98 protein-coding genes, 1 pseudogene and 1 riboswitch (2 of these 100 only partly in view) are annotated in these 113,725 nt (G+C 65.6%); of the genes and pseudogenes, 47 read left to right on the top strand and 52 right to left on the bottom strand.

The window, feature by feature from the left end:
* Together GJV37_RS17430 and GJV37_RS17425 are read right to left on the bottom strand one after the other, a co-directional pair.
* Positions 1 to 573: the 5' portion of a monovalent cation/H+ antiporter subunit A gene (locus GJV37_RS17430; RefSeq protein WP_170860053.1), read on the bottom strand. The gene continues 2,223 nt to the left of window position 1, outside the view; the window shows 573 of its 2,796 coding nt (coding positions 1-573); the start codon lies at positions 571 to 573; its stop codon lies off the left edge, out of view.
* Between the two features lie 256 nt (positions 574 to 829).
* Positions 830 to 1,294 carry an outer membrane lipoprotein gene (locus GJV37_RS17425; protein ID WP_024765217.1) on the bottom strand — a complete coding sequence of 155 codons (465 nt, stop codon included), beginning with the start codon at positions 1,292 to 1,294 and terminating at the stop codon, positions 830 to 832.
* Positions 1,295 to 1,499: 205 nt separating this feature from the next.
* Between GJV37_RS17425 and GJV37_RS17420 the strand changes: the two genes are divergently transcribed.
* Positions 1,500 to 1,736: a hypothetical protein gene (locus GJV37_RS17420; protein ID WP_037011935.1), complete on the top strand. Its 237-nt coding sequence runs from the start codon at positions 1,500 to 1,502 to the stop codon at positions 1,734 to 1,736.
* On the opposite strand, the gene GJV37_RS17415 is transcribed toward GJV37_RS17420, so the two are convergent.
* The 6 genes from GJV37_RS17415 to dinG form a co-directional block, all read right to left on the bottom strand.
* Positions 1,721 to 2,860, bottom strand: a complete 1,140-nt coding sequence (locus GJV37_RS17415) for a glycerate kinase (RefSeq protein ID WP_170860054.1) — start codon at positions 2,858 to 2,860, stop codon at positions 1,721 to 1,723. The two genes, GJV37_RS17420 and GJV37_RS17415, sit on opposite strands and share 16 nt — an antisense overlap.
* Before the next feature lie 203 nt (positions 2,861 to 3,063).
* Positions 3,064 to 3,711 carry a pyridoxamine 5'-phosphate oxidase gene (gene pdxH, locus GJV37_RS17410; protein ID WP_024765220.1) on the bottom strand — a complete coding sequence of 216 codons (648 nt, stop codon included), beginning with the start codon at positions 3,709 to 3,711 and terminating at the stop codon, positions 3,064 to 3,066.
* 108 nt (positions 3,712 to 3,819) lie between these two features.
* Positions 3,820 to 4,620, bottom strand: coding sequence for an OmpA family protein (locus GJV37_RS17405; RefSeq protein WP_170860055.1), 801 nt, complete (start codon positions 4,618 to 4,620; stop codon positions 3,820 to 3,822).
* Positions 4,621 to 4,865: 245 nt separating this feature from the next.
* The gene (locus GJV37_RS17400; protein ID WP_170860056.1) at positions 4,866 to 6,011 is read right to left on the bottom strand and encodes a serine hydrolase domain-containing protein; all 1,146 of its coding nucleotides are present in this window, start codon (positions 6,009 to 6,011) and stop codon (positions 4,866 to 4,868) included.
* A gap of 102 nt (positions 6,012 to 6,113) precedes the next feature.
* Complete coding sequence (locus GJV37_RS17395; RefSeq protein WP_170860057.1) at positions 6,114 to 8,393, bottom strand: beta-galactosidase; 2,280 nt, start codon at positions 8,391 to 8,393, stop codon at positions 6,114 to 6,116.
* 79 nt (positions 8,394 to 8,472) lie between these two features.
* Entirely contained in the window at positions 8,473 to 10,617 is a 2,145-nt protein-coding gene (gene dinG, locus GJV37_RS17390; protein ID WP_024765223.1) for an ATP-dependent DNA helicase DinG, read from the bottom strand.
* A 122-nt stretch (positions 10,618 to 10,739) separates the two neighbouring features.
* On the opposite strand from dinG, the gene GJV37_RS17385 reads away from it, so the two are divergent.
* Positions 10,740 to 11,204: a CopD family protein gene (locus GJV37_RS17385; protein WP_024765224.1), complete on the top strand. Its 465-nt coding sequence runs from the start codon at positions 10,740 to 10,742 to the stop codon at positions 11,202 to 11,204.
* A gap of 55 nt (positions 11,205 to 11,259) precedes the next feature.
* Here GJV37_RS17385 and GJV37_RS17380 read toward each other — a convergent pair whose 3' ends face one another.
* The 3 genes from GJV37_RS17380 to GJV37_RS17370 form a co-directional block, all read right to left on the bottom strand.
* The gene (locus GJV37_RS17380; RefSeq protein WP_065085043.1) at positions 11,260 to 12,024 is read right to left on the bottom strand and encodes a hypothetical protein; all 765 of its coding nucleotides are present in this window, start codon (positions 12,022 to 12,024) and stop codon (positions 11,260 to 11,262) included.
* Complete coding sequence (locus GJV37_RS17375) at positions 12,017 to 12,319, bottom strand: DUF1145 domain-containing protein (protein WP_024765225.1); 303 nt, start codon at positions 12,317 to 12,319, stop codon at positions 12,017 to 12,019. Before GJV37_RS17375 ends, GJV37_RS17380 begins: the two co-directional genes overlap by 8 nt.
* Positions 12,320 to 12,440: 121 nt before the next feature.
* Positions 12,441 to 13,073: an OmpA family protein gene (locus tag GJV37_RS17370; protein ID WP_024765226.1), complete on the bottom strand. Its 633-nt coding sequence runs from the start codon at positions 13,071 to 13,073 to the stop codon at positions 12,441 to 12,443.
* Between the two features lie 141 nt (positions 13,074 to 13,214).
* Between GJV37_RS17370 and GJV37_RS17365 the strand changes: the two genes are divergently transcribed.
* From GJV37_RS17365 to GJV37_RS17355, 3 genes are all read left to right on the top strand, one after another.
* Positions 13,215 to 13,703, top strand: a complete 489-nt coding sequence (locus GJV37_RS17365) for a DUF6231 family protein (protein ID WP_170860058.1) — start codon at positions 13,215 to 13,217, stop codon at positions 13,701 to 13,703.
* A 2-nt stretch (positions 13,704 to 13,705) separates the two neighbouring features.
* Positions 13,706 to 14,179, top strand: coding sequence for a YchJ family protein (locus GJV37_RS17360; RefSeq protein ID WP_081517733.1), 474 nt, complete (start codon positions 13,706 to 13,708; stop codon positions 14,177 to 14,179).
* 123 nt (positions 14,180 to 14,302) lie between these two features.
* Positions 14,303 to 14,929 carry a trimeric intracellular cation channel family protein gene (locus GJV37_RS17355; protein ID WP_024765229.1) on the top strand — a complete coding sequence of 209 codons (627 nt, stop codon included), beginning with the start codon at positions 14,303 to 14,305 and terminating at the stop codon, positions 14,927 to 14,929.
* Here the strand turns inward: GJV37_RS17355 and GJV37_RS17350 are convergent, their stop codons facing one another.
* Positions 14,930 to 15,490: a hypothetical protein gene (locus GJV37_RS17350; RefSeq protein WP_054908834.1), complete on the bottom strand. Its 561-nt coding sequence runs from the start codon at positions 15,488 to 15,490 to the stop codon at positions 14,930 to 14,932.
* Between the two features lie 122 nt (positions 15,491 to 15,612).
* Between GJV37_RS17350 and GJV37_RS17345 the strand changes: the two genes are divergently transcribed.
* The 4 genes and pseudogenes from GJV37_RS17345 to GJV37_RS17330 all read left to right on the top strand — a co-directional run bounded on the left by GJV37_RS17345 (position 15,613) and on the right by GJV37_RS17330 (position 19,770).
* A complete protein-coding gene (locus tag GJV37_RS17345; RefSeq protein ID WP_024765231.1) occupies positions 15,613 to 16,098 on the top strand; it encodes an LEA/WHy family protein in 486 nt (161 codons plus the stop codon).
* A gap of 8 nt (positions 16,099 to 16,106) precedes the next feature.
* A complete protein-coding gene (locus GJV37_RS17340; RefSeq protein ID WP_024765232.1) occupies positions 16,107 to 16,307 on the top strand; it encodes an SEC-C metal-binding domain-containing protein in 201 nt (66 codons plus the stop codon).
* Positions 16,308 to 16,477: 170 nt separating this feature from the next.
* Positions 16,478 to 19,018, top strand: a complete 2,541-nt coding sequence (locus GJV37_RS17335) for a penicillin acylase family protein (protein WP_024765233.1) — start codon at positions 16,478 to 16,480, stop codon at positions 19,016 to 19,018.
* 194 nt (positions 19,019 to 19,212) lie between these two features.
* Positions 19,213 to 19,770, top strand: a pseudogene (locus tag GJV37_RS17330) (AAA family ATPase).
* 42 nt (positions 19,771 to 19,812) lie between these two features.
* On the opposite strand, the gene dcd reads toward GJV37_RS17330, so the two are convergent.
* Positions 19,813 to 20,379 carry a dCTP deaminase gene (gene dcd / locus GJV37_RS17325; RefSeq protein WP_017521037.1) on the bottom strand — a complete coding sequence of 189 codons (567 nt, stop codon included), beginning with the start codon at positions 20,377 to 20,379 and terminating at the stop codon, positions 19,813 to 19,815.
* Positions 20,380 to 20,475: 96 nt separating this feature from the next.
* Positions 20,476 to 21,570, bottom strand: a complete 1,095-nt coding sequence (apbC, locus tag GJV37_RS17320; protein WP_065084975.1) for an iron-sulfur cluster carrier protein ApbC — start codon at positions 21,568 to 21,570, stop codon at positions 20,476 to 20,478.
* Between the two features lie 184 nt (positions 21,571 to 21,754).
* Here apbC and metG point away from each other — a divergent pair, with 184 nt between their 5' ends.
* From metG to GJV37_RS17295, 5 genes are read left to right on the top strand one after another with little or no spacing between them, the layout of a single operon-like run.
* Complete coding sequence (gene metG / locus GJV37_RS17315; RefSeq protein ID WP_193452788.1) at positions 21,755 to 23,791, top strand: methionine--tRNA ligase; 2,037 nt, start codon at positions 21,755 to 21,757, stop codon at positions 23,789 to 23,791.
* Positions 23,792 to 23,816: 25 nt separating this feature from the next.
* Entirely contained in the window at positions 23,817 to 24,620 is an 804-nt protein-coding gene (locus GJV37_RS17310) for a DUF4349 domain-containing protein (protein ID WP_037016076.1), read from the top strand.
* The gene (locus GJV37_RS17305) at positions 24,617 to 24,952 is read left to right on the top strand and encodes a hypothetical protein (protein WP_169887245.1); all 336 of its coding nucleotides are present in this window, start codon (positions 24,617 to 24,619) and stop codon (positions 24,950 to 24,952) included. Before GJV37_RS17310 ends, GJV37_RS17305 begins: the two co-directional genes overlap by 4 nt.
* Positions 24,952 to 26,067, top strand: coding sequence for a glutathionylspermidine synthase family protein (locus GJV37_RS17300; RefSeq protein WP_169887244.1), 1,116 nt, complete (start codon positions 24,952 to 24,954; stop codon positions 26,065 to 26,067). Before GJV37_RS17305 ends, GJV37_RS17300 begins: the two co-directional genes overlap by 1 nt.
* 10 nt (positions 26,068 to 26,077) lie before the next feature.
* Positions 26,078 to 26,476, top strand: coding sequence for a DUF350 domain-containing protein (locus tag GJV37_RS17295; RefSeq protein WP_024765238.1), 399 nt, complete (start codon positions 26,078 to 26,080; stop codon positions 26,474 to 26,476).
* Here the strand turns inward: GJV37_RS17295 and GJV37_RS17290 are convergent.
* Complete coding sequence (locus tag GJV37_RS17290; protein ID WP_169887243.1) at positions 26,470 to 27,000, bottom strand: hypothetical protein; 531 nt, start codon at positions 26,998 to 27,000, stop codon at positions 26,470 to 26,472. The two genes, GJV37_RS17295 and GJV37_RS17290, sit on opposite strands and share 7 nt — an antisense overlap.
* A gap of 208 nt (positions 27,001 to 27,208) precedes the next feature.
* Here GJV37_RS17290 and rsxA point away from each other — a divergent pair, with 208 nt between their 5' ends.
* The 8 genes from rsxA to GJV37_RS17250 all read left to right on the top strand — a co-directional run bounded on the left by rsxA (position 27,209) and on the right by GJV37_RS17250 (position 33,962).
* On the top strand, positions 27,209 to 27,793 hold the full coding sequence (gene rsxA / locus GJV37_RS17285; protein ID WP_065084969.1) for an electron transport complex subunit RsxA: 585 nt from the start codon (positions 27,209 to 27,211) through the stop codon (positions 27,791 to 27,793).
* On the top strand, positions 27,790 to 28,344 hold the full coding sequence (rsxB, locus tag GJV37_RS17280; RefSeq protein ID WP_169887242.1) for an electron transport complex subunit RsxB: 555 nt from the start codon (positions 27,790 to 27,792) through the stop codon (positions 28,342 to 28,344). Before rsxA ends, rsxB begins: the two co-directional genes overlap by 4 nt.
* On the top strand, positions 28,341 to 30,665 hold the full coding sequence (gene rsxC / locus GJV37_RS17275; RefSeq protein WP_193452787.1) for an electron transport complex subunit RsxC: 2,325 nt from the start codon (positions 28,341 to 28,343) through the stop codon (positions 30,663 to 30,665). Before rsxB ends, rsxC begins: the two co-directional genes overlap by 4 nt.
* Positions 30,662 to 31,702: an RnfABCDGE type electron transport complex subunit D gene (locus tag GJV37_RS17270; RefSeq protein WP_193452786.1), complete on the top strand. Its 1,041-nt coding sequence runs from the start codon at positions 30,662 to 30,664 to the stop codon at positions 31,700 to 31,702. The genes rsxC and GJV37_RS17270 overlap by 4 nt, the downstream gene beginning before the upstream one ends.
* Positions 31,699 to 32,331 carry an electron transport complex subunit RsxG gene (rsxG, locus tag GJV37_RS17265; RefSeq protein ID WP_193452785.1) on the top strand — a complete coding sequence of 211 codons (633 nt, stop codon included), beginning with the start codon at positions 31,699 to 31,701 and terminating at the stop codon, positions 32,329 to 32,331. The genes GJV37_RS17270 and rsxG overlap by 4 nt, the downstream gene beginning before the upstream one ends.
* A complete protein-coding gene (locus tag GJV37_RS17260) occupies positions 32,324 to 33,037 on the top strand; it encodes an electron transport complex subunit E (RefSeq protein ID WP_193452784.1) in 714 nt (237 codons plus the stop codon). Before rsxG ends, GJV37_RS17260 begins: the two co-directional genes overlap by 8 nt.
* Positions 33,034 to 33,672 (top strand): endonuclease III, encoded by a 639-nt coding sequence (nth, locus tag GJV37_RS17255; RefSeq protein ID WP_037016056.1) that lies wholly within the window; start codon positions 33,034 to 33,036, stop codon positions 33,670 to 33,672. The genes GJV37_RS17260 and nth overlap by 4 nt, the downstream gene beginning before the upstream one ends.
* A gap of 107 nt (positions 33,673 to 33,779) precedes the next feature.
* A complete protein-coding gene (locus GJV37_RS17250; RefSeq protein WP_017521020.1) occupies positions 33,780 to 33,962 on the top strand; it encodes a PA3496 family putative envelope integrity protein in 183 nt (60 codons plus the stop codon).
* Positions 33,963 to 34,038: 76 nt separating this feature from the next.
* Here the strand turns inward: GJV37_RS17250 and ppnN are convergent, their stop codons facing one another.
* From ppnN to GJV37_RS17210, 8 genes are all read right to left on the bottom strand, one after another.
* A complete protein-coding gene (gene ppnN / locus GJV37_RS17245) occupies positions 34,039 to 35,430 on the bottom strand; it encodes a nucleotide 5'-monophosphate nucleosidase PpnN (protein WP_193452783.1) in 1,392 nt (463 codons plus the stop codon).
* A gap of 305 nt (positions 35,431 to 35,735) precedes the next feature.
* Positions 35,736 to 36,977 carry an HlyD family type I secretion periplasmic adaptor subunit gene (locus GJV37_RS17240; protein ID WP_024765247.1) on the bottom strand — a complete coding sequence of 414 codons (1,242 nt, stop codon included), beginning with the start codon at positions 36,975 to 36,977 and terminating at the stop codon, positions 35,736 to 35,738.
* Positions 36,974 to 39,082, bottom strand: coding sequence for a type I secretion system permease/ATPase (locus GJV37_RS17235; RefSeq protein ID WP_024765248.1), 2,109 nt, complete (start codon positions 39,080 to 39,082; stop codon positions 36,974 to 36,976). The genes GJV37_RS17240 and GJV37_RS17235 overlap by 4 nt, the downstream gene beginning before the upstream one ends.
* Positions 39,079 to 40,500: a TolC family outer membrane protein gene (locus GJV37_RS17230; RefSeq protein ID WP_193452782.1), complete on the bottom strand. Its 1,422-nt coding sequence runs from the start codon at positions 40,498 to 40,500 to the stop codon at positions 39,079 to 39,081. Before GJV37_RS17230 ends, GJV37_RS17235 begins: the two co-directional genes overlap by 4 nt.
* 389 nt (positions 40,501 to 40,889) lie before the next feature.
* Complete coding sequence (locus GJV37_RS17225) at positions 40,890 to 53,927, bottom strand: Ig-like domain-containing protein (RefSeq protein ID WP_193452781.1); 13,038 nt, start codon at positions 53,925 to 53,927, stop codon at positions 40,890 to 40,892.
* 513 nt (positions 53,928 to 54,440) lie between these two features.
* Positions 54,441 to 54,833, bottom strand: coding sequence for a lactoylglutathione lyase (gene gloA / locus GJV37_RS17220; protein ID WP_024765405.1), 393 nt, complete (start codon positions 54,831 to 54,833; stop codon positions 54,441 to 54,443).
* 95 nt (positions 54,834 to 54,928) lie between these two features.
* Positions 54,929 to 56,146 carry an argininosuccinate synthase gene (locus tag GJV37_RS17215; protein WP_024765404.1) on the bottom strand — a complete coding sequence of 406 codons (1,218 nt, stop codon included), beginning with the start codon at positions 56,144 to 56,146 and terminating at the stop codon, positions 54,929 to 54,931.
* Positions 56,147 to 56,279: 133 nt separating this feature from the next.
* Positions 56,280 to 57,287 (bottom strand): flagellar protein MotY, encoded by a 1,008-nt coding sequence (locus tag GJV37_RS17210; protein WP_024765403.1) that lies wholly within the window; start codon positions 57,285 to 57,287, stop codon positions 56,280 to 56,282.
* A 138-nt stretch (positions 57,288 to 57,425) separates the two neighbouring features.
* Between GJV37_RS17210 and pyrC the strand changes: the two genes are divergently transcribed.
* The 4 genes from pyrC (at position 57,426) to bfrB (ending at position 60,424) form a co-directional block, all read left to right on the top strand.
* Positions 57,426 to 58,472: a dihydroorotase gene (gene pyrC / locus GJV37_RS17205; protein ID WP_170859089.1), complete on the top strand. Its 1,047-nt coding sequence runs from the start codon at positions 57,426 to 57,428 to the stop codon at positions 58,470 to 58,472.
* Positions 58,469 to 59,149, top strand: coding sequence for a ribonuclease T (gene rnt, locus GJV37_RS17200; protein ID WP_037011317.1), 681 nt, complete (start codon positions 58,469 to 58,471; stop codon positions 59,147 to 59,149). Before pyrC ends, rnt begins: the two co-directional genes overlap by 4 nt.
* Positions 59,150 to 59,513: 364 nt before the next feature.
* Positions 59,514 to 59,729, top strand: coding sequence for a bacterioferritin-associated ferredoxin (locus GJV37_RS17195; RefSeq protein WP_024765401.1), 216 nt, complete (start codon positions 59,514 to 59,516; stop codon positions 59,727 to 59,729).
* A 218-nt stretch (positions 59,730 to 59,947) separates the two neighbouring features.
* On the top strand, positions 59,948 to 60,424 hold the full coding sequence (gene bfrB, locus GJV37_RS17190; RefSeq protein ID WP_170859090.1) for a bacterioferritin BfrB: 477 nt from the start codon (positions 59,948 to 59,950) through the stop codon (positions 60,422 to 60,424).
* A 48-nt stretch (positions 60,425 to 60,472) separates the two neighbouring features.
* Here bfrB and GJV37_RS17185 read toward each other — a convergent pair whose 3' ends face one another.
* From GJV37_RS17185 to GJV37_RS17175, 3 genes are all read right to left on the bottom strand, one after another.
* Positions 60,473 to 61,636: an MFS transporter gene (locus GJV37_RS17185; RefSeq protein ID WP_193452780.1), complete on the bottom strand. Its 1,164-nt coding sequence runs from the start codon at positions 61,634 to 61,636 to the stop codon at positions 60,473 to 60,475.
* A gap of 64 nt (positions 61,637 to 61,700) precedes the next feature.
* Positions 61,701 to 62,027, bottom strand: coding sequence for a Grx4 family monothiol glutaredoxin (grxD, locus tag GJV37_RS17180; RefSeq protein ID WP_024765398.1), 327 nt, complete (start codon positions 62,025 to 62,027; stop codon positions 61,701 to 61,703).
* Positions 62,028 to 62,162: 135 nt separating this feature from the next.
* On the bottom strand, positions 62,163 to 64,256 hold the full coding sequence (locus GJV37_RS17175) for a molybdopterin oxidoreductase family protein (RefSeq protein ID WP_193452779.1): 2,094 nt from the start codon (positions 64,254 to 64,256) through the stop codon (positions 62,163 to 62,165).
* Positions 64,257 to 64,569: 313 nt separating this feature from the next.
* Between GJV37_RS17175 and argF the strand changes: the two genes are divergently transcribed.
* Complete coding sequence (gene argF, locus GJV37_RS17170) at positions 64,570 to 65,487, top strand: ornithine carbamoyltransferase (RefSeq protein WP_193452778.1); 918 nt, start codon at positions 64,570 to 64,572, stop codon at positions 65,485 to 65,487.
* Positions 65,488 to 65,507: 20 nt separating this feature from the next.
* A complete protein-coding gene (locus GJV37_RS17165; RefSeq protein WP_193452777.1) occupies positions 65,508 to 66,569 on the top strand; it encodes an ABC transporter ATP-binding protein in 1,062 nt (353 codons plus the stop codon).
* Here GJV37_RS17165 and GJV37_RS17160 read toward each other — a convergent pair.
* The 3 genes from GJV37_RS17160 to ybaK all read right to left on the bottom strand — a co-directional run bounded on the left by GJV37_RS17160 (position 66,566) and on the right by ybaK (position 68,946).
* On the bottom strand, positions 66,566 to 67,510 hold the full coding sequence (locus GJV37_RS17160) for an electron transfer flavoprotein subunit alpha/FixB family protein (RefSeq protein ID WP_193452776.1): 945 nt from the start codon (positions 67,508 to 67,510) through the stop codon (positions 66,566 to 66,568). The genes GJV37_RS17165 and GJV37_RS17160 overlap by 4 nt on opposite strands.
* A gap of 95 nt (positions 67,511 to 67,605) precedes the next feature.
* On the bottom strand, positions 67,606 to 68,391 hold the full coding sequence (locus tag GJV37_RS17155) for a PhzF family phenazine biosynthesis protein (RefSeq protein ID WP_024765393.1): 786 nt from the start codon (positions 68,389 to 68,391) through the stop codon (positions 67,606 to 67,608).
* An 84-nt stretch (positions 68,392 to 68,475) separates the two neighbouring features.
* Complete coding sequence (gene ybaK / locus GJV37_RS17150; RefSeq protein WP_024765392.1) at positions 68,476 to 68,946, bottom strand: Cys-tRNA(Pro) deacylase; 471 nt, start codon at positions 68,944 to 68,946, stop codon at positions 68,476 to 68,478.
* A gap of 172 nt (positions 68,947 to 69,118) precedes the next feature.
* On the opposite strand from ybaK, the gene glpK reads away from it, so the two are divergent.
* The 5 genes from glpK (at position 69,119) to GJV37_RS17125 (ending at position 76,296) form a co-directional block, all read left to right on the top strand.
* The gene (gene glpK, locus GJV37_RS17145; protein ID WP_170859095.1) at positions 69,119 to 70,633 is read left to right on the top strand and encodes a glycerol kinase GlpK; all 1,515 of its coding nucleotides are present in this window, start codon (positions 69,119 to 69,121) and stop codon (positions 70,631 to 70,633) included.
* 181 nt (positions 70,634 to 70,814) lie between these two features.
* Positions 70,815 to 71,570 (top strand): DeoR/GlpR family transcriptional regulator, encoded by a 756-nt coding sequence (locus GJV37_RS17140; RefSeq protein ID WP_193452775.1) that lies wholly within the window; start codon positions 70,815 to 70,817, stop codon positions 71,568 to 71,570.
* 142 nt (positions 71,571 to 71,712) lie between these two features.
* Positions 71,713 to 73,254, top strand: coding sequence for a glycerol-3-phosphate dehydrogenase (gene glpD / locus GJV37_RS17135; RefSeq protein WP_193452774.1), 1,542 nt, complete (start codon positions 71,713 to 71,715; stop codon positions 73,252 to 73,254).
* A 120-nt stretch (positions 73,255 to 73,374) separates the two neighbouring features.
* Positions 73,375 to 75,858, top strand: coding sequence for an autotransporter family protein (locus tag GJV37_RS17130; RefSeq protein WP_170859097.1), 2,484 nt, complete (start codon positions 73,375 to 73,377; stop codon positions 75,856 to 75,858).
* 111 nt (positions 75,859 to 75,969) lie between these two features.
* Positions 75,970 to 76,296: a GlpM family protein gene (locus GJV37_RS17125; RefSeq protein WP_164488295.1), complete on the top strand. Its 327-nt coding sequence runs from the start codon at positions 75,970 to 75,972 to the stop codon at positions 76,294 to 76,296.
* Position 76,297: 1 nt separating this feature from the next.
* Here GJV37_RS17125 and GJV37_RS17120 read toward each other — a convergent pair whose 3' ends face one another.
* The 5 genes from GJV37_RS17120 to GJV37_RS17100 all read right to left on the bottom strand — a co-directional run bounded on the left by GJV37_RS17120 (position 76,298) and on the right by GJV37_RS17100 (position 82,905).
* Positions 76,298 to 77,383 (bottom strand): helix-turn-helix domain-containing protein, encoded by a 1,086-nt coding sequence (locus GJV37_RS17120; protein WP_170859098.1) that lies wholly within the window; start codon positions 77,381 to 77,383, stop codon positions 76,298 to 76,300.
* Positions 77,384 to 77,543: 160 nt separating this feature from the next.
* Positions 77,544 to 78,503, bottom strand: coding sequence for a PDR/VanB family oxidoreductase (locus tag GJV37_RS17115; RefSeq protein ID WP_024765385.1), 960 nt, complete (start codon positions 78,501 to 78,503; stop codon positions 77,544 to 77,546).
* Between the two features lie 179 nt (positions 78,504 to 78,682).
* Positions 78,683 to 79,804: an aromatic ring-hydroxylating oxygenase subunit alpha gene (locus tag GJV37_RS17110; protein ID WP_170859099.1), complete on the bottom strand. Its 1,122-nt coding sequence runs from the start codon at positions 79,802 to 79,804 to the stop codon at positions 78,683 to 78,685.
* A gap of 139 nt (positions 79,805 to 79,943) precedes the next feature.
* Positions 79,944 to 81,575 carry a BCCT family transporter gene (locus GJV37_RS17105; protein WP_269215969.1) on the bottom strand — a complete coding sequence of 544 codons (1,632 nt, stop codon included), beginning with the start codon at positions 81,573 to 81,575 and terminating at the stop codon, positions 79,944 to 79,946.
* 244 nt (positions 81,576 to 81,819) lie between these two features.
* On the bottom strand, positions 81,820 to 82,905 hold the full coding sequence (locus tag GJV37_RS17100) for a tartrate dehydrogenase (protein ID WP_024765382.1): 1,086 nt from the start codon (positions 82,903 to 82,905) through the stop codon (positions 81,820 to 81,822).
* 103 nt (positions 82,906 to 83,008) lie between these two features.
* Here GJV37_RS17100 and GJV37_RS17095 point away from each other — a divergent pair, with 103 nt between their 5' ends.
* Entirely contained in the window at positions 83,009 to 83,923 is a 915-nt protein-coding gene (locus tag GJV37_RS17095) for a LysR substrate-binding domain-containing protein (RefSeq protein ID WP_065083696.1), read from the top strand.
* A 103-nt stretch (positions 83,924 to 84,026) separates the two neighbouring features.
* On the opposite strand, the gene GJV37_RS17090 is transcribed toward GJV37_RS17095, so the two are convergent.
* Positions 84,027 to 85,022, bottom strand: coding sequence for an alpha/beta fold hydrolase (locus GJV37_RS17090; RefSeq protein WP_170859101.1), 996 nt, complete (start codon positions 85,020 to 85,022; stop codon positions 84,027 to 84,029).
* Positions 85,023 to 85,215: 193 nt separating this feature from the next.
* On the opposite strand from GJV37_RS17090, the gene GJV37_RS17085 reads away from it, so the two are divergent.
* Together GJV37_RS17085 and metR are read left to right on the top strand one after the other, a co-directional pair.
* A complete protein-coding gene (locus GJV37_RS17085; RefSeq protein WP_170859102.1) occupies positions 85,216 to 85,659 on the top strand; it encodes a CopD family copper resistance protein in 444 nt (147 codons plus the stop codon).
* A gap of 127 nt (positions 85,660 to 85,786) precedes the next feature.
* Positions 85,787 to 86,707, top strand: coding sequence for a transcriptional regulator MetR (gene metR / locus GJV37_RS17080; protein ID WP_024765378.1), 921 nt, complete (start codon positions 85,787 to 85,789; stop codon positions 86,705 to 86,707).
* A gap of 252 nt (positions 86,708 to 86,959) precedes the next feature.
* Here metR and GJV37_RS17075 read toward each other — a convergent pair whose 3' ends face one another.
* From GJV37_RS17075 to GJV37_RS17065, 3 genes are all read right to left on the bottom strand, one after another.
* Complete coding sequence (locus GJV37_RS17075; RefSeq protein ID WP_024765377.1) at positions 86,960 to 87,604, bottom strand: glutathione S-transferase family protein; 645 nt, start codon at positions 87,602 to 87,604, stop codon at positions 86,960 to 86,962.
* Positions 87,605 to 87,661: 57 nt separating this feature from the next.
* Positions 87,662 to 88,984 (bottom strand): APC family permease, encoded by a 1,323-nt coding sequence (locus GJV37_RS17070; protein ID WP_024765376.1) that lies wholly within the window; start codon positions 88,982 to 88,984, stop codon positions 87,662 to 87,664.
* A gap of 164 nt (positions 88,985 to 89,148) precedes the next feature.
* The gene (locus GJV37_RS17065; protein ID WP_084359632.1) at positions 89,149 to 89,970 is read right to left on the bottom strand and encodes a carbon-nitrogen hydrolase family protein; all 822 of its coding nucleotides are present in this window, start codon (positions 89,968 to 89,970) and stop codon (positions 89,149 to 89,151) included.
* Between the two features lie 147 nt (positions 89,971 to 90,117).
* Between GJV37_RS17065 and GJV37_RS17060 the strand changes: the two genes are divergently transcribed.
* From GJV37_RS17060 to GJV37_RS17040, 5 genes are all read left to right on the top strand, one after another.
* Positions 90,118 to 90,897: a helix-turn-helix transcriptional regulator gene (locus GJV37_RS17060; RefSeq protein WP_084359633.1), complete on the top strand. Its 780-nt coding sequence runs from the start codon at positions 90,118 to 90,120 to the stop codon at positions 90,895 to 90,897.
* Positions 90,898 to 91,000: 103 nt separating this feature from the next.
* Positions 91,001 to 92,380, top strand: a complete 1,380-nt coding sequence (locus GJV37_RS17055; protein ID WP_084359634.1) for an L-serine ammonia-lyase — start codon at positions 91,001 to 91,003, stop codon at positions 92,378 to 92,380.
* A gap of 329 nt (positions 92,381 to 92,709) precedes the next feature.
* Positions 92,710 to 94,320: an FMN-binding glutamate synthase family protein gene (locus tag GJV37_RS17050; protein WP_193452773.1), complete on the top strand. Its 1,611-nt coding sequence runs from the start codon at positions 92,710 to 92,712 to the stop codon at positions 94,318 to 94,320.
* A gap of 110 nt (positions 94,321 to 94,430) precedes the next feature.
* Complete coding sequence (locus tag GJV37_RS17045; protein WP_037011285.1) at positions 94,431 to 95,267, top strand: AraC family transcriptional regulator; 837 nt, start codon at positions 94,431 to 94,433, stop codon at positions 95,265 to 95,267.
* Positions 95,268 to 95,319: 52 nt separating this feature from the next.
* Positions 95,320 to 95,928, top strand: coding sequence for a LysE family translocator (locus GJV37_RS17040; RefSeq protein WP_193452772.1), 609 nt, complete (start codon positions 95,320 to 95,322; stop codon positions 95,926 to 95,928).
* 4 nt (positions 95,929 to 95,932) lie between these two features.
* Here GJV37_RS17040 and GJV37_RS17035 read toward each other — a convergent pair whose 3' ends face one another.
* Positions 95,933 to 96,841: a LysR substrate-binding domain-containing protein gene (locus tag GJV37_RS17035; RefSeq protein WP_193452793.1), complete on the bottom strand. Its 909-nt coding sequence runs from the start codon at positions 96,839 to 96,841 to the stop codon at positions 95,933 to 95,935.
* Between the two features lie 118 nt (positions 96,842 to 96,959).
* Between GJV37_RS17035 and GJV37_RS17030 the strand changes: the two genes are divergently transcribed.
* Positions 96,960 to 98,717 (top strand): amidohydrolase, encoded by a 1,758-nt coding sequence (locus GJV37_RS17030; protein WP_065083691.1) that lies wholly within the window; start codon positions 96,960 to 96,962, stop codon positions 98,715 to 98,717.
* A gap of 150 nt (positions 98,718 to 98,867) precedes the next feature.
* The gene (locus GJV37_RS17025; RefSeq protein ID WP_024765369.1) at positions 98,868 to 99,611 is read left to right on the top strand and encodes a TorF family putative porin; all 744 of its coding nucleotides are present in this window, start codon (positions 98,868 to 98,870) and stop codon (positions 99,609 to 99,611) included.
* Here the strand turns inward: GJV37_RS17025 and GJV37_RS17020 are convergent.
* From GJV37_RS17020 to GJV37_RS16965, 12 genes are all read right to left on the bottom strand, one after another.
* A complete protein-coding gene (locus GJV37_RS17020) occupies positions 99,608 to 100,000 on the bottom strand; it encodes a DoxX-like family protein (protein ID WP_024765368.1) in 393 nt (130 codons plus the stop codon). The genes GJV37_RS17025 and GJV37_RS17020 overlap by 4 nt on opposite strands.
* A complete protein-coding gene (locus tag GJV37_RS17015) occupies positions 99,993 to 100,421 on the bottom strand; it encodes a thiol-disulfide oxidoreductase DCC family protein (RefSeq protein WP_024765367.1) in 429 nt (142 codons plus the stop codon). The genes GJV37_RS17020 and GJV37_RS17015 overlap by 8 nt, the downstream gene beginning before the upstream one ends.
* Positions 100,422 to 100,490: 69 nt before the next feature.
* Positions 100,491 to 100,946 carry a DUF3237 domain-containing protein gene (locus GJV37_RS17010; RefSeq protein WP_024765366.1) on the bottom strand — a complete coding sequence of 152 codons (456 nt, stop codon included), beginning with the start codon at positions 100,944 to 100,946 and terminating at the stop codon, positions 100,491 to 100,493.
* Positions 100,947 to 101,016: 70 nt separating this feature from the next.
* Positions 101,017 to 101,838, bottom strand: coding sequence for a class I SAM-dependent methyltransferase (locus GJV37_RS17005; RefSeq protein WP_193452771.1), 822 nt, complete (start codon positions 101,836 to 101,838; stop codon positions 101,017 to 101,019).
* A gap of 1 nt (position 101,839) precedes the next feature.
* On the bottom strand, positions 101,840 to 102,211 hold the full coding sequence (locus GJV37_RS17000) for a nuclear transport factor 2 family protein (protein WP_054908965.1): 372 nt from the start codon (positions 102,209 to 102,211) through the stop codon (positions 101,840 to 101,842).
* Positions 102,212 to 102,313: 102 nt separating this feature from the next.
* Complete coding sequence (locus tag GJV37_RS16995) at positions 102,314 to 103,138, bottom strand: aldo/keto reductase (protein WP_024765364.1); 825 nt, start codon at positions 103,136 to 103,138, stop codon at positions 102,314 to 102,316.
* 102 nt (positions 103,139 to 103,240) lie between these two features.
* Entirely contained in the window at positions 103,241 to 104,335 is a 1,095-nt protein-coding gene (gene ddlA, locus GJV37_RS16990) for a D-alanine--D-alanine ligase (RefSeq protein ID WP_084359640.1), read from the bottom strand.
* 92 nt (positions 104,336 to 104,427) lie between these two features.
* Positions 104,428 to 105,297 (bottom strand): ABC transporter substrate-binding protein, encoded by an 870-nt coding sequence (locus GJV37_RS16985; protein WP_084359669.1) that lies wholly within the window; start codon positions 105,295 to 105,297, stop codon positions 104,428 to 104,430.
* Between the two features lie 131 nt (positions 105,298 to 105,428).
* Positions 105,429 to 106,133, bottom strand: coding sequence for a (2Fe-2S) ferredoxin domain-containing protein (locus tag GJV37_RS16980; RefSeq protein ID WP_193452770.1), 705 nt, complete (start codon positions 106,131 to 106,133; stop codon positions 105,429 to 105,431).
* Positions 106,133 to 108,088 (bottom strand): TonB-dependent receptor plug domain-containing protein, encoded by a 1,956-nt coding sequence (locus GJV37_RS16975; protein WP_193452769.1) that lies wholly within the window; start codon positions 108,086 to 108,088, stop codon positions 106,133 to 106,135. The genes GJV37_RS16980 and GJV37_RS16975 overlap by 1 nt, the downstream gene beginning before the upstream one ends.
* A gap of 94 nt (positions 108,089 to 108,182) precedes the next feature.
* Positions 108,183 to 108,389: riboswitch (cobalamin riboswitch) on the bottom strand.
* 59 nt (positions 108,390 to 108,448) lie between these two features.
* Positions 108,449 to 108,877: a VOC family protein gene (locus GJV37_RS16970; RefSeq protein WP_024765359.1), complete on the bottom strand. Its 429-nt coding sequence runs from the start codon at positions 108,875 to 108,877 to the stop codon at positions 108,449 to 108,451.
* A gap of 60 nt (positions 108,878 to 108,937) precedes the next feature.
* Entirely contained in the window at positions 108,938 to 109,666 is a 729-nt protein-coding gene (locus GJV37_RS16965) for a class I SAM-dependent methyltransferase (RefSeq protein WP_193452768.1), read from the bottom strand.
* 165 nt (positions 109,667 to 109,831) lie between these two features.
* On the opposite strand from GJV37_RS16965, the gene GJV37_RS16960 reads away from it, so the two are divergent.
* Positions 109,832 to 110,200 (top strand): cupin domain-containing protein, encoded by a 369-nt coding sequence (locus tag GJV37_RS16960; RefSeq protein ID WP_084359643.1) that lies wholly within the window; start codon positions 109,832 to 109,834, stop codon positions 110,198 to 110,200.
* On the opposite strand, the gene GJV37_RS16955 is transcribed toward GJV37_RS16960, so the two are convergent.
* A complete protein-coding gene (locus tag GJV37_RS16955) occupies positions 110,201 to 111,199 on the bottom strand; it encodes a GlxA family transcriptional regulator (protein WP_084359644.1) in 999 nt (332 codons plus the stop codon).
* A gap of 101 nt (positions 111,200 to 111,300) precedes the next feature.
* Here GJV37_RS16955 and GJV37_RS16950 point away from each other — a divergent pair, with 101 nt between their 5' ends.
* The 3 genes from GJV37_RS16950 to GJV37_RS16940 all read left to right on the top strand — a co-directional run.
* Positions 111,301 to 111,849, top strand: a complete 549-nt coding sequence (locus tag GJV37_RS16950) for a cysteine hydrolase family protein (protein WP_193452767.1) — start codon at positions 111,301 to 111,303, stop codon at positions 111,847 to 111,849.
* A gap of 165 nt (positions 111,850 to 112,014) precedes the next feature.
* Positions 112,015 to 112,611 (top strand): LemA family protein, encoded by a 597-nt coding sequence (locus GJV37_RS16945; protein WP_193452766.1) that lies wholly within the window; start codon positions 112,015 to 112,017, stop codon positions 112,609 to 112,611.
* A gap of 21 nt (positions 112,612 to 112,632) precedes the next feature.
* Positions 112,633 to 113,725: the 5' portion of a M48 family metallopeptidase gene (locus GJV37_RS16940; RefSeq protein ID WP_193452765.1), read on the top strand. 818 nt of this gene lie beyond the right edge of the window; 1,093 of the gene's 1,911 nt are visible here — the first part of the coding sequence; it begins with the start codon at positions 112,633 to 112,635; its stop codon lies off the right edge, out of view.

Here is a 113,725-nt window from a genome sequence, read left to right as displayed (position 1 = left end):
GCTGCTCAACTCGAAGCTGCCGACCACGTGGCCGATCAGCAGGATGCCGGCCAACAGCGCGAGGCCACCGCCACCGGTCACCGCCAGCGCCATCCGCGCGCCCTTGCGCGCATCCGAGCGATGCCCCCAGAAGCCGATCAGCAGGAACGACGACAGGCTGGTCAGTTCCCAGAACACCAGCATCAACAGCAGGTTTTCGCTGAGCACCACGCCAAGCATGGCGCCCATGAACAGCAGCAGGAAGGCGAAGAAACGCCCGGCAGGCTCCTTCTCCGACAGGTAATAGCGGGCGTAGAGGACCACCAGCAGGCCAATACCGAGGATCAACAGGGCGAACAGGAAGCCCAGGCCATCCAGACGCAGGCTGAGGTTCAAGCCCAGCTCCGGCAACCACTCCGAGCGATAGACCCGAGGATCAGCGCCCAACACCCCGCGCTGGCTCAACAGCAGGGCCAACCCGGCGAGCGGCACCAGGCCGGTCGCGGCAGCACAGGCCGTTCGACCGAAACGCTCGGCCATCAGCGGCAGCAATACCCCGAAGAAAGGCAGCGCGATGATCAGCGCCAGAATCATGTCCTGCTCCTTCTCGCCAGCGGACGGCGTCCATACAAACGACCCCGCACCGCAGGGGCCGGCGTACGAAGGCCACGATTATCCATATCTATCGATTACGCGTCATGGATTGAATTATTACGAAAATTCAGCCCTGGTCGCGCCGGCAGCGCCCCAGGTCGACATTCCAATCCCCAAAACGATAGCGCGCGACAGTCGGAGCGACTGCCGCGCGCTGAGTTTCGATGGCCGCTACAGGTGGGCGGCCGGTAACCGGTCAGTGAGAGACGCGGCTGGTACCGTTGACGGTCAGGATGCGCACACGCTCGCCCACGCGGAACACGGCGCCTTCGTCGACCTGCTGGACGTAGGCGCGGGTGCTGCCGTCGTCTTCGCGAACGGTGATTTCCACGCCCTGGGTACGGGTCAGGCCTTCCTCGGTAGCCGCACCGAGGAGGCCGCCGGCCACGGCGCCAATGATGGCAGTGACATAGCTGCCCTTACCGCCACCGATGGCGCTGCCACCGATGCCGCCGACTGCAGCGCCGGCAACCGAGCCGATCGGTGTCTTGGTGCCTTCGATCTTCACGGGGCGCAGGGCCTGGATGGTACCCATTCGAACATTCTGCACGGTACGTGCTTCTTCACGGGTGTAGGTGTCGCCGGTCAAGCTGGACTGGCAACCACCGAGGGTCATGGCCAGGGCAGCGAAAGTCACGGCGATCAGGGCAGTTTTACGCATTGGGGAACCTCCGAGTAGGGCTACGACTATTAGACTCCGACGACAGCCCGCCTGTCACGCCAGGTCGTGAAACAGCTGATCTCGATTCAGCTTTCGTACAGTTTGTGCCATATCCGCCGAAATCGCCTGCCGTGGCTCAGTTTTTCCTGCAGGAGTATCGGTTAGGCTGGTGCCCGCAGAAGAAGCACCCGACCTGGATTCGCGCATGGACTACTTCATCATCGTCGCCACCACCGCCGCCGGCCTGTATTTCCACTGGTGGATCTACTGGCGCATCCGTCGCTGGATGGACCGCGACCTGGCACTGTCGCTGGCGGGCGATGATCCGCACAAACGCCACTACCTGCTCGAATGCCTGGCGGATGCCAAGCGCCAGAAAGTGAAACGTCGCGACCTCCCTGACTGGCTGCAGCGCGCCGCCGACGACTACCGCGCAGCCTGAGCCAGCGACCAGAAGCGTGCCAGCGCCTCGGCGCGGTTTTCCAGCTCCTGCGCCGCCCGTGCGCAGGCATCGGCCAGGGTGATGGGCCCCGGCGCCAGGCTGAACGCTGCCTCGATACCCGCCTCGCGCAATTCAGCCAACCCTTCGCCAACGCTACCCGCCAGTGCAATCACCGGCACGCCCGTGCGACGGGCGACATGCGCCACGCCCACTGGCGTCTTTCCATGCAGGCTCTGGCCATCCAGCCGCCCTTCCCCGGTAATGACCAACGACGCGCCGGCAAGCGCCGTGTCCAGTTCCGACAGCTCGGCGATCAGCTCGATGCCCGGGCGGAACCGCGCCTTGAGGAACGCCCGGCAGGCGAAGCCCAGACCGCCCGCGGCACCGACGCCGGGGAACAGGCTGTGATCCTGCCCGAGAGCCTGCGCCGCCACTTCGGCGAAGCGTTTCAGCGCGGCGTCCAGCTGCTGCACCTGCGCCGGGTTCGCGCCCTTCTGCGGTCCGAAGATGGCTGAGGCGCCATGCGGGCCGCAAAGGGGATTGTTCACATCAGCAGCGACTTCGACCTCGACCGCGCCCAGCCGCGGGTCGAGGTTCGACAGGTCGATACGCTGAAGTTGCGAGAGCTGCGCGCCGCCGGCGCCCAACTCCTTGCCCTGGTCATCGAGAAAACTCGCACCCAGCGCCTGCAGCAGACCCAGGCCGCCGTCATTGGTGGCACTGCCGCCCAGGCCGATGATGATCTTCTTCGCGCCGGCATTCAGCGCCGCGCGAATCAATTCGCCCGTGCCGCGGCTGGTGGTGCGGGTGGCATCGCGCAGGCTTTCGGGCACCCAGTGCAGGCCGCTGGCGGCAGCCATCTCGATCACCGCCGTGGCGTCTGCCAGGCAGCCCCAGTGGGCTTTCACCGGCTGCTCCAGCGGGCCACAGACCTCCAGCTCGCGACGTTCGCCCGGCCGCGCGGCCAGCACCGCATCCACCGTGCCTTCGCCGCCGTCGGCCATGGGCCGCAGCACGGTTTCGTCGTCGGGCCGGGCGCGCAGCCAGCCACGGGAAATGGCTTCGGCGACCTCAGGGGCGGAAAGGCTTTCCTTGAAGGAGTCGGGAGCGATGACGACTTTCATGGGACAGGTCCGTTGGGCGAGAGGATGGAGGGCATCCTACACCGCAGCACGGTTTTCCCGACGTGCGCAGGAGCGGACTTCGTCCGCGATTGTTCCGATTCAGGCCTGAAAGTCGATATGACCTGTAGGAGCGACATTGCTCGCGAACAACCCCAACGGTGAGGCAATTCGCGAGCCAGCTCGCTCCTACGAAGGGCAGAAGCTCAGGGAGCGAGACGTTCGCGCACCCAGGCGCCGTTCTCGACGCGGAAGTTGAGGCGATCGTGCAGGCGGCTCGGACGGCCCTGCCAGAACTCGATGCGGCTCGGCAGCAGGCGGAAGCCACCCCAGAAGTCCGGGCAGCTCGGTGCGCTGTCGGCGAAGCGCTGCTCCGTCTCGGCCAGCAATTGCTCCAGTTCGCCGCGGCCATCGATCACCCGGCTCTGCGGCGAGGCCCAGGCGCCCAGGCGGCTGCCCAGCGGGCGCACGCGGTAATAGGCGGCGGACTCTTCGGCGGAGACTTTCTCCACCCGTCCTTCAATGCGCACCTGGCGTTCCAGCGCCGGCCAGAAGAAGGTCATGGCCGCGCGCGGATTCTCCAGGAGCTGCTGCCCCTTGGCGCTTTCATAGTTGCTGAAGAAGGTGAAACCACGCTCGTCCAGACCCTTGAGCAGGAGCACGCGGCAATGCGGCTGGCCGTCGGCGTCCGCAGTGGCGAGCATCATCGCGTTGGGTTCGACCGGCAGTTGCTCGGTCTTCACCGCGTCTTCGAACCACTGGTTGAACAGGCTGAACGGTTCGGCGGGCGCCTGGGCCTCGGTCAGTCCATCACGGGTGTATTCGCGGCGCATATCGGCCAGGGTCTGAGCCATCGGAAATCTCCTGCAGAAGAAGTCCTTAAGCTTATCCAGAGTTGCGCCTTCGCGCTTGATCCACGACAAGCGTCATTCCAGACGGAATGACGCTTTGCGTGCGGCGGTTCAGTTGGCCTGGGCGAGCGCCAGCAGGCTGGTGCGCTGGGTCACCAGTACTTCGACGCGGCGGTTCAGCGCGCGGCCTTCGGCGCTGGCGTTGTCGGCGCGCGGCAGGCTGGAGCCGACGCCCTTCAGGCGCAGGCGATCGGCGCCCAGGCCACTGAGGCGGAAGATCGAGGAGACTGCCTGGGCACGTTGCAGGCTGACCTTGTCGTTGGTCGCCTTGTCGCCCGAGCTGTCGCTGTGGCCGAGCACCAGTACGCCGCTCTCCGGATCGTTCTGCAGCATCTTCGCCACGTTGCCCAGCGGCGCCAGGGTGATCGGCAGCAGCAGTTCAGGGCGCTTGGGATTGAAGGAGCCTTCCACCGGCGCGATCAGTACCAGGGCGTTTTCGCGGCGCTCGACGGTGAACTTGCTGCCCGCTACCGCTTCACGCAGGGACTTCTCGTGCTGGTCCAGCCACTCCTTGCTGACCTTGGTGTCCTGCGGCTTGGCGGCCTTCTCGGCGCCAGGCTTGCTGTCGCTCACACCGAATGGCCACCACCAGTGGCCACCGGGCTGCTGGCTGCCGGCATCGGCGACCTTGGCTGCCTCGACCGGTTTCTTCTGCGGTGTGGGCGCGGCCGCGCTCGCTTCCTCGTCGCCACCGAAGGGCCACCACCAGTGAGCGGTGCCCGGTTTGGCAGCGGCCACGGCGCTATCCGGCGCCTTGGCCTGGTCCTGGGACTGGAACTGGCTGCAGGCGGAAAGGCCGACACACAGCGCAAGGGTGGAGACTTTCAGCGAATTCGAGAACAGCAGGTTCATGGGAGCGATTCCACAAGTCGGAACATGAAGGGAGGCCAGGCGCCACCGGTAGGCGGTGGCACCCTGACTTCAGCAATCGGCTTAAGAGTTGTACATAACTTACTCAGTTGGAACGAGATTTTAATCTCGAACTGACGAGCGGCGCATGTTTGCATGCAGGGAACGCCGTCACGCACGCAAGCGCGACGGCAAAAGCGGACGACCTTAAGAAGGTGCGGCGGGAGGAAGGTTCCTCCCGCTCGTCGCTACAGGCAGTCGCCGGCGAGGTGCGCCAGGCGCTGGGCGCGTGGGTCCATCAGCACGTAGGGGCCAAGGGTGTTGACGACGAACCCGAAGGCCAGCTCACGCTCCGGGTCGGCGAAGCCGATGGAGCCACCGGCCCCCGGATGGCCGAAGGCCTGCGGGCCAAGGCCGTAGGTGGCGTTGACGACATTCGGCTGGTCAAGCATGCAACCAAGACCGAAGCGCGTACAGGTCAACAAAGTTCGATCCTCGCCGACGGCATGTTCGCGGGTGAGCTCGGCCAGCAGCGCTTCGTCCAGCAACTTGCCCTGCAGGAGGCCATCGTAGAAGCCCGCCAGCGAGCGCGCATTGCCATGGCCATTGGCCGCCGGCTGCGACATGCGCCGCCATTCCGGCTTGTTGGTGCTGGTGAGCACCGACGGCGGATTGGTGAAGGCGCGGGTGGAAAGTGCGGCGGCGTCGGTCATCATGGTCCGCAGCAGCCGTTGCGCCGCGGCGTCGCCCAGGTTGCCCTTGCCGCGGGCGATGTGCGCTACACGGTGGAATTCGGCGTCACCCAGGCCGATGTGGAAATCCAGCCCCAATGGCTTGGCCGTGCGCTCGACGATGGCGGCGCCCGGCTCGCGACCGTCGACACGGCGGATCACTTCGCCGATCAGCCAGCCGTAGGTGATGGGGGCATAGCCATGCTCGGCGCCGGGTGTCCACCAGGGCGTTTCGCCGGCGAGCGCGGCCGTCATGCTGTCCCAGTCGTACAGCGCCTCGGGCGCCAGCGGCTCGCGAATCGCCGGCAGGCCCGCGCGATGGCACAGGAGCTGGCGCACGGTAATGCCCTGCTTGCCGGCCTGGGCGAACTCCGGCCAGTAACGCGCCACTGGGGCATCCAGCTCCAGCCGGCCCTCACCCACCAGTTGCAGCGCGGCGACCGCGGCGAAGGTCTTGGTGCAGGAGAACAGGTTGAGCAGCGTATCGGCCTGCCAGTCCTGGCCCGGTTCCTTGCCCGCGCTGCCGGCCCAGAGATCGACCACGGTTTCGCCGCCGACCTGGATGCACAGCGCCGCACCGCGCTCCTGCGGGTCCTCGAACAGCGCGCTGAAAGCATCGGCAACGGGAGTGAAGCGCGGATCGCAGTGGCCGTTCAGGGTCATCTCAAACTCCGGAAATGAGCAGGGGTGGAGGCGCCATTCTTTCAGCGCGCTCCGCCCCTGGGAACCCTGCCGAAGGCAGGGTGCGGCTTCACGAATGACGAATCATTGCTCCGACGCCTGCTCCTCGTCATCGCTGTCGGCAGCCGGCACCGGCTTCGGTGCGGGATCCGGCGCCACCTTGGCGGCGGCGCGGGCCTGCTCGTCGATACCCTTGAGTGTCTGCTGGTTGGCCTTGCGCACGGCGTCGACGAAGCCGGTGAACGGCAGGTCGGTGATGCCGACCAGACCGATGTGGCCGTTCTCGCCATCGAGTAGGCGCCCGGTCACCGGCTGGTCGAGGTACTGGAACCAGTGCGCACCGACGATGTTCGGTTCCTTCGCCGCCTCGGCGAGGAAGCGCTGGTACGCCTCGCCACGCTGCTGCTCGTTGTATACCTCGGCGACACCGCCCCAGAACGGCCCGCGGTCACGGGAGCCGAAGTGGAACTCGGTGATCAGCACCGGCTTGTCCAGGCTGCGCACGTAGTTGGCGTCGAAGCCCTGCCGCGGTAGCGGTACGTAGAGGTTGAAGCTGAGGATGTCGCAGTACTGCGCGCAGGAGGCCAGCGCCTCCGGCGTGCTGACGGCGAAGCGCGGGCCGAGCAGCAGATGGTTCGGCGCATGCCATTGCAGCGAGTCCTTCAGGGTCTTGAAGTACTGGTCGGCATACAGGCGCAGGAAGGCGCTGTAGTCCTGGGCAATGGCCGGGTGCGCCTCGCTCGGAACCGGCGCCTGGTAGCCCGGCGCATCGAGGTCTTCCCAGGAACCCAGCTGCACACCCCAGGCCTCGGCAAGCTGTTCGTGATCCTCGTACTTGTCCTTGAGTTGCTTGATGAAGGCACGCTTGGCCGGGCTGTCGGTGGATAGCTTGAGCGTGCCGAAGGCCAGGGCGAAGTGCGCCTGGTCGTCGTCGCCTCGGCCGGCCCAGGCCAGTTCATTATCGGCGTAGTAGCCCAGCAGCCACGCATCCTCGCGATGGTCGCGGGCGGCAATGGCGATGGCGCGCTCGGCGGCCATGGCAAAGCGCGGGTCGAAGGGGTCGGGCATGGCGCCCCACCAGTCGTAGCCGGTGCTCACCGTGGCGTAATCGCCGCTGATGGACAGCGGCACGCTGTAGGGCATGCGTGGATCGTCGGCGAAGGCCGGATCGCTCCAGTCGCCCAGGGTATTGAAGCCCCAGGAACCCAGGCGCTGTACGGTGCGCTCGCGCCAGGCGGCTGCCGCGGCGTCGCCGGTCAGCCCACCATCGGCGCGGAAGCGGTTGGCGGCATAGAAATCGAACCAGCGCCCGTTGCCGAACGCACGGCCCTGCTGGGCGCCAACGCCGCTGCGGTCGTCGCGCTGGCCGTAGAAGGCGGCCAGCGGCTCGTCCTCCTTGGGCAGGCTGGCGAACATGTATTCGCGGCCTTCGACGTAGGTCTGGCTGCTGTCGGCATTCACCGCGTTGACGCCCACGGACCAGAACGAGTGCCCTTCGGGCGTCACCAGCCACCAGCGGCCATTGCGCTTTTCGGTGCGGAAGAAGCCGGTACCTTCGAAGGCCGGCCCATCCAGCAGTCCGCCAAAGGCATCGCGACCAGGCGCGGGCTTCCATTTGCTCAGCTGTTCGCCTTCGCCTTTCCAGGCGTTGGCCAGTTGCTCGGCACTCTTGACCTTTTCCGGCCACTCGCTGCGGGTGGACTGGCCGAAGCCATCGACGATGCCGGTGTACGCCTTGTGGTATTCGTCGTTGCCGGCGCGGGTGCCGAAGCGGCCGACGAGAATGTCCTGGGCCACCTTGGGCGAAGTCAGAAACAGCTTCACCGCACCGACCTGGCTGCGGTTCAGTTCGCCGGTGACCTTGCTCGCCAGCAGCAGGCGCTGGCCGTCCTGAGTGACAGGCATGGGCACGCCGGCGCGCATGCCGAAATCTTCCGGGGCGATGGCGTGCAGCGGGATCACCAGGGTCTGCGCCGGGCCCGGCGGCAGGGCGATGCTCGCGCGCAGGCCGGGGGCGCCGGCAACGCCTTCGATTTCCACCTCCAGGGTGATGGCCCATTCCATGGCGTTCTGGATGCGCAGGCTCATGCTGTCCGACTGCGACCAGTCCCAGCTGCCGCTGGACGGTGCCAGGCGCAGGGTCGGCTGCGGCGCAGGGTTGAAGTTCACCCGGCGCAGGATCTCGCCCTCGGGCGTGGCCTCGGCAGTGGAACTGGGCAGGTCGGCGTTCTGTGTGGTGATCGAGACCACAGCCATCGGCTTGACGAAGTTGAACAGGGTTTCATTGCCGCCAGCCGACCAGGCCGGGGCACTGGCGATGGCCAGGCTGAGCAGCAACGGCAGATGCCAACGCATCGAAGTCATGGATTCGAATCCTTGCAACACGCCCGCCGGACGGCGGGCGATCGTTTGACAGCCAGCGCGGGAACTCGCTCCCGCACACTCAAGCAATTTCGCGGCGGAACGGCGGCAATGCATTAAGAATGGCCTTGCCGTAGCGTTGCGTCACGACGCGACGGTCCAGCAGCGTAATGGTGCCGCGGTCCTGCTCGGTCCGCAGCAGCCGGCCGCAGGCCTGCACCAGACGCAGCGAGGCGTCGGGCACGGCGATCTCCATGAAGGGATTGCCGCCGCGCGCCTCGATCCATTCCGACAGCGCCGCTTCCACCGGATCGTCCGGCACGGCGAAGGGAATCTTGGCGATCACCACGTGCTCGCAATAGGCGCCGGGCAGGTCCACGCCCTCGGAGAAGCTGGCCAGGCCGAACAGCACGCTCGGCTCGCCATCGTCCACGCGGGAGCGGTGCTTGTTCAGGGTTTCCTGCTTGGACAGGTTGCCCTGGATCAGCACGCGCTTGCGCCAGTCGCGGTCCAGGCCGTCGAAGACTTCCTGCATCTGCTTGCGCGAGGAGAACAGGATCAGCGAACCACGCGAACCTTCGACTATCTCCGGCAACTCGCGAATGATCGCGCCGGTATGCGCGGCAGCATCGCGCGGGTCGGCCTTCAGGTCCGGCACGCGCAACACGCCAGCATCGGCGTGGTGGAACGGACTCGGCACCACGGCAGTGACCGCCGCGCGAGGCAGGCCGGCGCGCATGCGGTAGCGGTCGAAGGTACCCAGCGCGGTGAGGGTCGCGGAGGTCACCAGCACGCCGTAGGCCACATTCCACAGGTTGCGGCGCAGGGTCTCGGCGGCGAGGATCGGGCTGGCGTTGGCCTCGATGTCGTAGAAGGTGCCGCTCTCGGCGAGGGTCAGCCAGCGCGCCATGGGCGGGCTGTCTTCCGGGTCCTCGCTGGTGAAGGCGGTCCACAATTCCCAGTTGCCCTGGGCGCGGGACAGCAGGCTGCCGAACAGCGGGTACCACTCTTCTGCCTGGTGGCTGGCGATGCCGACGCTGCCCTCCCCGTCCATGGCCTCCTTGAGCAGCTCGGTCAGGCGGGTGAAGAGGTCGGTGAGCTTGGAGAAGCCCTTCTTCAGTTCGATGCCCATCTCGCGGATGTGCTCGGGGATCACCCCGCCTTCGAAACGATGGCGCGGTCGCTCGCGGCCTTCCATGTCCTCGCCGGCACGGAAGTCACCGACCTCTTCGCAGGCGGTGAACATGAACTGCTGGTGCGTGCGCAGCTCTCGGGCCAGTTCCGGCACCTGCTCGATCAGGCGGCCAAGGTCGCCCGGCAGCGGGTTCTGCGCCAGCAGCTTGGTCAGGTTCTTCTCCACCTGGCCCAGCCAGTCGGCGGTGGCGCGCAGGCGAGTGAAGTGGGCGAAGTGGCCGATGGCCTTATCCGGCAGGTGGTGGCCTTCGTCGAACACGTAAAGGGTGTCGCGCGGGTCCGGCAGAATCGCGCCGCCGCCCAACGCCAGATCGGCCAGCACCAGGTCATGGTTGGTGACGATCACGTCGACCTTGGTCATGCCTTCGCGCGCCTTGTAGAAGGCGCACTGCTGGAAGTTCGGGCAATGGCGGTTGGTGCACTGGCTGTGGTCGGTGGTCACCTGCGCCCACTGCGCGTCCTCGATGGCTTCGGGCCAGGAGTCGCGGTCGCCGTCCCAGCGGTTGCCAGCCAGGCGCTCGATCATCTGGTTGAACAGCTTGGTGGAGGTCTCGTCCACGTCGATGCGGAAGCCTTCCTCCTCGAACAGTTGGGCGGTGGCGCTCTGCGCCTGGCCTTCCTGCAGCAGGTGGTCGAGCTTGGACAGGCACATGTAGCGCCCGCGCCCCTTGGCCAGGGCGAAGCTGAACGACAGGCCGGAGTTGCGCAACAGGTCGGGCAGGTCCTTGTGGACGATCTGCTCCTGCAGGGCGACGGTGGCGGTGGCGACCACCAGGCGCTTGCCCGCGGCCTTGGCGCAGGCGATGGCGGCGAGGCTGTAGGCGACGGTCTTGCCGGTGCCGGTGCCGGCTTCCACGGCGACCACGGCGGCATCGCCCAGGCGATGGCCTTCCTCGTCGCTGGCGATGGTCCCCAGGACCTTGGCGACTTCGGCGATCATCAAGCGCTGGCCGTAGCGCGGCTTGAGTTCCTTGGCCTCGAGGAAGCGCGAGTAGGCGCCCTGGATCGTGGCCTTGAGTTCGGTGCTGAGCATGGACTTCCCGGGCTCCGGCAGCGCCCTGGTGGACACATCCGGATGCTGGATAAATTTTCAGTGGTTCGAATCGGCGGCTATGATAGCGCGCTCGACCACAACCGCCAGCGGAGATCGTCCGAATGACACCCTTTGCCTTCGTCTATGCCCTACACCTCCTGGCCGCCCTGGTCTGGGTTGGCGGCATGTTCTTCGCCTGGATGGTGCTGCGTCCGGCCGCCGTCGCCGCGCTGGAGGCACCGGCCCGGCTGAAGCTGTGGCTGGAGGTCTTCCCGCGCTTCTTCCGCTGGGTGTGGGCGGCGGTGATCCTGCTGCCGGTGACCGGCGTGGGCATGCTGCACCTGAGCTTCAACGGCATGGCCGGCGCGCCGCGCTACGTGCAGGTAATGATGGGGTTGTATGTCGCGATGCTCGCGCTGTTCCTGCGCATCCAGGCGCTGCAGTTGCCGGAACTGCGCCGCGCGGTGGGCGCCGAGGACTGGCCAGCCGGTGGTGCCGCGCTGGGCAAGATCCGCAAAACCGTGGGCCTGAACCTGCTGATCGGCATGGCGCTGGTGGCCTTCGTCGCAGCACGCCCGCACTGGTAAACAAAAGGCCCGCCTGGCTAGCCGGGCGGGCCTTCAGTTGAAACGAGCCAGGGGTTCAGAAGCGTTTCACGTCCAGGCGGCCTTCGCTGCCCTTCGCCCCTTCCGCACCGCCCTGGCCTTCCGCGCCGGGCTTCTCGCCCGCCACCGAATAGAACCAGCAGCCCTTCTCGCCGCTGCGCGGCCCGGCCTTGCCGGGCTTGCCGCCCGCACCGCCCGCACCGCCTTCCAGACGTACCTTGACCTTCTCGACGTCGAACTGCTCCGGCACTTCCAGGCGTACCACGCCGCCAGGTGCGCCGGTCTGGCCATCGGCGCCATCCTGCCCGTCACCGGCGGATTTGCCGCTGCCCCACAGGCAGCCGGAAGTCTGTGCGCTGCCGCCGTCCAGTCCGTCATAGCCCGGTGCGCCGACACCGCCGCGGACGTCGATCAGCAGGTTCTCCACCGCCACATCCTGCAGCCGCAGCAGCAGATTGCGGCCGCCGCTGGCGGGCTTCTCGAAGCTGCCGGAGCTACCTTGCGCGGCGATCACGCTACCGTCGGCGAGGTTGCCGTGCAGCACTTCGATCTGCAGCGCATCATTGCCAGGGAAAACGCCGATCCGCGCATTCTTCGCCAGGTCCAGCTCGCCGATCTTCAGCTCCTTGACCCGCGACGGGATCAGCAGCGCGCCCTCCGGGCCGACGCTGATACGGTCCAGGCTCAGGCTGTCGCCCTTCACCGGCAGACGCAGCACGGTGTTGGCTTCCACCGAGACGGTGCCGGCAGCCGAACAGGCCAACGGGGCGAACAGCGCCAGGCCCAGCAGCGACTTACGCATGGGTATCTCCTTCTACGTTTGCGGGTGCCGGTTGTGCCACTGCCGGCTGCGGCAGGGTCGCGAAATGAAAGACGCCGAACAGCAGGATCTGCAGGCGATCCATGCCCGGATGCGGGCGCCCCTGCAGACGCTTGCGCAGCGCCAGGACTTCGAGGATGTGGATCAGCAGGATCAGCGCGCCGGCCGCATTGAGCAGCAGGGCGAAGGGATGTGCGAAGGGTTGGATCAGGTTGGCCAGCACCGCCAGCCAGAACAACAGGGCAATCAGCTTGCCCAGCCCCAACAACGCTTTCATGAAATGCCCCCGGTTTTTTCTTTGCCGGGGAACATACGCCTCTGCTCCCGGCTATGCCAGTGGCAACCGGGAATGACAAAGGGGGCCACCAGGCCCCCTTTGCGGACTACATCACAGCGACTTACTGACGCGTGATCTTGATCTCCACGCGACGGTTCTCGGCGCGGCCTTCTTTGGTCTTGTTGTCCGCGACCGGCTGGCTCTCGCCATAACCGACCACCGACTTGATGCTGCTGGCAGGCACGCCGGCATCGACCAGGTAGTTGGACACGGCGTTGGCGCGGCGCTCGGACAGTTTCTGGTTGTAGGCGTCGGTACCGATGCTGTCGGTATGGCCGCCGATGTTCAGCTCGGTGCTCGCGGCCTCGCCTTTCAGGCGGGTAGCGATGGTGTCGAGCTTGTCCTTGTCCTGCGCATCGATCTTCGACGAGTCGAAGGCGAAGTGCAGGTCACGCACCACGATGGTCTCTTCCTTGGGCAGCGGAGCCGGAGCAGGCTCAGGAGCCGGCGCAGGCGGCGGGACCTCGGCCACTTGTTCGGCGGCGCCATGTACCCAGCAGTAGGACGCACCCAGCACGCCACCGATCAGGGCTCCCCAACCGGCCCAGGCGCTGCTTTCGATGGAACCCAGACCTGCGCCACCGACACCGCCAACCACGGCGCAAGTCGGCCAATCGGACTTCTGCAGCCCTGCGCAACCGGTGAGCAACGTGCTTACCAGCAGCAGGGGTAAAGCGGTCCTTGTGATGCTCATAAAGTAATGTCTCCTCTAATGATCGGGTCTTGACCGACAATTACCGAGTAAAGACGTGACTGACAGAATGCGCCAGCACTAGGCCATATGGGTGTCACACGCTAGTCTTCGTTCATTATTTTTTGCCTTTTGACGAGCCCGATGATTTCGACACGCACGCCGCAACAAGCCCTCGCCGCCCTGCTCGACCGCTACGCGCCACAGCGCTTGCTGCTGGTGGGCGCCAGCCAGATACCGGCCGTGGATGCCTTCCTCGCGGCGCATCCGGATTGCGAGCTGTTCCACGCCGATGCCGGCGCATTGCCAGCGGAGCTGGCCGCTCAGCGCTACGACCTGGCGCTGCTGGCCGACTGCCTGGAGCACTTGCCGCGCCGCGAGGCACAGCAACTGGTGGGCGGTATCCGCAACCTCAACAGCAGCCGCGTGGCCGTACTGGTCGACCTCGACGCCGCCCAGGCGCAGGATGCGGACTTCTATGCCCTGGCCATGCAGGCCAGCGAGCGCTTCCAGCGCGACGCCCAGGTGATCACCCTGTTCACCTACGATCTGCGCGAATACAAACAGGTCCCGGACTGGCTAAACGCGAAGTTCTGGGCCAACCCGGAAAATTTCGGCAAGTACTGGTGGTGACCATGATCGAACCGACCTGCCCCTGCGGCAGCGGCCGCCCGTTACCCGACTGCTGCGGGCGCTTCCACGCCGGCGTCGCCGCGCCCACCGCCGAGGCACTGATGCGCTCGCGCTACAGCGCCTACGCGCTGGGCCTGGTGGACTACCTGCGCGACACCACGCTACCGGCCCAGCAACAGGGCCTGGACCTGGACGCCATCCGCACCTGGAGCCTGGGCAGCACCTGGCTGGGTTTGGAAGTGGTCAGCCATGAAGTGCTCGGCGGCCAGCCGGAACACGCACGGGTGACCTTCATCGCGCGCTGGCACGATGCCGGCGGCGAACACAGCCACCGCGAATGTTCGGGATTCGTCCAGCGCGATGGCCGCTGGTACTTCCTCGACCCCACCGTGCCGATGAAGCTGGGGCGCAACGATCCGTGCCCCTGCGGCGCGGGCGGCAAGCTGAAGAAGTGCTGCGGGCCTTGGATTGAGTAGGACAGGATCGAGTAAGGCGCGAACTCGCACCACTTGGGGGCAATCAGTGACTCGGCTAGAATCCGCGCTTTTTTCCGGGGCGGCGGTGATTCGCCGCGCCGGCTACTCCTGCCGGACCTCGCCATGCTGCTGACCGTTCTCTACATCATCGCCATCACCGCCGAAGCCATGACCGGCGCTCTGTCCGCCGGCCGGCGCAGCATGGACCTGTTCGGCGTGGTGCTGGTCGCCTGCGTCACCGCCCTGGGCGGCGGCTCGGTGCGCGACATGCTGCTGGGCCACTACCCGCTGACCTGGGTGCGCCACCCGGAGTACCTGGCGCTCACCGCTGGTGCCGCACTGGTCACCGTGTTCATCGCCCCGCTGATGCGCCACCTGCGCTCGATGTTCCTCGCGCTCGACGCCGTGGGCCTGGTGGCCTTCACCCTGATCGGTTGCCAGGTCAGCCTGGAGATGGGCCACAGCCTGCTGATCGCTGCCGTGAGCGGGGTGATCACCGGGGTGTTCGGCGGCATCCTGCGGGATATCTTCTGCAACGACGTGCCGCTGATCTTCCGCCGCGAACTGTACGCCAGCGTGTCCTTCGCCAGCGCCTGGTGCTACCTGATCTGCCTGCAGATCGACCTGCCCAAGGAGCAGGCCATGCTGATCACCCTGTTCGCCGGCTTCCTGTTCCGCATGCTGGCGATCCGTTTCCGCTGGGAAATGCCCAAATTCGTCTACAAGGACGACCCGCACCAGGGCGACTGATCAGTCCTGCAGCTTGAGGTGGCTGGTATCCGGCGCAGGCCCTGCCGGCGCGGGCTTGGCCTGGCCCATGTCGCTGCCCACGGGGGCAACGCTGAACTGGCTGAGGTCCACGCGCGGCGCGGCGGCCTCGGGTTTCTCGTCCTGCAGGTCGGCGCCTACCGGGGCGAGGCCGAAATCCGGCGCCTCCACATCGGCGAAAGCGGCCATGTACTCGTCGCGCGGCGCTACTTTCAGGCGTCCCTGCGCTCCGGAGGCAGGTGCTGCCGGCTGTACTGCGGTGCCGACCGGCTCGGCCGGCGGCGGTGGAGCCAGCTCGATCTCCTCGATCTGCGCGTCCATATCGACCACTTCGACGACAGCGCCGGCGCGTTCGATCACGCTGCGGTACTTTTCCGCCGCCTCGGCGTCGAGGTTGTTCTTGATCACCATGCGGCGGCCGGAGAACAGCAATTCGATGCGCTGGGCGTCGGCCTGGAACAGCCTGGCCAGGTTGGCTTTCACCGTATCGAGCTGTGCACCCGGGATAGTCTGTCCCGAGAACGCGATTTCATAACGGCTCATCTTCACTCTCCTGTGTTAACCCGCCGGTTACATTCGGCCAGTATGGTGCAGCTTCTTTTAACGTAACAACAACTTGCGGCCGAGCAGGTGCTTGGTACACTGGGGCGTCTTGAGGGGTAGACATGAATTATCAGGCGCAAATGATAAGAATTCTCAGCCTGTGCTGGCTGTTCAGCCTTGTTTCGGGCTGCGGCTGGATGACAGGTAATTTCGAGCAACCCGACGTGAAGCTGCAGAAAGTCGACGTCGTGAAAGCTCGCTTGCTGGAGCAGGAATTCGTCCTGCATTTCCGCATCGACAACCCGAACGATTTCAGCCTTCCGGTCCGTGGCCTGGCCTACAAGGTCAAGCTGAACGATATCGACCTGGCCGAAGGCGAGTCGAATAACTGGTTCACAGTGCCAGCCAACGGCCACGAAACCTTCGAAGTACCGGTGACCACCAACCTGTGGCGGCACATGAAGTACATCGTCAAGCTGCTGGAAGACCCGGACAAGCCCATCCGCTACCGCCTCGACGGCGAAGTGAAGACCGGCCTGCTGTTCGGACAGAGCGTGCACATCGCACGCAATGGCGAGATAATTCCCGGCGATTTCATCCCCGAGTGAGCGTCACCATGAGCCAGGAACCCCACGTACACGGTCCGAACTGCAACCACGACCACGATCATGACCACCACCATGACCATGGCCACGTGCACGGCCCGCACTGCAACCACAGCCACGAGCCTGCGCGTAACCCGCTCAAGGACGTGGGCCGCAACGATCCGTGCCCCTGCGGCAGCGGCAGCAAGTACAAGAAGTGCCACGGCGCCTGACCCAGGTTTCCAGCACTGCCCCGAAGGCCCGCCGAGCGCGGGCCTTCTGCTGTCTGGCCCAGCTATTCGTCGGCTGCTGAAAATCCCGCCCCGCGCGGCTTGCACAGCTATCCTCGGCTCACTAACGTAGCGCCTTTTCCGCGACCCTCTTTGTGCAGGAGCACATCCCCATGGCCCCGCGTGCCTTCCGCCGGCTTCCCAGCTTCGGCCTTGCCGCCACCGTCACTGCCGCTGTCAGCCTTACCGGCTGCCAGGGCTGGCTGAATGACCGCTATTCCGACAGCCTGCCGCCCAGCTACGGCGTGCAGCCGATCAAGGGCCTGGCCGACAACGTGTCGATCCGCCGCAACAGCCTGGGCATGCCGCTGATCGAGACCAGCACCTTCCACGACGCGCTGTTCACCCTCGGTTATGTGCACGCCAGCGACCGCATCAGCCAGATGGTCGGCCTGCGCCTGATGGCCCAGGGTCGCCTGTCGGAAATGGTCGGCCCCGGCGCCCTGGAAACCGACCGATTCATGCGCACGGTGAACCTGAAGAAGGCCGCGGACGCCCTCTACGCCGGCGCCTCACCGCGCCTCAAGCGTTTCTTCGAGACCTACGCGCGCGGCGTCAACGCCTACCTGTACCGCTACCGCGACAAGCTGCCGATGGACCTCGCCGAGTCCGGCTACCGCCCCGAGTACTGGAAGCCGGAAGATTCCGCACTGGTCTTCAGCCTGCTGAACTTCGGCCTGGCGGTGAACCTGCAGGAGGAAATCGCCTCCCTGGTACTGGCGCAGAAAGTCGGCGCCGACAAGCTGCCCTGGCTGACGCCGATCTACCCGGACGAAGCGCTACCGTTCGAGGAAGCGGACAAACTCAAGGGCCTGCGCCTGGACGGCAGGATCGCCGGCCTCGACGCCCTGGATCGTGCGGCAGGCCAGGTCGCCGCCCTGCAGATGATGGGCGTCGCCGCCTCCAACAACTGGGCCATCGCCCCGCAGCGCACGCGCAGCGGCAAGAGCATCCTGGCCAACGACACCCACCTGCCGCTGTCCATGCCCTCAGTGTGGAACTACGTGCAGATCCGCTCGCCGAAATACAACGCCGCGGGCGTCTCCATCGCCGGCGTACCGGGCGTGGTCGCCGGTTTCAACGGCAAGCTGGCCTGGGGCATGACCATGGTCATGGGCGACAATCAGGACCTTTTCCTTGAGCAGGTGAAGCGCCAGGGCGGCAAGCTCTACTACCTCGCCGATGGCCAGTGGAAACCGGCCATCGAGCGCAATGAAACCTTCTTCATCAAGGGCCAGAGCCCGGTCCGCGAAGTCATCTACGAGACTCGCCACGGCCCGCTGCTCAACAGCGCGCTGGGCGAGCGCAAGCACGACCTGCAACCGCTGCCGCTGTCCAGCGGCTACGGCATCGCCTACCAGAGCATCCAGGGCGAGACCGACCGCACCCTCGACGCCTTCTTCGACCTGTCCCGCGCGAAGAACGTCGAGCAGGCCTTCGACGCCACCCGCGACGTGCGCGCCATGGCGCTGAACATCGTGTTCGCCGACGAGAAGCACATCGGCTGGCAGGTCACCGGGCGCTTCCCCAACCGCAAGGAAGGCCGCGGCCTGCTGCCTTCGCCCGGCTGGGACGGCCGCTATGACTGGGACGGCTACGCCGATCCGATCCTCCACCCGTCCGACCAGGACCCGCAGCAGGGCTGGCTGGGCACCGCCAACCACCGCAGCGTGCAGCCAGGCTACGGCGCGCAGCTGTCCAGTTCCTGGTACTACCCGGAGCGCTATGAGCGCATCGCCCAACTCGCCGGCGGCAGCAAGAGCCACGACTACCGCAGCATGATCGCCATGCAGTACGACCAGACCACGCCCTTTGCCGGCAAGCTGCAGGCCATGTTCGATGCACCGGGCATGGCGCAGCCGCTGAAGAAAGCCATCGACGCCCTGCCCGCCGACCAGCGCGCCCGCGCCCGCGAAGCGCTGGACCGGATCATGGCGTTCGACGGCAAGCTCTCGGCTACCTCCGGCGACGCCGCCCTGTACGAAGCCTTCCTGCAGGAGAGCAGCAAGCAGATCTTCCTCGATGAACTGGGCCCGGAGGACAGCCCGTCCTGGAAAGCCTTCGTCGAGACCGCCAACCTCTCCTACTCGGCCCAGGCCGACCACCTGCTGGGCCGTGACGACAGCCCGTTCTGGGATGACACCCGCACCCCGCAGAAGGAAGACAAACCGACCATCCTCGCCCGCAGCCTGGCCGCCGCCACCGCCTTCTGCGAACAGAAGCTGGGCAGCGACCGCCGTACCTGGCAGTGGGGCAAGCTGCACACCTACGAGTGGGTCAGCGACAGCACCAAGATGGCGCCCAACCTCAGTGCCGGCGAGCGCGCCAGCCTCGGCGCGATCAAGGGCTACCTGGACCGCGGCCCCTACCCGGCCGGCGGCGACCACAGCACGCTGAACGTCTCGGCCTACCACTGGGGCCAGGACTTCAACACCTGGCTGATCCCGGCCATGCGCATCGTCGTCGATTTCGGCCAGAGCGAACCGATGATCGGGCTCAACAGCAGTGGCCAGTCCGGCAACCCGGCCAGCCCGCACTACGCAGACGGTATCGACGCCTGGCTGAAGGGCAACTACATGAGCTTCCCCTTCCAGTCGCAGAACCTTGAGAAGGTCTACGGCGTGAAGCGCCTGACGCTGGTGCCGGAGAAGTGATGATCTGAAAAATTTTTCCGGGGCCGGGAACTTCGCTTCCGCCCCGGAATCAGAATTGTCGACTTACTCCATGATCATATTCAGGCACCCCTTGGGTGCCTTTCTTTTTTCCCGCCTCCTCTCCGCTGCATTTCTTACCTGCAAGACCTTCTCCGGCTGGTACTCCCCTGCATCCTTTCCCAGGAGTCGTCGCCATGTCCGAATCCCTCATCGTCATCACCGGCGGCCCTGGCGCCGGCAAGAGCACACTGCTCGATCACCTGCACCGCCATTACGGCCTGAACATCGTCGAGGAAGGCGGCCGCGCCATCATCCGCGAGCAACTGGTCCGTGGTGGCGATGCATTGCCGTGGGCAAACCGGGGTGCCTTCTGCCGGGAAATGTTCGAGCACGCGCTGACGACTCGTGCGCAGGCGCTCGATGGCGGTGGTTTGTGGCTGTTCGATCGCGGCCTGCCGGATGTGCTGGGATATGCGAGGCTCTGCGGCATACCGGTTCCGGAAGAACTGCAAATCGCCGCACGGAAACTACGCTAGGGGCCGACCGTATTCCTGGCGCCCGCGTGGGAAGCCATCTACCGCAACGATGCCGAACGCCGGCAGGACTTTGCCGAAGCGCAGCGAACGGCGGCGGTGATGGCTGAAGCATACGAAGAGCTGGGCTATCGAGTGCTGGAACTGCCCCTGTGCAGCCTGCAGAAACGTGCGGAATTCGTCCTGGCCCACTGCCCTAAAGGTTCTTCGTTCCAATAAAAAACCGGGCCAAGGCCCGGTTCTTCGTGCAGCACAGGGCCATCAGGCCTTGGGCAGGGTAACGCCGGTCTGGCCCTGGTACTTGCCGCCGCGATCGCGGTAGGAGACTTCGCAGGCTTCGTCCGACTGCAGGAACAGCATCTGCGCCACGCCTTCGTGGGCGTAAATCTTCGCCGGCAGGTTGGTGGTGTTGGAGAATTCCAGGGTCACGTGGCCTTCCCACTCCGGTTCCAGCGGGGTCACGTTGACGATGATGCCGCAGCGCGCATAGGTGCTCTTGCCCAGGCAGATGGTCAGCACGTCGCGCGGGATGCGGAAGTACTCGACGGTGCGGGCCAGGGCGAAGGAGTTCGGCGGGATGATGCAGACGTCGCTGTTGATGTCCACGAAACTCTTCTCGTCGAAGTTCTTCGGGTCGACCACCGCCGAGTGGATGTTGGTGAACACCTTGAATTCTGCGGCGCAGCGCACGTCGTAGCCATAGCTGGAAACGCCGTAGGAAATCACCCGGCTATCATCGGCACCGCGAATCTGGCGCTCGACGAACGGCTCGATCATGCCGTGCTCCTGAGCCATGCGGCGAATCCACTTGTCCGATTTGATGCTCATGGCGGGTGTCCTGTGCGGCGGTTGAAAAAGAAGGCGAATCTTACCGGCAGGCGCGCCAGCCGGCAAAGGGGCGCGCCCGGTGGCATTGTCGCGCCTTCAATCGTCGCTGATGGAAATATTCGGCATGGCCGGCGCGGCCTTCTCGCTCAGAGCGATGCGGGCGCCGACGCAGCGCGCGGTTTCCTGGTAGATCATCGCCAGCTGGCTTTCCGGGTCGGCAACCACGGTGGGCTTGCCGCCGTCGGCCTGCATGCGGATGGCCATGGACAACGGCAGCGAGGCCAGCAGGTCGACGCCGAACTGCGCCGCCAGCTTCTCGCCGCCGCCTTCGCCGAACAGGTGCTCGGCATGGCCGCAGTTGGAGCAGATGTGCACAGCCATGTTCTCCACCACGCCCAGCACCGGGATATTGACCTTGCGGAACATCTCCACGCCCTTCTTGGCGTCCAGCAGGGCCAGGTCCTGCGGGGTGGTGACGATCACCGCACCGGCCACCGGGACCTTCTGCGCGAGGGTCAGCTGGATGTCGCCGGTGCCCGGCGGCATGTCGATGACCAGGTAATCCAGGTCGTTCCAGGCGGTCTGGGTGATCAGTTGGATCAGCGCACCGGAGACCATCGGGCCGCGCCAGACCACCGGGGTGTTGTCGTCGGTAAGGAAGGCCATGGACATGACTTCCACCCCGTGGGCCTCCAGCGGAATGAACCACTTCTGGTCGCGGATCTTCGGCCGGGTACCCTCGGGGATGCCGAACATGATGCCCTGGCTCGGCCCATAGATGTCGGCGTCGAGGATGCCGACCTTGGCGCCTTCGCGGGCCAGCGCCAGCGCGAGATTGGCGGCGGTGGTGGACTTGCCCACGCCGCCCTTGCCGGAGGCCACGGCGATGATGTTCTTCACGTTGCTCATGCCCGGCACCTGGGCCTGGGCCTTGTGCGCGGCGATGTGGGTTTCCACCTTGACCTGCGCCGAGTCGACGCCGTCCAGCGCCTCCAGGGCCATCTGCACGGTTTGCGCCAGGCCATTCTTGAACAGGCCGGCGGCGTAACCCAGCTCAAGGGTCAGAGAGACACGTCCGCCCTGGATGTCCAGCTCGTGCAGGTAGCCGGCGTCCAGCAGGTTCTGGCCGGTGTGGGGGTCGTTGATCTGGCGGAGGACGGCCTCCACCGTGGCACGGGTAACGGCGCTCATGGGTACTCCCGATGAAAGACTGAGCAGAATAGGCGGGCATCTTACGCCTCTCGTCCGCCCCTTGCTCGGGATCATCGGGGTAGTTCGGGCTCAGCCCTACGGCCAAGCGGCCCACGGATGAAAATTTCGCCCCAGACCTATATAGTTGCCGATTCCCTCGTTTTAACCGGAACGGCCGATCATCATGTCCGAAGCCCGCAAGATCCTCGTCACCAGCGCCCTGCCCTACGCCAATGGTTCGATCCACCTCGGTCACATGCTGGAGTACATCCAGACCGACATCTGGGTTCGCTTCCAGAAAATGCGTGGCAACCAGGCGGTGTACGTGTGCGCGGACGATGCCCACGGTTCGGCCATCATGCTGCGCGCCGAGCGCGAAGGCATTACCTCCGAGCAACTGATCGACGGCGTGCGCGCCGAGCACATGGGCGATTTCGCCGACTTCCTGGTGGAGTTCGACAACTACCACTCGACCCATTCGGAAGAGAACCGCGAGCTGTCCTCGGCCATCTACCTGAAGCTGCGTGACGCCGGCCACATCGCCACCCGCCCGGTGACCCAGTACTTCGACCCGGAAAAGCAGATGTTCCTGGCCGACCGCTTCATCAAGGGCACCTGCCCGAAGTGCGGCACCGCCGACCAGTACGGCGACAACTGCGAAGCCTGCGGCGCGACCTACTCGCCCACAGAGCTGAAGGACCCGAAATCGGCCATCTCCGGCGCCACCCCGGTGCTCAAGGAGTCGCTGCACTACTTCTTCAAGCTGCCTGACTTCCAGGCCATGCTGCAGCAGTGGACCCGCAGCGGCGCCCTGCAGGATTCGGTGGCCAACAAGCTCGCCGAGTGGCTGGATTCCGGCCTGCAGGAGTGGGATATCTCCCGCGACGCGCCGTACTTCGGCTTCGAGATCCCCGATGCGCCGGGCAAGTACTTCTACGTCTGGCTGGACGCACCGATCGGCTACATGGCCAGCTTCAAGAACCTCTGCGCGCGCCGTCCGGAGCTGGACTTCGACGCCTACTGGAAGCAGGGCTCGGACGCCGAGCTGTACCACTTCATCGGCAAGGACATCGTCAACTTCCACGCGCTGTTCTGGCCGGCCATGCTCGAAGGCGCGGGCTACCGCAAGCCGACCGCGCTGAACGTGCACGGCTATCTGACCGTCAACGGCCAGAAGATGTCCAAGTCGCGCGGCACCTTCGTCAAGGCACGCACCTACCTGGACCACCTGGACCCGGAATACCTGCGCTACTACTACGCCTCCAAGCTGGGCCGCGGCGTGGACGACCTCGACCTGAACCTCGAGGACTTCGTGCAGAAGGTCAACTCCGACCTGGTCGGCAAGGTGGTGAACATCGCCAGCCGTTGCGCCGGCTTTATCCACAAGGGCAACAACGGCCTGCTGGTGGACGCCAACCCCGCGCCGGAACTGGCCCAGGCCTTCAAGGACGCGGCGCCGAGCATCGCCGCCGCGTACGAAGCCCGTGACTTCGGCCGCGCCATGCGCGAAATCATGGCCCTGGCCGACCAGGCCAACGCCTGGATCGCCGACAAGGCGCCCTGGTCGCTGAACAAGCAGGAAGGCAAGCAGGACGAAGTCCAGGCCATCTGCGCCCTGGGCGTGAACCTGTTCCGCCAGCTGGTGATCTTCCTCAAGCCGGTACTGCCGAAGCTGGCCGTTGCCGCCGAAGCCTTCCTCAACGTCGCCCCGCTGAAATGGGCCGACCACGAGCAACTGCTGGCCAATCACCAACTGAACCCGTTCAACCCGCTGATGACCCGTATCGAGCCCGCGAAAATCGAAGCCATGATCGAAGCCTCCAAGGAAGACCTCCTCGCCAGCGCCCCGAAACCTGCGGGCAACGGTGAACTGACCAAGGACCCGCTCGCCGCGGAAATCAACTTCGACGCCTTCGCCGCCGTCGACCTGCGCATCGCGCTGATCGAGAAGTGCGAGTTCGTCGAGGGCGCCGACAAGCTGCTGCGCCTGTCCCTGGACATCGGCGACGAGAAGCGCAACGTGTTCTCCGGCATCAAGAGCGCCTACCCGGACCCGAGCAAAGTCGAAGGCCGCCTGACCCTGTACGTGGCCAACCTGGCCCCGCGCAAGATGAAGTTCGGCGTCTCCGAGGGCATGGTCCTGGCCGCCGGCCCCGGCGGTGAAGAGATCTACCTGCTCAGCCCGGATAGCGGCGCCAAGCCGGGCCAGCGCGTCAAGTAAGCATCGGACGGCAAGGAGGCCCTCGATGAAACTGCACCACTGCGCAGCGCTCTTCCTGAGCGCCGCCCTCGCCGGCTGCGGCGCTCCCTCGGAGCACGCCGCCGGTTCCGGCGCCGCTTTCCAGGGGGAAGCGGCGAAGGCCGGTTCCTTCCTCGCCTATGAACACCAGGTCGGCATCCGCCTGGCCAGCGAGCGTATCGACGCGCAGCTGGCCGCCTCCCGCGATGCCTGCACCCAGGACCGCTTCGGCCCCTGCGAGCTGATTGCCATCGAGCAGAGCGGCGACAGCCAGATGCGCAACGCGCATCTCGTGGTTCGCATCGTCCCCGAAGGCGTGGAAAAGCTCGTCGCCCTCGCGGCCGAAGGCGGCCAACTGCAAAGCCGCCGCACCCAGGCCGAAGACCTCGCCCAGGCGGTGAGCGACAACCAGCAGCTGCGCGAGCGCCTGGAGCGTGAGTACCAGACCCTGCAAGGCTTCCAGGGCCGCAAGGACATGAGCGTCAGCGACCTGCTGGCCCTGGCCAAGGCCACCGCCGAAGTCGAGCAGCAGTTGCAGGCCGCCCGCCAAGACTCCGCCCAACAACAGCGACGCATCGCCACCAACCTGCTGACCCTGGACTTCTCCAGCGAATACCAGCCGACCGGTCGCTGGTCACGTATCGGCAGGGCCTTCGGCAACTCGCTGGACGAACTCACCGACGGCACTGTCAATGCCATCCAGGTCGCCGCCTTCGGCCTGCCGCTGCTGGTCGTGCTGCTGGTCGCCGGCCTGATCCTGCGCTGGTTGTGGCGAAAACTCGGTTCCAGGCGCGCCGCGAACAAAGCATGAAGAAATCCAACATCGTCTTCACCACCCTGCTCACCGGCGGGGTGCTCTACAGCGTGCTGCACCACAACCCGGTGTACCGCGACCTCTACGCCAACCGCGAGGACTGCCTGAAGGACTGGGGCAACACGCCCAACGCCTGCGAGCCAGAGTCGGGCACCAGCAGCAGCGGCGGCGGTAGTTATGTCGGCAGCAGCTCTGGGCGTTATCGTGGGCCGAGCTACGAGGACGGCTCACGACCGAAGACCGCGCAGACCTACCAGGTACAGTCGCGTCAGTTGGTCACCCGCGGCGGCTTCGGCCACTCCGGCGCCCGCTTCTCCGGGGGCGGCTGATGCGTCGTCTGGCGATGACGCCGCGCCCCGACTGGCGCGAGCGCTGCGAGGCGGTCGGCTTCACCTTCCACAGCATCGACGGCCTGTACTGGGACGAATCGGTGGCCTATGAATTCAGCCTCGAGCAGATCGAGACGCTGGAAGCCGCCAGCGAAGACCTGCACCAGCGCTACCTGGAATGTGTGGAATGGGTGATTCGCACCGGCCACTTCGAGCCCTTCCAGCTGCCGCCGGGTGCCCGCGAGGAAATCATCCGCTCCTGGCAGCGCCAGGACCCGAGCCTCTATGGCCGCTTCGACTTCGCCTGGAACGGCGACGGCCAGCCGAAGATGCTCGAGTACAACGCCGACACGCCGACCGGCCTGCTGGAGGCCAGCGTGGTGCAGTGGCAATGGCTCAATGACGTGAACCCGGCTGCCGACCAGTTCAACTCGCTGCACGAGAAGCTGATCGCGCGTTGGAAGGCCATCGCCCCCGACGGCACGCTGCACTTCACCGCCATCGATGGCCACGAGGAAGACACCGGCAATGTCCTCTACCTGCTCGACACCGCGCACCAGGCCGGCTTGCCGACACGCTACCTGCCGCTGGAATTCATCGGCCACCACGCCGGGCGCGGCACCTTCATCGACCAGTACGAGCAGGACATCCGTCACTGCTTCAAGCTCTATCCCTGGGAGTGGCTGCTGCAGGACAGTTTCGCCGGGCACCTGGAGCGCAGCGACATCCGCTTCCTGGAGCCCGCCTGGAAGCTGCTGATGTCGAGCAAGGCCATGCTGCCAATCCTCTGGAAGCTCAACCCCGGCCATCCGAACCTGCTACCGGCCAGCTACCGCCAGGACCTCCCCGGCGCCTACGTGCGCAAGCCCCTGTATTCGCGCGAGGGCGAGAACATCCGCATCGTCGCCGGCGATCTGCAGCTGGAAAGCGACGGCCCCCATGCCGACGCGCCCTGCATCTATCAAAGCTACGCACCGTTGGCCAGGCACGGCGACAACTACGCCGTGCTCGGCTGCTGGGTGATCGACGGCCAGGCCGCCGGCCTGGGCATCCGTGAGGACGCCAGTGCCATCACCCGCGACAGCAGCCGCTTCGTCCCCCACTATTTCGTCTGAAGGATTTGCCATGAACCTGCTGCAGACCCTGCCCAACTTTCTCGCGTATTTTGCCGCGGCCATTGGCCTGTTCGGCCTGTTCACCAGCCTCTACATCCGCCTGACGCCCTACGCGGAAATCCAGCTGATCCGCCAGGGCAACCTCAGTGCCGCCGTGGCGCTGGTCGGCACCTTGCTCGGCTTCGCCCTGCCGCTGGCAAGCGCCATCGCCCACAGCGTCAGCATCATCGACATGCTGATCTGGGGCGCGATCGCCATGCTGGTGCAGGTGCTGGTATTCCTCGGGCTGTCGCGCGTGGTGCCGGAGCTCAAGGGCGGCATTGCCGACAATACCCTGGCCCACGGCGTGTTCCTCGGCGGCGCCTCGCTGTGCGTGGGGCTGCTCAACGCCGCCTGCATGACCTACTGAGCGTCCTCGCAGTCCACATCGCCGCCGCCCAGGTGCTCGAAACCTTCCAGATAGAGGCAGGAGGCGTCTTCGGCGCAGTCCTGCAGCGAGGCGTTGCTCAGGTTTTCCCGTGATGTCGGGTCTTCCAGGTTCACGTCCGGGAAGATGTCCGCGACTTCCTCCACGGTCATGATCTTGTCGAAGGTGACGTTCACCGACTGCAGGCGGCCGTACTCCCAGTCCAGGTCCACCGCCGTGACATGCGGGTTCAGTTGCCGCGCCAAGGCTTCGGGCAACTGCGGGCCGGCGTAGCTGAGGTCGGTGTCATGGCAGGCGTCACCCCAGTTGCTCAGCTTCCTGCTGGCGGCGCAACTGAACTGCGCGTCGGCGTGACCGGTGCGCTGTTCCAGCAGGCAGGCGAAATCGGCGACATTCATCCGCGGCCAACTGACCAGGTCAGACGTGGTAAAGGGGGCAGCCGAAGCCAGGCCACTGGAGAACAGCAGGCAGAGAGCAGTGAGGCGTCCGGACAGAGTTTTGCGCATCGCGACTTCCGTGAGGGGAACCGATCAGGTTCGGCAGCCGCTGATGTTCCTCCCGCCACCCCTGGCACCGCAACTGATTTCGGGGAGGTACAATTACCGACTTCGCACCTTGTATTCGACCTATGCACTCTCGTCGCCATCAACCCGCCGACCACCGGTCTCCGAGCATGATCCGCCTCCCCTCGCGCCTGGCTGCGAGTGCCCGGCCATGACCGAACTCGCCCTGATCCTGGTCAGCGCCATCCTGGTCAACAATTTCGTGCTGGTGCAATTCCTCGGCATCTGCCCGTTCATGGGCGTGTCGCGCAAGATCGAGGCGGCGTTTGCGCTGGCCCTGGCGACCACCTTCGTGCTCACCCTCGCCTCGGCCTTCAGCTACATCCTGCAGCGCTACGTGCTGCAACCGCTGGATCTGGAATTCCTGCGTACCATCGCCTTCATCCTGGTGATCGCCCTGGTGGTGCAGTTCACCGAGCTGCTGGTGAAGAGGACCAGCCCGCTGCTGGCCCGCGGGCTGGGCATCTTCCTGCCGCTGATCACCACCAACTGCATCGTGCTGGGCGTGGCCCTGCTGAATGCCCGCAAGCCCGAATTCGGCTTTCTGCAGTCCATCTTCCAGGGATTCGGCGCCGGGCTGGGCTTCACCCTGGTGCTGGTACTGTTCGCCGCCCTGCGCGAGCGCATCGCCATCGCCGACGTGCCCAAGCCGTTCAAGGGCGCGGCCATCGGCATGATCACCGCGGGCCTGATGTCCCTGGCGTTCATGGGCTTCAGCGGGCTGCTCAAGCCATGATCGCGGCGCTGCTGATCATCCTGCTCTGCCTTGCCGGCGCCGTGGCGTTGCGCCTGGCGTCGGCGCGGGTGAAGGTCGCTGACGAATCGATCGCCGTGCAGATCAATGACCTGCTGCCGCAAACCCAGTGCGGCCAGTGCGGTTATGCCGGCTGCAAGCCTTACGCCCAGGCCATCGCCGACGGCGATGCGATCAACAAGTGCCCGCCCGGCGGCGCCGCGACCATCGCCGCCCTGGCCGACCTGCTGGGCGTCGAACCGCTGCCGCTGGACGCCACCGAAGAAACGCCGCTGCGCGTGGCCTACATCCGCGAAGCCGAATGCATCGGTTGCACCAAGTGCATCCGCGCCTGCCCGGTGGACGCCATCGTCGGCGCCGCCAAGCTGATGCACACGGTGATCGTCGACGAGTGCACCGGCTGCGACCTGTGCCTGGAACCCTGCCCGGTGGACTGCATCGAGATGCGCGACCTGCCGGCAGGCGTCGCCGACTGGAGGTGGCCGCTGCCGCAGGGCCGACTGATCCACAGCGACCGGGAGCAGGCGGCATGAACATGCAGGTCTGGAATTTCCCGGGCGGCCTGAGATTGCCAGCCAACAAGCAGCAATCCACCGCCACGCCGATCCAGCATCCGCCACTGCCACGCCGGCTGGTGTTGCCCCTGCAACAGCATATCGGCGAGCCCGCGCGCCCCTGCGTCGAGGCCGGCCAGCGCGTACTCAAGGGCCAACTGATCGCAGAGGCCGGCAGCACTATCAGCGCCGCGCTGCATGCGCCGACTTCCGGTGTCGTGGTCGAGGTGAGCGAGCAGCCTTACCCACACCCCTCCGGCCTGACGGCGCCCGCCATCGTCATTGAAAGCGACGGCGCAGAGGAATGGGCCACGCGTGTGCCCCTGTCCGACTACAGCTCGCTCTCCGGCGTCGAAGTGCTGGAGCGCATCCGCCAGTCGGGCATCGCCGGCCTCGGCGGCGCCGGCTTCCCCACCGCCGCCAAGCTGGCCTCCCGCGCGCAGGACGACCTGCATACCCTGATCATCAACGGCGCTGAGTGCGAGCCGTACATCAGCGCCGACGACCTGCTGATGCGCGAACGCGCCGTCGAACTGGTGGAAGGCATCGAGGTGCTGATGCACGTCCTCCAGCCGCAACAGGTGCTGGTCGGCATCGAGGACGACAAGCCCCAGGCCATCGCCGCCGTGCAGGCCGCCATCGGTGAGCGGAACATCCGGCTGCAGGCGATCCCGACCCGCTACCCTTCGGGCGGCGAGCGCCAGCTGATCCAGGTTCTCACCGGCCGCGAAGTCCCTTCCGGCGGCCTGCCGGCGGACATCGGCATGCTCTGCGTGAACGTCGCCACCGCCGTTGCCGTGGCCGACGCCGTGCTGCGCGGGCAACCGCTGATCTCGCGCATCACCACCCTGGCCGGCGCCGCGCTGACGCGCCCGTGCAACGTCGAAGCGCTGATCGGCACGCCGGTGGGCGAGTTGCTGGATTTCGCCGGCCTCGATCTCGACAAGCTTGACCGGCTGATCCTCGGCGGCCCGCTGATGGGCGACAGCCTGCCATCGCTCGACGCGCCGCTGCTCAAGACCGCCAACTGCCTGCTGGCCGCCACCCGCGAAGAGCTGCCATTGCCGGCGCCGGCCTTGCCATGCATCCGCTGTGGCGATTGTGCGCAGGTCTGCCCGGCCAGCCTGTTGCCGCAACAGCTGTATTTTTTCGCGGAGGATCACGAGCGACTCGTGGCGCACAATCTGTTCGACTGCATCGAGTGCGGCGCCTGTGCCTACGTGTGCCCGTCGAGCATTCCTCTGGTGCAGTACTATCGCGCATCCAAGGCCGAGATCCGCGAACTGGAACAGCGGCAGTTGAAGGCCGAGCAATCGCGCCTGCGCTTCGAACAACGCCAGGAGCGCCTGCGCAACGAAGAAGATCGGCGCGCCGCCGACCGCCTGGCCCGCCAGGAACGCGCCGCGCGAGTGCAGGAAGAACAGCCCGAAATCGCATCGCCGAGCGCGCCCGCCGCGCAATCGGTCATCGAACGGGTGAAGGCCGAGAAGTCCGTGGGCAATGCGCCCGACCAACTCAAGCGCCTGAAGATCGAAGCAAGCATGGCCCAGGTGGCGCTGAAGAAAGCCGAGAAGCAATTGGCCACCCACGACACCGACCAACTGCGCGCCCAGGTGGCCGAATTGCGCATCGCCGCCGAGGAGGCCAAGGCCGCACTGGCGGCAGCCGAATCGGAGGGCACCAACGCCGCGCCGGCGCCATTCGCTGCGCCTGCCTCCGATGAAGCCGCGCTGAAGAAAGCGAAGATCGACGCCGCCATGGCCCGCGCCCAGTTGAAGAAGTCCGAGAAGGCCTTCGGCGAATCCCCCACGGACGAGCAGCGCGCCACCCTCGCCTCCTTGCGTGCGGACGTCGAGCGCATCGAACGCCAACTCAACCAATTGCAGGGGGCCGCTGTGCCGACCGATCCGCAAGCCGCCCAGCCCGTCGACGGCGTACTCGCCCTGCGCCAGGCCAAGCTGGCCTACATCAGCCGGCGCGATGCCTTGCGCGCCGCTGAACGCGAAGGTGCCACCGCCGAGGAACTGGACGCGATCCGCCTGACCCTCGCTGCCGCGGAAGCCGCCCTGCACGCCGCCGAAGACGCCAGCGGCAAGGCGCCGCCGGACCTCGTGCGTACCGACAAGCGCCCGGTGACAGCCGCCCTGCGCGCCGCCAAGACCGAACTGGCCTACGCCCGTGCCGACCTGAAGAAGCTCGAGCGCGAAGGCGCCGGCGACCACGCCCTGGCCTCGGCCCGCGAACGCCTGCAAGCGGCCGAACGCGCCGTCGCCGATGCCAATGGCGAGGCGCCTGCATGAAGCTTCCTCGCATCAGTTCTCCCCACGCCACCGGCAGCAACCGTACACAGAGGGTCATGCTGACGCTGCTGGCCGCCTGTGCGCCTGGCGCGCTGGTGCTGATCGGCCTGTACGGCGTGGGTACCCTCTTCAACCTGCTCTGGTGCGGCCTGCTCGCCCTCTCCACCGAGGCCGTGATGCTCAAGCTGCGCGATCGGCCGCTGGCATTCTTCCTCAAGGACGGCAGCGCGCTGGTCACCGCCGTGCTGCTCGCTCTGGCCTTGCCGCCCTACGCGCCCTGGTGGTTGAGCGGCGTCGCGGTGGTATTCGCGCTGATCTTCGGCAAGCACCTGTACGGCGGCCTCGGGCAGAACCCGTTCAACCCCGCCATGGTCGGCTATGCCGCGGTGCTGGTGTCCTTCCCGCAACTGATGAGCCAATGGCCGGCGCCGGACAGCGCGCTTGGCTTCGGCGAAGGGTTGCGGCAGATCTTCGGCTTCACCAGCCAGGTGCCGGACGCCTGGGTTGGCGCCACCGCGCTGGACGTGGTGCGCAACAACCACAGCCTGACCATGGAGGAACTGCTGGCGCAGTCTCCGGCCTTCGGCAGTGTCGGCGGGCGCGGCGTGGAGCTGGTGAACCTGGCCTTCCTCGCCGGCGGCCTGTTCCTGCTCTGGCGCAAGCTGTTCACCTGGCACGCGCCGGTGGGCATGCTCGGCGGGCTGTTCGTCATGAGCCTGCTGTTCTGGAACGGCTCCGGCTCCGACTCCCACGGCTCGCCGCTGCTGCACCTGTTCAGCGGCGCGACCATGCTCGGCGCTTTCTTCATCGTCACCGACCCGGTGTCCGGCGCCACCAGCAACCGTGGCCGATTGGTGTTCGGCATCGGCGTCGGCGTGCTCACCTACGTGATCCGCGCCTGGGGTGGCTACCCGGACGGCCTGGCCTTCGCCGTGCTGCTGATGAACCTCGCCGCGCCAACCATCGACGCCTTCACTCGCCCGCGCACCTACGGGCACAAGAAGCCCGAGCAGGGTTTCAAGGCAGGTGAGCAATGAACCGCGAACTGCTCAAGAGCGCCCTGGCACTGGGACTGGTCGCGCTGATCGCCACGGGCGTGGTGGCGACCGTTCACCAGCTCACCGCCCAGCGCATCGATACCGCCCAGCGCGAAGCGCGTGGCCGCACGCTGCTGGAGCTGCTGCCCGGGGGCAGCTATGACAACCATCCGCTGGAAACCGAAGTCAGCGCTTTCGATCCCAAGCTGCTGGGCCGCGACGAGCCGGCACCCGCTTACATCGCCCGGCTCCGGGGCCAGGCCACGGCGGTCGTACTCCAGCCCGTGGCACGGGATGGCTATGGCGGCTCGATCCAGTTGCTGGTCGGCGTGACTGCACAGGGCCGCCTGCTCGGCGTGCGGGTCGTGGCCCACCATGAAACACCGGGCCAGGGCGACCGTATCGAACTGGGCAAGAGCGGCTGGCTGTACGGCTTCGACGGTCGATCGCTGACTGATCCGGGCGACAATGGCTGGAAAGTGAAGAAGGACGGCGGCCAGTTCGACCAGTTCGCCGGCGCCACCGTCACCCCGCGCGCGGTGGTCAAGGCCACGCACCTGGCGCTGCAGTACTTCGACGCGCACAAAGCAGAGCTGCTCGCCCCCGCCTCGGGAGAAAACCATGAATGACCCCGGCTACCGCGAAATCGCCCTGCAGGGGCTGTGGAAGAACAACCCCGGCCTGGTGCAACTGCTCGGCCTCTGCCCGTTGCTGGGCACCAGCAGCTCCATGGTCAACGCCCTCGGCCTGGGGCTGGCGACACTCTTCGTGCTGGTCTGCTCCAGCGTCAGCGTCTCGCTGATCCGCAGCGCGCTGAGCGAGACCGTGCGCCTGCCTGCCTTCCTGCTGATCATCGCCACCCTGACCACCTGCATCGAACTGCTGATGCAGGCCTGGCGCTTCGAGCTGTACCAGGTGCTGGGCATCTTCGTACCGCTGATTACCACCAACTGCGTGATCCTCGGCCGCGCGCAGACCTTCGCCTCGCAGAACAACCTGGCACGCTCGGCCTTCGACGCGCTGATGATGGGGCTGGGCTTCGCCCTGGTCCTGCTGATCATCGGCACCCTGCGCGAACTGCTCGGCCATGGCACCCTGCTGGCCGGCATGGAGCTGCTGTTCGGCCCGGCCGCCGCCGACTGGAAAGTACAGGTCCCCGGTTACCAGGGCCTGCTGCTGGCGGTGCTGCCGCCCGGCGCCTTCCTGGTGCTGGGCCTGCTGATCGCCCTCAAGAACCGTATTGATGAAAGCCTGGCGGACCGCGCCAAGGCGCAGGCGGGCAACGTACCCGCCACCGAGCGCCAGCGCGTCCGCGTGACCGGAGTGATCGAATGAATGCCGCCAAGCGCGCGGAGATTTTCCGCCGACTCAAGGAAGACAACCCCAACCCCGAAACCGAACTGGCCTACAGCTCGCCCTTCGAGCTGCTGATCGCGGTGCTGCTCTCCGCCCAGGCCACCGACGTGGGGGTGAACAAGGCCACCGCCAAGCTCTACCCGGTGGCCAATACCCCGGAAGCGATCTACGCCCTGGGCGTGGAGGGCCTGTCGGAGTACATCAAGACCATCGGCCTGTACAACAGCAAGGCGAAGAACACCATCGAGACCTGCCGCATCCTCATCGAGAAGCACGGCGGCCAGGTGCCGGAGAACCGTGAAGACCTGGAAGCCTTGCCCGGCGTGGGCCGCAAGACTGCCAACGTGGTCCTCAACACGGCTTTCCGACAGCCGGCGATGGCGGTGGACACCCATATCTTCCGCGTATCCAACCGCACCAACATCGCGCCAGGGCGCAATGTGCTGGAGGTGGAGCGCAAGCTGCTCAAGTTCGTGCCCAAGGAATACCTGCTGGATGCGCACCACTGGCTGATCCTGCATGGACGCTACGTCTGCAAGGCGCGCAAGCCGCAGTGTGGCAGTTGCCGGATCGAGGACCTGTGCGAGTACAAGCACAAGACGTCGGACGATTGAGCTTTATGGGAAAATTCCTTCAGGCTGATTGAAAAAATCTTTTTTACCGCCCACTCCTTTGTCGCTATAAGGGGCGCCAACACACCCCGTGTTGTGGAGTGCACCGAATGGCAAACGACAAAGAAGACCTCGAACTCGAGGACGATGTCAGCACAGACGACAGCGATGACGGCGCAGAAGCCACGGCAGAGGTCGCCAAGACCAACCTGACCAAGCGCCGCATCATCGATAACTACCTGGAAGAGCGTCGCCTGCAGCGCCAACTGTCCGACTACGATTTCGATCTGTAAGCCTCTCCTGAACGTAAAGCCCGAATGAAAAAGCCCCGCATCCTGGCGGGGCTTTTTGTTTTTCGTTCCTACAGGTTCACACCGACACTCCGGAGCGCTGCACCACCCGGTAACAAGGCTCGTACGCTGCGCCGCCCGGCAGCTTCATCCGGTGCTGCTCGACGAACGCCTGCAACAGCGCATCGAGCGGCTCCATGATGGCCGCGTCACCGTGGATCTCGTACGGGCCGAACTCCTCGATCATACGGATGCCGCGATCCTTCACGTTGCCCGCGACGATGCCCGAGAAGGCCCGGCGCAGGTTCGCCGCCAGCTCGTGGGGCGGCACGTCGGGCCCCAGGTCCAGGCCGGCCATGTTCTCGTGGGTCGGTTCGAACGGACGCTGGAAGCCCTCGTCGATCTTCAGCAGCCAGTTGAAGTGGTAGGCGTCGTTGCGTTCGCGACGGAACTGCTTGACCCGCTTGAGGCCCGCGCTCATTTCCCGCGCCACTTCCGCCGGGTCGTCGATGATGATGCGATAGCGCTTCTGCGCCACCTCCCCCAGAGTCGCCCCGATGAAGGCATGCAGCTGCTCGATATAGGCCGCCGCGCTGCGCGGGCCGGTGAGCACCAGGGGGAACGGCATGTCCTGGTTCTCCGGGTGCATGAGAATGCCCAGCAGGTAGAGGAACTCCTCCGCCGTGCCGACACCGCCGGGGAACACGATGATGCCGTGGCCGACGCGAACGAAGGCCTCCAGGCGCTTCTCGATATCCGGCAGGATCACCAGTTCGTTGACGATGGGGTTCGGCGCCTCGGCGGCGATGATTCCCGGCTCGGTCAAGCCGATATAGCGGCCATCGGTGATGCGCTGCTTGGCGTGGCCGATGGTGGCGCCCTTCATCGGCCCCTTCATCACGCCGGGGCCGCAACCGGTGCAGACGTCGAGGCTGCGCAGGCCCAGCTCGTGGCCGACCTTCTTGGTGTACTTGTACTCGTTGGTACTGATCGAATGGCCGCCCCAGCAAACGACGATCTTCGGCTCCACGCCGGCATGCAGCGCACGGGCATTGCGCAGCAGGTGGAAGACGTAGTCGGTGATGCCGGCCGAGCTGTCCAGGCCGAAACGCCGGCTGTTCAGCGCATTCTGGGTGTAGACGATGTCGCGCAGGGCGCTGAAGAGCATCTCGCGGGTGCTGGCGATCATCTCGCCATCGACGAAGGCGTCGGCCGGCGCGTTGAACAGTTCCAGGCGCACGCCGCGATCCTGCTGGTGGATTTCCAGCTCGAAGTCGCGGTAGGCGTCGAGGATGTGCTTGGCGTTGTCGATCTGCGTGCCGGTGTTGAGGATGGCCAGGGCACACTGGCGGAAAAGCTTGTAGGTACTGCCCGAGCCCGCTTCGCTGAGCTGGTGCACCTCACGTTGGGAGAGGGTTTCGAGGCTGCCCTTGGGGCTGACCGAGGCATTGTTTACCGGTCTTGGGGACATGCTGTATTCCTTGACGATGGAAGCCGGGCGCCTGGGCGCGGGGTCTTCCGATAGATCGATGCGGCCGTCCATTCGGCCGTCATTGCCGGGTGCGTCGCGGCGGGGATTCTCCGGCCCGCAGCGCGCTCCTGCTGACTGTGACAAGCGAATGGCGGAAACTGCTTCCGCAATCGACGTGTCCGACGTCGATGCCCCTTGAGTATGTACCCTGCGCTGACTTTCTGATGACAGTCAGCAAAGAAAAACCCCGCCGGGGAGGCGGGGTTTGCAGCCATCGACGCAGGTCATCGCCTGTCACCCCGGGCTCAGCGCTCGCGCAGCGCCTCGCGGGCCTTGTTAAGCGGCTTGAGCAGATAGTCCAGGATCGTCTTGTTGCCAGTATGGATATCGACCGTGGCGATCATCCCCGGCACGATGCCGAAGCGTTTGCCGTCCTTGTTGGTCAGGTGGTCGACGTCCGTGCGGATGAACACCCGGTAGTAGAAGACCTCGCGTTTGACCTCGTCCTGAATGGTGTCCGGCGAAATGGTCGTGACCTTGCCGTGCAGGCCGCCGTAGATCGAGTAGTCATAGGCGGTGATCTTCACCGTGGCGTCCAGGCCGGGGCGGATGAAGGCGACGTCGCGCGGCGAAATGTGCGCCTCGACCAGAAGCTTTTCGTCCACCGGGACGATTTCCATCAGCTTGCCGTCCTGCGGAATGACGCCGCCGACCGTGGAGACCTCGATGTCCTTGACGATACCGCGTACCGGCGACGTGAAGGTGGTGCGATGCAAGGCGTCCGAGCGGCCGCGGGTGACCGAGCTCTGAGCCTCAATCTCGGCATTGGCCTTGGCCAGGTCTTCGCGGGCCTTGACCACATACTGCGTCTGCAGCTCGGTGGCCTTGCGCTGCAGTTCGTTGGCCTGGCGCTTGAGGCGCAGCACTTCCACGTCACTGGCAGCTCCGCGCGCCACCAGCGGCTGAGTCATGGCCAGCTCGCGGCGCACCAGTCCCAGCGCATCGTTGATGCCCGCGAGGTTCTTCGCCAGGCTGTCCTTGCGCGAGTGGTAGAGCGCAGTCTCGCTATTCACCAGGTCGGGGAACGTCTGTACGTCTTCGGGGAAGGCCAGCGGCGTCCCGTTGACCTCGGCAGACAGTCGCGCAGCCTCGGCCTTGGCAGCCCGCATGCGCGAGGCACTCTCCTCCACCGCCGACTCGCTGCGGGTACGGTCGAGCTGGGCGAGGACCTGACCGGCCTCGACCAGATCGCCCTCGTGAACATTGAGCGAGACCAGGATGCCACCTTCCAGGGACTGGATGACCTGTTCGCGGGAAGACGGCACCACCTTGCCGCTGCCGGTGGAGACTTCATCCAGGGAGAACAGGCTGGCCCATACGGCAAAGGCACCGAGCATGGCCGCGATCAACCACACCACCAGGCTCGAGCGCGGCAGCGGCGGCTCGGCCGGGGCCCCGCGCTGGTGCGCGCGGGCTGTGGAAACAGTGGTCGGCGGGATGGCCGGCGGGACATCCGCCTTGGCCACCGGGAGCTTGAGGTCGGTCATTGGGTCAGCTCCTTGAGAACTTTGTCTTTGGGACCGTCCAGCACCACACGCCCGTTGTCGATGAGGATGATCCGGTCGACCCATTTCAGGACCGGCATGCGGTGGGTGGCAACCACCAGCGTGCGCGGCGCCATCCATGGCCCCATGGCGTCGATCACCTGACGTTCGGTCATCTCATCGAAGTTGGCGGTCGGCTCGTCGAGCAGCACGACGGACGGATTGCGGATCAGCGTGCGCGCCAGCAGCAGGGTCTGGCGCTGGCCACCGGACAGGCCCTGGCCGCCCTCGAGGATTACCTCATCGAGGCCATCGGGCAGTGCCTGCACGAAGGACAGGGCGCCGGACAGGGAGAGCGCCTGGGTGATCATGGCGTCACTGGCCATCGGCGCGCCGAGCAGGATGTTTTCCCGGATGGTGCCGTAGAACAGCCGCGAGCTCTGCGGCAGCATCGCCATGTCGCGGCGCACGTCGGCGGTGTCGATCATCGCCAGGTCCAGGCCATCGAGCGAGACGCGGCCTTCCTGTGGGCTGTGCATGCCCGAGAGCAGGTTGAGCAGGGTCGACTTGCCGGAGCCGATGCGGCCGAGGATGGCGATCTTCTCACCGGCGCGGATCTGCAGCTGCGGCACCACCAGCGCGGGGCGCTTGTCGTTGTCGCCGTAGCGGAAGCTCACGCCGTCGAGCTGGTAATTGCCATTAAGCGCCGCGCGGTGCACCCGGCGGGCCCGTTCGGGCTGATCCACCGGGCGGCTCATGAGCTCGTCCAGGCCCTTGCGGGCGACCTTAGCCGACTGCCAGCGGGAAAATACCGAGGCCATCTGCGCCAGCGGCGAGATCATCCGTGAGGCGAGGATCGACGAGGCCACCAGGGCACCGGTGGTCATGTCGCCCTGCATCACCAGGTAGCTGCCCAGGGCCAGCACCAGGGCATAGACAATGCCCTGGACTTCCTGGGTCCAGCTCATCAGCAGGCTGGTGAGGAAGCGCTGGCGCATGCTGATGCCGGCGGACACGTCGTTGACGTTGTTCCACTGGTTCTGGAAGCGCGCTTCCGCGCGCAGCAGCTTGATGTCCTCGATACCCTGCACCGCCTCCACCAGCATGGCGTTGCGCAATGCGGACTCGCGCATGCCCTCGTTGGACAGGCGTTCCAGCGGCTTCTGGATCAGCAGGCCGGGGATGACCAGCAAGGGAATCGCGCCCAGGGCGACGAACATCAGGGGGCCGCCGACCATCCACAGCACCACCAGGAACAGCAGGAAGAAAGGCAGGTCGGCCAATGCCCCGACCGTGGTCGAGGTGAACAGCTCACGCACCTGGTCGATCTCGCGCAACTGCGAGATGAACGTGCCGGTGGAACGCGAACGCGCCGAATTGCGCAGTCGCAGCGCGCGGCCGAAGACCACATCGGAGATGCGCAGGTCTGCACGTTTGCCGACGGTGTCGGAGATATGCGTGCGCGAGACGCGCAGGCAGAACTCGAAGACGATCGCCAGCATCACCCCGCCGAACAGCACCCACAGGGTCGCTTCGGAGTTGGCCGGGACCACCCGGTCGTAGACCTGCATGGAGAAGATCACACCGGCCAGGGCCAGGACGTTGGCCACCAGCGAAGCGAGCATGACATCGCCGTAGCGCTTCCAGTCGCGCAGGGCGATGTTCCAGAACCAGTTGCGCCGGTATGGACGGATGTACTGGTCGACGCGCGCATCGGGCACCGCCACCTGCGGACGCAGGATCGCCACGCGACGCACGCGCTGGCGGAACTCCTCTACACCGATACGGGTTTCCAGGCCCTTGTCGCCACTGAACAGCACGCCGAGGTTACCCTCGCCGTCGATGGTCTGTACGACGCAGACGCTGCCATCGTCGAACTCCGCAACCAACGGCAAACGCCAGGCGTCGAGCAGCTCGAGCGAGAGTTTGCCGAAGCGCAGGGCGAGTCCCAGGCTCTTGGCCATGTGCAGCAGCATCAGATCCGCGGAAGCGCCCTGCTCCCAGGCCAGAGCCACGCGCGCGCCCTCTTCGGAGACACCGATGCCATAGTGGCGGGCGACGGCGAGCATGGCGTCCAGCCAGCGCGCGGAGTGCGGGGTCAGGCTCATGGCAGCACCTCCATACCCTGGACGCTGGTGTAGTTCAGGCCATAGAACTCGCGGCTGAGGCCCTGGGCGTCGATCAGGCCGACCTGGCCCAGCCAGAGGTCATGACGCACCATTTCCTCGTCAGAGAGTGCCTGGTAGTACTCCTGCTCGGTATTGAGCAGGTCGAGGATCGAGCGGGTGCCGAGCTTGTACTGCTCGCGGTACAGCTCGCGCGACTCGTCGAGGTTACGCTTGCGGCTGCCGAGCACGCCCAGGCGCGCGCGGTTGCCGATGATCTGCTCGCGCATATGGCGCATCTGGTCGCTGGCCGACAGGCGCGCATCCTCGATGCGTTGTCGCGCAGCTTCCAGGGCGTTGGTGGCGGCGCGGACCTGGGCGCGCAGGCCACCGCCCTGGTACAGGGTGGAGGTGAAGTTGAGGCTGATGCTGTTGTCGCTGCCATGTCGCTCGTAGGTGCTGGGGTTGTCACCACTCAGGGCCTTGGTGCTGGCGGCTTCGATGCTCACGGTCGGCATGCGATCAGCCTTGGCCACCCGCAATTGCGCCTCGGCGGCCTGGCGCTCGGCCTCGGCGGCCAGGACGTCGGGCAGCAGGCTGGTATCCAGGCGTCGGGCGAGGTCGACGCGGGCTGACTGGTCGTCGGAGAGCGCGGTGATCTCACCGGAAACTGCCCCCCCGACAAGGGTACGCAGGCGTTCCTGAGCCTGGTGGTACTGCGAGCGGATCTGCAACTGGTTGGCACGCGCGGCGTCGACCCGGGCCAGCGCCTGGATCGGGTCGGAACGGCTGGTGACACCGGCACCGGCGCGGTCCTGGGTCATGGCATAGACACGCTCCATCGCGCTCACCTGCTCATCGGCGATGCGACCCAGCAGGCGATAACGATGCAGGTCGATGGTCGCTTCGGCGGTCTGCCGGGAGATCAGGTCGATCTGCTTGAGGACCAGGGCTTGCTGCCGGCGCGACTGTGCCTGGGCGCCGTCGACGCTGCCGGCGACCTTGCCGAAGTCGTAGAGCAGCTGTGAGACCGACAGCGAAGCGGTCTGGCTGGTGCCGTTCTGCGTGGTGTCGCCACGCCCCAGGCCCATTTTCACCTGGGGGTAATAGCCGGAACGGGCCATAGCAATCCCATCGCCTTGTTGCGCCAGGGTGGCGAGGGCATCGGCGATGGAGGGGTGACGGTTGACCGCCATCTGCACGGCGTGATTGATGTCCAGCAGACGGCGCGCGGCCGGCGCGTCGAGTTCAGGCGTGAGGCGCTGGCCGCCGGTCTGTTCGATCAGATGGCTGGGAGCCAGGCTGCGCTGCTCGGGGCTGCTGGCGCCGAACCAGCCGTCATCAAGGACGCCCGCGAGCGTTGCGGTGGAGAAGCTGGCCAGGCTGAGCCAGGCCAGGGGTCCGAATTTCCAGGCGTTCACCGAGGGCCTCCCGGAGTCAATTGAGGCGCGCCGGTACGGTCTTCCGTGCTCGTCGGAGGGGAACTCATCCTGGAGTGCCAGCGCGCGTTGGATACGCGACGTTCGTCTGCAGCGCCCTGGAGGGCGTGGAGAGAGGGGCCTGCCAGCGGCCGCCGGAGGGCTGTGCTGGGGGATACCCGCTGTAGAAGAAGGCCGCTCAGGACGGCCTGTTGCGAATCGTCCGGGTCATTATCTGGAGCCGGCTGCCGCACATGAATGAGACGTTTCCTAAACGACAAGCGCCCAACCGGCGGGAGGCGCTGAGCACCCCGCCGGTCAGGCAAGAGAGTCGCGGCCGGTAGCGGGATCCAGGGGCTCTGGCCGCGTAGCGCCCCTGGGCCGGGTCCTCGTCAGACCACGTTGATGCCGTGCTGGATCAGCAGGTCCGCATTGGTGTTGCTCCCCATGCTCGCGTTGTGCCAGATGTCGTAGTCGACGCCATTCACGGTCTTGCTGCCACTGACTTCCCAGCCGCCGGAACCGACGGCTTCGGCCAGATCCACGGTGGAAGTGCCGTCGCCCTTGATCATCAGGTTGGGTACCTCGACGCTGGTGGTATCGACCTGCTTAAGGACATCCGACAGTCGCAGCGAGAGGGTGTTGTTGCCGCTGCCCTCCTGGCTGCTGCCCAGGTCGAAGATCTCGAAGCCCTTGACCCGCGTACCGTAGCTGGTGAGATCCAGCTGCAGGCCGGAGGCCTCGAACTTGAGGGTATCGATGCCCAGGCCACCGTCGACCCGGGTGAAGGTCGTCCCGACCAGACCGATGGTGTCGTTGCCGGCACCGCCCATGGCCACGTCATGCTGCACGCTGGTATCGGTGGTACCAGTGGTGTCGGTACCGATGCCGTGGATGATGTCGTTGCCCTGACCGCCGCTGATGATGTCCACCCCGTTGTTGATGGCGGACGCTCCCGGGCTGGTGGTGCCGGCCCAGATTTCGTCGTCGCCGACGGTGTAGCTGTGGGTCAGCAGCGCGATGGAGCCGCTGTAGATGTTGTAGCCACCGCCGTCGGTGGAACTGGTGTCACTACGCCAGGTGCCGTAGCCGTAGTCAGCAATGCCATCACCGTTCCAGTCACCGATGGCCACGCCAGTACCGGCATAATCGTTGGCCTTGAGGCCAACCAGCTTCACCGCCTCGCCGGCCGCCACCAAGGCGTCCAGGTCCGAGCTCGCATCGAAGCCACCACCGGCCCTGCCGTACACCAGGTAGGCGGCGCCGAGATTCTGCTGCGAGCTGCCCTGGTCGTAGCCGGGTGCACCGATCAGGAAGTCATCGATGCCATCGCCGTTGACGTCACCCGCCGAGCTGATGCTCAGCCCCAGCTGACTGTCGGCCGAGGTAACGTTGCCGCCGAGGGCGGTACCGTTGCTGCTGCTGGACAGGATGAATCCGTTACTGCCATCCAAGGCACCCAGGCTCAGGTTCGACCAGGTATCCCCGGCAGCCTTGCCATAGATGACATAGACGCGCCCCGGAGCACTACCGTCCGCCGCCGAATCACCCCAAAGGGCCGAGCCGATGGCGAAGTCCTCGATGCCGTCCCCATTGATGTCACCAATGTTCTTCACCGACGAGGGCTGCGGGTAATAGGCCCCGCCCTGGTCAGTGGTGGAACCAGCCAACACAGTGGTACCACCCAGATACTCATTCGCCTGAGCTCCTGTCAGGCGGACCCCCTGATCCGGCGTCAGGTTGTTCAGGTCGTACGAGGCGCCCAGGCCATTTTTGCTGCCGAAGATCAGGTACGCGGTGCCGCTGGAAGCGACAGTGCCGCCGGTGACCCCGTTACTGCGCGGTGCGGTAATGATGAAGTCATTGAAACCATCTCCATTGACGTCGCCGATCACCTGAACCACCGCACCGAGATCGGAATCACCGTCTTGGGCATAGGTGGTGCGGATGTTGGTCTGATTCTCGACCCGGCTCCCCAGGGTCGAAGAGGTAGCCCCAGTGGAATAGTAGAGCCCGCCCGGGTTGGTAGCGCTGGCATAGTTGGACGCCATCATGTTGCCCCAGGTCGCGGAGCCAGCATCGCCCTCGCGACCATAGAGAACGACGGCCATGCCATTGCCGCCATTGCCGTCGAGTGACGAGATGATGATGTCCGAATAGCCGTCACCGTTCAGGTCACCCCCTGCGATGGAGCTGCCGAGCCAACCGCCGGTGTTGTAGTTCTTGATCACGAATCCGTCGATGGTGGCGCCGTTCTCGATGCTGCTCAGGCTGAGAGTACTGAGGTCCTTGCCTTCACGGCCGAAGATCACATAGATGCGGTCGCTCAGAGTCGAGGAAATGGCGATGTCGTCGAAGCCATCACCGTTGATATCTCCCAGATTGGTCACTGCATGCCCCTGGATGCCGACGTCCCCCCCCGTACCGGTGTAACTGGTGGAAGTAATGCGGAAGCCCTGGTCAGCAGTCATGCTGTCCAGATTCGACAGGCTCGGCAGGCCATTGGGACCGCCGTAGACCAGATACATGTCGGACTGGTAGGCCGCCGCGGAGCCATAAATGGTATGCGGCGCGGAGACGATGAAGTCCTCGTAGCCGTCACCATTGAAGTCTCCGGCCGACGACAAGGCATACCCCAGACCGTCATAGGCCTGCGTGCTGCCGGAAACGGAGGGCGTACCCGCCACGTCGATGACCAGCCTGGCATCGACACTGTTGTCGAGCAGGCCGACCTGCGAGTGGTTACCCGCCTCGTCCACCAGCACCGCCTTCAGGTTGTAACTGCCATCGAACATCGACGGCAGCGTCACGTTGAAGGTGCCGCCGGTCCCGTTCACCGTCAGTGCCAGGTCCTGGGCGTAGATGACATCGCCCTCGCCATAAACACCATCGCCGTTCTTGTCGTCGAACAGCATCACGGTGATCTTGCCCGCCGCGGCTGCCGCCGCGTCCGCGGCGGAGAGACCGGCGACGGTGCCGGTGAAGCTCGGCGTCATCACGCTGGTCTTGTTGTCGCTAGTGCTGCTGCCGTTATCGCTGGCGGTATCCAGGTCGAGCACGAAACTGGTGAAGGTCGGCGCCAGGGTATCGATGCTCAGGTCGTGCTGAGCGCTCTGGCCGATATTGCCGGCGTCGTCCACCACCCGCACGACCACGGTGTAACTGCCGTCGGCGATCACGTCAGTGGTGTTGTCGAAGCGCCAGTCCGTTCCGGAGACCTCGGCACGCTGCCAGGTCTGGCCGCCGTCCAGGCTGATCTCCACGCCTTCGCCGTCACCGAGCGCAACGCCCAGCTTGCCGGAGAACACCAGGGTGTTGTCGTTGGTGATGAAGTCGTTGCCCTGGGCGCCATTGTCGTCGCTGATGGCATCGAGGGTGATGGTCTTGTCGGCGCCTGGGCCGTCGGTGTCGATCACTACGGTGTGGCTGGAGCTGTTGCCGACGTTGCCGGCATCGTCGACCACCCGCACCTGCACGTCGTACTCGGCGTCGCCCAGTACGTTGCCGGTGTTGTCGAAGCTCCAGTCGGTGCCGTTGACCTCGACCCGCTGCCAGGTCTGGCCACCGTCGAGGCTGATTTCCACCCCTTCGTCGTCCGCCAGGTTCTGGCTCAGGTGCCCGTGGAACAGCAGCGTGTTGTCGTTGGTGACGAAGTCGTTGCCGAGGTAGCCGTTGTCGTCGCTGATGTCATCGAAGCTGATGGTCAGGCTGGCGGACGGTCCCTGGGTATCGATCTGCACCGCCTGGCCGCCGGCCAGGCTGACGTTGCCTTCGCTACCGACCACGCGGGCCATGAACAGATAGTCGCCATCATCCATGACCGAGCCGCTGTTATCGAAGACGTAGGTGCCATTGCCCTGGTCGACGGCATCGTGCCAGGTCTGGCCGCCGTCAATCGAGATCTGCACCTTGTCGCCGGCGTTGAGCTGCCCGTCCACCGTGGCGCTGACCACCAGGGTGTTGTCGTTGGTGATGAAGTCGCCGCTGTTCAGGCCGTTGTCTTCGGAGATGCCGCTGACCGTCGCCAGGGCGTAATGAGCGCTGCCGCTGTCGCTGCTATTGCTGGCGGCGTCGGTGGCTACGGCGCTGACTTCACCGCTGCCCTGGGCAGCGGCACTGGTGGCGCTGTAGCTGCCCGCGGCGTTGGCGGTAACGGTCTGCTGCGAGCCATCCGGGAAGGTCACGGTGACCTGGCTGCCGGCCTCGGCGTTGCCGCTGACCACCAGGGTGCCGTCGGCATTGGCGTTGACCAGCACGCTGGGCGCCAGCGGCGCGGTGCTGTCGGCGTAGTCCGCGGAGGCGGACGCACCGGTGTTGCCGGCCGCGTCGGTCGCCGCGGCGCTGACTTCGCCCGTGCTCTGCGGGACGTGGGTGGTGACGCTGTAGCTGCCGTCAGGACCGGCAGTCGCCGTACCGGTGGTGCCACTGGGGAAGGTCACGGTGACGGTGCTGCCCACCTCGGCCGTACCCGTCACGGTCAGGCCACCATCGGCGTTGACCGCGATGTTCACGCTCGGCGCAGCCGGGGCGGTGGTGTCGGTGAAGTCGGCCGTCGCTGCCGGGCCGGCGTTGCCCGCCAGGTCGGTGGCGCTGGCGCTGACTTCGCCACTGGGCTGGCCAACCGGCGAGGTGACGCTGAAACGACCATCGGAACCGGCAATCGCCGATCCAGTGGTGCCATCCGGGTAGGTGACAGTGACGGTACTGCCAGCTTCGGCGCTGCCGCTGACGGTAACGCTGCCATCGGCATTGTTCACCAGCGCGTCAAGCACCGGCGCCTGCGGCAGGCTGGTGTCCGTGTACGTGGCAGTGGTGGCCGAGCCGTCATTGCCGGCGGCGTCGGTTGCCAGTGCACTGACTTCGCCCGAGGTCTGCGGTACGTGGGTGGTGACGCTGTAGCTGCCGTCGGTACCGGCGAGCGCCGTACCGCTGGTGCCATCCGGGAAGGTGACGGTGACGGTGCTGCCCGCTTCGGCCGTGCCCGCCACGGTCAGGCCGCCATCGGCGTTGGCGCTGACGTTCACATTCGGCGACTGCGGCGCGCCGGTGTCGGTGTAGTCCACCGTGACGGCACCGCTGGTATTGCCGGCGCCATCAGTGGCGGTCGCGCTGACTTCACCGGTGGTCTGCGGCACTGTGGTGGTCACGCTGTAGGCACCGTCGCTGCCCGCGGTCGCGGTGCTGCTGCTGCCATCCGGGAAGGTCACGGTGACGGTGCTGCCGGCCTCCGCAATGCCGCTGACGGTCAGGCCGCCGTCGGCATTGGCGCTGACGTTTACGCTCGGTGCGTCCGGTGCGGTGGTGTCGGCGAACTCGCCGGTGGCCGACGGACCGGTATTGCCGGCGGCGTCGGTAGCATTGGCAGTGACATCACCAGTGGGTTGTCCCGCCGGCGAGGTGATGCTGAAGGCGCCATCGTTGCCCGCGACCACGGAGCCGGTGGTGCCGTCCGGGAAGGTGACAGTCACGGTGCTGCCCGCTTCGGCGCTGCCGGTGAGGGTGACGCTGCCGTCGCCGTTGGTGACCAGTGGGTCCAGCTCCGGTGCCAGCGGCGCGGTGCCATCGGTGTACGACTCGACGGTCGCTGCGCCGGTATTGCCAGCGGCATCGGTGGCGCTGGCGCTGACGTCACCGCTGGTTTGCGGGACGTGGGTGGTGACGCTGTAGCTGCCATCGGTGCCCGCGGTCGCTGTGCCGGTGCTGCCATCCGGGAAGGTCACGGTGACGGTGCTACCCGCCTCTGCCGTGCCCGTCACGGTCAGGCCGCCATCGGCATTCGCCGTCACGTTCACGCTTGGCGCCAGCGGTGCGCCGGTGTCGGTGTAGGCCACAGTCGCCGCAGCACCGGTGTTGCCGGCGGCATCGGTGGCGCTGGCGCTGACGTCACCGCTGGTTTGCACAGTCGTGGTGGTGACGCTGTAGCTGCCGTCGTTGCCGGCCGTGGCCGTCGCCGTGCTGCCATCGGGGAAGGTCACGCTCACGCTGCTGCCCGGTTCGGCGCTGCCGGCAACCGTCAGGCCGCCGTCGGCATTCGCCGTCACGTTCACACTCGGGGCCTGCGGGCCCTGGGTGTCGGTGTAGCTCTCGACGGTGGGCGCGCCGGCATTGCCAGCGGCATCAGTCGCGCTGGCGCTGACCTCGCCGCTGGTCTGTGGCACATGGGTGGTGATTTCGTAGCGACCGTCGCTGCCGGCGGTCACCGAGGCAGTCGAGCCGTCCGGGAAGGTCACGGTGACGGTGCTGCCGGCTTCCGCGCTGCCGCTGACGGTCAATCCGCCATCGTCGTTGGCGCTGACGGTTACGCTCGGCGACTGCGGAGCGGTGCTGTCGATGTAGCCTACGGTGGTGTTGTCGCCCACGTTGCCTGCCGCATCACTGGCGCTGGCGGTCACCTCGCCACTGGTCTGCGGCACGTTCGTGGTGATGCTGTAACTGCCATCGCTGCCCGCCGTGACGGTGTCGGTGGAACCATCGGGGAAGGTCACTGTGACGGTCGTGCCCGGCTCGGCACTGCCACTTACGGTCAGGCCGCCGTCGGCATTGCCGACGACATTCACGCTCGGCGCATCCGGCGCGGTGGTGTCGGTGTAGCTCTCGGTCGCCGAGTCGCCGGTATTGCCGGCCTCGTCGGTGGCATTGACGCTGATCTCACCGCTGGGCTGGTTGTCCGGCGAGGTGATCGACCAGGAGCCGTCTTCACCCGCGACCACGGAGCCGGTACTGCCATCGGGATAGGTCACGGTGACGGTGCTGCCCGGTTCGGCGCTGCCGCCCACGGTAATGCTGCCGTCGTCGTTGGTCGCGACAGGATCGAGGACAGGCGCTTGCGGCGCGGTGCTGTCGGTATAGGTCCGGGTGGCGGCATCGCCGGTGTTGCCGGCCGTATCAGTGGCGGTCGCGCTGACCTCGCCGCTGGTCTGCGGGACATGGGTGGTGATCTCATAGCTGCCATCGCTACCCGCAGTCGCCGTGGAACTGGAGCCATCCGGGAAGGTGACGGTAACGTTCGTGCCAGGCTCGGCACTGCCGCTCACGGTCAGACCGCCATCGGTATTGGCCACGACATTCACGCTCGGTGCCTCCGGAGCGGTGGTGTCGCTGTAGCTCTCGGTCACCGAGGCACCGGTATTACCCGCTTCGTCAGTGGCGTTGACGCTGATCTCACCGGTGGGCTGGTTCTCCGGCGAGGTGATGCTGAAGCTGCCGTCTTCACCGACGACAACGGAACCGGTGCTGCCATCGGGATAGGTGACGGTCACGGTGCTGCCCGGCTCTGCCGAACCGCCAAGGGTGATGCTGCCGTCGTCATTGGTGACGATGGGATCGAGGACCGGCACTTCCGGGGCAGTGCTGTCCGTGTAGCTCTGGGTGGTGGCGTCACCGGTGTTGCCAGCGGCGTCTGTCGCCGTTGCCGCTACCTCACCGCTGGTCTGCGGGACATGGGTGGTGATCTCGTAGCTGCCATCGCTGCCAGCAGTGGCGCTGCCGGTTGAGCCATCCGGGAAGGTGACGGTAACGGTCGTGCCCGGCTCGGCACTGCCGCTCACGGTCAAGCCGCCATCGGCATTGGCCACGACATTCACGCTCGGTGCCTCCGGAGCCGTGGTGTCGCTGTAGTTCTCGGTCACCGAGGCGCCGGTGTTGCCGGCTTCGTCGGTGGCGTTGACGCTGATTTCACCGGTGGGTTGGTTCTCCGGCGAAGTGATGGTGAAGCGGCCGTCTTCACCGACGAGCACGCTGCCGGTGCTGCCATCCGGGTAAGTGACAGTCACGGTGCTGCCCGGCTCTGCCGAACCGCCAAGGGTGATGCTGCCGTCGTCGTTGGTGACGATGGGATCGAGGACCGGTGCTTGCGGTGCGGTGCTGTCGGTGTAGGTGAAGGTGGTCGAATCGCCGGTATTGCCTGCCGAGTCAGTCGCGCTCGCACTGACGTCGCCACTGGTCTGCGGCACGTTCGTAGTGACGCTGTAGCTGCCATCGGAGCCGGCAGTCGCCGTACCAGTACTGCCATCCGGGTAGGTCACGGTAACGGTCGTGCCCGGCTCGGCACTGCCGCTCACGGTCAGGCCGCCATCGGCATTGGCCACGACATTCACGCTCGGTGCCTCCGGAGCCGTGGTGTCGCTGTAGTTCTCGGTCACCGAGGCGCCGGTATTACCCGCTTCGTCAGTGGCGTTGACGCTGATTTCACCGGTGGGTTGGTTCTCCGGCGAAGTGATGGTGAAGCGGCCGTCTTCACCGACGAGCACGCTGCCGGTGCTGCCATCCGGGTAGGTGACAGTCACGGTGCTGCCCGACTCTGCCGAACCGCCAAGGGTGATGCTGCCGTCGTCGTTGGTGACGATGGGATCGAGGACCGGTGCTTGCGGTGCGGTGCTGTCGGTGTAGGTGAAGGTGGTCGAATCGCCGGTATTGCCTGCCGCGTCAGTCGCAGTCGCACTGACGTCGCCGCTGGTCTGCGGCACCGTCGTGGTGATGCTGTAGCTGCCATCGGAGCCAGCAGTCGCCGTACCGCTGGTGCCGTCCGGGAAGGTCACGGTTACCGTACTGCCCGCCTCCGCCGTGCCGGTCACGGTCAGTCCACCGTCCGCATTGGCGGTGATATTGACACTCGGTGCTTGCGGCGCGGTGGTATCGGTGAAGTTTTCACTGGCCGACGGACCGGTGTTGCCGGCTTCGTCGGTGGCGTTGACGCTGACCTCACCGGTGGGTTGGTTCTCCGGCGAAGTGAGCGACCAGGAACCATCCTCCCCCGCTACCACGGAGCCGGTGTTGCCGTCCGGATAGGTGACGGTGACGGTACTGCCTGGTTCGGCACTGCCGCCAACGGTGATACTGCCATCGGCGTTGGTGACGATGGGATCGAGGACCGGTGCTTGCGGTGCCGTGTTATCGGTGTAGGTGAAGGTGGTCGAATCGCCGGTATTGCCTGCCGCGTCAGTCGCAGTCGCACTGACGTCACCGCTGGTCTGCGGCACATGGGTCGTGACACTGTATTCGCCATTATCGCCAGCGGGGACGATTGCGGTACTGCCATCCGGGAAGGTCACGGTGACGGTGCTGCCCGCTTCCGCGCTACCGCTGACGGTCAGGCCGCCGTCGGCATTGGCGCTGACGGTGACGCTCGGCGCGTCGGGCGCGGTGGTATCGGCGAATTCGCCGGTGGCGGACGGACCGGTGTTGCCGGCTTGGTCCGTGGCCGTGGCGGTCACATCACCGCTGGGCTGGCCAGCCGGGGACGTGAGGGTGAAGCGACCATCCTCGCCTGCCACCACGCTGCCGGTGGTTCCATCCGGGTAAGTGACGGTCACCGTGCTGCCCGGCTCTGCCGAACCGCCAAGGGTGATGCTGCCGTCGTCGTTGGTGACGATGGGGTCGAGAACCGGCGCTTGCGGCGCGGTGCTGTCGGTGTAGCTCTGGGTGGTGGCGTCACCGATGTTGCCAGCGGCGTCTGTCGCCGTTGCCGCTACCTCACCGCTGGTCTGAGGGACATGGGTGGTGATCTCGTAGCTGCCATCGCTGCCAGCAGTGGCGCTGTCGGTGGAGCCGTCCGGGAAGGTGACGGTAACGGTCGTGCCCGGCTCGGCACTGCCGCTCACGGTCAGGCCGCCATCGGCATTGGCTACGACATTCACGCTCGGTGCCTCCGGAGCGGTGGTGTCGCTGTAGCTCTCGCTCACCGAGGCGCCAGTGTTGCCGGCTTCGTCGGTGGCATTGACGCTGACTTCGCCGGTGGGCTGGTTCTCCGGCGAGGTGATGGTGAAGTTACCGTCTTCACCGACGACCACGCTGCCGGTACTGCCATCGGGATAGGTGACGGTCACGGTGCTGCCCGGCTCGGCCGAACCGCCAAGGGTGATGCTGCCGTCGTCGTTGGTGACGATGGGATCGAGGACCGGTGCTTGCGGTGCGGTGCTGTCGGTGTAGCTCTGGGTGGTGGCGTCACCGGTGTTGCCAGCGGCGTCTGTCGCCGCTGCAGTTACCTCACCGCTGGTCTGCGGGACATGGGTGGTGATCTCATAGCTGCCATCGCTACCCGCAGTCGCCGTGGAACTGGAGCCATCCGGGAAGGTGACGGTAACGGTCGTGCCCGGCTCGGCACTGCCGCTCACGGTCAGACCGCCATCGGTATTGGCCACGACATTCACGCTCGGAGCCTCCGGAGCGGTGGTGTCGCTGTAGCTCTCGGTCACCGAGGCACCGGTATTACCCGCTTCGTCAGTGGCGTTGACGCTGATCTCACCGGTCGGTTGGTTTTCCGGCGAGGTGATGCTGAAGCTGCCGTCTTCACCGACGACAACGGAACCGGTGCTGCCATCGGGATAGGTGACGGTCACGGTGCTGCCCGGCTCGGCCGAACCGCCAAGGGTGATGCTGCCGTCGTCGTTGGTGACGATGGGATCGAGGACCGGTGCTTGCGGTGCGGTGCTGTCGGTGTAGCTCTGGGTGGTGGCGTCACCGGTGTTGCCTGCGGCGTCGGTCGCGTTAGCGCTGACGTCACCGGTGGTTTGCGGAACCGTGGTGGTGACGCTGTAGCTGCCATCGCTGCCAGCAGTGGCGCTGCCGGTGGAGCCGTCCGGGAAGGTGACGGTAACGGTCGTGCCCGGCTCGGCACTGCCGCTCACGGTCAGACCGCCATCGGTATTGGCCACGACATTCACACTCGGGGCATCCGGCGCCGTGGTATCGGCGTAGCTCTCGGTCACCGAAGCACCGGTATTACCGGCTTCATCCGTGGCATTGACGCTGACTTCCCCGGTGGGCTGGTTTTCCGGCGAAGTGATCGACCAGGAACCATCCTCACCGACAACCACGGAGCCCGTGCTGCCATCCGGATAAGTGACAGTCACGGTGCTGCCTGGCTCGGCCGAACCGCCAAGGGTGATGCTGCCGTCGTCGTTGGTGACGATGGGATCGAGGACCGGCGCTTGCGGCGCGGTACTGTCGGTGTAGCTCTGGGTGGTGGCGTCACCGGTGTTGCCAGTGGCGTCTGTCGCCGCTGCAGTTACCTCACCGCTGGTCTGCGGGACGAGGGTGGTGATCTCATAGCTGCCATCGCTACCCGCAGTCGCCGTGGAACTGGAGCCATCCGGGAAGGTGACGGTAACGGTCGTGCCCGGCTCGGCACTGCCGCTCACGGTCAGGCCGCCATCGGCATTGGCCGTGACGTTGACACTCGGCGCCTCCGGGGCGGTGGTGTCGCTGTAGCTCTCGCTCACCGAGGCGCCAGTGTTGCCGGCTTCGTCGGTGGCGTTGACGCTGACCTCACCGGTGGGTTGGTTCTCCGGCGAGGTGATCGACCAGGAACCATCCTCCCCCGCTACCACGGAGCCGGTGTTGCCGTCCGGATAGGTGACAGTCACGGTGCTGCCCGGCTCTGCCGAACCGCCAAGGGTGATGCTGCCGTCGTCGTTGGTGACGATGGGGTCGAGAACCGGCGCTTGCGGCGCGGTGCTGTCGGTGTAGCTCTGGGTGGTGGCGTCACCGGTGTTGCCAGCGGCGTCTGTCGCCGTTGCCGCTACCTCACCGCTGGTCTGCGGGACATGGGTGGTGATCTCGTAGCTGCCATCGCTGCCAGCAGTGGCGCTGCCGGTCGAGCCATCCGGGTAGGTCACGGTAACGGTCGTGCCCGGCTCGGCACTGCCGCTCACGGTCAGGCCGCCATCGGCATTGGCCACGACATTCACGCTCGGTGCCTCCGGAGCCGTGGTGTCGCTGTAGTTCTCGGTCACCGAGGCGCCGGTGTTGCCGGCTTCGTCGGTGGCGTTGACGCTGACTTCGCCGGTGGGTTGGTTCTCCGGCGAGGTGATGCTGAAGCTGCCGTCTTCACCCACGACAACGGAACCGGTGCTGCCATCGGGATAGGTGACGGTGACGGTGCTGCCAGGCTCGGCGGTGCCGCCGACAGTCAGGCTGCCGTCTTCGTTGGTAACGATCGGGCCCAGCACCGGTGCGTCGGGCGCAGTGCTGTCGGTGAAGGTATCGGTGGCCGCGGGGCCGGTATTGCCGTCCAGGTCGGTGGCCGCCGCGCTGACGTCACCATTGGGTTGCGGACGAGCGGAAGTAACCGAGAAGGCCCCAGCCGCGTCAGCGACCGTGGTGCCCGTGGAGCCGTCCGGGAAAGTCACCGTGACGGTGCAGCCAGGCTCGGCAGTGCCGCAAACGGTGACAGAGCCATCGTCCAGCATAACCAGCGGATCGAGCAGCGGCGCGTCCGGCGGGGTGCTATCGACGTATGCCAGGCTGCCGGGCTCACCGGTATTGCCATAGACGTCGGTGGCGGTGGCACTGACTTCGCCACTGGCCTGCGGCACATGGGTGGTGATGCTGTACTGGCCGTTGCCGTCCGCCATGACATTGCCCACCGAGCCATCCGGGAAGGTAACGGTGACGATGCTGCCGACCTCGGCACTGCCACTGATGGTGAGGCCGCCGTCGGCATTTTCCGTGACGCCGATACTCGGTGCCGCAGGCGGCGTGACATCGACGTAAGGCAACTGGGTGCCCGGGCTGGTGTTGCCGGCCTCATCGGTAGCGCTGGCGGTCAGGCTGCCCGAGGGCTGGTCGGGCGGCGATGTCAGGCTGTAGCCGCCATCCTCGCCGACGACGACGCTGCCGGTGCTGCCATCGGGATAGGTGACGGTCACGGTGCTGCCGGGCTCGGCGCTGCCGCTCACGGTCACACTGCCGTCGGCATTGGTGATCACTTCAGTGCTGGGGGCGCTCGGCGCCGTGGTGTCGGTGTAGTTGACGTGGGCGTCGCTGCTGTTGCCCTTGCCATCCTCGACGTGGATATCCACGCCACCACTGGTCTGCGGGGAGGAAGTGGAAGCCTGGTAGTGTCCGTCGGCATCGGCTACCACGGTGGTGCTGGAGCCATCCGGGAAGGTTACGGTTACGCTCGCACCGGGACTGGTGGAGCCACTGACAACCAGACCACCCGCCTCGCCTGCCTGCAGGTCTGCAGTGGGAGCCTTGAGCCCGCTGCCACCGTGATGGCCACCACCGCCGCCACCACTGGACGCAGCAACGCCGCCGGCTACCAGCGCCAGACCGCCCAATATCCAAGGCAGTGCACCCTGGTCGCCGCCCTCGGTCACCAGCAGCGACTCGACCGAGTCGACCTCGCTGTAGCTGGCGAAGGCGGAGCCCTCTTGATTGACCTCGGCGACCCAGTAGTGGCCGTCACCGCTGTCGAGCAGCAGATCGCTGTTCGGCTGACCGGGAGCCCCGAAGAACCCGTGGATGACGATGGTTTCGCCATCCAGGGTCTTGATCACCAGGGCGTTACCCTCGCGGGTCATGCTGACGACCTGCTCCTTGCTCAAGGCCAGCTTCACGACCGAAGGCGCGCGGAGAGTCAGGTCAGCCTGATTGACCTGAGTGGTCGCGTGGGTAGCCTTGTCGATTACAACGATTGTTTTAGCCATGATGGGCCTCGGAACTCGGCAGTCGTGGGAATGCCAGCGGTGGCTCCGCGGCCATTCCCGGTCACAAGGGCGCCCGCAAGCCGACAGGCTTGCAGGCCTTCTTCAACCACGGGGTTCGGTGACGCATCGCAGCGACCGGCAAGCGAAAGCCGGCGGGGGAAGGAAAGCGATTGATTATTGGAATTGGACGTCGAGGAACCGAAGGTGCTGCCGGACGGCCTGCAGGGCGCCGTCACGGAGCAACCCGTGGATACTGGTCGAAGTATCCGTAGCAGCGATCTTCGCTGACATCAGATGATTCCTAATCCCTAGGCACCCGGCGTAGCCTCCGCAAAGGTGCTGGGCGATACCTGCGTCGGGCATTGCACCCGACCATCGAGGACATTCAGGAGGATGACCTGCGAACTTTAAGTCGCCCCGTGCCGGCACTAGCGCCCTTCCTCGCCAACGGCTCGACTCCCACTGCCAGAAAAGAAAAACCCCGCTCGGGGCGGGGTTTCTGACGGGCGCAGGTCAGTCCTTGCGCTGCGGCGACAGCAGCTCGATCTTGTAGCCGTCCGGGTCTTCGACGAAGGCCAGGATGCTGGAGCCATGCTTCATCGGGCCCGGCTCGCGGGTGATCTTGCCACCGCGCGAACGGATGTCTTCGCAGGCCTTGTAGACATCAGCCACTTCCAGGGCGATGTGGCCATAGCCGGTGCCCAGCTCATACTTGTCCACGCCCCAGTTATAGGTCAGCTCGATGACGCTGTTGTCGTCCTCGTTACCGTAGCCGACGAAGGCCAGGGTGAACTGGCCGTCCGGGTAATCCTTGCGGCGCAGCAGGGTCATGCCCAGGACTTCGGTATAGAAGGCGATGGATTTATCCATGTCGCCGACACGCAGCATGGTATGCAGCAGTCTCATCGGTTCTTTCCTCATCAGGTGCCCGGAGTACGGGCTCATAAACACAAACCCCGGCTCGTGGCCGGGGTCTGCTTGTCACGGGAGACGCCAGCTTATCAGAACAGCTTGCGGCCCTTGTTCGCGGCAATACGCATGCGCAGCGCGTTGAGCTTGATGAAGCCCGCGGCATCGGCCTGGTTGTAGGCGCCGCCGTCTTCCTCGAAGGTCGCGATGTTGGCATCGAACAGCGAGTCGTCGGACTTGCGGCCAACCACGATGACGTTGCCCTTGTAAAGCTTCAGGCGCACGACGCCGTTCACATGTTCCTGGGAGGCATCGATCATCTGCTGGAGCATCTCGCGCTCCGGGCTCCACCAGTAGCCGGTGTAGATCAGCTTGGCGTAGCGCGGCATCAGCTCGTCCTTCAGGTGAGCGACTTCGCGGTCCAGGGTGATCGACTCGATGGCACGGTGCGCCTTGAGCATGATGGTGCCGCCGGGGGTCTCGTAGCAGCCGCGGGACTTCATGCCGACGTAGCGGTTCTCGACGATGTCGAGACGGCCGATGCCGTTGGCGCCGCCGATGCGGTTCAGCTCGGTGAGTACCTGCGCCGGGCTCATGTCCTTGCCGTCGATGGCAACGATGTCGCCCTTGCGGTAGGTCAGCTCGATGTAGGTGGCGGTGTCGGGGGCCTTCTCCGGGGAGACGGTCCACTTCCACATGTCCTCTTCGTGCTCGGTCCAGGTATCTTCCAGCACGCCGCCTTCATAGGAGATGTGCAGCAGGTTGGCATCCATGGAGTAAGGCGATTTCTTCTTGCCGTGGCGCTCGATCGGGATGTTGTGGGTTTCGGCGTAGTCCATCAGCTTCTCGCGGGACAGCAGGTCCCACTCGCGCCAGGGAGCGATGACCTTGACGCCCGGCTTCAGCGCGTAGGCGCCCAGCTCGAAGCGAACCTGGTCGTTGCCCTTGCCGGTGGCGCCATGGGAGATGGCGTCAGCGCCGGTGGCGTTGGCGATCTCGATCAGGCGCTTGGCGATCAGCGGACGAGCGATGGACGTACCCAGCAGGTACTCGCCTTCGTAGACGGTGTTGGCACGGAACATCGGGTAGACGAAGTCGCGGACGAACTCTTCTCGCAGGTCCTCGATGAAGATCTCTTTCACGCCCATCTGCTTGGCCTTGGCGCGGGCCGGCTCGACCTCCTCGCCCTGACCCAGGTCAGCGGTAAAGGTCACTACTTCGCAGTTATAGGTATCCTGCAGCCACTTCAGAATCACGGAGGTGTCCAGGCCACCGGAATACGCCAGGACTACCTTCTTCACGTCCGCCATGCCACTCAACTCCACGGGGGTTGTCACGAAAGGGACCGATTCTACTGCCCGCCCAGGATAATTTACAGAGGGGCGACAGCTTTTGACGACAAAGCGACAAATACTATCGTCGGTGCGACCCGCCGCCGCAGGTTCACCCCTTGGGGGCGGCGGGGGACGTGGCGGCGTTCGCGGCCGGCGTCGAGGGCGCGCCTTGGGTCGGGGCATTGGCAGCCGGCGCGGGCGTGGAGGGAGCGGATGCGGCAGGCGCCACGGGCGCCTCGGCGGGTGCGCCCGGAGCGTCTTCGGTTACCGCTTCGCGGGACAGATTGACCGTCACCCGGCGGTTCTTCGCGCGGTTGGCAGCGGAATTGTTCTTAACCAATGGATAGCGCTCGCCGTAGAAACGCACGGTGATCTGCGACTCGGCTACGCCGTTGGCCTTGAGGTAGTCCATCACCGCGATGGCGCGACGGCGCGATGCCTCGCGATTGGCCAGGCGGTTGCCGCTGTTGTCGGAATGCCCGTCCAGTTCGATGCGATTCACCGTCGGGTCAGCCTTCATATACTGCAGGATGATGTCCAGCTTGGCGCGCCCCAGCGGGTCGACCTCGGTGCCACCGTCCGGGAAGCCCACCTGGCTCTGGCGCACCTGGTCGAAATTGACCGGGAGCATCTTCGTCGAACATTCCTGGAACTGCGCATAGCCATCGGCGAAACGCGCGGGCAGCAAGCGCACCAGCAGATTCTCACCCGTACGGGTGCGATGACGGACTTCCGGGGTACGCCCTTCGAGCAATCCGCCGAGCAGGCGTCCGGCCTGTTGCTGGGTGCTGTTGAAGGGCACCTCCCCCGAACCCACGCTCACCGAGCCCAGGTTCAGGTCGCCCTGCCCTGGCCGCCACGGCGGCGCGGCGGCCAGCAGCGTTGCCGAACCCGTGCCGAGCCAGCCCTGCTGGGATTTGAGGCGGAAGGTCGGTTGCTCCCCAGCGCGCCAGACGAATTCGCCCACGCCGAAGCCCCCCACGCTCTGCGACAACCGGCACTCGAACTGATCGCCCGCCACCGTCCACTGGGCGCTTTCCAGGCGCGGCTGGAACGTCAGCCCCCAGGCCGGCAGGCTGGCGCAAAGTGTGAGCAGGAGAAGGGAGGGCTGGCGCACGGTGGCATCCACACAGGCAAATGGGCGTCCCAGATTCTATCGGTCAGCCTCGGCAAAACTTGATAGCGAGTGCCGGCGGCGGCCTTTTCCGGTAGCATTTCACCCTCTTCCCGCTGCAACCGCACCCCTGGAATCCGCATGTCCGACCGCCTGACACTCCTGCGCCCCGACGACTGGCACATCCACCTGCGCGACGGCGCCGCACTCGCGCAAACCGTCGGCGATGCCGCCCGCACCTTCGGCCGCGCCATCATCATGCCGAACCTGGTCCCGCCGGTACGCAACGCCGCCGAAGCCGACGCCTACCGCCAGCGCATTCTGGCCGCCCGCCCGGCCGGCAGCCGCTTCGAGCCGCTGATGGTGCTCTACCTCACCGACCGCACCAGCACCGAGGAAGTCCGAGCCGCCAAGGCCTCGGGCTTCGTACACGCCGCCAAGCTCTATCCGGCCGGCGCCACCACCAACTCCGATTCCGGTGTGACCAGCGTCGACAACATCTTCCATGTCCTCGAAGCCATGGCCGAAGTCGGCCTGCCGCTGCTGGTACACGGTGAAGTGACCCGCGCGGACGTCGACGTATTCGACCGCGAGAAACGCTTCATCGACGAACACCTGACCCGCGTGGTCGAGCGCTTCCCGACTCTCAAGGTAGTCTTCGAGCACATCACCACCGGCGATGCCGCCGCCTTCGTCAAGGCCGCCCCGACCAACGTCGGCGCCACCATCACCGCGCACCACCTGCTGTACAACCGCAACCACATGCTGGTTGGCGGCATCCGCCCGCACTTCTACTGCCTGCCGATCCTCAAGCGCAACACCCACCAGGAAGCCCTGCTGGATGCGGTCACCAGTGGCAGCCCGAAGTTCTTCCTCGGCACCGACTCGGCACCCCACGCGCGCCACGCCAAGGAAGCCGCCTGTGGTTGCGCCGGCTGCTACACCGCCTACGCCGCCATCGAGCTGTACGCGGAAGCCTTCGAGCAACGCAATGCGCTGGACAAGCTGGAGGGCTTCGCCAGCCTGCACGGCCCGGACTTCTACGGCCTGCCGCGCAACAGCGACCGCATCACCCTGGTGCGTGAAGAATGGGAAGCGCCGGCGGCCCTGCCGTTCGGCGACTTCGATGTAGTCCCGCTGCGTGCCGGCGAGAAACTGCGCTGGCGCCTGCTGGAGACCGTGGCATGAGTGACGAGAACGAAATCTTCGAAGAAGAACTCGACGGTTCCTTCCCGCCCGGCCCGCGCCACCCGATGGCACGTCGCTTCCGCGGCTACCTGCCGGTCGTGGTGGACGTCGAGACCGGCGGCTTCAACGCCGGCACCGACGCGCTGCTGGAAATCGCCGCCGTCACCATCGGCATGGACGAAAGCGGCTACCTGTTCCCCGAGCACACCTACTTCTTCCGTGTGGAGCCCTTCGAAGGCGCCAACATCGAGCAGGCCGCGCTGGAGTTCACCGGCATCAAGCTGGACCACCCGCTGCGCATGGCCGTGCCGGAAGAACAGGCTCTGACCGAGATCTTCCGTGGCATCCGCAAGTCGCTGAAGTCCAACGGCTGCAAGCGGGCGATCCTGGTCGGCCACAACAGCAGCTTCGACCTGGGCTTCCTCAACGCAGCGGTGAACCGCAGCGGCGTGAAGCGCAACCCATTCCATCCCTTCTCCAGCTTCGACACCGCGACCCTCGCCGGCCTCGCCTACGGCCAGACCGTCCTGGCGAAAGCCTGCCAGACCGCCGGCATCGAGTTCGACAACCGCGAAGCGCACTCGGCGCGCTACGACACCGAGAAGACCGCCGAGCTGTTCTGCGGCATCGTCAACCGCTGGAAGGAGTTCGGTGGCTGGATGGAAGACGATCACTGATCGGCTTCAACGCTCCATGAAAAAGCCCCGCACTGGCGGGGCTTTTTCATGGAGCCTGCATCAGCACCCCGCCTTACCTGCAGGAGCGAGCTTGCTCTCGCGAACCCCAGCGCCTTCGGATGCCTGACAGGCGGGATTGGCGCCATAGCTGCCCCTGTTCGCGAGCAAGCTCGCTCCTGCAAAAAACATATCGCTCCCGGTGCCTATGCGCGCAGCCCGCAATCCACGCGGGTTAGACGCTAAGTCATTGAGCCCGATGACCATTTGTCAGACCGTCTGGATGCGCACCGGGGAAACTTTGACAATCATTCTCATTATTATTAGTATCGCTTCCAACAACTCCTCAGCGACTAGTAGTGCATCCATGTACGTCTGCCTCTGCCAAGGTGTCACCGATACTCAGATCCGCGATGCGATCTACGATGGTGCTTGCAACTATCGCGAGGTGCGCGAGTGCACCGGCGTCGGCACCCAATGCGGAAAGTGCGCGTGCCTGGCCAAACAGGTCGTTCGCGATACGCTCGGCGAACTGCAAAGCGCCCAGAGCATGAACTACAACCTGGCCTACGCGGCGAGCTGAAAAAATACCGCTGATCCGTTCAGCAGGAACTCCGAAGAAACCGGGCACTGGCCCGGTTTTTTTATGTCTGAAATTCAGGGATTTAGCGCCGGGATGCGGAATGAAAACATTCGCATTCATATTCCTTTTTATAACAAATTCAAGCACTTATGTTTGACATATGGTTATAAGGGGGCGAGAATTTCAATCTCTCCCACTCCACACGGCAGGACCCCGGCATGAAAGGCGACAAGAAAGTCATCCAGCTTCTGAACAAGATCCTCGGCAACGAGCTGATCGCCATCAACCAGTACTTCCTGCACTCGCGCATGTGGAACGACTGGGGCCTGAAGCGCCTCGGCGCGCACGAGTACCACGAGTCCATCGATGAGATGAAGCACGCCGACAAGCTCATCGAACGCATCCTGTTCCTCGAAGGCCTGCCCAACCTGCAGGACCTGGGCAAGCTGCTGATCGGCGAGAACACCCAGGAAATGCTGCAGTGCGACCTGAACCTGGAGCTCAAGGCCACCAAGGACCTGCGCGACGCCATCGTGCATTGCGAAAGCGTGCATGACTACGTCAGCCGCGACCTGCTCAAGGACATCCTCGAGTCCGAGGAAGAGCACATCGACTACCTGGAAACCCAGCTCGGCCTGATCCAGAAAGTCGGTCTGGAAAACTATCTGCAGTCGCACATGCACGAAGACGACTGATCAGGAACAAGGCACCGGCGCGGTTGTGGACGCCGGTGCCCTTCCCTTCTAGCCGTTCGCCTTCGGCGGACGCCGCACCAGCCCGGCCTTGAATACCAGGCCAGCGCACAGTCCGATCACCACCAGCAGCGACAGGCGCAGCCCCACGTGCTCGGCGAGGAAGCCGATCAACGGCGGGCCCAGCAACAAGCCGCCATAGCCGAACGACGCCACTGCGGCCACGCCGCGCGAAGGCTCGACGCCCGGCCGGTTGCCTGCCGCGCCGATCAGGATCGGCACCACCACCGACAACCCCGCGCCCACGAGGGCGAAACCGGCAATCGCGCCGGAAATCCACGGGCTGAACAGCGCCAGCAGCATCCCCGCAATGGCCAGCAGCGCCAGGTTGCGTACCAGCGCCTCGTCGGCGAAGCGCACGCGCAGGCGGTCACCGAACAGACGCCCCAGCACCATGGTCGCGGAGAACGCCGCGAAGCCCAGTGCCGCCACTCGCTCCGACGCTCCCATGACCTGGTGCAGCAACAGGGCGCCCCAGTCGGCGACCGCGCCTTCGGAAACGAACGCGCACAGCGTCAGCACCCCAAGACCTATCAGTGCCGGTGGCGGCAGGCGCCAGCCACGTTGGGCTGGCGCCTCCTCCTCCGTGGGCTCCGGGCGCCCTTCGAACAGATGACGGGCGAAGAACGGCAGGATCGCCACCGCGATGACTGCCAGCAGGGTGAAGTGCCAGACAGGCGCCATGCCGGCAAAGATCGCCGCGCCGATGGCGCCGGTGAGTCCGCCCAGGCTGTACATGCCATGCTGGCTGGAGATGCACGGCCGGCCGAGGCGCCGCTCCACTTCCACCGCCTGGGTGTTCATGGCCACGTCCATGGTGGCGAAGGTCAGGCCAACCAGCAGCAGCCCCGCTGCCAGGTACCAGACGTTAGGCGCCAGCCCGAGCAATGGGAAGCAAGCCATCAGCGCCAACCCGGAAACCACCGTGATCGCCCGGCTGCCATAACGCCGTACCAATGCCCCGGCGAAAACGAATGCCAGCAGCGCGCCCACTCCGGCGCCCAGCAACGCCTGGCCCAGTTGCTGCTCGTCCACGCCGGTCATGTTCTTCAGCGCCGGCACCCGGCCCATCAGGCTGCCATGCACCATGCCGCCCATGGCGAAGCAATAGCCACACGCCCAGCGTGCGGCGTTGGCCCGTGATTGTTCACTCATCCTTTATCTCTTCCCAAAAACAAAGCCCCGCCAAGGCGGGGCTTTGTGCGACAGCACGAAAGACTCAGGCGTTGGCCTTGCCTACGGCGTCCTTGATCAGCGGTTGCAGCTCACCCTTTTCGAACATCTCGGCCAGGATGTCGCTGCCACCGACCAGCTCGCCACCGACCCACAGTTGCGGGAAGGTCGGCCAGTTGGCGTACTTGGGCAGGTTGGCGCGGATTTCCGGATTCTGCAGGATGTCGACGTAGGCGAACTTCTCGCCACAAGCCATCAGGACCTGGGCGGCGCGGGACGAGAAACCGCACTGCGGAGCATTCGGCGAACCCTTCATGTACAGCAGGACAGGGTTGTTGGCGATCTGCTCTTTGATGGTATCGATGATATCCATGAACTTCCTCGGCTGAACTATCAGATACTGATCCGGCAGCCGCCTCCTCGGATGGCGATGGCCGGCACGGTACCGCGCATTGTACTGCAAAGCCGAGCGCTACGCTCGGCTTTGCAGATGCCTTGCGACAGCCTGTCAGGCCGCCTCGACCTCCACTGGCACACCGTTCAGCGCGGTGTTTCCGGAGAGCGCATCCAGATGTCGCTCGTCGGTGAGGTCATTGGCACTGGCGCCGCCCTGCTCGCGAGCAATCGACAGCTGCACGCCCGGCCGTGCGTGCCCCCAGCCGTGGGGCAGGCTGACGACCCCGGCCATGACTTCGTCGCTGGCCGCCACCTCGATCTCGATACTGCCGACCCGCGAGCGCACACGTACCTTCTGCCCGTCCACCAGCCCGCGCGAGGCGAGGTCCTGCGGGTGCATGAGCAGTTGGTGCCGCGGCTTGCCCTTCACCAGGCGGTGATAGTTGTGCATCCAGGAGTTGTTGCTGCGCACATGGCGGCGACCGATCAGCAGCAGCTGGTCAATGGCCGGCGACTGGGTATCGGCGAAGCGACGCAGGTCATTGAGGAAGATTTCCGGCGCCGCCTCGATGCTGCGGCTGGCCGTCTTCAGCCGCGGCGCCAGGTTCGGCTGCAACGGCCCCAGGTCCAGCCCATGGGGGTGTTCGCGCAGCCGCGCCAGGTTGAGCTTGTGCTCGCTGGCATCGCCATAAGGGCCGAAGCGCAGGCCCATCTCGATCATCTGTTCCGGCGCCATAGTCGGTTTCAGCTCGGTGCCGCTGCGTGCCGCATAAGCCTTGGCCAGACCGACGAAGATTTCCCAGTCGTGCAATGCGCCCTCGGGTTTCGGCAGGATCGCCTCGTTGAAGCGGGTGACATTGCGCACCGCGAAGACATTGAAGGTGGTGTCGTAATGATCGTGCTCCAGTGGCGCGGTGGGCGGCAGGATCAGGTCGGCGTAGCGCGTGGTTTCGTTGATATAGAGGTCCACGCTGAGCATGAACTCCAGGCCGTCCAGCGCCTGTTCCAGGCGTCGGCCATTAGGCGTGGACAGCACCGGGTTGCCCGCCACTGTCACCAGCGCACGCACCTGCCCTTCGCCTTCGGTGAGCATCTCTTCGGCCAGCGCTGCCACCGGCAATTCGCCGCCATATTCCGGCAGGCCGGACACACGGCTCTGCCAGCGGTTGAACGCGCCACCTGCCGTGGTCGCCACCAGGTCCACCGCCGGCGTGGTGCACAGGGTGCCGCCGACGCGGTCGAGGTTGCCGGTGACCAGGTTGATCAATTGCACCAGCCACTGACAGAGGCTTCCGAAAACCTGGGTGGAAACGCCCATACGCCCGTAGCAGACGGCCTTGTCGGCGGCGGCGAAATCCCGCGCCAACTGGCGGATGGCGTCGGCCGGCACGCCGCAGCGAACGGCCATGGATTCGACCTTGAAGGGCGCCAGCGCCTCACGCACCGCGCCCAGGCCGTTGACCGGCAACGAGGATTCGCGGGTCAGACCTTCGCTGAGCAGCGTGTCGAGGATGCCCAGCAACAGCGCGGCATCTTCGCCGGGGCGCACGAACAGGTGCTGGTCCGCAATCGCCGCCGTCTCGGTGCGACGCGGGTCGACCACCACCAGCTTGCCGCCGCGCGCCTTCACGGCCTTCAGACGTTTCTCCACGTCCGGCACGGTCATGATGCTGCCGTTGGACGCCAGCGGGTTGCCGCCCAGGATCAGCATGAAGTCGGTGTGGTCGATGTCCGGAATCGGGATCAGCAGGCCATGGCCGAACATCTGCTGGCTGACCAGATGATGCGGCAGTTGGTCCACCGAGGTCGCCGAGTAGCGGTTGCGGGTCTTCAACTGGCCGAGGAAATAGTTGCTGTGGGTCATCAACCCGTAGTTGTGCACGCTCGGATTGCCCTGGTACACCGCCACGGCGTTGCTACCGTGGCGCTCGCGGATTTCCGCCAGGCGCGTGGCCATCAGCTCGAAGGCCTCGTCCCAGCCGATCGGCTGCCACTCGTTGCCGACACGGCGCACCGGCTGGCGCAGGCGGTCCGGGTCGTTCTGGATATCCTGCAGCGCCACCGCCTTGGGGCAGATGTGGCCACGGCTGAAGCTGTCCTGGGCGTCACCCTTGATGGACAGAATGCGCTCGTCCTCGGTCTCGATGGTCAGGCCGCAGATGGCCTCGCACAGATGGCACGCACGGTGGTGGAGGGTCTTGCTCATGGCTCGCCTCGTTATTGTTGTCGCCGGCGCTCATGGAGCCGGTCGCGGGGTCGCAAGCACTATGAATCCAGTCCCGGCGAAGCACCACCAGCTTCCGTCGGGTGAATTGCGCGGCATCAGGAACGACCATGGTCAAGCCCCGCCCGACGGGCCTTCCGGGTGAAACTTGCGTAGATCCGTCATTTCCTTATAGGATCGCGCCTTCCCCCATTTTCCGCTCCATGCGGTCCCGCCGCAGGTTCAGCCCGTTTTTTCTCACGAAAGCCGGTCGGTACCTCGGCCTGATTCTGAGAATAAGTAGTAGGTACGAACCATGAGCGCACGTCACTTCCTCTCGATGCTGGATTACACGACCGACGAACTGCTCGGTCTGATCCGCCGTGCCACCGAGCTGAAGGACCTGCGCGACCGAGGTGTGCTCTACGAACCGCTGAAGAACCGCGTGCTGGGCATGATCTTCGAGAAGGCCTCGACCCGGACGCGAATCTCCTTCGAAGCCGGGATGATCCAGCTCGGCGGCCAGGCCATCTTCCTCTCCCCGCGCGATACCCAGCTGGGCCGTGGCGAGCCGATCGCCGACGCCGCGCGGGTGATGTCGCGGATGGTCGATGCCGTGATGATCCGCACCTTCGCCCACAGCAACCTGATCGAGTTCGCCGAGAACTCCCGCGTGCCGGTGATCAACGGCCTGTCGGACGACCTGCATCCGTGCCAGTTGCTGGCCGACATGCAGACCTTCCATGAGCACCGCGGCAGCATCGCCGGCAAGACCGTGGCCTGGATCGGCGACGGCAACAACATGTGCAACAGCTACATCGAGGCGGCAATCCGCTTCGACTTCCAACTGAATGTGGCCTGCCCGGAAGGCTACGAGCCCAACGCTGCCCTGATGGAGCAGGCCGGCGAGCGCGTGAATATCTTCCGTGACCCGCGCGAAGCGGTCGCCGGCGCACATCTGGTGAGCACCGACGTCTGGGCTTCCATGGGCCAGGAGGACGAAGCAACCGCGCGCCTGCGCCTGTTCCAGCCATATCAGGTAACACGTGCGCTGCTCGATGGCGCGGCGGCGGATGTACTATTCATGCACTGCCTGCCGGCCCACCGTGGCGAAGAGATCAGCGAAGACCTGCTGGACGACGCGCGCTCCGTGGCCTGGGACCAGGCGGAAAACCGTCTCCACGCCCAGAAAGCCCTGCTCGAACTGCTGGTCGAGCACGCGCATTACGCCTGAGCCCTCCTGTTTCGAGCCCGATGACCAAACCGCTGCTGCTCACCCTCGATGACCTTTCCTGTGGCTATGAACAGCAGCGTGTGGTGCAAGGCGTCAGACTGCACCTGAACGCCGGCGACATCGGCTGCCTGCTCGGCCCCTCGGGCTGCGGCAAGACCACCACCCTGCGCGCCATCGCCGGTTTCGAGCCGGTGCAGGGCGGGCGTATCGAACTGGGCGGCGAAGTGATTTCCCGCCCCGGCTTCACCCTGTCGCCGGAGAAGCGCCGAATCGGCATGGTATTCCAGGACTACGCGCTGTTCCCACACCTGTCGGTGGCGGATAACGTCGCCTTCGGCATCCGCAAGCACCCCGAGCGCGAGCGCATCGTCGGTGAGCTGCTGGAGCTGGTGAAGCTCGACGGCCTCGGCCAGCGTTTCCCCCATGAGCTTTCCGGCGGCCAACAACAGCGCGTGGCCCTGGCCCGTGCACTGGCCCCGCAGCCGCAACTGCTGCTGCTCGACGAACCCTTCTCCAATCTCGACGTGGAGCTGCGCCGCCAGCTCAGCCATGAGGTGCGCGACATCCTCAAGGCGCGTGGCACCAGTGCGATTCTGGTCACCCACGACCAGGAAGAAGCCTTCGCCGTCAGCGATCATGTCGGTGTGTTCCGCAACGGCCTGCTTGAGCAGTGGGATACGCCATTCAATCTCTACCACGAGCCGCAGACGCCCTTCGTCGCCAGTTTCGTCGGCCAGGGCTATTTCATTCGTGGACAGATGTGCGGGACCGATGCGGTGCAGACCGAGCTGGGCCTGCTGCGCGGCAACCGCGCCTACTGCCTGCCCGACGGCTGCGCGGTGGATGTATTGCTGCGCCCGGATGACCTGGTGCCGGCCGCCGATGGCGCGCTGAAGGCGCGCATCGTCGGCAAGTCGTTCCTCGGTGCGGCTACCCTGTATCGCCTGCAATTGCCCACCGGCACCCAGCTGGAATCGCTGTTCCCCAGCCATGCCGACCACCAGCCGGGCGATGAAGTGGGCATCGGCGTCGCCGCCGAGCATCTGGTGCTGTTCCCGGCGCAGGGCGGCGTGGCGCTCTAGGCGAGCGCCTTCTCCAGTTCAGGCAACAACTCGAACAGGTCGCCCTGCAAGCCATAGTCGGCGATCTCGAAGATCGGCGCGTCCGGATCGAGATTGATCGCCGCGATGACCTTGGCGTCCTTCATGCCCGCCACGTGCTGCACGGCCCCTGAGATCCCCACGGCGAGATAAAGCTCCGGCGCGACGATGCGCCCGGACTGGCCAATCTGCAATTCCGCCGGGGCAAAGCCGGCATCTACCGCTGCCAGTGACGCACCCACGGCGCCGTGCAGCTGGTCCGCCAGCGGATAGAGCGCGGCGAAGCCTTCTTCGGTTTGCAGCCCACGCCCGCCGGCAACTATGACCTTCGCCGACTCCAGCGCAGGGCGCTCGAAGTCCGGGTGTTCCTCGCCCTGCCACTGCGACAGACCGAGATCGCCCGCCCCGCCGATACGCTCCAGTTCGGCATTGCCGCCGGCCAGTGCCAGCGGATCGAAAGCGGTTGGGCGAATGCCCAGCACGATCGACGGCCCCTCGCAGCGCACCGTGGCGATGGCATTGCCGGCGTAGATCGGGCGCTGGAAGGTCTGTTCGTCGATGACGGCGATGACGTCGGAGACCGCATCCACATCCAGCAAGGCTGCGATGCGCGGCAGGCAATCGCGGCCCACGGCGGTGGCCGGCGCGAGGATGTGGCGGTAACGCGGAGCCAGTTGCACCACCAGTGCCGAGAGGTTTTCCGCCAGCAGGTGGTCGTAGGCGGGATCGCCTGCCAGCAGGACGCGATCAACGCCCTCGACACCACAAGCCTGCGTCGCCAGTTCCTCGAGGCCACTGCCCGCAAGCAGCAGATGAACTTCGCCGCCGATCTGCCGGGCGGCGGCCAGAGCGTTCAGGGTAGCGGGCGCCAGGACGGCGGAGTCGTCGGTAACGTGATAGTCAGCGATGAGCAGAAGGGCCATGGGCCTGCCTCCAGGTCGGTGAGCCGCGCCGAACGGGCGCGGTTTCCAGTGAAGGCCAGCCTACGCCGGGGAGCGCAAAGCCCCCCGGTCACAGATCAAACAACCAGCAGACGACCGCTGGCGACCAGACGTGCGTAGCCGGCGATGCTGACGCGCTCGCCTTCCAGGCGGCACCACAGCTCGCCGCCGCGTGCGGAGGCCTGGAAGGCGCGCATCTGCAGCTTGTTCAGGCGACGCGACCAGTAGGGGATCAGCACGCAGTGGGCGGCGCCGGTCACCGGGTCCTCGTTGAGGCCGATGGCCGGGGCGAAGAAGCGCGAAACGAAGTCATAGCCGTCGCTGCGCGCGGTGACGATCACACCCAGGTACGGCAGGCGCGCGAGAGCAGCGAAATCGGGCTGGCAGTCGCGCACCGCCTGTTCCGACTCCAGCAGCACCAGCAGGTGGTTGGCGGTGTTCAGTGCGTCCACCACGTCGACGCCCAGCGCATTCTGCAACTCCACCGTAGAGCCGGATTCGCTCGGCGGCTGCGCCGGGAAGTTCAGTGCCAGCCGGCCTTCCTCACGAGTCACACGCAGCGGACCGGACAGGGAGTTCAGCTCCAGCACTTCGCCCGGCTCGTCGAACACTTCGAACAGCACGTGGGCGCTGGCCAGGGTGGCGTGGCCGCACAGCGGCACCTCGGCGGTCGGGGTGAACCAGCGGATGCGCCAGCCGGCCGGCTCCCTCACCAGGAAGGCGGTCTCAGACAGGTTGTGCTCGGCGGCGATCTGCTGCATCAGTTCGTCGCTCAACCAGGCATCGAGGCGGTACACCATGGCCGGGTTGCCGGCGAACGGGCGATCAGTGAAAGCGTCTACCTGGTGAAAATCGAGCAGCATGGCAGTCTCCTGAAAAGTGATGTCCGAGCATGACAGAAGCCGATGAACGACGAACCGTACAGAAGCGAGCAGACAGTCGTTCGCTCAACCCCGACCGATGGGGGCGAAGGCCGCCGATGTCAGCCCGGCCAGCGTCTCGGCGCTCAACTCCACTTCCAGCCCACGGCGGCCGGCGCTGACGTGGATGGTGGGGAACCCCCGGGCGGATTCGTCGATGAAGGTGCGCAAGCGTTTCTTCTGCCCCAGAGGGCTGATGCCGCCGACCAGGTAGCCGGTGGCGCGTTGCGCGGCGTTCGGGTCGGCCATGTCGGCCTTCTTCACGCCCGCCGCATGGGCCAGCGCCTTGAGATCCAACGTGCCCACCACGGGCACCACCGCCACCAGCAACTCGCCCTTCTCGCTGGCCGCCAGCAGGGTCTTGAACACCCGCGCAGGGTCGAGGTTGAGTTTCTCGGCGGCCTCCAGGCCATAGGATGGCGCCTTCGGGTCGTGCTCATAGCTCAGCACGTGGTGTTCGGCGCGGTTCTTCTTCAGCAGGTCGATGGCGGGGGTCATGATCGGCGGGCTTCTCGCAAGCGGCTTTCCAGCGCATAACAGTAAGCCAAGGCGTGCTGCACTGCACGGTGTTCGCTTCACCGGCGCGGACGAATCCCGTATGGTCTGCGCCATTCACCTTCCGGCCCGCGTGGCCGGGACTGCCGAACGGAATCCGCACAAGGCCGCCGCCATGACGAACCTTACGAACAAGAAATACGTCGTCGCCCTCGACCAGGGCACCACCAGCTCGCGCGCCATCATCTTCGACCATGACGCCAACGTGGTCAGCGTGGCCCAGCGCGAGTTCGCGCAGATCTACCCGCAGCCGGGCTGGGTCGAGCACGACCCGATGGAAATCTGGGCGACCCAGAGCTCGACCCTGGTCGAGGCGCTCGCCCAGGCCAACATCAGCGTTGCCGAGGTGGCGGCCATCGGCATCACCAACCAGCGCGAAACCACCCTGGTGTGGGACAAGGCCAGCGGCCGGCCGATCCACAATGCCATCGTCTGGCAATGCCGGCGCAGCGCGGCCATCTGCGAGCAGCTCAAGCGCGATGGCCTGGAACAGCACATCCGCGATACCACGGGGCTGGTCATCGACCCCTACTTCTCCGGCACCAAGCTCAAGTGGATCCTCGACAACGTCGAAGGCGCCCGCGAACGTGCACAGCGCGGCGAGCTGCTGTTCGGCACGGTCGACAGCTGGCTGATCTGGAAGCTCACCGAAGGCGAGGTGCACGTCACCGACTACACCAATGCCTCGCGCACCCTGATGTTCGATATCCACACGCTTGACTGGGACGAGCGCCTGCTCGCCGCGCTGGATGTGCCGCGCGCCATGCTGCCGCAGGTACGCGCATCTTCCGAAGTCTACGGCCACGCCAAGGTCGGCGGCCTCGGGGTGCACCGCACGCCCATCGCCGGGATCGCCGGCGACCAGCAGGCCGCACTGTTCGGCCAGATGTGCGTGGAACCGGGTCAGGCGAAGAACACCTACGGCACCGGCTGCTTCCTGTTGATGAACACCGGCGACAAGGCGGTGAAGTCCACCCACGGCCTGCTCACCACCATCGCCTGCGGCCCGCGTGGCGAAGTCGCCTATGCGCTGGAGGGCGCAGTGTTCAACGGCGGCTCTACCGTGCAGTGGCTGCGCGACGAGCTGAAAGTGATCAACGATGCCCACGACTCCGAGTACTTCGCTACCAAGGTGAAGGACAGCAACGGCGTCTACCTGGTCCCCGCCTTCACCGGCCTGGGCGCGCCCTACTGGGACCCGTACGCCCGTGGCGCGCTGTTCGGCCTGACCCGCGGGGTAAAAGCCGATCACCTGATCCGCGCCACCCTCGAATCCATCGCCTACCAGACCCGCGACGTGCTCGACGCCATGCAGCAGGACGCCGGCGAACCGCTGCGCGCGCTGCGCGTGGACGGTGGCGCGGTAGCCAACAACTTCCTCATGCAGTTCCAGGCCGACATCCTCGGCACTCCGGTGGAGCGCCCACAGATGCGCGAGACCACCGCCCTCGGCGCCGCCGTACTGGCGGGCCTGGCCTGTGGCTTCTGGGGCGACCTCGCAGAGCTGAAGAACAAGGCAGTGATCGAGCGGGTATTCCAGCCGGCCTGCGACGAAGCCGAGCGCGCGCGGCTATACAAGGGCTGGCAAAAAGCCGTCGAGCGCACCCGTGGCTGGGCAGCGGAAGACTGATTGCTCTGCTGTAGGACCGAGGGGGACGCCCAGTCCTTGTTCGCGAACCGCTTGATTCCACAGAACACGGCGGGGTCCGCGAGCAATAACGATGGCGTCCCCCTCGCTCCTACAAGTCCATGACAGCGTCGGCTCAGTGCGGCATCCTTGCCCTCCCGGCCCGTCCGCACGAGCGAACCGCATGAACCTGCCACCCCGCCAGCAGAACATCCTCGATCTGGTCCGCGAACGCGGCTACCTGAGCATCGAAGAGATCGCCCAGCAGTTCGCCGTCACGCCGCAGACCATCCGCCGCGACATCAACCAACTGGCCGAGCAGAACCTGCTGCGCCGCTACCACGGCGGCGCGGCCTGGGACTCGAGCATCGAGAACACCGCCTACAACACCCGCGCCGACCAGATGCGCGACGAGAAGCAGCGCATCGCCGAAGCCATCGCCGCGCACATCCCGGACAATGCCTCGCTGTTCATCAACATCGGCACCACCACCGAAGCCATCGCCCGCGCCCTGCTCGGCCACCGGAACCTGAAGGTCATCAGCAACAACCTGCACGTCGCCAGCATCCTCGCCGGCAAGGACGATTTCGAAGTACTGATCGCCGGCGGCACGGTGCGCAGCGACGGCGGTGTGGTCGGGCAGGCGGCAGTGGATTTCATCGAGCAATTTCGCGTCGACTTCGCCGTGGTGGGCATCAGCGGCATCGACGAAGACGGCAGCCTGCTGGACTTCGACTACCAGGAAGTGCGCGTCTCCCGCGCCATCATCGATAACGCGCGGCAGGTATTCCTCGCCGCCGACTCCAGCAAGTTCGGCCGCAACGCCATGGTGCGCCTGGGCCCGATCTCCCTGGTCAACCGGGTCTTCACCGACAGCCCGCCACCCGCCGCCGTAGCGCGCCTGATGAGCCAGCACAAGGTTCAGCTCGAGCTGGTCTGAGACTTCCCAGTCATTTCACTTTCGAACATTCAGACGAATACCTGCGCGAATTCGCGCCAAAGGCTGGTCATTTTTCGTTCACTGAACTAGGATATTTTCGAAAACGAACATAAAAGATTCACTTTCAACACCAGGCGGCCCCATGAATTCCACCCGCTCGCGCCACGCGCCCCTTGCCGAAGTCTATGACCTGGCCGTCGTCGGCGGCGGCATCAATGGCGCGGGGATCGCGGCGGACGCCGCCGGGCGCGGGCTGTCGGTGTTCCTTTGCGAACAGCATGACCTCGCCGCCCACACCTCCTCCGCCAGCAGCAAGCTGATCCACGGCGGCCTGCGCTACCTGGAACACCACGAATTCCGCCTGGTCCGCGAAGCCCTCGCCGAGCGCGAGGTACTGCTGGCCAAGGCTCCGCACATCGTCCATCCGCTGCGCTTCGTGCTACCGCACCGCCCGCACCTGCGCCCGGCCTGGATGATCCGTGCCGGCCTGTTCCTCTACGACCACCTGGGCAAGCGCGAGAAGCTGCCGGCATCCCGTAGCGTACGCTTCGGCATCGACAGTCCGCTCAAGGCCGAGATCACCCGCGGATTCGAATATTCCGACTGCTCGGTGGACGACGCCCGCCTGGTGGTACTCAACGCCATGGCCGCACGCGAGAACGGCGCGCATATCCACCCGCACACCCGCTGCGTCAGCGCGCGGCGCAGCAAGGGTTTGTGGCACCTGCACCTGGAACGCCGCGACGGCAGCCTCTACTCGATCCGCGCCCGCGCGCTGGTCAACGCCGCCGGCCCCTGGGTCGACCGCTTCCTGCGCGAGGAACTGCGCCAGAAACCGCCCTACGGCATCCGTCTGATCCAGGGCAGCCACCTGATCGTGCCGCGCCTTTACGACGGCGAGCACGCATACATCCTGCAGAACGAGGATCGGCGCATCGTCTTCGCGATCCCCTACCTGCGCCAGTTCACCCTGATCGGCACCACCGACCGCGAATACCAGGGCGACCCGGCGCAGATCAGCATCAGCGAAGCCGAGACCGACTACCTGCTCAATGTGGTCAACGCGCATTTCAAGCGCCAGTTGAGCCGACAGGACATCCTGCGCAGCTTCTCCGGCGTGCGCCCGTTGTGCGACGACGAGTCCGACGATCCGTCCGCGGTCACCCGCGACTACACCCTGGCGCTGGACAACACCCCTGGCGAAGCGCCGCTGCTGTCGGTCTTCGGCGGCAAGCTGACTACTTACCGCAAGCTCGCCGAGGCCGCACTGGAGCAGTTGGCGCCGCACTTCGCCGGCGTGATGAAAGCGAGCTGGACCGCCAGTTCCCCGCTGCCCGGCGGCGAAGCCATGACCACCGTGGAAGACCTGGCCATCCAGCTCATGGAGCGCCTGCGCCAGCTCGACTCGGCCCTCGCCCGGCGCTGGGCCAGCACCTACGGCAGCCGCATCTGGAAGCTGCTCGACGGCGCGCACAACCTCAGCGAACTGGGCGAACACCTGGGCGCCGGGCTCTATGCGCGGGAAGTGGAATACCTGGTCCGCGAGGAATGGGCCCGCGACGCCGACGACATCCTCTGGCGCCGCACCAAGCTCGGGCTGTTTCTCAATGCTCAACAGCAACACCAACTGCAGCGCTATCTGACACCCGAAAGCCCTGCTCTGCCGAGTGCGTCTATTGCATAAGGCGACGCCAACGATCACCCGTTAACTACAACGTTTTCGGACGCAACTGATATTTCCCCCACCTGAATCGCCGTAGCCTCCTGCCTTTTCCAGGGATAGCCCCAACAATCAGGAGGTTACATGTCGACCCGACACCGTCTCGCTATCGTTATTGCTTCAATCATGGCCGACCAGGCGTGCGCCGAGAGCCTTTCCGTCATCGGCAATCCGTTGCAGTTGGCAGATACCTATACCAATTCGATCGACCTGGTTGGCGAGGCTCACACCACCGAGCCGCTGCTCACCGCCTGGATATCTGCCACCGGCACCTTTCAGGGCGGTCTGAACAATCACGCCACAGTGACGGTGAGCGGCCCGACCGCCGGGACCATCAGTGGCAATGGCGCGCTCTACCTCCAGTCACGAAACAGCTCACCAGCCAGCATCCAGGGCGACTTCGTCCAGGCGGGATCGCTACAAGCCAGCAACATCGCCGATGCCACCGTCTATGTGGGGAAGGCCAACATCAGCGGCAAGTTCAGCAACCAGGGTACGATCAGCCAGAGCAACACGTTGGGCGCCCTCTCCCCCACCCTCGACAACTACAACCTGCTGATCGATCAGTCGACACTGGGAGGCGGCTTCGAAAACAGCGGAGTCATCCACTCCCAAGGGGATGATTTCCAGAACCTGGTCATCGAGAACAGCAAGCTCTACTCCTTCAGCAACAGCGGCACCATCAGCGCCGATGGCGCGCGCAGCGTCGCAATGCTGTTCGGCCAAGGCAACAAGCTCCTCAACACGTCAGACGATGTCCTCTACAACAGGGGCACCATCAGCGCCAAGGGCCAAGGCTCGATTGCCCTGAAAGTGGAATCAGGATTGGGGGTCGAGAACGCCGGCCTGATTCAGGCGGACGGTACTGCTGTCGATCTTTCCCAGACCAGCATCTACTACACACAGGAGGATGGTCTGACCGCGGGAGGGCAGATCGCCCTGTTAGGCAACTTCTCGCCGGACTCAACAGCCAGCAGCGGCACTCTTGCGAGTTTCGATGGCGGTGCAGTGAAAGGCGATATCCGTAACATGTGGGTCACCGAGGTGGATGGCAACGTGGCCATGGACTCCGCGCTGATCCAGACCCGCTACCTCGAACTGGGCGGCGGCCGCCTGACACTGCTACGGCCCCACACCGTGCTGGAAGGCAACCTGGAGCTGATCGGCAGCGAAATGGAGCTGACGCTGAGCCGCGCCACCGAGCAGAACCGGCCGATTCTGAAGGTTACCGGCGAGGCGGAGGTGGATCCGGGCAGCAGAATTCTGCTCACACCCAAACCCAACGACTTCAGCACCCAGGGCGACCAGCGATATCAATTGATCAGCGCCAGCCGCTGGTACCAGTTGGGCCAGGAATCGGTAGAGGTTCCCATCTCCGCCAGTGAGCTGTCAGTCGCCAGTACTTCCGCGCTACTGACGGTCAATAGCCATGAGTTCGAAGGCAACACCCTGGTCGCCAACCTGCGAGCCATCACCGGCGAAGAGGCCGGCCAGATAGTCGCCGAGGAGGGCGCCAGCGTGGATGCGCAGACTGCCATTGGCGAGCTCTCCGGTCAGATAGACAAACTTCTGCCCACCGACCCAATCTTCGAGCAGATTGCAAACGCGGACGCCGGGCAGATCGCCAAGTTTGCCGAGTCACTCTATCCCGAGGTGAATGGAGGGGCCAATGCAGCGGCCATCTCCCAGCAGCGGCAAATGGAAAACGCCGTCCGCCAGCGTGGTATGGCATTGCGTCAACTCCCCGACAACCTTGATAAGGGTGGAGTCTGGGTTCAGGGGCTTGACGGCCACGGCAGCCAGGGCAGGCGCCAGGACATCACTGGCTTCGATATGAACGCGAGCGGCATTGCCGCAGGGGCGGACGCCGTCCTGGCCCCTGGCCTGATTGCCGGACTGGCATATGGCTACATGGACGGGAACGTCAAGAGCCACAACGGCAACAAGACCGACATCGACGGCAACGCACTAACACTCTATGGCAGCTACCAGCAGGGCGGGTACTTCGTAGACGCCAACCTCTCCTATGGCTGGAGCGAAAACCACAGCAAGCGTTACATCGCCGATACCCGCGCCAAGGGTAATTATCACGGAAAACTGGCCGGAATGAGCCTTCTGGCCGGGTATGATTTTGCCTTGGCCCACGGGCTAGTTCTTGAGCCGCGAGTGGGAGCGCGCTACAGCAATATCCGACTGGACAACTACGACGAGAGTGGCTCCAGCGCGGCGCTTCACGTCAATAGCCAACGCTACGAGCGCGGCGAACTCGGCGCCGGCTTGCGAGTAGCTGGCGCGCTGCCTGCGGGGAAGGGCCAATTGGTACCGGAGGCGTCGCTCATGGCCTGGCACGACCTGATTGGTGACCGCACGTCCACCACCAGTAGCTTTCTGATCGGCGGAGGCGACTTCGAAACCACAGGTGTACGCCTTTCTCGCGATAGCTATGAAGCTGCCCTGGGGCTCGACTATCGCCTGGGTGCGGTGAGCCTGGGAGGCGGCTATCGCTACGAAGGCAGCAAAGACTTCAACGGCCGTAACCTGGAGGCGCGCCTGCGATATGACTTCTGAGGTCCGTTGACTTCCCAGCCACAGAACGAGATATCCACACTGCCCCATGAGGCATACTACGCGACGCCACCGCCCCGGTGGCGTCGCCGCATAGAGAAAGACGTGGACCTGATCCTCAAGGCAGCCCTCGGCGCCGGCGTGGTGCTGATCCTCGCCGCGCTGTCGAAGACGCGCAATTACTACATCGCCGGCCTGGTGCCGCTGTTCCCCACCTTCGCCCTGATCGCCCACTACATCGTCGGCAAGAGCCGTTCGCTGGACGACCTGAAGACCACCGTCCTGTTCGGCATGTGGTCGATCATTCCCTACTTCGTCTACCTGGCCGCGCTCTACCTGATGGTGGATCGCATGCGCCTGGAGCTGTCGCTGGCGATGGCCGCGCTGGCCTGGCTGGTAGCAGCTTCGCTGCTGGTGTTCGTCTGGGTGCGCCTGCACTGAGTCAGGCGCGCGCCGCCAGCTGCGCTTCCAGTTCGCTGATTCGCGCCTGCAGGCGATCACGCTCGGCGCGTTCGGCACGGATGTCCTCGAACACGCTGATCAGGTGATCGGGCACCCCGTCCTGTGCGCGACGCTGCAGCGAGGTGCGCACGCGCACCCAGACATAGTCTCCGTCGCGGCGACGCAAGCGTTTCTCGACCACGTAGCGATCGAAATGACCGGCCAGCAATTGACGCAGGAGCTCCAGATTGGTCGCCAGGTCATCGGGGTGGGTAATATCCTGGAAGGTGATGGCGTACAGCTCCTCGGGGCGATAACCGAGCAACTCGCAAAGGCTGCCATTCACCCGCTGCCAGCTGCCGTCCAGCCCAATGTAGGCCAGTGCGCCCCAGGTCAGCTCGAAGATCGCCCGGAAACGCTCCTCGCTGTTGCGCAGTCGTTCCTCGGTGGCCATGCGCTCGGTGTTGTCCATGCTGATGCCGACCATCTTCAGCGGTCGGCCGACGGCATCGTTGACCACCGTGGCGCGCGAGGCGATCCAGCGCAGGCTGCCGTCGGGCTGGAGAATGCGGAAATCGCACTCGCAGCCCTTGCCCTCGACAGCAGCACGCTCATACATCGCCTGCATGGTGGCCACGTCCTCCGCCGGGAGGTGGCTCCAGAACGTCTGGTTGGAGCTGACATGCCAGCCGTAGACCGCCTCGACGTTCGGCGAATAGGTCACTTCGTCGCTGATCAGGTTCCATTCCCAGGTGACGATCCGCGCGCCCTCCTGGGCCAGCTTCATCCGCGTCTCGCTCTCCATGATCTCGGCGGTGTAGCGACGGCGCAGGTCGGTCATCGGCAGCTCGATCGGCTCGGCATCCTGCACGCTGCGCAGGGCTTCCTCGCCGTAGCGCAGCCAGAGCCAATTGACCTTGAGAAAGTCCGCCAGCCGACGCAGGTTGTCGTAGTCGATCTCGCCGCCCTTGGTCCACTTGTGCACCGCCGTGCGCGAAATACCCAGGGCCGAACCCACTGCCTGCAACGTCAGCTTGTGGTGTTCGAGCAGTTCCTTGAGACGGAAGGCGAAGCTGTTTTCCATCATGGGTAGCGCGGTTTCCTGGAGGTAATCGAGGACCGCAGTATACACAGCTGTAAACCGGTGGATGACAGCACTGGACGTGCAGGAACGAGCTTGCTCGCGAACACACCCCGCCGCGCAGTGGGTTCGCGAGCAAGCTCGCTCCTGGATCAAGGCCAGGAAGCTACAGGTCGATCACCAACCGCTCCCCGCGAGCGCGGGAGACGCAGAGCATCAGGGTCTGTTGCGACGCCTTTTCCTCGTCCGACAGGTACTGGTCGAAATGCTCCACCTCGCCTTCGAGGATGCGCGTCTCGCAGGTTCCGCAGACACCCTCGCGGCACAGGCAGTCCACCTGGGCGGCCTTGACGTTCTCGATGGCCTGGATGATGGTCATGCCCTCCTCCACCCGCAGTTCACGGCCGGAGCGGCCCAGTACCAGGGTGAAGGCGCCACCGCTGGCGGGAGCGGCCGCAAACTGTTCGAAGTGCACGCGCGCGTCAGCGATTCCAGCCTTCCTCGCGCCATTGATGACGGCATCGATCAGTGGCTTGGGCCCGCAGACATAGACATGGTCGTTCGCCGCCAGGGAGGCGAACAAAGCGGCCAGATCGAGTCGGCGATCCTCGCTGTCCACATAGAAGCGCACATTTCCGGCATGCGGACCGTCTGCCAGCTCGCCCTGGAAGGCGCCATGCTCCTGGCTGCGGAAGGCGTAATGCAACTCGTACGGGACAGCGCCGCCTTCCAGTTCATGCAACTGGGAAAGGAATGGCGTGATGCCGATACCACCCGCGATCAATACGTGACGCCCGGCCTTGGGATCGAGGGCGAAAAGGTTGTTCGGGGTGGAGATCGTCAACTGGGTGCCGACTTCGACCTGCTGGTGCATGAAGGCCGACCCGCCCTTGGATTGCTCTTCCCGTCGAACGCCGATCTGGTAGTGACTGAGGTCGCGCGGATCGCTCATCAGCGAATAGGCGTTGCTCAGGCCGTCGGCCATCTTCACGATCACGTGGCTGCCGCCGCTGAAGGCCGGCATTGGCTGGCCGTCGGCTCGCGCCAGGGTGAAGCGCTTGATCTGCGGGGTTGCCTGCTCCACGGCAGTCACGCGCACGCTGAACATCTCGTAGGTATTGGCCATGGTTCACCTCAACTGACCGGGTGGCCGCGCCACCCGCCTCTCTTCCGGCTCCCCGAGCGGTGGTGGAAGAGAGCTGTTTTCTTGGGAATGCCGCCCCGCTGTCTGCGGGGCGGGTGCCCTGCGCCGACTTCGTCGATGCAAGGCCTCACGCAAGTGCCGCCCACAGGCGGCGCGCCGGATCAGTCCAGGTGCGACACGGCGATCAGGTTGTGGAAGTGGGCGATGCCGTGCTCGCTGATACCCGTGCGCTGCTTATCCACCATGATCCGGCCCTGGCCGCGGTAGCCGCGGGACTTCAGGCCCTTCTGCACGCTTTCCACCAGACGCAGGTCTTCCGGCCGGAACACTTCGCGGTACCAGTCGATGAGCTTCTGCTGCTCCTCGGTGATGTCCTTGTTGAGGAAGTAGATGTCGTAGTGCTGCAGCGTGGTTTCGGCGTCGACCGGGAACTCGTAGATCACGGTCATGAAGTTGGCGCCCGGCGGCACGTTGAACATGGTGCACGGCCAGGCCCAGAAGCCGGAGAAGGACGGATCGCTCACCGACTCGTCAACCTTGAAGGACTGCTCCGAGGACTTGGCGACGCCGTACTGCAGGGTCCAGTTGCCGTGCAGGGTGTGACCGTACTGGCCGACGTCCACCGAGTCGGCGAAGCTCGGGTGCGCCGGGCCGCAGTGGTAGCACTCCATGTAGTTGTCGACGATGGATTTCCAGTTCGCCGGAGTGGCGCTGACGAAACGAGCGGCCAGGTGCAGGTCATCGATCACCGCGCAGGCGCCGCGCATCTTGGCTTCCAGGCCGGGCAGTTGCTCTTCCACGCTGCCGGCATTGGCGTCCATGTTGATGAAGATGAAACCAGCGTATTCCTCGACGCGCAGCTGCACCAGGCTGTAGTCGCCCTTGTCGAAGGCCTCGACCTGGTCGCAGTTGCGAACGTGGGTCAGCTCGCCGTCGAGCTTGAAAGTCCAGGCGTGGTACGGGCACGCGATGACGTTCTTGGCAATGCCGCCAGTGCCTTCGAGCAATTGGTGACCACGGTGCGGGCAGACGTTGTAGAAGGCGCGCAGCACATCGTCGCGGCCGCGCACGACGATGATGCTCTCACCGATCACCTCGCGGACGATATAGGCATTCTTCTCGGCCACTTCGCTGCGATGGCCCAGGCAGATCCAGCTGTGGGCGAAGATCTTTTCCTTCTCATGCTCGAATACGGCATCGCTGGTGTAGAAGTTCGCCGGAATGGTGTAGGCGCGCTCGTGGTCGCTGCAAAAATCGGCGGGCAGGCGTTCGAAGTCGGTCATCGGATATCTCCAGGCTTTCATCGACTCGCGCGGGGCGCGGTCCATTTGCTTTTGGTTTACTGCAACCCGTTGGCTAACAGCGCAGGCAAAAAAAAGCCTGCGGGTGGCGTCGCCCGGGCTGGCGACGCCACGCAGGAAATCACTGGGCCAGGGCCACTTCCCGTACGGGTTCGGCGATAATCGGGGGCTCGACTACGGCTTCGCCTGCCAGCGCCATCGCTGCGGCCTCCTCCTCGATGCGGTAGGCCGGCATCGAGCCATAGTCCGCCAGCATCCACTTGAAGAAGCCATAGACCTTGACCAGCAGAATCAGGGTGAACGGAATCGCGGTGAGCACCACGGCGGTCTTCATCGTCGACAGCGAGGCCTTGGCGAACAGCATGGCCAGCGGCACCAGGGTCAGGGTGACGGCCCAGAACAGGCGGTGGGTCGGCGTCGGATCATCGCCTTCCTGCAGGTTGCGGGTGCTTGTGGCGGCCACGGCGTAAGCCGCGGCATCCATGTGCGAGGCGCAGAACACGGCCATGATGAACAGGTACACGGCGAGGAACAGCTTGCCCCACGGCAGCGCCAGCAGCAGCGCCTCTACGGCGCTTTCGCCCCCCTGCTCGGTGAGGATCTTCGGCACATCGACGGCACCGGTGATGAACTGGTGCATGCTGTAACTTTCCAGCGCACCGAAGAAGAACCAGCAACCGAAGCTGCCGCCCAGCAGCAGGGCGAATACCACTTCGCGCATCTGCCGGCCGCGCGATACGCGGGTCACGAACATGGCCACGCCAGGGGCGTAGGACACCCACCAGAGCCAGTAGAACACCGTCCAGTTGCGGGTGAAGGCGCCATCGCCGGCCGGGTCGGTGAACAGGCTCATGTGCACGTAGTTCTGGATCATCAGGCCGATGCCGTTGGCGGTGTTATTGATGGTGAACTGGGTCGGACCGACTAGCAGCACCACCGCGGCAAACACCAGCGCGCCGTAGCAGACGATCTTGCTCAGTTTCTGCAGGCCGCCATCGATGCCGATGTAGGAGCTCAGGGAGAACAGCACGGCGATCACACCGATCACCAGTACCTGTACGGTGAAGGTATCCGGCGTGCCCACCAGCCCGGACAGGCCACGGGTCAGGGTCGAGGCGGTCAGCGCCAGGGACACGGTGAGTGCGCCCATCATGGTCAGCAGGAAGATCAGGTCCACCAGGCGCCCCACCGGACCGGTGGCCTTGAAGCCGGTGACGGCCTCGACGATGGAAGCCAGGTTCAGGCCGCTCTTCTTGCGCACGTGGAAGTGGTAGGCCATGGCCAGGGATGCCAGGGCGTAGATCGACCAGGCGCTGATGCCCCAGTGGAAGAAGGAGTAGCCGACGCTGTACTCCAGCGCCTCACGGGATTGCGGAACGATGTTCAGGCCGGGGGTCTGGTAGTAGTAGGCCCACTCCATCACGCCCCAGTAGAGCGTGGAGGAACCCATGCCAGCGCAGATGAACATGAATACCCAGGTGGCCGTGGAATATTCCGGTTTGCCGCTACCGAAGCGGATGTGGCCGTACTTGCTGCAGGCGATGTAGAGCACGGCCAGGGAGCTGCCGAAGATCAGCAGCTGCACGGCGGTGCCGAAGGTGCGGGTAGCAACCTCGAACAGCTGATTCGCGGCTTGCTCGGCCTGGGCCGGAAACGCAGCGAGCCCGATCACGGTCAGGAGCACCGCGACCAGGCTCATGGATATCAGAAATACATCGACCTTCTGGGTCTTGCGGGGCATCAAGGGGGACATCAGGCGTCTCCTGGGACGTTTTTTGTTGTTGTTGCGCATCCGCCGCAGGCTGCGGATGAAGCATCGTCGGACCAGTTGACTCAAACACGAATAAACCACTGGTTAACAACGATCTAATGGTTAACAGTCTGCGATGAATCGCCGCAGGGTGCAAGAGCTACCCATCGACTCATGCTGCCCTGCCACGACGCCCGTAACCGCTCAGCTACGGGCTTTTCATGGGCAATCGCCGCAGATGTAGGATTTATCTGCTAACGATCTCAGCAATTGCCGCACCCACAGCCTGGGTCGACAACTGCCCGCCCATGTCTCGTGTCACTGATCCATGGGCGATGACCTGTTCGATGGCCGCGAGAATATCGTCGTGGGCCGCGCGGTAGCGCGCATCGCCCTGGCCCACGAAGTCCAGCATCAGCGCCCCGGACCAGATCATGGCGATGGGGTTGGCGATGTTCTGGCCGAAGATGTCCGGCGCCGAACCGTGCACGGGCTCGAACAGCGAGGGGAATCTGCGCTCAGGGTTGAGGTTGGCCGAGGGTGCGATGCCGATGGTGCCGGCACAGGCCGGGCCGAGGTCGGAGAGGATGTCGCCGAACAGGTTGGAGGCCACTACCACGTCGAAGCGCTCGGGCTGCAGGACAAAACGGGCGCAGAGGATATCGATGTGCTGCTTGTCCCAGGCGATCTCCGGATAGCCGGCGGCCATCGCCGCGGTGCGCTCGTCCCAATAGGGCATGCTCACCGCCATGCCGTTGGACTTGGTGGCCGAGGTAAGGCGCTTGCGTTTGCGGGTCTGCGCCAGGTCGAAGGCGTATTTCAGGATGCGGTCGACGCCGCGACGGGTGAACACCGATTCCTGCAGCACGAACTCGTTCTCGGTGCCTTCGAACATGCGCCCGCCCAGGGACGAATACTCACCCTCGGTGTTCTCGCGGATCACCACGAAGTCGATGTCGCCGGGCTTCTTCCCGGCCAGCGGGCAAGGCACGCCGGGGAACAGGCGCACCGGACGGATGTTCACGTACTGGTCGAAGTCGCGGCGGAACTTCAGCAGCGAGCCCCACAGGGAAATATGGTCCGGTACCTTGTCCGGCCAGCCGACGGCGCCGAAGAACAGCGCGTCGAAATCCTTCAGCTGTTCGAACCAGTCGTCCGGCATCATCTTGCCGTGCTCCAGGTAGTAGTCGCAGCTGGCCCAGTCGAAGTGCTCGAACTCCAGCATCAGTCCGTGCTTGCGCGCAGCGGCCTGGACTACGCGCAGACCTTCGGGAAGGACTTCCTGGCCGATGCCGTCTCCGGGAATGGCGGCGATTCTGTATGTCTTGCTCATGGGGCACCCCTCGCTGGTGTGAAGTTGGAAGCAGTGCCAGCCATGCTATAAGTGACAAAAACAAACATAATCCTTGCCACCGTAGATTCTTGAAACACGAACTGTGAACAATCTGCCGAACCTGGAAGATCTCCGTGTCTTCGTCCATGTGGCACGCCGCTCCAGCTTTGCCGGCGCCGCCAGCGAGCTGGGCATGTCCGCCGCCTTCGTCAGCAAGCGTATCCGCCTGCTGGAGGAGGGCCTCGGCGTGCGCCTGCTGCACCGCACCACGCGGCGGGTCTCGGTGAGCGAAGATGGTGAGCGCATCTATCAATGGGCGCTGCGCATCCTCGATGCCGTGCAGCGCATGGGCGATGACGTCAGCGCCCTGCACCGCGAGCCCAGCGGCCAGCTGCGCATCGCCAGCAGCCTGGGGCTGGGCCGGCGCTTCGTCGCTCCCGCGCTTTCGGAACTCGCCGCGCGCCACCCGCAACTGGATATCCGCCTGGATGTGCAGGATCGCCTGGTGGACCTGATCGACGAAGGTTTCGACCTGGACGTGCGGGTCGGCAACGAGATCGATCCGAACCTCATCGCCCGCCCGCTGGCGCGCAACCGCAGGGTACTCTGTGCGGCACCGGATTATCTGGAGCGCCGCGGCACCCCGCGCACCCTTGCCGAGCTGGCCGGGCACGATTGCCTGGTGATCAAGGAGCGCGACCATCCCTTCGGCGTCTGGCACCTGCAGGGACCGGAAGGCGAGGAAAGCGTGAAGGTCACCGGGCCGCTATCGTCCAACCACGGCGAGGTGGTGCACCAGTGGTGCATCGACGGGCGCGGCATCCTGCTGCGCTCCTGGTGGGACGTGCACGACAGCCTGGAGGATGGCCGACTGGTGCAGGTGCTGCCCGAATACCAACAGCCGGCGGACATCTGGGCCGTCTACGCCGCCCCACTGGCCAGCTCGGCCAAGGTGCGGGTGGCGGTGGAGTTCCTGCGGCAGTATTTCGCCGAGCGCTACAGCTTGCCCGCCCCCTGAAACTCACAGCGAGCGTGGGAGCGGTTTCCGGCCGCGATGTGCAACCGGCCGGCTCAGCGTGGTCGGAAATCGATCGCGGACTACGTCCGCTCCTGCGAAAGCCTCAGAGTTGGGCGACGTGCCCGCCACCCTGGTGCTCGCGCAGGTACGGCAGCACTGCGCCGAGCAAGGGTTCCTTGAAGTCTTCCTGGAAACGGTGCGCCATCCCCGGAATCAACTTCAGCACCGAGCCGCGAATGTGCGCGGCCACATGCACGCCGTGCATCACCGGCAGCAGCGGATCGGCCGTACCGTGGACCACCAGGGTCGGCACGTTCAGTCGGTTGAGCAGTTCCACGCGGCTGGGCTCGGCGAGGATCGCCAGCATCTGCCGCTGCACGCCTTCGGGGTTGAAGGCGCGGTCGTAGGAGCGCGCCGCCTGCTGCAGCAATTGCTGGCGGTCGTCGTGAACCTGCGGACTGCCGAGGGCAGCCAGCAGGTCGGCCTGCTGTTCGATGGCCTGTTCGCGGCTGGCGGCCTCGCGCCGGGCGAGCAGGCGCAGCAGCGACTCGCTGGGCGCCGGCAGGCCTTCGGCGCCGGAGCTGGTCATCACCAGGGTCAGACTGATCACGCGATCCGGCGCGAGGTCGGCGACATGCTGCGCGATCATCCCGCCCATGCTCGCGCCCAGCACATGGGCGCGTTCGACGTGCAGGGCGTCCAGCAGGTGCAGTGCGTCGCCGGCCATGTCGGTCAGGCTGTAGGGCGCGCTCACGGGCAGGCCAAGGCGATAGCGAATCACTTCGTAGGTCAGGTTGCCGCTGGGCGTAGGAACACGCCAGGAAGACAGGCCAACATCGCGGTTGTCGTAGCGGATCACCCGGAAGCCCTGCTGGCAGAGCGCCTCGACCACTTCATCCGGCCAATGGATCAGCTGGCCACCCAGGCCCATGACCAGCAGCAGCGTCGGGTCCTGCGGACGCCCGATGCTCTGGTAGGCCAGGCGCACGTCGCCCAGGTCGACCAGTTCGGTCGGCACCCGCGCATCGCAACGATCGGCGGCAATAGCAAGGGAGGGCAAGCCGCAGAAAAGAGCGACTGCCAGTAGAAAAGCACGCATGAATGAAAATCCGGAACGCAAAACCCCAGTTGATAGCGATTCTGATGAATTTCCGTCGCTCGCTCTGCCACAGGTCCGTGACAGTTTGATGAAAGGCGCTGAGCGGTCGCCGACGGCCCTTCCCATGATGCGGATCAAGGGAGGCCGCCCCCAACAGTCGCGAAGATAGAAGCCCCCGCTCGGAAGCTCTGCCATGGCCTACCCCATCCTGCTGGTGCTGCACCTGTTCGCCGCGATCCTGTTCGTCGGCACGGTGTTCTTCGAAGTGCTGATCCTGGAGAGCATCCACGCCCATGTGCCGGCGCGGGCGATGAAAATGGTCGAGGGCGCGCTCGGCCGTCGCCTGCGCCGGGTGATGCCCTGGGTCATCCTGACCCTGTTCGGCAGCGGCCTGGGCATGCTGCACCTGCGTTACGCGCCGCTGCTGGCCGAGCCGCTGGCATCGCCCTTCGCCACCCTGCTCAGCCTCAAGCTGCTGCTGGCCCTCAGTGTCCTGGGCCACTTCATCTTCGCCATGTATTCATTGCGTGTCGGGCGCATGACCGGCCAGCGTTCCCGGCGCATCCACTACAGCGTGTTCGCCCACGTGGTGCTGATCGTCCTGCTGGCCAAGGGCATGTTCTATCTGAGCTGGTGACCTCAGCCCGATGAGTCGGGCCCGGCTCCCCCTGCTGGTGAATCGCCAGCAGCCGGCTTATCATGAGGGCAGTTCAATTGATCCGCCTTTTCATCAAGATTTCCTCATACTGAGGCGAGGCCGCGCCATGCTTGAACTCCGTCACCTGAAAACCCTGCATGCCCTGCGCGAAGCCGACAGCCTGGTGGAGGCCGCCGAGCGCCTGCACCTCACGCAATCCGCCCTGTCCCACCAGTTCAAGGAACTGGAGGAACGCCTGGGCCTGTCGCTGTTCATCCGCAAGACCAAACCAGTGCGCTTCACCAGTGCCGGCCTGCGCCTGCTGCAACTGGCCGACGCCGTGCTGCCGCAGCTGCGCGGCGCCGAACGCGACCTGGCACGCCTGGCGGGCGGAACCGCCGGCCGCCTGCACATGGCCATCGAGTGCCACAGCTGCTTCCAGTGGCTGATGCCGACCATCGACCAGTTCCGCGACGCCTGGCCGGAAGTGGAGCTGGACCTCGCCTCCGGCTTCTCCTTCGCCCCGCTGCCGGCATTGGCCCGTGGCGACCTGGACCTGGTGGTGACCTCCGACCCGGTGGACATCGCCGGCATCACCTACGTGCCGCTGTTCACCTACGAAGCGCTGCTGGCGGTGGACAACCACCACGCGCTGGCCGGCAAGTCCTTCATCGTTCCGGAAGACCTGGCCAACCTGACGCTGATCACCTACCCCATCGAGCGCGATCGCCTGGACATCTTCACCCGCTTCCTCGAACCGGCCGACGTCGAGCCAGCGCAGGTCCGCACCTCCGAGCTGACGGTGATGATGATGCAACTGGTGGCCTCCGGCCGTGGCGTCTGCAGCCTGCCCAACTGGGCGCTGCACGAGTACAGCTCGCGGGGCTACGTGACCGCCAAGCGCCTGGGGGAAAAAGGCCTGTATTGCACCCTGTTCGCCGCCATCCGCGCCGACATGCTGGACGCACCCTTCATGCGCGATTTCCTGCTGACCGCGAAGGACACTTCCTTCGCTACCCTCGAAGGCGTCAGCGCCGCCAAGGGCTGAGCACGGCCGAAACGCGCGCATAAAAAAGGCCCTCCTTGCGGAGGGCCTTGGGGACATGAATCAAGGAGCGGCTTGTAATAGTTTTAGTTGCCGACGCCACGCGATGGGGTGCGCGGCGTTGGGGTGATCATTGATCAATCGAGGAGGCGAGAAAATATTCCGACACGAGAAAAGGAATACTCCCACCTCACTTGAGACCAACTCCTCAAATCGCGCATCACCTTTCCAGCGCGCGCGATTTCCATCCAGCGCTCACGACGGCTTCGCTTCCGCCGCCCTGGCATGCTCCTCCGCCCACTGTACATCCCGCTCCCAAACCCGCTTGAAGGCCGGGCGCGAGGTCACCAGTTCCACGTAACGCTCGAACACCGGCAGCTTGGGCACGACGCCGAAGCCAATGGTCCAGCGCAGGGCCGCGCCCCACAGCACATCGGCAGCGGTCATGCGGTTGCCCAGCAGGTAAGGGCCGGTTTCCAGCTGTTCGGCGAGGGCGCGCATCACGCTGTCGTAGTCGCCGTAAGGGCTCATGGCCTGTGGTGCGGCATCGCGCTTGAGGGCACGGTCGACGATGGCCGGCTCGAAGCTGGAGCCATAGAACACCAGCCAGCGCAGGTAGGGGCCGCGCAGCGGATCGTCGAGGGCAGGAGCGAGGTTCGCGCGGGGGAAGAGGTCGGCGAGGTAGATGAAGATGGCACCCTGCTCGGTGACCAGCGACTCGCCGATGCGGATCGCCGGCACCTTGCCCAGCGGATTGATCGCCAGGTACGCCGGTTTGCGCTGCTCGCCGGCCTTCATGTTGATCAGTTCGAGGTCGTACTCGGCGCCCAGCTCCTCCAGCAGCACCAGGGTGCCGCTGGAGCGTGTCTGGGGCGAATGGTAGAGAGTGAGGCGGGGCATGGCGGGATCTCCTCGGTCATCACGGCTCGGAGTCCCCAGCATAGCCCCGCGCGGGCCTCACGCCTCCTCGAAATGCATCTCCGGCGGTTGCTGGCGGAAGCCGCCGGTGATCACCGCGAGGTAGATCACGCCGAGCACCAGCCAGGTGGCGCCGAGCCAGATCGCCAGGTGATCGAGGCTGACCATCAGCCACAGGTCAGCGAGCAGGCCGATCAGCGGGAACAGCAGGAACAGCACCAGCTCGCGCAGGCCGCGGCGTTCGGCATTCAGGTAGTAATGGAAGATCACCGAGAGGTTCACCAGGCTGAAGGCCAGGAAGGCGCCGAAGTTGATGAACGAGGTAGACGTGGTGACGTCCATGTGCAGCGCCAGCAGGGCCACCACGCCGCACAGCACGATGCTGTTCACCGGGGTTTCGAAGCGCTTGCTGATGCGCCCGAAGAACGGCCGCGGCAGCACGCCGTCGCGGCCCATGGCGAACAGCAGGCGCGAGGCGCTGGCCTGGGCCGACAGGCCGGAGGTGAACTGGCCGACGATCAGGCCGATCAGGAAGAAGCTGACGAACAGGTCGCCACCGATGTTGCGGGCAATTTCGTAGGCGGCGGAATCGGCGTTCTGGAACTCCACCGACGGGTGCGCCAGCTGTACGAAATAACTGGCGGCGATGAAGATGCCGCCGCCGATCAGGGTGATCAGCAGGATGGCACGCGGAATGGTCTTGCGCGGTTCGTGGGTTTCTTCGGTCAGGGTACTGACCGCGTCAAAGCCCAGGAACGAATAACAGGCGATGGCAGCGCCACCCATGATCAGCGGCAGCTGGGTGCCCTCCTTGAGGAAGGGCTCCAGGGTCCACAGCGGACGGCTGACGTCGCCCATCACGTAGTGGATGGCCAGGCCAACGAAAGCGATCAGCACGAGGAACTGCACCAGCATCAACACGCCGTTGATGTTCTTCGCCAGGCGCAGGCCGACCACGTTGATCGCGGTGGTTACGCCGATGAAGGCCAGTACCCACAAGGCTTGCGGCACGGCCGGGAAGGCGGAATGCAGATAGGCCGCGCCGATCAGCCAGATGGCCATGGGCAGGAACAGGTAGTCCAGCAGCACCGCCCAGCCGGCCAGGAAGCCCAGTTTCGGGCTGATCGACTTGCGCACGTAGGTGTATGCCGAGCCGGCAACCGGGAAGGCGGCGGCCATGCGCCCGTAGCTGAGCGCGGTAAAGAGCATGGCGACAGAAGCGACGAGGTAGGCCGAAGGCACTACGCCGCGGGTGACGTCGGCAAGGATGCCGAAGGTGCCAAGGACGATGATCGGGGTCATGTAGGCGATGCCGAACAGCACCACCGAACCCAGCGACAGGGTTCGTTTGAGTCGAGCCATTACTGCTTACTCCGCGTTGTGTTTGTTATGGCAGTACTTAAGTTGCCGACCTGCACTCACCCGCAGGCCTCGCGGGTGCTCGCGGCGCCCGTCGTTCTTGATGATTCGCTTGATCGGCGCAGCCCTGCGCCCCGGCACCCCGACAGCGGTGCCGGAAGAAAAACTCAGGCGGGAATGATCAGCTCGCGCAGACCGCCGTCGTGCTCGCGCAGCTCGCCGGGCAGCACGAAGCGCCGCTCGGCCAGGTAGCTGTAGTCGCGGCGCGACTGCGCCAGGCGTTCGAAGTCCAGCTCGACGATCTGCCGGCACTCTTCGCGGCCGGCCTCGACTATCAGCTGGCCGTACGGGTCGACCACGGCGCTGCCGCCGGCGAAAACCAGGCCGTCATCACCTTCGCCGACGCGGTTGACCATCACGGCGTAGGCCTGGTTTTCCATGGCGCGGCCCATGATCGCGGTGCGGTGGGTCGGGCCGTACGGGTCCATGTTGCCGTTGGTCACGATGATCAGCTCAGCGCCCAGTTGGCCCAGCGCGCGGGCGGATTCGGGGAATTCGATGTCGAAGCAGATCACGATGCCGACGCGGATGCCGTTCCACAGGCAGGTGGCGTAGCGGTCGCCGGGGGTGAAGATGCCGCGATCCGACGCCCACAGGTGCGTCTTGCGGTACTTCATGGCGATGCCTTCGGGGGTGATCAGCAACGTGGTGTTGTAGAAGCGGCCATCGTCAGCGGCTTCGGCGAAGCCCACGGCGATGGAGATGTTCTTCTCCTGCGCGGCGCGTTGCACGGCCTGCACGCTGGGGCCGTCCACCGGTTCGGCGATGGCGGCGATGTTCTGCGCGGTGGGGAAGCCGGTCAGCTGGGTCTCGGGGAACACCACCAGTCGGGTGTCGTCGGCGCAGGCGTGGATGGCCTCCAGGGTGCGGGCCAGGTTCCAGGCCACATCGCCATCACGACCGGCGAGTTGGACGAGTTCTACTTTCATGGGGCTTCCTCAGATTCTTGTCTTTGCGGTGACCGGACGCTGTCGGTCAAAATGCGCACCGCGCCGGTTCAAGGCATCCACCGAGTATGCCGGGCGTGCCATCACCGGGTAATTACGCCCGCGTGGTAACCCATCGGGGGTAGAGTCATGAGCCTTTCCCTTCAGGATATCGCCTGGCACCGCTCGGTCGGGCAGCTGATCGAAGCGCTGGACAAGCCGAACTTCTGGACCTCGCTGGTGCGCCTGCTGGGCCAGTATGTGCCCTTCGACAGCTGGGTCGTGCTGCTTTTCAGCAATGGCAGGCCCCAGGTGTTCGCCGAATGCCCAGGCGAGGACGGCGGCCCCGATCCGCTGTTCCAGGACTACCTCAAGGGCCTCTACCTGCTCGACCCCTTCTACATCGCCAGCCGCGAGGCGCCCGGAAGCGCGCTGCTGCGCCTGGACGACGTGGCGCCGGAGATGTTCGAGCAGACCGATTACTACCAGCGCTACTTCAGCCTCAACGTGGTGGCCGATGAAGTGCAGATCAACGTGCAACTCGACGGCGAGCGCACCCTCTGCTGTTCGGTGGGCAGCAAGGGCCGCTTCACTCCGGAACAGATCGCCCTGCTAGCCCTGGTACACCCCTGGGTCGCCGGCCTGATGCGCCAACGCATGGCCTTCGAACGCGAAGTCCAGGAAGCACCCCCGCCGCCACGCTGGCAGAACCGCCTGGAATCCACCGCCCAACAGATGGAAACACCGCTCACCGCGCGCGAGCTGGAAGTGGGCCGGTTGATGCTCAGCGGCTGCTCCAGCAAGGAGATCGCCCGCAAGCTGGCGATCTCCGCCGAGACGGTGAAGGTCCACCGCAAGCACATGTACGCCAAGCTGGGGATCAAGTCGCAGTCCGAGCTGTTCTCGCTGTTCCTGCAGGCGCAGGGCTAGAGCCCCGAAGTAGCAACCGCCTCTGCAGGAGTCTGCAGCCGTCGAGCGGTCGGTGAGCATTCAAGGCCACACGGGTCCATGCTGGAAGACAGGAGGAACCCCCATGACCCTCAGCGTCTTCGACATGTTCAAGCCCGGAGTCGGGCCGTCCAGCTCGCACACCGTGGGACCGATGCGCGCCACCCGCGAGTTCGTCGATCGCCTGCGCGCCGAAGGCCTGCTGGCCCCAACCAAGGCCATCGAGGTGCACCTCTACGGCTCCCTCAGCGCCACCGGCAAGGGCCACGCCACCGACCGCGCCTGCCTGATCGGCCTGCTCGGCATCGACCCGGCGGAAGCCGACCCCGCTGCCCTCGCCCCTCAGGTGGACGACATCCTGCTGCGTCATCGCTTGCGTCTTGGCGGCCTGCACGAAATCGACTTCGATCCAGCGCGGCAACTGGTCTTCCACGACGACAGCCTGCCCGCCCATCCCAATGGTCTGCACCTGCGCGCCCTGGACGAAAACGGCGAACTGCTGGCCGAACGCATCTGCTACTCGGTCGGCGGCGGCTTCGTGGTGGATGCGGCGGACTTCAATACCGACCGCGCACTGCCGGACAACCCGATGCCCTACCCCTTCCACAGCGCCGAGGAACTGCTGCGCCTGTGCCATGAGCACGGTTTCCGACGCATCAGCGACCTGATGTGGGCCAATGAACGCGCGCTACGCAGCGACGAGGAAATCCGCGCCGGCCTTGCGCATATCTGGGAGGAAATGCAGAGCTGTGTGAACCGTGGTCTGGAAACCGAAGGCACACTGCCCGGCGGCCTCAAGGTGCGCCGCCGCGCGCCCATGCTCTATCGCCGGCTGAACGAAGCGGACAGCGGCAATCTGATCGCCACCACCCTGGGTGCCCTGGACTGGGTGGACCTTTGGGCGCTGGCGGTGAACGAGGAGAATGCCGCCGGCGGTCGCGTCGTGACCGCCCCCACCAATGGCGCGGCCGGCATAGTCCCGGCGGTGCTGCACTACTACGCGCGCTACGACCCCGACGCCAACGCCGAAGGCATCGAGCGCTACCTGCTCACCGCCGCCGCCATCGGCATCCTGTGCAAACTCAACGCTTCGATTTCCGGCGCTGAAGTCGGTTGCCAGGGTGAAGTGGGTTCGGCCTGCGCCATGGCCGCTGGCGGTCTCGCGGAAGTCCTCGGCGGCAGCCTGGAGCAGGTGGAAAACGCCGCCGAGATCGGCCTGGAGCACAACCTCGGGCTGACCTGCGATCCGGTCGCCGGGCTGGTCCAGGTGCCCTGCATCGAGCGCAATGCCATGGCCTCGCTCAAAGCCATCAACGCCGCCCAACTCGCCCTGCGAGGCGACGGCCAGCACCTGGTCAGCCTCGACAAGGCCATCGACACCTTGCGCGATACCGGGCGCGACATGATGGACAAGTACAAGGAAACCTCGAAGGGCGGGCTGGCGGTGAATGTGATCGCCTGTTAGTTCGGCGGATGCGCCTCACGAGCGGGCTCGCTCCTGCCGGCCTGACGCCGGCGCGCGCAAGAGCGAGCTTGCTCGCGAACAGCCCAGGGGCAAACGCCATCGTTCTTGCACCGCCCGAAACAAGCTTTCTCAGCGCCGGAGAAAATCGTTAGCTAGCTTTCTTTTTTCCCCGCTTCGGGCTACCGTCGGTGCCCGCCAGAACTAGAAAGACCTCCGAAAGCCCGTGTCATTGACCTTTGCCCAGGCACGTTCGCGCGATGCCTGCCATGCTCTGTGGCGGCCCTTTCGGCCAACCTGACCGTGATCAAAGCCTGACGACTGGAGATTCCATGAACCTGTCGCTCCTAAGCCGCTATGCCTTTTTTGCCGCCTGCGTCCTGTTCACCGTGCTCAGCCTGCCCTTCCTCGGGCATGACTGGGTCTGGCCCTTCACCCTGACCACCCTCGCCCTGAGCGTGCTCGGAGTCTTCGACCTGCTGCAGGAACGCCACGCGGTGCGCCGCAACTACCCGATCCTGGGCAACATCCGCTACCTGGTGGAAGCCATCCGCCCGGAAATCCGCCAGTACCTGCTCGAAGGCGACCAGGAGGCCCTGCCTTTCTCCCGCGCCCAACGCGCCCTGGTGTACTCGCGGGCGAAGAACGAGACCGCCGACAAACCCTTCGGCACCCTGATCGACGTCTACCAATCCGGCTTCGAGTTCATCGCCCATTCCATCCGCCCGGCGCCGGTGGCCGACCCCTGCACCTTCCGCGTCACCGTCGGTGGCCCGGCGTGCAAGCAGCCCTACTCCATCTCGGTATTCAACATCTCGGCGATGAGCTTCGGTTCGCTCAGCGCCAACGCCATCCGCGCGCTGAACAAGGGCGCCAAGCTCGGCGGCTTCATCCATGACACCGGCGAGGGCAGCATCAGCCCCTACCACCGCGAATACGGCGGTGACCTGACCTGGGAACTGGGCAGCGGCTACTTCGGCTGCCGCAACGACGACGGCACCTTCAGCCCCGAGCGCTTCGCCAAGCAGGCGGTCGACCCGCAGGTGAAGATGATCGAGATCAAGCTCAGCCAGGGCGCCAAGCCTGGCCACGGCGGCATCCTGCCCAAGCACAAGGTCACCGAGGAAATCGCCGCCACCCGCGGCGTGCCCATGGGCAAGGATTGCATCTCGCCGTCCTCGCACAGCGCCTTCAGCACGCCCAAGGGGCTGCTCGATTTCATCGTCCAGCTGCGCGAACTCTCCGGCGGCAAGCCGGTAGGCTTCAAGCTGTGCATCGGCCACCCGTGGGAATTCATGGGCATCGCCAAGGCCATGCATGAGACCGGCATCCTCCCCGACTTCATCGTCGTCGACGGCAAGGAAGGCGGCACCGGCGCTGCGCCCCTGGAGTTCACCGACCACATGGGCCTGCCGATGCGCGAGGGCCTGCTGTTCGTACACAACACGCTGGTCGGCCTGGACCTGCGCGACAAGATCCGCATCGGCGCCAGCGGCAAGATCGTCAGCGCCTTCGACATCGCCAGCGTGCTGGCCATGGGCGCCGACTGGGCCAACTCGGCGCGCGGCTTCATGTTCGCCATTGGCTGCATCCAGAGCCAGAGCTGCCACACCAACAAGTGCCCCACCGGCGTCGCCACCCAGGACCGGTTGCGCCAGCGCGCCCTGGTGGTGCCGGACAAGGCCGAGCGCGTCTACAGCTTCCACCGCAACACGCTCAAGGGCCTGGCCGAGATGATCGCCGCCGCCGGCATCCGCCACCCCTCGGAGCTGGAAGCGCGGCATCTGGTACGCCGCGTCTCGGCCACCGAAATCCGCCTGTTCTCGCACCTGCATTACTTCCTGAAGCCGGGTGAACTGCTCTCCGGCAACATCGAGGGCGAGTTCTACGAGCGCATCTGGCGCATGGCGCGTAGCGACAGTTTCGACGCCGTGCCTGGCTGATCCTGGCGGATAGTCGTGCAGCCGGCGGATCGACGGCTGCACGAATCTTCCAGACATCGCCTCATCGCGCGCTATGCTGGCCGACCGGGCAAGCGGTACGGAGGCGGCCCATGCACAAAGACAACTGGATCGACCTGCTGCAGGATGCCGACACCGGCATCCAGAGCCTGCGCGCGCACTTCAAGGGCCACGCCTACGACCCGCACTGGCACGACAGTTACCTGATCGGCTTCACCGAATCGGGCGTGCAGCAGTTCCGCAGCCGCAACCAGCGCTACGTCAGCACTACCGGCAAGGTGTTCTTCCTCGAGCCCGGCGATATCCATGACGGCGACGCGCCCACCGAGGGCGGCTTCACCTATCGCACCCTGTACCTCGACGCCCCCTGGCTTGAGCGCGAGATCGCCACGCTGTTCGAGGAGGCACCGGGCAATTGCCAATTGGCCGTGCCCGAGTTGCTGATCGACGACCCGCAGCTTGCCCGGCACATCGACAACGCCTTCCAGGCCGTGCATGGCCATGACCTGAAGATCGTCCGCCAGAGCGCCATCGACGATCTGCTCGATGGCATGACCCGTCACCTGCACTGGCGCCAGCGCGGCACCAGGCAGGCGCATCTGCCGCTGGTGGCACAGCGCGCGCGGGACTTCCTGCACGCCAACCTGACCGCCGACATCGGCCTCGACGACCTGGCCCAGGCCAGCGGCTGCGACCGCTTCCGCCTGACCCGCGCGTTCAAGCAGGCCTTCGGCCTGCCGCCCCATGCCTACCTGATACAACTGCGCCTGGCACGAGCCCGACAGTTGCTCGGCCGCGGCCTGGCCCCGGCGGACATCGCCGCCGACCTCGGCTTCGCCGACCAGAGCCACCTCGGCCGCTGGTTCCGCCGCGCCTATGGTGTGACGCCCGCGTACTACCGCAAGCGCTGCTCAAAGCTTCCAGACTGAGCCCGCCCCGCTGGCGATGATGAACTCCCACCGATTCACTGGAGTTCCCGCCATGCACCTCGCCCAGTTCAGCCAGTGGCTGCCCTTCCTGCTCTTCGCTTTCGTCGCCTCCATCACGCCCGGTCCCACCAACCTACTGGTGTTCAGCAACAGCGCGCGCTTCGGCTGGAGTGCGGCGTTACCGATCATGCTTGGCGGCTGCGGCGCCGCAGCGGCGCTGGTGCTGGCGGTGGGCAGCGGGCTGGGCGAAGTACTGGCCAGCCTGCCACGGGTGCAACAGGCGATGAGCGCAGTCGGCGTGCTCTGGCTGAGCTGGCTGGCCTGGCAGATCCTCCGCAGCCCGCCGGCAGACCTGAAGCGCGATACCGACGCCGCGCGCCTGGGAGCGGTAGGCGCTGCCGCGCTGCAGCTGGTCAACCCCAAGACCTGGATGATGGCGCTGGCGGTGATCAGCGTATACGCCGGCTACGGCGCCGATCGATTGGACCGCGTGCAACTGCTGTCGCTGCTGTTCTTCCTCGTGTCGATTCCCTGCATGGCGGTCTGGGCCGGCCTGGGTATCGGCAGCCAGCGCCTGCTCTCGCCCCGGCAGATGCAGCGGCTCAACCAGTTGATGGCAATCCTGCTGCTGGTCTCGGCCTGGGCCGGGGTATTGCTGTAACAACCTAGAGAATGCCGTCGCGCCGCAGGTACTCGCGCAGGTGCTCGATGAATGCGTGGATCTTGCGCGTCGCCCGGCGGTTGCTCGGGTAGACCGCGAGAATCTGCGCGCCGAAGGTGTCGGGTTCGAAGAAGTAGTCATCCAGCACCGTCACCAGCCGCCCGCTGCGCAGATATTCCAGCACGCTCCAGCGCGGGCACGGCAACAGGCCGTGTCCGGCAAGGCAAGCGGTCAGCAAGGTGGCCTGGTTGTCGCTGCTCAACCGGCCATTGCGCGGCGTGGAAAAGCGCATGCCGTCCACGTCGAACCACCAGCGGTCGTCCAGCGCCGGGTGGCGGTAGACCAGGCAATCGTGGTCAATGATTTCGCTCGGATGGCTGGGTGCACCGCGCCGCCCAAGGTAAGCGGGGCTGGCGCACATCGCCAGGCGGCTTTCGGCCAGCGGCTGGGCTATCAGCCCTGGCAGGTCGCTGTTGCCCATGCGCAGGGCGAGGTCGTAGCGGCCGTCGAGCAGATCGACATAACTATCGCAGAGGTCCACCTGCAAGCGCACGTCCGGGTGCAGGTCGAGGAATTCGGCACAGGCCCGGTCGAGGAACACCGGGCCGACGATCAGCGGCCCGGTGATGCGCAGCACGCCCCGCAGGCTGTGCTGCAACTGGGCGATCTCCTCGGTGGTTTCGCGCATCCGCGCCAGCACCTCGCGAGCACCATCCAGGTAGAGCTGGCCAGCCTCGGTGAGTGACATGCTGCGCGTGGTGCGCTCGAACAGCCGCGCGCCGACATCGATTTCCAGCTGGCCGACCGCCTTGGTCACCGCCGATGGGGTCTTACCCAGTTGCTCGGCGGCACGGCTGAAACTGCCGGTCTCGGCACTGGCGACGAACATTGCCAAGTTGCTGAATCTGTCCATCGTCATTCGTGCCAATCCTTCACAAGTGTTATGCCCGTTAGCGACTTCCGCGGCACACGCCACGCCATTAGCCTGCGCTGCAGACCAACAATAATCCATCGAAAAGCAGAGGAAAGTCATGCACGGCATGCTCAAGGGAGCGCTGGCGCTCGCCATCGCACTCGGTACTTTTGAAGCACAGGCACAGAACGCGGACCTGATCCTGTACAACGCCAAGGTCTTCACCGCCGAACCTGGCCAGCCGCTGCAGCAAGCCATCGCAGTCGCCGGCGGCAAGGTACTGCAGGTGGGCTCCAACGAGGACATCCGCAAGCTCGCCGGCAGTGGCAGCAAGCAGGTCGACCTGGGCGGCAAAGTGTTGATGCCCGGATTCATCGACAGCCACTCGCACTCCATCTTCGGCGGCCTGGAGCTGATCTCCGCCAGCCTGCAGGATGAGCAGATGGACCTCGATGCCTTCGAGAAACGCCTCAAGCAGGACCGCGACAGCGGCAAGGCCAAGGTGCACGACACCGTGGTGATGAACGGCATGAACTCCACCTACTGGTCCCAGGCCGACGGCCTGGCCAAGCGCTTCAACCAGGGCGAGTGGAAGGACACCCCGGTGGTGCTGATCGGCAGCGACCACCACACCGCCTGGGCCAACGCCGCCATGCTCAAGCGCGCCGGGCTGGATGCCAAGCGCGTGCGCGGCCTGAGCCCGCTGGAGCAGCAGAACGTCGCCCACGACAAGGACTTCAACCCCAGCGGCTTCCTGGTCGACTCCGGTTTCGACCTGGTGGCCGCCGCCATGCCGGTGCCCGACGCCGCCACCATGGACCGTGCCGGTGTCGCGGCCGTGAAGTACAACAACAGCCTGGGCATCACGGCCTGGATGGACCCGGCCGCCAACGGCACGCCCGGCGAGGCGCTGTTCGCCATCAAGCCCACCGAGAAGACCGTCGGCGTGCTGCCGGTCTATCGCGACCTGGCCCGCGACGGCCAGCTCACCGCCCACGTTGCCGCACTGCAGGTGGTGAACCCGAGAAGTACGCCGGCCGATCTGGACGTGATCGAGAAGGTCCGCCAGCAGTTCCAGGGCATCCCCAACCTGACGCTGCCGGGCATCAAGGTCTTCGCCGATGGCGTGATCGAGTTCCCGGCGCAGTCCGCCGCGCTGCTGGAGGACTACAAGAACAGCCACAAGCCGGGCGAACTGCTGATCGATCCGAAGCACTTCGGCGAACTGGTCAGCGCTGCCGACGCACGCGGCTGGCTGGTGCACATCCACGCCATCGGCGACCGCGCGGTGCGCGAATCGCTGAACGGATTCGCCCAGGCGCGCAAGGACCGGCAGAGCGGCGTGACCCACTCGATCACCCACCTGCAACTGGTCAACCCCAAGGACTTCCCGCGCTTCAAGGAGCTCGGCGTCATTGCCTCGATGCAGCTCGACTGGGCCGCCGCCGAGCCCTACACCGTGGAGCTGGTGAAGCCCTACATCGCCGATGAGACTTACCGCTACATGTATCCGGCCAAGTCCCTTCTGGACAATGGCGCCACCATCGCCGGCGCCAGCGACTGGCCGGTCTCCACGCCGGACCCGCTGAAAGCCATCTACCAGGCCGTGACCCGCAAGGGCGAGGAAGGCGTACTCAACGCCGCCGAGCGAGTGGACCGCCAGACCATGTTCTACGCCTACACCCGCAATGCCGCGCAGACGATCGGCCTGAGCGACAAGATCGGCACCCTGGCGGCCGGCAAGCAGGCCGACATGGTGGTGCTCGACCGTGACGTGTTCACCGTTCCGGACCAGCAACTGGACGAAGCCCGCGTGCTGCACACCCTGTTCGAAGGCCGCGAAGTCTACCGCGCCGACGATCAACCGGCTCTCTGAGCCGGGCTCCTGCGCCGGGGTCTGAACAGCCCCGGCGCCTTGCCCGCCAGCCCTGCCCTCCCTTCACGCTACCCGGCATAGCCGGGAAGGCGGGTGCTGCGCGGGATTTTTCATCTGCCCACAGACAATCACAACAAAGGGACTTCCCGCATGAATCGCCCCCATTGGCTGGCCGGCGCGCTGCTCGCCTGCGCGCCGCTCACCTCCGCCCTGGCCGTCGAGCTGGGCCACGACTTCAACCTGCAGATCGACACCGCGCTGGTCAGCGACTACCGCACCCGTGGCATCTCGCAGACCCAGGGCGACCCGGCCCTGCAGGTCGGCGCCACCCTGCAGCATGCCTCCGGCGCCTACCTGGGCGTATGGAGTTCCAACGTCGATTTCGGCGGTGGCCTGAAGACCCGTCAGGAAATCGACTACTACGGTGGCTGGTACTGGCAGGCCGACGAAAACATCGCCCTGGACCTGGGCTATATCAAGTACGCCTACCCCAAGGAAAGCCAGTTCAACCAGAGCGATACCTACGCCATCCTCCACGCCTACGGCATCGAGGTCGGCGCCTACTACGGCAACGATTACCCGACCTACTTCGGCGAGGACCAGGCCAACCTCTACACCTACCTGGCCTACAACGCCGAGCTGCCGGAGGAGTTCAAGCTGCGCGTGCGCTACGGCCGTAACGACGCCAAGGACCCGCTCTATCTTTCCGGCGACGGCAGTACCCGCGACACCTACCACGAGTGGGAAGCCAAGTTGAGCCATGAATGGGTGGGCTTCGACTGGGCGGTGAGCTATATCGACACCGACCTGTCGCAGAACGAATGCCGGACCCAGTTCGGCTTCGGCGACGCCTGCACCGCAACGGTAGTGGCCAGCGTTTCCCGAAGCTTCTAACGCAGCGGTGGCGGACGGGGCGGCGTGGCGTCCCGTTCACCCAGCAGGGCGATGGCGCACAAGGCCAGCGCGGCGACGTTGGTAGAGACCGGATTGAAGGCGCCCAGCAGCAGTTCCGGGGCGAACAGCGCCACATCCACCAGCAGGCCCAGCAGCGCAGCCGCCGCCAGCCATAGCGGCCAGCGGCTGCGGCGCAGCAGCAGGATGGCCAGGGCCAGGACGATCTCGGCGGCGCCCGCGACCTCGGCAATACGCTGGGTGGAGAGCGGCCAGCCGTGGGCCTCGATCATCCGCACTTCGTCCGGGCTGAGGAACAGCAGCTTGGGCACCAGGCCGTGGTAGAGGAACACCAGGCCCAGCGCCAGGCGCGCGATGGCCGCGCTAGTCATTGCCGAGGAATCGCCCGCGGTACTGCGGCGAGGGCACCAGGCACTGCTCTTCGCGGCCAAACAGGCGATAGCGGTTGAGGGCGATACGGTCGTAGCACCAGTCGCGCAGTGGCCGTGGAATCAGCCAGAGCACCCGCAGCCAGTTCCACGGCGCCGGCAGTTGGCCGATCACCCGCAGGAAAGCGTCGCTGCGCTCGAAGCCTTCGCGTCCCTCGACGTAGAGCATGGTGTCGAAGTACTCGGTGGGCAGGCCGAACCAGTCGAGGATCGCCTGCCCCTCGGCGGACTGCACGCTGCACAGCTTTACCCGGCGCTCGCGGTCGTGCTGCAGGAGGAACCGGCTCCAGCCGTTGCACAGGCGGCAGGTACCGTCGAACAGCACCACTTTATCGTCGGGCTGCATGTTGGGAGGCAGAGCCATGGGGTCGTCTCCAGATCCCTGATGCCTCACCTGTGCCCTCCGCGTGTGACAAGTCCTGCTCTTCATCGCTCATCCATTGGCGAGGGAGTACAAACGGTATTCGACCCAGCCCGGCCCCAGCCGGCCCTCACCCACCGCCAACTGGTGGTTGAGCCAGCGGTAGCGGTCGTCGCCGACCTCGAAACGCGGCTGGATCATGAAATAGGTGTCGCCGAACTCGGTACTGTCGCCCCGCGAGACTGCGTGGATGATCTTCGGGTTGGCCACCAGCAGTCCGTTGTGCTGCATCAGGATACGCGCGCCGTCGTCGGTGCGCAGCACCAGGCGCACTTCCAGGTGCCAGCCGCCGTCGCCATCCACCAGGATCCAGTCGCCGCCACCGGGCAGCACTTCGCCGCTCAGGCGCTGGCCCTTGAAAGTGCCGCCGCCGGCCGCCGAGATCAGCCGCTGGCCCTGGGGCACGCGGCCGATTTCCAGCGGCACGCTGGCCTTCACGTTCATCTCCATCAACGGCTCGAGCTTCATCGCAGCGCTCCTGCGCAAGGTCGTCGTAGACGCATCAGTAAAGCAGCCGCAAGCCCGCGCGGCCATCCGCCTAGGACGGCGTGGCGAAGCGATAGCGCAGCAGCCGGCCCATGCGGCGCATCGCCGGAATGGCCAGGGTGATCTGGTAGAGCAGGCGCATCGCCAGGGACAGCCGGGCGATCTGCTCGCGGTCGTAGGCGGCGATGGCATCGACGAACTGCAGGGCCGGGACCTGCTGCTCCAGCTCCCGGGGCTCGTCGATCCCCCAGTGCAGCACGGCGCCGGTACGGCGGATCATCGGGTTCCACTGCAGCAGGCGAATGCCCAGGCGGCTGTAGCCATCGAGTACCAGTTCGCCCTGATGGAAGTGCGCCACCAGGGCGCGCAGCAGCCAGGGAACCTTGTCCGCCTCCACGTAGGGCAGCGCGCCTTCGGAAAGCATCAGCACCGGCCGCCCTGTCGGAATCACGCGCCACCAGTCCGGTGTGGTCAGCGCGCTGGCCAGCAGGTGACAGTTCTCCCGCGCGGGGTACAGGCGCTCGCGCAGCGCGATCACTTCAGGGAAGTCCACCTCGAACCATTGCACGGTGGACGACGGGTCGATGCGGAAGATCCGACTGTCCAGCCCGCACCCCAGCTGCAGCACCACGCAGGCCGGATGCCGCGCCAGGAAGTCGCGTACCCAGTCGTCGAACAGCTTGACCCGCAGGGCAATCCCCACCTGCTCGGCGCGGCCGATGCGCAGGCGGGCGAAGTCATAGTCGATCTGCTCCACGGCGCGGCGCGAGAGGTGGTCGCGCAGCAGGCTGTCGGGCAGCTCGCTCTCCTTCGCCTTGGCGTAGAGGGTGATCAGCAAAGTTTCCGGCGTACCGCGCAGGCCGATGCGTTCCACGTCACTCGTGTAGGTAGTAGAGCTTGTTGACGATCTGCCAGCCGTTACCGACCTGCAGCAGCGACAGGTAGTCGGTGAAGTGCATGCCCATGAACTCGTCGGTGACCTTGGCCACTGCGCTATCACCGGTGATGTCCAGGGACTTCAGCTCCCACGCCGGCGGCGCACCTTCCGAAGGTGGCGATTCGGCCTTGATGGCGCCGATGAACTCGTCCAGCGAGGCCCACTCCAGCGCGCCGTGGTAGTTGCCGATGATCTTGCAGGAAGGATGGAAGGCCTGGCGCAGCCGGGCCTCGTCACCGAAAGTCATGCCCTCGACGTAATCGGTCAGTACCCGATTGATGGCGGCGCCGTCCGCCGTGTAGTTGCTCATCGCTGTTGCCCTCCCAGGCCATCTTGGCCATGGAGGAAGGCTAGCACCCTGCCCCGGCCGCGCCCTGGGGGGCGACGATCGGGGCCGGTGCGTGGTGCGGAGTCAGACCACCGCGAGGTGCTGCTTGCGGTTCGGCGGCGGGAAGGCGGCGTCGAGGGCGTCGAGGTCTTCGGGCGTCAGCCGCAATTGCAGCGCGGCGGCATTGTCGCGCACGTGCAGCGGCTCGACCGCCTTGGGAATGGCGATCACTCCCGGCTGCTGGATCAGCCAGGCCAGGGCGACGCGGGCCGGGGTGGCGTCGTGGCGGCCGGCGATATCCGCCAGTACCCGATCGCGCAGCAGGCGACCGCCCTGGCCAACCGGGCAGTAAGCCATCAGCGGCATGCGTTCTTCCTGGCACCAGGGCAGCAGGTCCCACTCGATACCGCGCTCCTCCAGGCTGAACTGCACCTGGTTGGTGGCGCAGGCCGGTTCGTTCAGCTCCTGCATATCGTCGAGGTCGAAATTGGAGACGCCCCAGCGCTTGATCTTGCCCGCCTCGCGCAACCGCTCGAAGGCATCCACGGTTTCATCCAGCGGGTACTGGCCGCGCCAGTGCAACAGGTAGAGGTCCAGGCAATCGGTACCCAGGCGCCGCAGGCTGCGTTCGCAGGCCTCGGGGATGCCACGCCGGCTGGCGTTGTGCGGGTAGACCTTGCTGACCAGGAAGACCTGCTCGCGCAGCCCGGCAATAGCCTCGCCAACCACCTCCTCCGAACCGCCCTCGGCGTACATCTCGGCGGTGTCGATCAGGGTCAGGCCCCGCTCGATACCTTCGCGCAGGGCGGCGACCTCGCGCTTGCGCTGGAAGCTGTCCTCGCCCATGCGCCAGGTACCCTGGCCGATGGCGGGTACGGCGGTGCCGTCGGCGAATACCACAGTGTTCATCTCGTGCTCCTTCTGACTGTTCGTTACGGGACACGGGGCCGGCCGCCCGAAACCGGGCGACGGGCACTCAGGGTAGCGCAGAAGCAGCTGGCGGGGCGTGGATCAGCGATTGGTCTGCAGGTTGCGCCGGGCGGCGTGGCGCTCGATGGCCAGGTCGATCAGGCGGCTGACCAGCTCGCTGTAGGTCATCCCGGCGGCCTGCCAGAGCTTGGGATACATGCTGATGCGGGTGAAACCGGGCAGCGAGTTGAGCTCGTTGACCAGCACCTCGCCACTGTCGGTGAGGAACACGTCGACCCGTGCCAGCCCGGAGCATTCCAGGGCGATAAAGGCGTCTACCGCGAGCTGGCGGATACGCTCGCCGGCCTCGGCCGGAATATCCGCCGGCACCACGACCTTGGCCGCATCCTCGTCGATGTACTTGCTGTCGTAGGAGTAGAAGCCGCTGCCGACGACGATCTCGCCGCAGCCGCTGGCGATCGGCTGATCGTTGCCCAGCACCGCGCACTCGATCTCGCGGCCCTTGACGGCGGCCTCGACCAGCACCTTGTCATCGAAGGCCAGCGCCAGGCGCACGGCTTCGTCGTACGCGGCCTCGTCCTCGACCTTGCTGACGCCCACCGACGAGCCCATGTTCGCCGGCTTGATGAACAGCGGCAGGCCGAGCTTGCGCTGCGCCTCGGCAAATGGCGTGCGGGCGGCATTTGCGCGGGTCAGCGTGAGGAACGGCGTGATGGCGATGCCGGCGTCGCGCAGCAGGCGCTTGCTCACGTCCTTGTCCATGCAGATGGCCGAGCCCAGCACGTCGGAGCCGACGAAGGGAATATCGGCCATGCGCAGCAGGCCCTGCAGGCAGCCGTCCTCGCCCTGGGTGCCGTGAACGATGGGGAAGATCACGTCGACGTGATCGAGCAGTTGGCGGCTGCCGGTTTCCACCAGTTGCCGCTCGGCCTTGCCCGGCACCACGGCCAGCTCGCGATTGGAACGGTTCAGCGCAATGAGGGCCGGGTTTTCCTGGTTGAGCAGGTAGTCGGAGGCATCGTTGAGGTGCCAGCGGCCTTCCTTGTCGATACCGATCAGCACCGGTTCGAAGCGCTCGCGGTCCAGCGCGTCGACGATGTTCTTCGCCGATTGCAGCGACACCTCGTGCTCCGCCGAACGCCCACCGAAAATCACTCCAACGCGCAACTTGCCCATGACAACCTCCCAAGGATCGATGGGCGCTTTCTAACACGGGCTCCCGCGCTTGGGTAGGAACAGTGAGCGGCGAACAGACAGGACGCTTGCGTTCAAAACCGGCGCAGCGCCTGCGCCAGTTCGCGAGCCGCCTGGCCGCTGTGCACGCCAGGGAACAGATGAGTGAACGGCAAGGCCACGAAGCGCCCTTCGCGCACGGCGCGCAGTCGCGACAGCACCGGGTCGGCACGCAGCGTTTTCTTTTTCTGCTCGGCCGTGGACCACAGCGCATCGGCCATCAGGATCACATCCGGATCGCGTGCCAGCAGTTGTTCGGTGTTGGCGGTGAAGCTGCCCAGGTCGACATCCTCGAACAGGTTGTGCGCACCGGCGGCATGCAGCAGCTGTGTAATGACTCCGCGCCGGCCCTGGCTCTCCAGTCCGTTGCTGGCGCTGTCGAGATAGAAGACGTCCAGCGGCTTGTGGTGGGCAAAGAGGCGGCGGGCTTCGGCCAGCTCGGCGCGTTGCTGGCGAATCAGTTCCTGCGCCCGCTCCTGCTCGCCAAGAATTTCGCCCAAGGTCGTCAGGTCCGTCTCGACACCGACGAACAGATCATCCGTCCACACCCCGCACCCAGCATCCAACAGGTAGCTCCCGACACCCTGGCCGGCCAGTTCTGCGCGGGACAGGTTGCCCAACCGGAAGGCCGAGGCGAAGCCGGCCACCACCAGGTCCGGCTTCAGCGCGTAGACCGCTTCCGCCGCCGGGTACTGGCGCGCCAGCAGCGGCACGCCGCGATAGCGGCCGCCACTCAGGTTGAGGTCGTCATCGATGTAGGCCACGCCGATCAATCGCGACCCGGCGCCCAGCGCCAGCAGCAGGTCGGCAGCGTGCTGGTTGAGGGCGAGGATGCGTTGCGGAGGGTGATCGATGTGCCAGTCCTGCGCGCAGTTGCGGTAGTCCTGGGCAGTGGCCGTCGCCATGCCCTGCAGCAACGCCACCCCGAGCGCCAATGCCAATGTGTAGGAGCGAGCTTGCTCGCGAACCAAACCGGGCACCGATGGCATCAAGCGCTTCGCGAGCAAGCTCGCCCCCACAAAGAGCCATGCCGGCCTCATGCTTCGTCATCCACGCGCAAATCCGCCACCGGCACGCCATCGCGCAGGTGCTCGGTCACCACCCGACAAACCTGCTCATCACTGCGCAAGCCGTACCAGACGCGCTCGGGGTAGACCGTCAGCACCGGCCCGCGATTGCAGGGGAACTGGCAACCGGTGCGGGTCAGCAAGGCGCCCTTGGCGTTCTCGTAGAGGTCGTGGCGAATCAGTTCGCGACGCAGGGTCTTCCACAACGGCAACGCGCCCCGGCGCACGCAGCGCGGCCCCACGCAGAGGAACAGGTGATGACGATGCGGCGGCGGCGCGGACCAGTCGGGCTGCGACGGCACCGCACCGACACCCCGGCATTCCAGCTGCTGCGCCGGATCGTCGATCGCCGCCAGCACCGCACCGACGTCGAGCCCATGCCGGCCCAGCGCCGATGCCGTGATGCTCGGCACCGGCGCCTGCGAAAACTCATCCGCCAGTACCGCCAGTTCGGCGCGCAGCCAGTCGAGGTAGGCGCCGTCGGTGGCGGGCTCCAGGTCGACCAGCAACAACGACGCGGCATCGGCAAGCTGCGCGCGCACTCGGGCCCAGAGCAGGTCGAAGCCCTCGCTGGTGTCGATGCTCTCGACACCCGCCAGACGCGCCGACACCTCGCGGTGCAGGCGCTCGCCCTGGGCGCCGGCCAGCGGGCCGACCAGCAGGATGGCCCTCATCAGAAGCTGAAGGTGTAGCGCAGCTCGGCGGTGCGCGGCCGGCCGAGGTTGTCCACCTGGCGGATGCCGTTGCTGGTGCGGCCGGTGGCGTAGTCGCGGTCCAGCAGGTTCTCCAGCAGCAGGCTCAGACGATGCCCGCGGGCCGCGTCGAGGTAGCGATAGGCATCGCCGTCGAACACGGTGTAGTGGCCGTAGTCGTCGTCCTGGGCGCTGACGATGGAGCCCACGTAGCGTGTGGCGAGGCCAGCGCCCCAGAGGTTGTCGTCATAGCCGGCACGCACGCGGGCGAAGAAGTGCGGGATGTTGTTCACCGTCACGCCCTTGCGGCTGTCCACCAGGTTGCGCGTGGCGTCGGCGGAGAGCTGCCAATGGCGGCCGAACTGCCACTGGCCGTTGGCTTCCACGCCGCGCACTTCGATCTCGCCGTTGCCGTTCACCCACTGATCGCCCGCGAGGGTGATCAGGTCGGTGATCTCGCGGCGGAACAGGGTGACGCTGCCGCTCCACGGCTGGTCGAACAGCTCGCCGGTGTAATCCAGGCCCAGTTCGGCGTTGCGACTGCGCTCGGGCTTGAGGTCACGGTTGCCGACTTCGTCGCCCGGCTCATTGACGAACAGTTGCTCGGCGGTGGGCAACTTGAAGGCCGTGCCGAACTGGCCGCGCAGCTTGAGTTGCTGGGTTAGGTCATAGAGCGAGGTCAGCATCCACACCGTGGCGCCTTCGCCGCCGGAGATTTCCTCGCGGCGCACGCCCAGGCTCGGGTGCCAGTCGGGCAGCGCGTCGATGCGCGGGCGCAGCTGGGCGTACAGCGCATGGGACTCGGCCTTGTCGTTGTCGATGATCAGCACATCGTCCTGGCCCTTGTACCACTGGTTGTCGCTCCCGAAGACCAGCTCGTGACCGCCACCGAACCTGGCCTTGCCTTCGAGCTGCGCCCCCCAGTCGGTAAAGCCCCAGTAGTCATTGTGATTGAGCACCTGGGTGCCGCCGCCCTGCAGGTTGTAGACGCGGTCGTAGCGGGTATCCCAGTCGTTGATGTGGGTCTTGGCGAACCAGCTGAAGTCGTCGTTGACGCTCTGCTGGAAGGTCGCCGTGGCGATCTGTTGCACGCGGTTGTTGCTGGTGTGATGGTTCGATGTCGGTCGGGCGAAGTCCAGCTCGGCGTCGGCGTACTGGTAGAACAGCTCCAGCCGCGAGGCATCGCCGATGGCCTGGATGGCCTTGGCGCCGAACACGTTGACGTCGTAGGAGCGGCGCTTGTCGCTGACGGTGTCGGTCATGTCGCGGTCGCGGTACGGCTGGTAGCCGTCGGAGCGGTTGTGGCTGACGTAGGCCATCAGGCCGAGGTCGCCCAGGCCGTTCTGCACGACTTTCTCCGCGCGGGCATCGCCGCTGCGGCCCTTGAACGTATCCAGGCCCAGGTTGACCTCGCCGGACGCCTCGCGCGAACGCGCGCTGCGGGTGACGATATTGATCACCCCGGACACCGCCTGGGTGCCGAACAGCAGGCCCTGGCCGCCCTTGAGCACCTCGATGCGCTCCACCGCAGTGGTCGGCAGGGTATCGATGTAGATGCCGCCGTAGAGGCGATTGTTCAGGCGCACGCCGTCCAGCAGGATCAGCGTGTCGTCGTTGCGCCCGCCCAGCAGCGAGTAGGTGCCGTAGTCGAACGGGCCGTTCTTCGGTGCGACGAACAGGCCGGGCACGTACATCTGCAGCACGCGGGTGATGTCGGCGCTGGGGCCGGCGCGCTCGATCTGCTCGCGGTCGATGACCTCCAGCTTGCTGCCGTAGCGCGCCATGTCGGCCACCGTGGTGGACTCCACGGAAGGCGCACTGACGATTTCATCGGCCAGGTCGAGGGGCGCTGCCACAAGCTGCGAACTCAGGGCGCAGAGGGAGAGAACGGGAGTCCAGCGCAGGGCGCGCCGGGAGATGGAAGCAGGAGAATGCAAGGTGATCGCCTCGAAATCGGGATTTCGCAGGCGGCGCAGCGACACCCGGAACGAGCGCGCCCCGGGAACCGGCTCACGCCCGCCCACCGCGGGTTTGCCAAACAGGTTCCAGGCCGGTCTCCGGGCTTGCGAGGGTCCTGGGGCATCCGCCTTCCCATGCTTGCGCACAGTGGCTTAGTGGATGCTCCGCTCGCTTACCGTTGCGGGGGCAGCGCCGGACTGATCGCACGAAGGCGACGCACCGGCTTCCCGTTTCACCCCACGCACGGCGGCGGGGGGCACCTGAAACGGGGCGCATATCAACACTTGCGATGGGAAAGCGTCAAGCTCGGGGCTTGCGCAGGATGTTGCAGGGCGAAGTCAGTGCCAGGGATCGTAGGTGCCGAAGCTCCAGATATGCCCTTCCGGATCACGGCAGGTGAAGCCCTGGCCGCCGTAGTCTTCGTCCTTGATGTCGATGACGATCTGCGCGCCGCCATCCACCGCTGCGCGGTACAGCGCTTCGGCGTCCTTCACCACCACGTAGATGCTCTGGGTACAGCCGCCGATCTCGTCGGGCTGGCGCATCAGGCGGCCGTACTCGTTGTCGTGCAACGAGCCGAGCATCACCAGGCCGCTGCCGTCGGCCAGTGCCAGCTGCGCGTGGGCGATTCCGCCGTGGTCATCGGCAACGACCAGTTGCCGCTGGAAGCCGAAGGTGGCGCACAGCCAGTCGATGGCCTGGGGGGCATCGCGGTAGCGCAGGCAGGGAATGACGCTGGGGCGGACGACGGAGGCGGGCTGGGACATGGCGATCTCCGGGGCAGGACGGGCGCAATGCTCTGAGCATAGTCGCCCGTTTTTCGCTCTTCAGCGCTGCGCGGCGACCAGCAGCAACATCGGCCGCTCGCGTTCTTCGGCCAGTGCCGGATTGGCCTGCACCTGCCCGGCGCTCGGGCCCCAGTCCTCGACGCGGCGCAACGTCAGCCCCGCGCCGATGACCGCATTCAGGATGCTGCCCAGGGTGCGGTGCTGCTTGATCACTCCCTTGGCGAGCCAGTCGGTGCGGCGCTCGCCTTCGTCCTGGTAGTGATCCACCGGCCAGCAGCGGCGGCCATCGCCATCGACGACCCAGCCCGGCTTGAGCGAGGCCATGTAGATCGGGTGTTCGATGGAGAACACCAGGCTGCCGCCGGGGCGCAGCGCATCGTGTACGTTGCGGAAGAAATGCGGCAGGTCTGCGAGGTAATGCAGGGTCAGCGAGCTGTAGGCGAGGTCGAAGGCCGCGGTGGGCAGTTCGAGTTGGTCGAGGTCGGCATGGAAGTAGCTCACCTGCGCGGCCTCGGTGTTCGCCCGTGCGTGGTCGAGCATTTTCTGCGACACGTCCAGCCCGCTCACCGTGCGCGCGCCCTGCTCCGCGGCGTAACGGCTGAACCAGCCATAACCGCAACCGAGGTCGACCACGTCCAAGCCTTCCAGCGGCGGCAACAGCGAGCGCAGCGAGGCCCACTCCGGCGCGCCGTCCAGGCCGTGCTGCGAACGTGGCAGCTGGGCGTAGCCCGCGAAGAATTCGGGATTGTCGTAGATGTTCTGCGCCATGGATCGGCACTCCTTTCTGACGGACCAAGGATCGATTGTCTGCGCCAGGGACGGGGCCGGCAACCCGATGAGGTCAATGCAGGGGCGATCGAAGCGCAATTTCCTGCAAGACCCGCGTCTTGGCTGGCCGTAGCTTCAAGGGATCGAACCAAGGGAGGAACCACCGTGACCCAACGCCAACCGATCAACCTGCAGGAAAAGCTCGGCCGCATCAGCGAAACCTGGCAACCGCGGGTGATCGCCGAGATGAACGACTACCAGTTCAAGGTGGTGAAGCTGCACGGCGACTTCGTCTGGCACAGCCACGCAGACACCGACGAAACCTTCATCGTGCTCGACGGCGAACTGCGCATCGACTTCCGCGACGGCCCGCTGACCCTGCGCGCCGGTGAGCTTTACGTGGTACCGCGCGGCGTGGAGCACAAGCCGTATGCCGAGCGGGAAGTGCAGGTGATGCTGATCGAACCGCGCGGCGTGCTGAATACCGGGGATCAGGGCGGCGAGCGGACGGCGGAGAATGATCGGTGGATTTGATCAGCTCTTGACGGGCACTTCCGCCGCTTTTGCCCCAAAGCGCTTGCGGTAATCACTCGGCGCCATCCCGGTGATCTTGCGGAAGGTGCTGCGGAACGAGCCCGGATCGAGGTAGCCGACCGTATAGGCGATGTGGTCCACCGTGCCGTTGGTGAACTCCAGCAGCTCCCGCGCCTTGCCCACGCGCAGGTGCTGGCAGTACTCGGTGGGCTTGAGCCCGGTGGCGGCGCGGAAGCGGCGCAGGAAGGTGCGCTCCTCCAGCCCGGCCTGGGCGGCCATGGCGGCGAGGCTGACGTCCACCGCGCCATTACCCTGCAGCCAGTGCTGGACCTTGAGGATCGCGGCGTCGCCATGCCCCAGCAGCGGCGCGAAGTTGCTGCCGCACTGCTGGGCGCTGTCGCTGTGCTCCACCACCATGAAGCGTGCGGTGCGGCTGGCGATGCTCGGGCCGAGCAGGCGGTCGACGATGCGCAGGCCGAGCTCCGACCAGGCCATCAGGCCGGCGGAGGTGATCAGGTCACCATCGTCGACCATGGGCTTGTGCGCCTCCAGGCGTACGCGCGGGAAACGCTTGGCAAAGGCTTCGGCACCGCTCCAGTGAGCGGTGGCGCTGCGGCCGTCGAGCAGCCCGGCTTCGGCTACCAGCAGCCCGCCGATGCAAACCGAGCCGACGATGGCGCCCTCGCCATGGCGCGCAGCAAGCCAGTCGGTGAGGTTGCGCAGCGGCGCGACGTCGGGCAGGCCGAACAGTGACGGCGGCACCAGCACCGCGACCAGGCGGCTGTCAGCGCCGGGATGCGTATCGAAGACACGATGCGGTTCGCTGCCGGCCTCCCCGCACCAATGGCTGACGCGCAGTGCCGGCAGCTGAGCGCCGGCCTCGTCGCCGGCGATGCGCTCCGCCACCGCGAAGAGATCGGTCAACCCGTGCAGCGCCGCCGTCTGCACGCCGGGATAGAGCAGCAACCCGATCTCGACGACGCTCCGTTCCACAGCCATTGTCAGTTTTCCCCTGATTATTGTCGTTCCACCTGATCCCCGCTCGGCGAGCGGCGAACCATACTGGTCCCACTTCCTCACCACTCAAAAGGAATTCGGAAATGGCCAAGCAAGCGCTCATCCTAGTGGATATCCAGAACGACTACTTCCCCTCCGGCAAGTGGCCGCTGGTCGGCATCGAGCCGGCCGCCGACCAGGCCGCCAAGGTACTCGCCGCCTTCCGCGAGCGCGGTGACCTGGTGGTGCACGTACGCCACGAGTTCGAAAGCGCCGACGCCCCGTTCTTCGCCCCCGGCAGCGACGGCGCGAAAATCCACGCCAAGGTCGCCAACCTGCCCGGCGAGCCGGTGGTCCTGAAGCACTTCGTCAACTCGTTCCGCGACACCGACCTCAAGACCATCCTCGACCAGCACGGCGTCGACTCCGTGGTCGTTGTCGGTCACATGAGCCACATGTGCGTGGACGGCGTGGTGCGTGCCGCCGCCGATTTCGGCTACACGGTAACCGTGCTGCACGACGCCTGCGCCACGCTGGACCTGGAGTTCAACGGCGTGAAGGTGCCGGCCGCCCAGGTCCATGCCGCCTACATGGCCTCGTTTGCCTTCGCCTACGCCGAAGTGCTGTCCGTCGCCGAGTATCTGAACCGCTGATTTACAGGGCTCGGCAAAAGGGCCTCCATGGAGGCCCTTTTTTCGTTTCGCAACACGCCGCAATACGGCCGATGCACTGCCGAAGCAAGACGTGAGAAGTTGCCCAACATTCAGCTGGCTTTCCGCTATTATCGACGCTCGATCGCCTGCCGATAAGGACATCCCATGAGCGTTTCCTCGATCATTACCCTCGCCATCATCGCTGGCGTGATCTTTCTGCTGATCAGTGTGTTCAACCGTCTGGTGGCGCTGCGCAACCGCTACCAGAACGCCTTCGCGCAGATCGAGGTGCAACTCAAGCGCCGCTACGACCTGATCCCCAACCTGGTGGAAACCGCCAAGGCCTACCTCAAGCACGAGCGCGAAACCCTCGAAGCCGTGATCGCTGCGCGCAACGCTGCCGTGGCCGGCCTGAAGGCCGCGTCCGAGCAACCGGGCGACGCCGGCCGCATGGCGCAACTGGCCGCCGCCGAGAATGCCCTGGGTGGCGCGATGGGTCGCCTGAACGTGACCCTGGAAGCCTACCCGGACCTCAAGGCCTCGCAGAGCCTGCAGCAGGTCAGCGAGGAGCTGTCGAGCACCGAGAACAAGGTCGCCTTCGCCCGCCAGGCGTACAACGACTCGGTGATGGAGTACAACACCTACCGCCAGTCCTTCCCCGCCAATGTCCTGGCCGCCACCTACGGCCACAGCAAGGACGCCAGCCTGCTCGAGTTCGAGGACAGCAAGGCAATCCAGGCCGCGCCGAAAGTCGCCTTCTAAAACCTCGGCGCAGGACGCGCGATGAACTTCTTCGAACACCAGGACCGCGCCCGCAAGCAGACCGGGCGCCTGGTCCTGCTGCTGACTATCGCCGTGGTGTGCCTGGTGACCATCACCAGCCTGGCGCTGGGCTGGCTCTGGCGTCACCTCGGCGAGCCTGCTCTGCACCTGACCTCGCGCGCCTCCCTGCCCGATCCGGAGCTGTACCTGTCGGTGGCCGCCGTGATCGTCGGCGTGGTCGTCCTCGGCGCGCTGTACAAGCAGGTGCAGTTGAGTGCGGGCGGCAAGGTCGTGGCCGAGAGCCTCGGCGGCCGCCTGCTCAACCTCAGCGCCAGCAATGCTGACGAGCGTCGGTTGCTGAACGTGGTCGAGGAAATGGCCCTGGCCTCCGGCTCGCCGGTGCCGCCGGTGTATGTGCTGGAAGACGGCTCGATCAACGCCTTCGCCGCCGGCCTGACACCCCGCGACGCGGTGATCGGCATTACCCGCGGCGCCATCGAGCAGCTCGACCGCAATGAACTGCAGGGCGTGATCGCCCACGAGTTCAGCCACATCCACCACGGCGACATGCTGCTCAACACCCGGCTGACCGCCCTGCTCCACGGCATGCTCCTGCTTGGCCTGATCGGCGGCATGCTGCTGCGCGGCTGGAGCGAGACCAGCACTGGCGTGCGCATCAGCAGCCGGAGCAGCAGCAACGACAAGAACGGCGGCGGCAGCGTGGTGCTGCTGGTGATCGGCGCCGGCGTGGTGCTTTACGTACTCGGCTATGTCGGCACCTTCTTCGGGCAGTTGATCAAGGCCTCGGTCAGCCGCCAGCGCGAGTTCCTGGCCGACGCCTCGGCCGTGCAGTTCACCCGTGATCCCTCGACTATCGCCGGTGCGCTCAAGAAGATCGGTGGCAACCCGCTGGGCGCCCTGCTCAGCGCCCCGCGCGCGGCAGAGTTCAGCCATATGTACTTCGGCGATGGCGTGGGCAGCAGCTGGTTCGACACCCACCCGCCGCTGAAGGACCGTATTCGCCGCGTCGATCCGGGCTGGGACGGAAACTACCCGAAATTCGAACCACGCCTGGACGTGGCGCTGATGAACAAGCAAGCCTGGACCTCCGCCG

It is taken from the genome of Pseudomonas nitroreducens (assembly GCF_010994165.1).
GTDB classification, from domain to species: Bacteria; Pseudomonadota; Gammaproteobacteria; order Pseudomonadales; family Pseudomonadaceae; genus Pseudomonas; species Pseudomonas nitroreducens.
This window is presented reverse-complemented; position numbering and strand designations above follow the sequence as displayed.

What these genes read in the sequence shown, in the direction of transcription:
- GJV37_RS17365 (WP_170860058.1), top strand. Translation starts at nt 13,215, where the DNA reads ATGATTTCGACACGCACGCCGCAACAAGCCCTCGCCGCCCTGCTCGAC.
- GJV37_RS17375 (WP_024765225.1), bottom strand. Translation starts at nt 12,319, where the DNA reads ATGAAAGCGTTGTTGGGGCTGGGCAAGCTGATTGCCCTGTTGTTCTGG.
- GJV37_RS16970 (WP_024765359.1), bottom strand. Translation starts at nt 108,877, where the DNA reads ATGTCCCAGCCCGCCTCCGTCGTCCGCCCCAGCGTCATTCCCTGCCTG.
- GJV37_RS17165 (WP_193452777.1), top strand. Translation starts at nt 65,508, where the DNA reads ATGACCAAACCGCTGCTGCTCACCCTCGATGACCTTTCCTGTGGCTAT.
- GJV37_RS17040 (WP_193452772.1), top strand. Translation starts at nt 95,320, where the DNA reads ATGCACCTCGCCCAGTTCAGCCAGTGGCTGCCCTTCCTGCTCTTCGCT.
- GJV37_RS17345 (WP_024765231.1), top strand. Translation starts at nt 15,613, where the DNA reads ATGAATTATCAGGCGCAAATGATAAGAATTCTCAGCCTGTGCTGGCTG.
- rsxA (WP_065084969.1), top strand. Translation starts at nt 27,209, where the DNA reads ATGACCGAACTCGCCCTGATCCTGGTCAGCGCCATCCTGGTCAACAAT.
- GJV37_RS17420 (WP_037011935.1), top strand. Translation starts at nt 1,500, where the DNA reads ATGGACTACTTCATCATCGTCGCCACCACCGCCGCCGGCCTGTATTTC.
- GJV37_RS17370 (WP_024765226.1), bottom strand. Translation starts at nt 13,073, where the DNA reads ATGAGCATCACAAGGACCGCTTTACCCCTGCTGCTGGTAAGCACGTTG.
- bfrB (WP_170859090.1), top strand. Translation starts at nt 59,948, where the DNA reads ATGAAAGGCGACAAGAAAGTCATCCAGCTTCTGAACAAGATCCTCGGC.
- dcd (WP_017521037.1), bottom strand. Translation starts at nt 20,379, where the DNA reads ATGAGCATCAAATCGGACAAGTGGATTCGCCGCATGGCTCAGGAGCAC.
- GJV37_RS16980 (WP_193452770.1), bottom strand. Translation starts at nt 106,133, where the DNA reads ATGAGGGCCATCCTGCTGGTCGGCCCGCTGGCCGGCGCCCAGGGCGAG.
- GJV37_RS17110 (WP_170859099.1), bottom strand. Translation starts at nt 79,804, where the DNA reads ATGACCGACTTCGAACGCCTGCCCGCCGATTTTTGCAGCGACCACGAG.
- pyrC (WP_170859089.1), top strand. Translation starts at nt 57,426, where the DNA reads ATGTCCGACCGCCTGACACTCCTGCGCCCCGACGACTGGCACATCCAC.
- GJV37_RS17000 (WP_054908965.1), bottom strand. Translation starts at nt 102,211, where the DNA reads ATGAGCAACTACACGGCGGACGGCGCCGCCATCAATCGGGTACTGACC.
- glpK (WP_170859095.1), top strand. Translation starts at nt 69,119, where the DNA reads ATGACGAACCTTACGAACAAGAAATACGTCGTCGCCCTCGACCAGGGC.
- pdxH (WP_024765220.1), bottom strand. Translation starts at nt 3,711, where the DNA reads ATGGCTCAGACCCTGGCCGATATGCGCCGCGAATACACCCGTGATGGA.
- GJV37_RS17185 (WP_193452780.1), bottom strand. Translation starts at nt 61,636, where the DNA reads ATGAGTGAACAATCACGGGCCAACGCCGCACGCTGGGCGTGTGGCTAT.
- GJV37_RS17035 (WP_193452793.1), bottom strand. Translation starts at nt 96,841, where the DNA reads ATGGACAGATTCAGCAACTTGGCAATGTTCGTCGCCAGTGCCGAGACC.
- GJV37_RS17115 (WP_024765385.1), bottom strand. Translation starts at nt 78,503, where the DNA reads ATGGCCAATACCTACGAGATGTTCAGCGTGCGCGTGACTGCCGTGGAG.
- GJV37_RS17120 (WP_170859098.1), bottom strand. Translation starts at nt 77,383, where the DNA reads ATGATGGAAAACAGCTTCGCCTTCCGTCTCAAGGAACTGCTCGAACAC.
- GJV37_RS17335 (WP_024765233.1), top strand. Translation starts at nt 16,478, where the DNA reads ATGGCCCCGCGTGCCTTCCGCCGGCTTCCCAGCTTCGGCCTTGCCGCC.
- ppnN (WP_193452783.1), bottom strand. Translation starts at nt 35,430, where the DNA reads ATGTCCCCAAGACCGGTAAACAATGCCTCGGTCAGCCCCAAGGGCAGC.
- GJV37_RS17015 (WP_024765367.1), bottom strand. Translation starts at nt 100,421, where the DNA reads ATGGCTCTGCCTCCCAACATGCAGCCCGACGATAAAGTGGTGCTGTTC.
- nth (WP_037016056.1), top strand. Translation starts at nt 33,034, where the DNA reads ATGAATGCCGCCAAGCGCGCGGAGATTTTCCGCCGACTCAAGGAAGAC.
- GJV37_RS16965 (WP_193452768.1), bottom strand. Translation starts at nt 109,666, where the DNA reads ATGGCGCAGAACATCTACGACAATCCCGAATTCTTCGCGGGCTACGCC.
- GJV37_RS16985 (WP_084359669.1), bottom strand. Translation starts at nt 105,297, where the DNA reads ATGGCGACGGCCACTGCCCAGGACTACCGCAACTGCGCGCAGGACTGG.
- GJV37_RS17425 (WP_024765217.1), bottom strand. Translation starts at nt 1,294, where the DNA reads ATGCGTAAAACTGCCCTGATCGCCGTGACTTTCGCTGCCCTGGCCATG.
- GJV37_RS17105 (WP_269215969.1), bottom strand. Translation starts at nt 81,575, where the DNA reads ATGTCCCCCTTGATGCCCCGCAAGACCCAGAAGGTCGATGTATTTCTG.
- GJV37_RS17225 (WP_193452781.1), bottom strand. Translation starts at nt 53,927, where the DNA reads ATGGCTAAAACAATCGTTGTAATCGACAAGGCTACCCACGCGACCACT.
- rsxC (WP_193452787.1), top strand. Translation starts at nt 28,341, where the DNA reads ATGAACATGCAGGTCTGGAATTTCCCGGGCGGCCTGAGATTGCCAGCC.
- GJV37_RS17025 (WP_024765369.1), top strand. Translation starts at nt 98,868, where the DNA reads ATGAATCGCCCCCATTGGCTGGCCGGCGCGCTGCTCGCCTGCGCGCCG.
- GJV37_RS17355 (WP_024765229.1), top strand. Translation starts at nt 14,303, where the DNA reads ATGCTGCTGACCGTTCTCTACATCATCGCCATCACCGCCGAAGCCATG.
- GJV37_RS17270 (WP_193452786.1), top strand. Translation starts at nt 30,662, where the DNA reads ATGAAGCTTCCTCGCATCAGTTCTCCCCACGCCACCGGCAGCAACCGT.
- GJV37_RS17380 (WP_065085043.1), bottom strand. Translation starts at nt 12,024, where the DNA reads ATGCGTAAGTCGCTGCTGGGCCTGGCGCTGTTCGCCCCGTTGGCCTGT.
- GJV37_RS17050 (WP_193452773.1), top strand. Translation starts at nt 92,710, where the DNA reads ATGAACCTGTCGCTCCTAAGCCGCTATGCCTTTTTTGCCGCCTGCGTC.
- GJV37_RS17060 (WP_084359633.1), top strand. Translation starts at nt 90,118, where the DNA reads ATGAGCCTTTCCCTTCAGGATATCGCCTGGCACCGCTCGGTCGGGCAG.
- GJV37_RS17310 (WP_037016076.1), top strand. Translation starts at nt 23,817, where the DNA reads ATGAAACTGCACCACTGCGCAGCGCTCTTCCTGAGCGCCGCCCTCGCC.
- GJV37_RS17090 (WP_170859101.1), bottom strand. Translation starts at nt 85,022, where the DNA reads ATGCGTGCTTTTCTACTGGCAGTCGCTCTTTTCTGCGGCTTGCCCTCC.
- dinG (WP_024765223.1), bottom strand. Translation starts at nt 10,617, where the DNA reads ATGCTCAGCACCGAACTCAAGGCCACGATCCAGGGCGCCTACTCGCGC.
- GJV37_RS16955 (WP_084359644.1), bottom strand. Translation starts at nt 111,199, where the DNA reads ATGGCTGTGGAACGGAGCGTCGTCGAGATCGGGTTGCTGCTCTATCCC.
- GJV37_RS17075 (WP_024765377.1), bottom strand. Translation starts at nt 87,604, where the DNA reads ATGCCCCGCCTCACTCTCTACCATTCGCCCCAGACACGCTCCAGCGGC.
- GJV37_RS16945 (WP_193452766.1), top strand. Translation starts at nt 112,015, where the DNA reads ATGAGCGTTTCCTCGATCATTACCCTCGCCATCATCGCTGGCGTGATC.
- GJV37_RS17400 (WP_170860056.1), bottom strand. Translation starts at nt 6,011, where the DNA reads ATGACCCTGAACGGCCACTGCGATCCGCGCTTCACTCCCGTTGCCGAT.
- GJV37_RS17030 (WP_065083691.1), top strand. Translation starts at nt 96,960, where the DNA reads ATGCACGGCATGCTCAAGGGAGCGCTGGCGCTCGCCATCGCACTCGGT.
- metR (WP_024765378.1), top strand. Translation starts at nt 85,787, where the DNA reads ATGCTTGAACTCCGTCACCTGAAAACCCTGCATGCCCTGCGCGAAGCC.
- GJV37_RS17405 (WP_170860055.1), bottom strand. Translation starts at nt 4,620, where the DNA reads ATGAACCTGCTGTTCTCGAATTCGCTGAAAGTCTCCACCCTTGCGCTG.
- GJV37_RS17160 (WP_193452776.1), bottom strand. Translation starts at nt 67,510, where the DNA reads ATGGCCCTTCTGCTCATCGCTGACTATCACGTTACCGACGACTCCGCC.
- metG (WP_193452788.1), top strand. Translation starts at nt 21,755, where the DNA reads ATGTCCGAAGCCCGCAAGATCCTCGTCACCAGCGCCCTGCCCTACGCC.
- rsxG (WP_193452785.1), top strand. Translation starts at nt 31,699, where the DNA reads ATGAACCGCGAACTGCTCAAGAGCGCCCTGGCACTGGGACTGGTCGCG.
- GJV37_RS17305 (WP_169887245.1), top strand. Translation starts at nt 24,617, where the DNA reads ATGAAGAAATCCAACATCGTCTTCACCACCCTGCTCACCGGCGGGGTG.
- GJV37_RS17340 (WP_024765232.1), top strand. Translation starts at nt 16,107, where the DNA reads ATGAGCCAGGAACCCCACGTACACGGTCCGAACTGCAACCACGACCAC.
- GJV37_RS17260 (WP_193452784.1), top strand. Translation starts at nt 32,324, where the DNA reads ATGAATGACCCCGGCTACCGCGAAATCGCCCTGCAGGGGCTGTGGAAG.
- argF (WP_193452778.1), top strand. Translation starts at nt 64,570, where the DNA reads ATGAGCGCACGTCACTTCCTCTCGATGCTGGATTACACGACCGACGAA.
- ybaK (WP_024765392.1), bottom strand. Translation starts at nt 68,946, where the DNA reads ATGACCCCCGCCATCGACCTGCTGAAGAAGAACCGCGCCGAACACCAC.
- GJV37_RS17155 (WP_024765393.1), bottom strand. Translation starts at nt 68,391, where the DNA reads ATGCTGCTCGATTTTCACCAGGTAGACGCTTTCACTGATCGCCCGTTC.
- GJV37_RS17100 (WP_024765382.1), bottom strand. Translation starts at nt 82,905, where the DNA reads ATGAGCAAGACATACAGAATCGCCGCCATTCCCGGAGACGGCATCGGC.
- GJV37_RS17085 (WP_170859102.1), top strand. Translation starts at nt 85,216, where the DNA reads ATGGCCTACCCCATCCTGCTGGTGCTGCACCTGTTCGCCGCGATCCTG.
- grxD (WP_024765398.1), bottom strand. Translation starts at nt 62,027, where the DNA reads ATGGATATCATCGATACCATCAAAGAGCAGATCGCCAACAACCCTGTC.
- GJV37_RS17175 (WP_193452779.1), bottom strand. Translation starts at nt 64,256, where the DNA reads ATGAGCAAGACCCTCCACCACCGTGCGTGCCATCTGTGCGAGGCCATC.
- GJV37_RS17360 (WP_081517733.1), top strand. Translation starts at nt 13,706, where the DNA reads ATGATCGAACCGACCTGCCCCTGCGGCAGCGGCCGCCCGTTACCCGAC.
- GJV37_RS17070 (WP_024765376.1), bottom strand. Translation starts at nt 88,984, where the DNA reads ATGGCTCGACTCAAACGAACCCTGTCGCTGGGTTCGGTGGTGCTGTTC.
- glpD (WP_193452774.1), top strand. Translation starts at nt 71,713, where the DNA reads ATGAATTCCACCCGCTCGCGCCACGCGCCCCTTGCCGAAGTCTATGAC.
- GJV37_RS16995 (WP_024765364.1), bottom strand. Translation starts at nt 103,138, where the DNA reads ATGAACACTGTGGTATTCGCCGACGGCACCGCCGTACCCGCCATCGGC.
- rsxB (WP_169887242.1), top strand. Translation starts at nt 27,790, where the DNA reads ATGATCGCGGCGCTGCTGATCATCCTGCTCTGCCTTGCCGGCGCCGTG.
- rnt (WP_037011317.1), top strand. Translation starts at nt 58,469, where the DNA reads ATGAGTGACGAGAACGAAATCTTCGAAGAAGAACTCGACGGTTCCTTC.
- apbC (WP_065084975.1), bottom strand. Translation starts at nt 21,570, where the DNA reads ATGAGCGCCGTTACCCGTGCCACGGTGGAGGCCGTCCTCCGCCAGATC.
- GJV37_RS17300 (WP_169887244.1), top strand. Translation starts at nt 24,952, where the DNA reads ATGCGTCGTCTGGCGATGACGCCGCGCCCCGACTGGCGCGAGCGCTGC.
- GJV37_RS17250 (WP_017521020.1), top strand. Translation starts at nt 33,780, where the DNA reads ATGGCAAACGACAAAGAAGACCTCGAACTCGAGGACGATGTCAGCACA.
- GJV37_RS17055 (WP_084359634.1), top strand. Translation starts at nt 91,001, where the DNA reads ATGACCCTCAGCGTCTTCGACATGTTCAAGCCCGGAGTCGGGCCGTCC.
- GJV37_RS17215 (WP_024765404.1), bottom strand. Translation starts at nt 56,146, where the DNA reads ATGGCGGACGTGAAGAAGGTAGTCCTGGCGTATTCCGGTGGCCTGGAC.
- GJV37_RS17350 (WP_054908834.1), bottom strand. Translation starts at nt 15,490, where the DNA reads ATGAGCCGTTATGAAATCGCGTTCTCGGGACAGACTATCCCGGGTGCA.
- GJV37_RS17290 (WP_169887243.1), bottom strand. Translation starts at nt 27,000, where the DNA reads ATGCGCAAAACTCTGTCCGGACGCCTCACTGCTCTCTGCCTGCTGTTC.
- GJV37_RS17020 (WP_024765368.1), bottom strand. Translation starts at nt 100,000, where the DNA reads ATGACTAGCGCGGCCATCGCGCGCCTGGCGCTGGGCCTGGTGTTCCTC.
- GJV37_RS17140 (WP_193452775.1), top strand. Translation starts at nt 70,815, where the DNA reads ATGAACCTGCCACCCCGCCAGCAGAACATCCTCGATCTGGTCCGCGAA.
- gloA (WP_024765405.1), bottom strand. Translation starts at nt 54,833, where the DNA reads ATGAGACTGCTGCATACCATGCTGCGTGTCGGCGACATGGATAAATCC.
- ddlA (WP_084359640.1), bottom strand. Translation starts at nt 104,335, where the DNA reads ATGGGCAAGTTGCGCGTTGGAGTGATTTTCGGTGGGCGTTCGGCGGAG.
- GJV37_RS17395 (WP_170860057.1), bottom strand. Translation starts at nt 8,393, where the DNA reads ATGACTTCGATGCGTTGGCATCTGCCGTTGCTGCTCAGCCTGGCCATC.
- GJV37_RS17235 (WP_024765248.1), bottom strand. Translation starts at nt 39,082, where the DNA reads ATGAGCCTGACCCCGCACTCCGCGCGCTGGCTGGACGCCATGCTCGCC.
- GJV37_RS16950 (WP_193452767.1), top strand. Translation starts at nt 111,301, where the DNA reads ATGGCCAAGCAAGCGCTCATCCTAGTGGATATCCAGAACGACTACTTC.
- GJV37_RS17045 (WP_037011285.1), top strand. Translation starts at nt 94,431, where the DNA reads ATGCACAAAGACAACTGGATCGACCTGCTGCAGGATGCCGACACCGGC.
- GJV37_RS17065 (WP_084359632.1), bottom strand. Translation starts at nt 89,970, where the DNA reads ATGAAAGTAGAACTCGTCCAACTCGCCGGTCGTGATGGCGATGTGGCC.
- GJV37_RS17130 (WP_170859097.1), top strand. Translation starts at nt 73,375, where the DNA reads ATGTCGACCCGACACCGTCTCGCTATCGTTATTGCTTCAATCATGGCC.
- GJV37_RS17295 (WP_024765238.1), top strand. Translation starts at nt 26,078, where the DNA reads ATGAACCTGCTGCAGACCCTGCCCAACTTTCTCGCGTATTTTGCCGCG.
- GJV37_RS17415 (WP_170860054.1), bottom strand. Translation starts at nt 2,860, where the DNA reads ATGAAAGTCGTCATCGCTCCCGACTCCTTCAAGGAAAGCCTTTCCGCC.
- GJV37_RS17010 (WP_024765366.1), bottom strand. Translation starts at nt 100,946, where the DNA reads ATGAAGCTCGAGCCGTTGATGGAGATGAACGTGAAGGCCAGCGTGCCG.
- GJV37_RS17240 (WP_024765247.1), bottom strand. Translation starts at nt 36,977, where the DNA reads ATGACCGACCTCAAGCTCCCGGTGGCCAAGGCGGATGTCCCGCCGGCC.
- GJV37_RS17195 (WP_024765401.1), top strand. Translation starts at nt 59,514, where the DNA reads ATGTACGTCTGCCTCTGCCAAGGTGTCACCGATACTCAGATCCGCGAT.
- GJV37_RS17385 (WP_024765224.1), top strand. Translation starts at nt 10,740, where the DNA reads ATGACACCCTTTGCCTTCGTCTATGCCCTACACCTCCTGGCCGCCCTG.